Origin of the sequence: Synechococcus sp. UW86 (assembly GCF_900474085.1) — a bacterium.
Lineage (GTDB): Bacteria > Cyanobacteriota > Cyanobacteriia > PCC-6307 > Cyanobiaceae > Parasynechococcus.
This window is the reverse complement of record NZ_UCNU01000011.1, coordinates 1-81383: the sequence shown is the minus strand read 5'-3', so window position 1 is coordinate 81383 and position 81383 is coordinate 1. Positions and strand designations below refer to the sequence as shown.

The window sequence follows — 81383 nt, the reverse complement described above, 5'->3', positions numbered from 1 at the left end:
CTCCGAGGGGGCTTTTTGTTGTGCTTTCAGAATTGAGCTCCAATCAACCATCAACGGAGAGGAGCTATCTGTGCGTCAGGTGGTGATGGCTAGACAAGGGCACCCCCGTGCTTCCCTCTGATGACCTGCGGCGACATCTTTCGGATCATCATTGCCCTGTTCATTCCCCCTCTGGGCGTCTTCACTCAGGTGGGATTGACGCAGCCCTTTTGGATCAACCTGGTGATCTATCTCTTTGCCGTTGGCGGCCTTGGGTTCCCAGTCTTGTTTGGCATGTGGCCAGCCGCTGTGATTCACGCCCTGTTTGTCATCCTGACTCGCAAATAAATCGCGTTTCAGCAATCTGGTTTTAAACAGATTGCTGCTACGGCAGAATCTTCTGCTTGATCTTTCGGTTCATCTTCAAGCAACTGTGGCGGCACAAGGCCTGTGTCCGCGTCGTTGAAGATTTGCTCGAGGTCAACCTCAAGGTCCACTTCATTGCCTTCCACCACGCTCACGTTGATGCGTTGCACCTGCATCTGCAGTTCAAGGCCAGGGAATTGGCCTGCAAGTCTGCTGTTGATCGTGTCTTGAATGTTCTGAACCTGCTTGTAACTCGGCAGCTTGGGGTCGAGTGATCGCACCACCACCAGGAAGCTTGGGGTTTGATTTTGTTCCCAGTAGTCGGGCCAGTCGAAGACGACCTTTTCCAGTTCCACGGCGTCGTTGGCGCCAAAGGTCAACGTCTCATTCTTGAGGTAGTAGCGGATCTCAGATTCAATCTGTTTTTGGGCCACTTCCCGATTGAGCCTGTAACGGTATTGCTCATACCTGCCATACAGTTTTTGACCCACCAGCACGGCCAAACCCAATGCCAACAGCACGGGTAAGCGTGAGCGGCGGCGGCGCCTGAGTTTGTCGCGGAAGTACGGCTCACGAATCGCCAGCACCGTGATCCCGCCAATCAGAATTCCAAGCAAGTTGGCGGCATAGAGCAGTGCAGGACCCTGGGCGCTGCTGATGTCTGGCCCGGAGAGCATCAATCCCATTACGCACACCGGCGGCACCAAGGCCACGGCAATCGCCGTGCCGGCCATCGAACTCACGGCCCCAGGGTTGACCTTGGCGTAGGTTGCGATGGCACCTGCAGCCAGGGCGATTCCCAGATCAAATGTGTTGGGCTCAAGTCGGGCGACGATTTGTTCTGGCAAGGCCTCGACCACAAGCAAGCCCTGACTGCGTGCGATGAGGCCCAATCCCATCGACAGGATCAAGGTGATCCCTGCTCCGGCAACAAGGGTGATCAGTGATCGTGACAACAGCCTGGCCTGCCCGATCAGGATCGCGAACACCGCCACCCGCAGCGGCAGGATCCACGGCGCCACAACCATGGCACCGATGATCACCGCATTGTTGTCGGCGACCAAACCCAGGCTGGCGATCAGGCTGGCGCCAACCGTCAGAACGATGAAGGATTCGTTCAGCCGTGCTTCACCGTCGTAACTGCGGCGCAGTTCTTCGAGACGATCTTTGTCTTCGAGAAGCGATTGTTGATCAACAACCACGGCTGGCGTTGGTTCAGCTGCGTCGCCCCACAATTACTGGAGGTGTGCTGCCGTTGCTGCCCGGAAGGGCCGGTACCACCTCCGTTTGCCCATCCCATTTGTCGAGGAAAAGCTTGTAAAGCACCTGATCGTCGAGGCTGCGGTTGAGGGTGTCGTAGCGCAGGGCTTCCTGCTCAGCGATTTTCACTTCGGTCTGGGCGCGGAGCAGTTGCTGCTCTGCGATCTGTTTCTGTTCAATGGCAGCGCGATATTCCTCGGCGATCTGCAGGCCTGTGAGGTCGAGACCGCGGACTTCCACGTAATCAAATTTGTCGAGCTCTTCGGCGACCGTGCGCTCCACCAGGGCGGAGATGTCGTTCCATTCGGTGGCAATGGTGACCAGCTCGTATTGGGAGAAGACCGATTTCAGGGCTTTCAGCAATGACGGCTGAATGATGCGAGGGTAGATATCGCGATCGTTGCCGGCGATCGTTCTGTAGATCCGTCCGGCTTCGTTGGGGCGAACGGCATATTTCACGGTTGCGGTGGCTTCGATCACCTGGAGGTCTTTGGTGAGGGTGGCAAATTCCTCCGGTTTGACCTGGGTGCGCACATCAAAGGGATACACCGATTGAATGAACGGCACCTTGAGATTGAGGCCCGGGAGTCTCGATCCTCCGCTCACCTTGCCCAAGGTGGTGACCACGGCAACCTTGCCGGCCGGAACGATGAACAGAGCCTGCCCCAACAACAGCAGCGCGCTGAGAACGACGGCAACCACCACGGCGAGGCTATTGGCGGGATCGTTGATCCGTCGTGGGGTTTGCATGATGGGTCGAGATCCTGACTCGATGATGTCGGGTTTGCTCGTAGGCCGTTGGCTTAAGGCCCGGTTATCCGCCAAACCGACATCATCAGGATCCGAAGGATGCCTAGTTCAACCAAAGCGATTTAAAGGCTCTTGGATAGGTATCGCGCATGCTCATCGAGGTCTCGCGGATGAAGGTGATGCACGCCTTGGATCCGTCGAACACTTTCGCTTTGATCATCATCTGCATGGCTTGCTGAAGCGTTTTTCCTTGTCCCAGGCTGGTGTCGATAATTTTCACCGCTTCGGCCGGTTCACAAGGACCCAGCTCAAGAGCGCCTGCTGAAGACGGGAGCACGCTCAGAGCAATCGCTAGCAGCAGCAAACCGTTCAGGGCACGCATCTGGTCGAGATCTTGTGTTGCTGCACGGAGCCTATGGCGTGGATCTCACTCTTGCCTGACAAAGTTGTTGGTTTGATTTCACTGGCCTGGGTCATCAGACCTGAAGCAGTTTCTCCAGTTCACTGAGATGAGTCAGATCCGTGAACAAAGTTGTGCAGATGTGGCTTGCCTCTTCTGCATGGACATGCTCCTTGGCCATGTGAGCTCTGCAGACAGAGCTGACTTGTCATGGAAGAAGGCATAAAAAACCTCCGTTAAACGGAGGAATAAGCCAAGTAATCCCCATCACCCGGCTTTTAATAAGTGTAGTGCTTCTCGTCAAGTTTGTGCAGCTGATCCACCAGATGTGGTGGATTGAATTTCACAAAATACCGTTTGGCAGCAGCTTATCCACAGGAAGGTGGAAAACCTTGGCAGCCTGTGTTGTCGCCATTTCTTCAAAAGGCCTGCAATCACTGGCTCGTTCGGGTAGGCTGTGGATATCCCCATCACCCGGCCGCCCGTATGAGGCGGCTTTTTTGTGCCCGGGCTGCCAGTCTGGTCCCGTATTCCACAAGCCCTATGACGGTGAACCGGGAGCAGGCCAGGGATGCGCTGGCGACACTTCTCGAGGTTTTCGCGGGGCCGAACTACTCGGGCGCATTGCGTGATGGTGATCTCACTACCCGCCTTGAGCGATGCACGGGCTGGGTGAAGGCTGAAGCCTCTGAGGCGGCATCTCTGATCGAATCATGCGTCCCCCATGGCAAGCCGATGCTTGCTCAGGCTCAGCAACGCCTGGCTGTTCTGGAATCGTTGAAGACGTTGCAGGCTGTTGCCGTCAACCATTTCGGCTCCCTCGACGATCCCAGCTAAGGCGCGTCAGTCGCGACGCAGCCAAGGCGAAGCATTGCTGAACCAGTCGCCGAGATCATCTTCTGGATGTTCAGGGTCGTCTGGATGACGTCGCCCCAGGTCGAGATCGGCCATCAAGCCGTCGAGGCCTTGTTGTGTGCCTTCCCGTTGAAAGCGTTGCGCTCTGCTCACCCACGTGCTCACGCTGCGATCGCGTTCGGCAAATTTTTGAAGGTAGACGCGTTCCTGGAGTGACACGAACTCACCCTGCGCCAGGCGGCTGCAGATGTTTTGTAGTTTCAAGCGTGTCGACGTGGTCAGCATGATCGGTTCACCTTTTTCAGGTGATAGGGAGTTCCGACCCTGCCGTCAGTGGCCGAAGGCACCATTTGTTGCGCGGGTGCATGGGCTGGTTTTCATATCCTGACGGGGTGGATCATGAGGAAACCCAGAGCCTGACGCCGATTGCATCGGACTCGCCTTGGCTGGAGCGCTGTGGCACCTTGTTGCGTCCGCAGAGTGATCCTGCATTGTTCGGTTCAGCGGATGCAGATCTGTATTTCGCTGCAGGCGGTCAACCGCGCTTTTACGTGATGCGGATCCGCCGCCGGCCTCCTGTGCTCAAGTCGATGACGCGGCACCATCGCGTGAGTCAGTGTTTGGGATCTGCCGATGCCCAGCCCTGGTGGCTGGCCATGGCCCCTTCCACGGATTCCGGCTGTCCGCCCCCCGCATCCTCGATCGCTCTGATCAAGTTTCAGGCCGGTGAAGCCTTCAAGCTTCATCCGGGAACGTGGCATGCAGGCCCTTTTGTTCAGGAGCCATCAGCGCTCTTTTTCAACCTTGAATTGAGAACGACCAACGAAGACGACCACAATTCGCTCGCATTGGCGCAGCTTTTGCGGTTGAACTTGATTTAATTGCCTCTGGCTGTAACGGGATGAACAGCGCAACTCGGCTTGGGTGCCCTATATTTATTTTGTAGCAATCGCTACAAGCGTTCACTTCGCTATACAGCGAAGCGCAGTTCGACTCAGGGCATGGAACGGGGCCTGAGCTTTCTACGAGGAACACCATGAATGCTCTTCAGCTTCTGAAGGAGCGTGAGCTGCGCGTGCAGCTCCGCAACAGCTCTAAAAAGGCCGTGGCTCGCGGATCTGAATCCGGCGACTACACCTCTGCACATCTCTCTCCCGTCAAGCTGGCGAAAGAGAAGGTTGCACCAACTCAGTTGAAATACCGAGGAGTGACCTACGAGGCCATGCGTGCCAATTGGCTCTGATCCCTGTTTCATTCAAGGGATGAAGCCCCACTTCGGTGGGGCTTTTTGTTTGGATGGACTGATCGTGCGTGCAAGTCGACAGTGGCCTTTGATGTTGCGACCACCGGGTCAATGTCGTATATGGATGTAAGGGATCAACTGCCATCGATTGACCCAGAAAATCTTTCGCCGCAGGACGTTTTGACCATTCTCCTGCATCTGTTCCAGCAGCAGCCCGGATTCGTTGACCGTGGCCATGAGGTCAACAATAAAGAGACAGCTTGGGTGAATGGCTTTCTCTTTCGTCTTCAAAATGACGCCTCAGCTGAGCGTCTTTCTATTGAGGAAGTTGGTTCCAGTGTCGACAAAATCTCGGCTTTGCGCTGATTACAACAGCTGATCAAGCGATCCCAACGAGTTTCTGTTGATCCTGCACAGAACGTGCGTGCTCCTCGAGCCTTTGTTCAGTTCGAGTCAGGCGCATGTTTGCGGTTCAAGAGCTAACAGTTGATGGTTGGTCCAATCGTGCCGAACACGCTTCCAAAGACAATGCCTTCTGGCATGCCCGTGCCCGTAGTGATGCTGATGGGCACACGTATCGCCTGATCAGCGAAGAAAAGCACGTTGTCTGCCTGCTCACCAGTCGTGGTTCTGAGTGCTGGGAGCTCGACTGATCTGCTGCTCTGCGCCCCCTGTTCAGGCATGATCGGTGGATGACCGACGATACGCAGCAAACCCATCCGCTTTACGCCATTGATCGCGACCAGATCGATGCTGTGTTGGGTCATGAAGGCGAACCAGGCCCGCAGCAGTTGACAACGATTGCCGCGTTATTTTCGCGATATGCGGATTTTCCTGGCGCTGAAGATATTCGTGATGATCTGCAGAAATGTCTCACGCTATGGGGACTTTCGCGCGATGAGTTGAATCTCAAGACGCGTGAAATCTGGGAGAGTGGCTGGCGGCCTGGTCAGGATCCTGTGGCTGAAGGTGTTGGTTCTGGGGCCGATGTGGAGGATGCAGACGCTTGATGTTTGCCGGAATGGCTCTTCCCTTAACTATTTAAACTTTAGCCCCAGATGAGATCGGGTGGCTCCTGTTTCATGGGTGATCAGCCAAAGAGGAAGGCCGCCCTTCCCGGTGGAAAGACGGCCTAACTCGCTCGTTTGTGCATCGTTCAACCCATCACTTCAGCTAGGGAAAGAAAGGGTCGAAGCGTCTGGCTCGAGGCGCCCTGGGGCCATGGGCTCGAGGTGTTGGGTCGTTTTCTCCGAGGGCACCTGAAACGGTGCAAGTGGAGCGTCGATTGGCGTGGCGGACCATTGCGTGCCCACCAAAGGACCAACCCAGGTCATTGTTGAGACTGTTGGAGCAGGGGCCAGAAAGTCAGTCTGCTTCTTCGGTCTGCTGGGGTGGAGTGTCGTCCGTCATGGGCTCCTCCGATCTCGATGCCCATAGTTTTGTGCCTTCCGGGCACAAAGTCATCAGCATTAAGGCGCATTGCCTTGAGGGCCTGAACGATCGATTGTTGGGATGGCGTGCCTTTCAGTTGGTTTCAAGCCTCGGGCTGGTTGTCGACGCCCCTTGATGCCCGCTCTGTCGCTGTGAGGTATTCCTCGATGAGGGGGGAGTGTTCACCCCGCTGAACGGCGCTGATCTCCCGTTCGATGTTCTGAATGAACAGCTCGTTCCCGTTCCGCTTGGCCACCGCAAGCACACGTTCGAGGCGTTCCAGTTCCGCCTGCTGCTCGTTATTCATGCCATGGAACGTCAGTGATTCCCCACGCTGGCAGGGTTGGATCAAGAACGCCGAACAAGCTGGCCTGACGTGTTGCTGAGCTCGATGGGTTGTGCTCTGAGGCTGAGGTCAAAACCCGCTTATGCAGCCTCTGATTCCTCCTCCTCATACAAAGCCTTGAGCTGATCGAGCTCAACCATCAGATATTGAATTTCAAGCCAGTCCGTCGAGAGGTCAATGGCGGTTTCCAGGCGGTCAATCTGACGCTTGAGAAGCTCCGGCATTCCGCCATCTGGCTGCATGGCTCCCATGTAACCGCGCATGACGCTGGATGCAAGACGACTGCTGATGACGATTGAGGGAAGGGCTTGCAGCGTTCTATCCCGCCGTGTTTGCCCTCACAGACAAGCTGTTTGGCCTGTGGGAATGTTCGTTGGCTTCAACACCTTCCATGACCTTTTTGATGCACTGGTCGTTCAAGACCGGCTACCACGAAATCGCTGCCAAGAAGTTCCTGGCAACGGGTGCGCCTTTCCCCGAGTGCAAGTCCTGGAAGCGTTGGCATGCACCGGGCTCCGTTGAAGGCTGGATTCTCGTGGAGGCAGACAATGCCGATGCCTGTTACGAGCACGCCGCGGAGTGGGCCGAGTGCCTCGACTGGGAGGTCACCCCAGTGCTGTCAGATGAGCAAGCTGGCCCCCTGATTGCCAAGGCCTACAGCTGATCGTTTGATCTGATCGGTGCCCCTCACACTCCGAGGGGCTCCACAAACCGTTTGAACCACTCCAAGATGTTTTCGTTGGAGTGGCTTCGGCTTAGACGCCCCCTGATGGATTCGAACCATCGACCGACTGCTTAGAAGGCAGTTGCTCTATCCAGCTGAGCTAAGGGAGCAAGCGCCCACATCTTGGCAGGCTGCATCGAGGCGGGCTGGATTTGGAAGCCTTGCGCCACCTAAGGTGATGGGCTCTTGATCGGCATCCATGGCCCCGCGTCGTCTCAGCGACAGCGAGAAGCAGGATCTGGTCGGTCGTTACAAGGCCGGCGAGTCAACATCAGCTTTGGCTGAGGCCTTTGGCTGCAGCCCCAACACCGTGAGTCGCACGGTGAAAGCACTGTTGCCAGCTGATGCTTATGCCGCGCTAAAAGCCAGCAGGCAAAAAAGGTTGGCCACTCCTCCTCCGCCCACCGTCACTCAGCCGGAAGAACCAGAGGTTGACTCCCTCAAGGAAGACGACAGCAGCCTGGCCCTCGATGACGCGGATGACTTCGGTGAAGACTCTGAGGAGGAGCTCGCCGAAGACGATGACAACGGCAGCGTTGAAACGTTCACGGAGCTTGTTCCCCTGCTTGGCGTGGGAAATCTCAGTGATCGTCCACTGAATCAAGCCCAACCGTTCAGTGTCGACCTGCTGCCGGACAGCGCCTACATGCTGGTCGACAAGGTGGTCGAGCTGGATGCGCGCCCTCTTAAGGAGTTCCCCGAGTTGGGCCTCCTCGACGATGCCGAGCAGGAACGGCAGGGGTTGTGCCTGTTTGCCAGTCCCCGCGCGGCCAAGCGCCAGTGCGGGCGGAGTCAGCGGGTGATCAAGGTTCCCGATACGGCTGTGTTTCAGCGCACCAGCAGTTACCTGTTGGCCCGGGGCATTACACGACTGGTGTTGGACGGAACCTTGATTGCGCTGGATGCCTGAGCACCGCCGCTGATTGCTCTTACCTGATTGCTCTTAATCGAAGCGATCGCGTTGATCGGGAAGCAAAACGGCCGTTGCGGTTCCGCCGCTGATCACGCCGATCACCATCGCAATCCCCACGAGAAAACCCGTGGGAAGAGGCACTGAGCGCTGCCCCCCGAGTTGGAGCGTGTGGCGATCCTGAAGGTTCTGGGCTCCAAGGCAGAGCAGCAGCAGCAGCAGCAGGCCACCGCCAAAGCTGATCAGCAGAAGACGCAGGCGAATCAACACAGCACAACCGTCGATGGGCTCAGTTTGACCTGCCCTGGTGCAAGAGGGCATACAGGCGTCGTCTGGACAGCCCTGTGGTCTGGGCCAGTTGCCGGGCAGCGTCACTGGCGCTTGCACCCTCGTCCTGCAACACCTGCAGCTGCCTGAGCAGGTCGTCGTCGTCGGGTTCTTCGACGTTCTGCGACGGTGCTCCTCCCAGCACAACCGTGCATTCCCCCTGGGGCGGGTGCTGCTGAAAGTGCAGCAGGGCACGATCCACCGTTGGCCCCACCTGTTCTTCATGGCGTTTGGTCAGTTCCCGTGCCACCTGCAGAGAACGGTCTCCTCCGCAGTGGTGCTGGAGTTCCTCGAGCAACGTGATCAGGCGGTGCGGCGCTTCGTACAGCACCGTTGTGCGGGGTTCATGGCTGATGGCTTCGATGCGGGCCCGCCGTTCCTTGCCTTTGGCCGGCAGAAATCCTTCGAAGCAGAAGCGTCCGCTGGGCAGGCCGCTGCTCACCAGAGCAGTGGTGGCGGCGCAGGGACCAGGGATGCAGATCACGGGATGGCCGGCCTGGTGTGCTGCGGCCACCAGCTCTTCACCGGGGTCGCTGATGCCCGGCAGCCCGGCATCACTGATCACCGCCAGGCTTTGACCCTCCGCCAGCAGATCCAGCAGTTGGGGCACGCGGGTGCGGGTGTTGTGCTGATGAAAGGACAGCTTGCGGCCGCCCGCTCCAAGGCTGCTCAGCAGCTGTCCGCTGTGCCGGGTGTCTTCACAGGCGATCACATCCACGCTGCGGAGCAAGTCACGGGCGCGTGGTGACAGGTCCCCCAGATGACCAATGGGAGTGCCCACCAGATACAGGCTGCCGCCGCTTGGTTCATCCCGCTGCATCACAATGGCGAGCGCCTCTGTTGATCATGATGCCCAGCTCCGCCGTCCTCCCCGCTGGCGTTGACAAGGAGGCTCTGCTGACGGAATTGCGTCGCCTGAGTTGGGGTGCCGCCGACATCCTGCGGGCCTATGCCCGCGGCGAGCAGCCTCCGCATGGTTTCCCCAAGGCGTTGAGTGTCGATGAGGGCGGAGAGGGCCCTGTGTCTGCGGCTGATCTGGCCGTGAACAAGTGGTTGCTGGATGGGCTGTCGGCCGCGTTCCCCCAGGCCGACTGGACGCTGCTCAGCGAGGAGACCGCCAAGGAGCAGCTCACCGAAGGCCAACCGCTGCCGGCGGATTGGTTGTGGATCCTCGATCCCCTGGATGGCACCAAGGATTTCCTACAGGGCACTGGCGAATACGCCGTTCATCTGGCCCTGGTGCGCGACAAGCGGCCGGTGATCGGCGTTGTGCTTCTGCCGGAAGCCGATGAACTTTGGATCGGCATCGTTGGTGAGGGTGCCTGGTGTGAAGACCGTCAGGGTGAGCGGTCGCCTGTTCGCTTCAGCGACAGAACCGAGGTTTCAGATCTGATCCTGGTGGCCAGCCGCAGCCACCGCGACGACCGTTTGGTCAAGCTTATTGATGCCCTCAATCTCGGCGGTTCCAAAGCCGTGGGCAGCGTTGGCTTCAAGGTGGCCACGATCCTGAGAGGCGAAACCGACCTCTACGTTTCCCTCTCCGGCAAGAGCGCTCCCAAGGATTGGGACATGGCTGCTCCGGAGGCGGTGTTGCTGGCGGCCGGTGGTCGTTTCACCCATGCCGATCAGGCCGACCTCGCCTACAACACCGGCGATGTGCGACAGGCCGGCTGTTTGATCGCCAGCCATGGAAAAGCCCACGCCGAGCTCGGAGAGCGTGCGACGCGGGCCATGGCCGAGATCGATCCCGGCTTTCAGGTCTGAGACCTGATCAGCTGAGCGGTGCCACCGGGGTGGGTTGAGGCTCCACTTCGGAGGCATCGCCGGCCTGGGGCACGCCCCGCAGGGTGAGGTTGATGCGGCCGCGGTTGTCGATTTCGCGCACCCGCACGGTCACCTCGTCGCCCACCTTCACCACGTCTTCGACCTTCTCGACGCGAGCTTCGGAGAGCTGCGAGATGTGGATCATGCCTTCCTTGCCCGGAAGGATCTCCACAAAGGCGCCGATCGGGATGATCCGGGTGATCGAACCGGAGAACACCTCACCCTCGTTCACCTTGCGGGTCAGGCCTTCGATGATCTTCTGGGCTTCTTCAGCCGCAGCACCATCGTGGGAAGCGATGGTCACGATGCCGCCGTCCTCGATGTCGATCTTGGTGTTGGTGCGCTCGGTGATGCCCTTGATCGTGCGTCCACCGGGGCCAATCACGGTGCCGATCAGCTCTGGATCAATCCGGAAGCTGAGCAGACGTGGGGCATGGGGAGACAGGTTGTCCCGAGGGGTGTCGATCGCCTCGAGCATCTTCTCGAGGATGTGGAGCCGTGCCGGACGTGCCTGGTTGACGGCTTCAGCCACCGTCTTCACCGAGAGGCCGGTGATCTTCATGTCCATCTGCAGGGCGGTGATGCCCTTCTCGCTGCCGGCCACCTTGAAGTCCATGTCGCCGAGGAAGTCCTCGATGCCCTGGATGTCGGTGAGGATCCGCACCTCATCGCCCTCTTTGATCAGACCCATGGCTGCGCCACTCACCGGAGCCTTCAGCGGCACGCCGGCATCCATCAGCGACAGGGTGCTGCCGCAGACGGAACCCATCGAGGTGGAGCCATTGGAGCTGAGCACTTCGCTCACCACGCGCACCACGTAGGGGAAGGTGTCCTTCTCGGGAAGCACCGGAAGAATGGCGCGTTCGGCCAGGGCGCCATGGCCGATCTCACGACGACCGGGGGAGCGCATCGGCCGCGTTTCACCGACGGAGTAGGGCGGGAAGTTGTAGTGGTGCAGGTACAGCTTCTCGGTGTTGGGATGGAGATCGTCCATCTCCTGGGCATCGCTGGGGGTGCCCAGTGTTGCGGTGGAGAGCACCTGGGTGAGTCCGCGTTGGAACAGACCTGAACCATGCACCCGGCGCGGCAGGACGCCGGCCATGGCGCTGATCTGGCGAACCTCGTCGAGGCCGCGTCCATCCACACGCTTGCCGTCTTTGAGAATCTGCTGGCGCATCAACTTCTTGGTCAGCGCCTTGAAGCTGTTGCCGAGCAGTTTCGGGCTGCTGGCCAGGGCTTGGCGAACGGCATGGTCGTCCTTGAGACCTGCGATGGTCTCGGACACCTCGCCCTTCACGGTTTCCAGGGCTGTGTCCCGCTCGTCCTTGCTCTGATCAAATTTGCTGAGGACAGCGCTGATCGCCTTGGTGCACTGCTTCTCGAGATAGGCAGGAACGGTGCTGTCTTCGTCTGGCTTCTCCGGCTTCACCTGGGTGATGCCCAGATCCTTCAGCAGCTGTTCCTGTGCCTTGATCAGTTCGCAGATCGCTTCGTAGCCGAAATCAATCGCCTCGATCACGTCTTGCTCGGGCAGCTGGTTGGCGCCGGCCTCAACCATCACCACGCCGTCAGGAGTGCCGGCGACCACCAGGTCCAGATCACCCCGTTCGATCTCCCGATAACTCGGGTTGAGCACGAAGTCATCCCCGAGCAGACCCACTCGCACGGCGGCCATTGGGCCGTTGAAGGGGATGCCCGCCAGCAACGTGGCAATCGATGCACCCGTCACCGCAAGAACATCGGCGGGGACCCGCTCATCAAGGGACAGGCAGGTGGCCACCACCTGAAGGTCGTCGCGCAGCCAGCTGGGGAACAGTGGCCGCATCGGGCGGTCAATCAGTCGGGCCGTGAGCGTGGCCCGTTCGGGGGGGCGGCTCTCACGACGCATGTAGCTGCCGGGAATGCGGCCAGCTGCATAAAGCCGCTCCTCGTAATCGCAGATCAGCGGCAGGAAATCAATGCCTTCTCGTCCGCCTGAACGGGTTGCGGTCACAAGCACGGCGGTGTCGCCACACTCCACCAAGACGGATCCTCCCGCCTGAGGGGCGAAGCGCCCGGTGGTCAGTCGAATCTCGCGTCCGTCAAAGGAGATCGACTGGGTTTGTCCTTGCACGACGTCTTATGTCCTTTTGTCAATCCCAAGTCTGACATTTCATGGCTGCTCTTCACAAGAAAGGGGAGGCCAAGCCTCCCCCTCACGACGCCGTGGCGACAAGCTGATCACCAGCTGGACTTGACCACGCCGGGCAGTTCACCTTTGTGGGCGCGCTCACGCAGCTGGTTACGGCAGAGACCGAAATCGCGATAGACGCCGCGGGGCTTGCCGGTGGCCCAGCAGCGGTTGCGCACACGGATGCGTGCGCTGTTGCGGGGCAGAGCCTGAATCTTGCGATGGATTTCCAGGCGATCCATCGGATCTTCGGCTGCGTTGAAGGCTGCCATCAGTGCTGCGCGCTTGGCCGCATAGCGCTCAACTGTTTTCTTGCGCTTCACATCGCGAGCGATCATCGACTTCTTGGCCATGCAGCTGAGGGCAGCGAGTGAACGAATCGTCAACGATACATGGGCGCATCACCCTCCTACCGACCCATCAATTGCTGGACCACCGGCAGCTGGCTGGTGTCACGCACGATCAGCACAAGCGTGAGCCCCACCAACAAAAGAAAACCGGATTGCACGAAGGCCATTTGGATCCGTTCGGACACCGGACGCCCCCGAACGGATTGAATCGCCAGCATCATCATCTGCCAGCCATCGAGCAGCGGCAGCGGCAGTGAATTGAGCACCGCCAGATTGATGGAGATCAGGGCTGAGAAGAGCACCAATCCGGATCCCCCCTGCTGGCTGAGCTGAGCCCCCATCTCAACGATCTTGACGGGGCCACTCACCTGCCCCGCCGTGGCGCGGAAGTTGGTCAGGAGGCCGGCGTAGCCACGCACGGTTTGCTGCAGCATTTGGCTGAATTGCGAGCCGGTGGTGAGCACCAGTTCACCGGGATTGCGCACGGGGCGCATCTCCCCACTGATGTTGGCCTGCAGCTGGGCGCCGATTTTTCCTGTGCCCTGTTGATCGTCAGGGATGAGTTCAAGGCTGGACGTCTCGTCTCCTCGCTTTCGCTCCACACGGATGGCTCGCTCGGGTGCTGCTTTCACATCCCGAACCATCGCTTCAACGCCCCGTTGTCCTGCAGCAAGGGGTTGGGCATTCAGGCTGAGGATCTGGTCACCGGCACGAAGCCCGGAGCGGGCGGCAGCGCCACCCGGTTGCACCTGCACCACCAAAACCCCCGGATCCGGCGCGGCGGGAACGCCGACAAACGCTGCCTGAGCGAACAGCACCACCAGTGCCAAGGCCAGGTTGGCCAACACCCCCGCAGCCACCACCAGGGCTTGCTGGGGGATGGGCCGGTTGCGCAGCAGATCCGGATCATCAGCCGGGATCGTGCTCTCCTCATCGTCGTCAGGGAAGGCGACGAAACCACCCAGGGGCAGCAGCCGCAGGGCGTAGGTCACCCCACGCCGTTGCCGCTTGATCAGGGCCGGGCCAAAGCCAATGGAAAAACCGCTGACGCGGATGCCCTGGAGCGTGGCAGCGAGGAAATGGCCGGCCTCATGCACCACGATCAGCAGGGCCAGCACCAGAAGGGCGGCCAACACGTTCATATGTCCGTCAGGAGTCCAGTCGGATCATTCTGGCTGGAGTCGCTCGCGGCCGACGTAGGGCACCAGCGCTTTGGGCAGCAGGACGCTGCCGTCGGGCTGTTGGCCGTTCTCCAACAGGGCCGCCATGGTTCTGCCGACGGCCAGGCCACTGCCGTTCAGGGTGTGAACCAACTTTGTGGCCTTGCCCTCCTTGGTGCGAATGGAGGACCGTCGCGCCTGGAAATCGCCACAGACGCTGCAACTGGAGATTTCCCGGTAAGCCCCTGCTCCCGGCAGCCAAACCTCGAGGTCGTAGGTCCGGCGGGCGGAAAAGCCGAGGTCGGCGGTGCAGAGGTCCAAAACCCGATAGGGCAGCTCCAGCGCCTGAAGCACGGCCTCTGCATCGGCCGTGATCTGTTGGTGCGCCTCTTCGGAGTGATCGGGGTGCACAAACCAGTACAGCTCCACCTTGTTGAATTGGTGCAGGCGGATCAGGCCACGGGTGTCGCGGCCGTAGCTGCCGGCCTCACGGCGGAAGCAGGGGCTGTAGGCGGCGTAGCGCAGGGGCAGTTGATCTGCCGGGATGATTTCGTCCCGGTGCAGGGAGGTCACGGGCACCTCAGCGGTCGGTGTCAGCCAGAGGTCGTCCTCCGCGCAACGGAAGCTTTCCTCAGCGAACTTGGGCAGTTGTCCTGATCCGGTGAGGCTGGCGCTGTTCACCAGCACAGGGGGCAGCACCTCGCGGTAGCCCTTGCTCGTGTGGAGGTCGAGCATGAAATTGATCAGGCCACGCTCCAGGCGTGCCCCCTGGCCCATCAGCGTGACAAAACGGCTCTGCGCAATGCGGACGGAGCGTTCGGTGTCGAACAGCTGTAACCGCTCAGCGATCTGCCAGTGCTCGTCGAGGCTGTCATCAACCCGGGGGGTACCCCAGCGGCGCACTTCAACGTTGTCGTCTTCGCTGCGTCCATCAGGGCAGGCCTCTGAGGGGAGGTTGGGGAACCCCAGCAGCTGCTGCTTGAGCTCACTGGAGAGCTGCTTCTCTTCCTCCTCCAGCACCGCCACCTTCTGCTTGATGGCATTGCCCTGTTGGCGGAGTTCGGCGACCTCGTCGCCTTTGGGATCAGCGCCCGACTTGATGCGTTGGCCGACTTCCTTGCCGATCCGGTTTCCTTCCGCCTGCAGGTTGCTGCGTTGTTGCTCCAGATCGCGCTGCTGCTGGGCAATCAACTGCAGTTTGGTGAGATCAACAGCCTTACCTCGACGCCCCAGTTGCTGGGCGATCGTTTCGGGGTTGTCACGCACAAGGCGCTGATCGAGCACGGTTTCAGGGGCGTCAGCGCCGGCAGCCTATGGCAGTCCGTTTCAGAGCACCTGGCCGACCATCACCGCCGCGATGCCCGAGAACAGGGTGATGCCAAGGGCGGTGAGGGGGCTTTGCCCCTGGGCGACGGCCATGGTCGTGATCACACCGGCACCAAGGCAGGCCACGCAGAGCTGAGTGGCGATGTCGTTGCGGCTCTCCACGTTGGTCCTGCTGTTGTTGGGACCGTAGGGAGCGCGCCGGCCAGCGCCTCACTCAAGGCGGGTGTTCGTTACGCCGCGTCAGGCTTCGTTACCTGCAGCAACAGAGGCGGGGCGGGCACGGCCGCCGTCAGCCCACTGTTTCAGCCGCTCGAGTTGTTCGCTGGCGGTGCGGGAGAGGGGGATGAGCTGGGAGGCCGCTCCAATCAGATCAGGCTCCGTCAACTCACGGTTGTCGGCAAAGGCCAGGTGCATCGCTTCGATCACGGTCTGCTCCAGCTCGGCACCTGAGAAGCCCTCACTGCGGCTTACCACCGTCTCCAGGGGAAGCTTCAGCCCCGGTCGTCTCCGTTCCAGATGCAGCTCAAGAATGCTGCGGCGCTCAGCGCTGCTGGGCAGATCGAGCATGAAGATCTCATCGAAACGTCCCTTGCGCAGCAGCTCCGGTGGCAGCTTCTCAACGCCGTTGGCGGTGGCCACCACGAACACCGGTGACTGTTTCTCCGCCATCCAGGTGAGCACGTTGGCCAGAACCCGCTGGGTTGTGCCGCCGTCACTGCGGCCATCCCCGCCAAAGCCCTTGTCGATCTCATCGATCCAGAGCACGCAGGGTGCCATGGCTTCAGCCCGTTGGATCATCTCGCGGGTGCGTGCCTCGCTGGCCCCCACCAGACCCGCGAAAAGCCGCCCCACATCCAGCCGCAACAGGGGCATCGACCAACTGCAGGCAATGGCCTTGGCCGTGAGGGATTTGCCGGTGCCTTGAGGACCCACGAGCAGGACGCCACGGGGCAGAGGCAGTCCGAAACGCCGTGCATCTTCCGAGAAGGCCCGGTGCCGTTGGTTCAGCCAGGTCTTGAGACCATCGAGGCCTCCGATGGCTTCGGTGCCCGCATCGCTGCGACAGAACTCCAGCACCTCACTGCGGGCAATCGTCTGGCGTTTTTCGTCCAGAACGTCCTGCAGATCCTCAGATCCCAACTGGCCGCGGCGGGCCAGGGCCCGGGCGGCCACCTGGCGAACACGCATCTCGCTGAGCCCGCTGCAGGCCTGAGCCAATTCATCCAGGACAGGAGCTGGCAGTGGGCTGCCGCTGCTGGTGCCGATGCTGCTGATCAGCCGACGCAGGTCGTCGCTGTCGGGAAGGGGGAGATCGAGAAGCGTGAGGCTTTCTTCCAGATCGCCGGGGGGTGTCCATTGCCCGCAGCACAACACCAGGGTGTGCGGGGTGCTGCGCAGGGATGCTTCGAGATTGCGCAGCATCCGGGCAACGCCCGGGTCATCGCAGAAACGATGAAAATCCTTGGCGAGCAGAAGGGTTGGGCTGCCCGCATCCCGTTGCTGAAGCCACTGCAGCATGGCCATCGGTTGACGGCTCCCCTGGCCATCGGCATTCACCGGCCCGCTGATGCCATCAATGAAATTCCAGCAGACCAGCTGGCGTGCAAGCCGCTGAGCAGCCTCTCCCAGCAGGCTCTCCACCCGGGCTTCCTCATTGCTCCGCACCCAGATCAGTGGTGTGCGCGCCCGCACCAGAAGGTCGATCTGATGTCCCCAGGTGGCACTGCTCATGGCTGATCGATCTGCTGCTGAAGCTGCTGCAGGGCCTGCCAGCGGGGATCCACAGCCTTTGTCTTGGTGTCTGGGATCACGGGCTGCTGCTGGAGGCCGGGTGGGCCTGGGCAGTGGTCACCGCAGTGGTTAACGACCGGCAACAGCAGGTTGAGCTGTTCGAAGGCCCATTGCTGGGGGTCAAATTGACCGCGTGGATCGAGAACATCCACCAGCCCTTCCATCTCGGCCACCTCTCCGGAAAACTCCAGCTCGTCGGCCGTCGGTTGCTCGTCTCCCAGCCAGATCAGCTCGGAAGGCTTGCAGCTGAGCTTCTGATTGAACTGATTCAGGCAGCGATCGCAGCAGAGCGTGACGATCGTGTTGAGTCTCCCCTCAACCGCCAAGACGTTGCCGCGGTGCTCTGCGGAAACATGGCCTCGCACTGGTGTGAGTGAGGGGAGCTCATCGAGCTCACCCTCAACCTCCCAGACTTTCGCGGTGCCGAGGGCCCGGAGCTCCTGAAGGGGAACAGGCTCCAGTGCCTCGATCACTTGCCCTTCGGTTCAAAGGGCAGGCGTGAGCCGCCTGAGGTGGCAGAGACCGTCACTGTTTTCTGGGCCATTTGCTGATCCAGAATTTTCTGCAGGTTGTCGGGCAGTGCCTCTTTGGTGAGGATGAAGGTCTGCAGGCCTTGGAAGATGTTGGCGATCAGCATGTAGAGCAGAACGCCGGCGGGGAGTGGGAAGAACAAGAACATCCCCGTGATCATCACCGGAGTGATTTTGTTGGCCGTGGCCTGCTGAGGGTTGGCAGGCATGCCCATGCCCGACAGCAGTTGGGAGATGAACAGGGTGATGCCGAAGCCGGCAACGAGAATGGCGATGTCCCAGTTGATGGCACCGTCGGCATAGAAGCCGACCTGGCCCAGGGCTTTGATGAACAGGAAGCCGCTGCGGGCTGCCAGGCCCGGAATCTTCGCTTCAACGGTGGCGTCACCGGAGGCGAGTGCAGTGATCGTGCCGTCCTCGCTGACGCTGACGATGTCATCACCTTTGGTCACTGCCCATGTGGGGGAGAAGCGTCCAGGGTTCTCAACATCCGTGAGCACGTCGCTGAAGGCGCGACCGTCCTTCGTATGAAGGTTCACGGTGGCGCTGTCGCCAACGCCGATCTTGGTGCCCCGCGGCAGGCTGGCGATCACCGGCACGTGGTCGGTTTCACCGATGAAGATGGAATGGCTGGCGCTGTTGAAGGGTTTGGGTTCAACGGCAGCGATCTGGTCGGCCGGCAACACCTTCATGTTCAAGGTGTAAGGGACATCGGCGAACGGTGACCCCCGCAGGGTTGCAAACAGTGCAAACAGGATCGGCATCTGCACCAGCAGCGGCAGGCATCCCGCCAGGGGGCTGCCGAATTCCTTCATCACATTGCCCAGCTCCTCCTGCTGTTTCTGAGGATTGTTGGCATACCGGCTTTTGATCTCAGCCTGACGTTTCTGAATCACCGGTTGGGCGATGCGCATGCGCCGAGCGCTGCGAATCGATCCTGCGCTCAGGGGGTAGAGCGCGATCCGGATCACGAGGGTGAGGGCGACGATGGCCAGGCCATAGCTCGGAACCAACCCGTAGAAGAAGTCCAGGATTGGAATCAGCAGGTTGTCGGAGATGTATCCGATCACGTTGAAGAAACGGGGGGGCGGGACGTTGTGAGGCCAGTGTGCATGAACAGCTGCACTCAGGCGGCGAAACCTTCAGTGGTTTTCTCTTGGGCCTTGGCCGCACGGCTGCTGATGCGTTCGAGGATGTAGGCCTCAACTTCCCGGAATCGGGGCATCGAGCGCAGTTCGAGCCTGGCGCCGTCCTTGAGCACCAACACCATGTCTCCCCAGGCACCGAAGCCCCGGGGCACGGTGCGCACTTCGCTGATCTGTGAATACACAACCTGGGTTTTGTCTTTGCCCATCCAGCCCCCCGTCACCGAGATGCGGCGACTGGTGATGCGGAAGCGCAACCAAAGGGCCCGAACAACGGCTCCGATGGTGAAGGGAAGACCGATCAGCGTGAAGCCAAGCAGGATGTTGAAGATCAGATCCCCGCGGGCTGGTCCACCGTCGTAGTGGACATCTTCCTGAATGCTGGTCATGGATCCAGTCCGGCGCTTCTCAGAAGACTGTCGCATTCTTCGAGCAACTGTGTGGGTTCGGCTTCCGCGGCTTCCGGGCGAAGGCTGATCAGCAACCACCGGCCCGCCAGATCGTTTCGTTGTTCAAAACGTCGACGCAGGTGGTCATGCAGAAGCCGCCTGAGCCGGTTCCGCTTGACGGAACGCTTGCTCACTTTGTTGCTGATCACCAAGGCGCAGCGGCAGGTTCTTTCCTGGATGCCCCGCAACTCCCGGCGAAGCAAGTTGGAATCACCTGCAGCGACTCGCAGAACCATCAAGGTTCCGTGTTGGCGCTTGGAGGACCGGTGCAAACGGTTGAAGCATCGATGCCCGCGCAATCGCATGGAGGCGGGAAGGACCATCAACCAATCCTGTTTGGGGATGCCAAGGCTGGGGTGAATCCTCTGAATTCACCCCACACCATCAAGCGGCGAGGCGGGCGCGGCCGCGCTTGCGGCGCGTGCGGATCACACGACGGCCGGTGTGGGAGCGCATCCGTACACGGAAACCCGAGACGCGCTTCCTCTTGCGGTTTGTTCCCCCGAGGGTGCGCTTGGTCATGGACGTCTCCTGGCTACCGGCCGATCTGAATCTGGGATTTTATCAGTCAGTCCACATCGATCAGCCAGCTGCCGCGGTAGCCGGACATCGGCACATCGCCGGGGGCCTGCACCAGAGCGTTGAACTGATACATGCGCTTCCCCTGGGGGTTGAACAGCTTGATGTGAAGCGAGTAGTCCCCGTCTGAAGGCAGCGGCGTGTCGGGGAAGACCACGATTTCTGTTTGGTCTTTGTTGACCTCGATCACCGCCGGGATCTCTTCGAGACACTTGCTGCGGCTCATCATGCTGCCAACGCTGGTGCGGCAAATGCGCATGCGGTGGGGCTTGAGCTTGGAGTCGAAGTAGTCCGGAACGGTGACGGTGAGTTTGAGAATCGCGGTCTTGCGGTCCTTTTCGCGCAGGGTGAGAAACCACTCCGAGCGGTCGTTTTCGATGCTGGAGGTTTGGTAGTAGTACAGCTTCCGGTAATCGCGGTCGTTGTCCCAGCGGAATTCCATCAGCCCCGGTGTGCCCTGGGCATGGGCGATCTGCTCGGGAGTTCCGGTGAGTGCTGAGCCCATCAACAGAGCTGCAGCGGTGCCAGCTCCAGCAAGCAAGCGTCTGAGGGTGGAACGGGCCATGGGAAGAATCTTGATGATGGGATTTTCCTGAGTCCAACCAGTGGGCGGTGATCTCAGGGGTCGGAGGTTGATCTGTCAGTTGTGACCAGATCTGTCTGGACGGAGCCGCTGCGCGTCGCCCTGATAAGGATGCACGGGTTGCTGGTCCTGTGGGATCCAGGCGTGGGCCAGAACACGGATGCAGCGTGGGAGGTCGCCTTGAACAGCCATTTGCTGGCAATCCAGTAAAGCCACCGTGTCCCAGCCGGGCCGCCGCCGGGCAATGGCCGCTGGGAAACATGCGTCGAGATCGGCGGTGACCGAGAAGGTCACCGACACCAGCTGATCGGGGGTCAGATCATTGCGATCGACAAGGTCGTTCATCAGGGCGCTGACCGCCGCATGGATGGCTTCCGTGCTGTTCTCTGTGCAGGTGGTGGCCCCGCGCAGGCCTCTCAGAACAAGGGGTGAGCTGGTCATGGGCGGTACAGCCAAAGCACTTGACCGCTGCCCATCAATTCAATCGAGAGTCGCTGCTGCAGTTGATGCAGGAGCTGGGACCCAGGCAGTAAGCCACTGAGCTTGCGGCGTTGCTTGCCCAGGGTGACGGGGCGAATGTCGTCCGCGTCGAGATCGGCCAGTTGCGCCGCGAGTCGACGGGCATGGTCTTCGTCGCCGAGTTCATCCACCAAGCCCAGCGCCTGTGCCTGTTCTCCGCTGAACACCCGTCCATCGGCGAAGCGCTTCACCGTTTCCAGCTCAAGGTTTCGTCCCTGCGCCACAACACCAACGAACTGGCCATAGCTGCTGTCGATCAGCTCCTGAAGCAAGGCACGTTCGGCATCGCTCAGCGGACGATCCGGGGAAAGGATGTCCTTGAACGGGCCGCTCTTCACCGTGTCGAAGCGAATCCCGATCTTTTCGAACACCCGCGAAAGGTCGTTGCCCCGCAGGATCACCCCGATGGAACCGGTGATCGTGCCGGGATTGGCGACGATTTTCTCCGCAGCCACACCGATGTAGACGCCGCCGGAGGCGGAGATGTTGCCGAAGCTGGCCACCACGCGACAGCCCTGTTCCCGGAGCCGCAGCAGGGCTGCATGAATTTCCTGGCTGTCTCCAACCGTGCCGCCGGGGCTGTCAATGCGCAGCAGCAGTGCTGGAAATTCCCTTTGCTTCACCTCCCGCAGCGCTTTGAGCACCCGCTTCCGCGTGGCACCGGTGATGGGGCCATCAACAACGATGCGCGCCATCCGTCGTCGGGATTTTCGCCGCCAGGGCCAGATCATGTTGCGCATCTGCATCGCTCCAGATCTTAAAAAGAGCACCCAAGCGCCCATCCATGCCGTCGTTGCGACTCTGGTTTCTGATGGTGTTGCCCTTCGCGCTCTGGGGAACGGCGATGACCGCCATGGCGCCATTGCTCGCCAGTGCAGGGCCTTGGCTGGTAGCTGGCTTGCGCCTTGTGCCCGCCGGTTTGGCTCTTCTGCTCTGGGGGCAGTGCACCGGCCGAGGCCTGGCGATCGATTCCCGTGATCGGCCTTGGTTCCTCCTGTTCACCCTGGTGGATGCCACCTTGTTTCAAGGCCTGTTGGCGCGGGGGTTGGAGGGCACAGGCGCGGGTCTCGGTTCCGTCCTGATTGATTGCCAACCTCTGTTGGTGGCCCTGATGGCACGCGCGTTGTTCATGGAGTCGATCAATCCCATCGGCTGGATGGGGCTGGCCATCGGTTTGGCTGGAATCGTCTGCATCGGCCTACCGGCTGAGCTGTTGGGACATTGGTGGTTGCTGGCTGACCCGCCGGTGGTGCAGCAGTTGTTTCAGCCCGGTGAGGGCTGGATGTTGCTGGCGGCCGTCGCCATGGCAGCTGGGACGGTGTTGATTCGCTTTTCCTCACGCCACAGTGATCCGGTCAGCGTTACGGCCTGGCACATGGTGCTGGGGGGACTTCCCTTGCTCGGGGTTCATGCCCTGCATCGCACGGATGCCGGCTTGGCCTGGACGGCAACGGACTGGGCGCGCATGGGGTACGCAAGTCTGCTCGGAAGCGCTCTGGCCTACGGATTGTTCTTCTGGTTCGCCAATCAGCGCGATCTCACCAGTTTCAGCAGCCTTGGATTTCTCACCCCTGTGTTTGCCTTGGCCACCGGCGGTTGGTTGCTGGGAGAGCGCCTTGATCTGCTCCAGTGGATCGGTGTTGTGATGGTGCTCGTTTCGGTGATCTTTGTGAGTCAACGTCGCCGGTTCTGGGAGCCGCTGCCGCTTGCGGACCCCTCCTCATGACGGAATCGCCGCTTCACCTCGTCATCGTCAACACACCCATCGGGGCCCTCGGCAGTGGCGAGGGTGGAGGTGTGGAGCTCACCCTCCGATCCTTGGTGCAGGGGTTGGTGCGGCGTGGCCACAGGCTCACGGTTGTGGCCGCCAAGGGCTCCACACTCCCCGCCGACTGCAGCGGAGTTGAGTTGCTGGAGGTGGAGGGTGTGAACCAGCCCAGCTGGCAGCACGCCGCCGAGCATGCGCCGGTCGAAATTCCCCGTAATGGGCTTCTGCCGGCTCTCTGGGAGGCCGCGCTCGATGTGGGTCAGTCCGCCGACGCCGTGATCAACGGTGGCTACGACTGGCTGCCGTTGTGGCTGACGCAACGGGTCAGCGCAAGGCTCTTTCATCTCGTGAGCATGGGGGATGTGGCTGCGGTGATGCGCGATGTGATCGAAGCCGTCGCCGCCTGGGATTCCCGTCGCCTTGCTTTTCACACCCACCGCCAGGCCGCTGATTTCCGGCTGCCTTCTCCGCCCAGTGTTGTGGGCAACGGATTTGATCTCAGCAACTACACCTTTCAAGGGCAGACCAATGGCCCTCTGGGTTGGGCGGGCCGCATCGCACCGGAAAAGGGGCTGGAGGATGCTGCTGCTGCCGCTGCTGCCCTGGGTGAACAGCTTCTGGTTTGGGGGCTGCGTGAAGACGACGCCTATGCGCGGCAGGTGGAGTCGAGTGTTCCCAAGGGCACGATCGACTGGCGTGGATTTCGATCGACCCGGGAGCTGCAGCAGGAGATGGGCCACTGCCGCGCTCTGATCAACACACCGAAATGGAATGAGGCCTACGGCAATGTTGTGGTTGAAGCCCTGGCCTGTGGTGTTCCGGTCGTCGCCTATGACCGTGGTGGACCGGGGGAGCTGATCTGTTCCGGTCGCACTGGCTGGTTGGTGCCGCCCGACGATGTTGCTGCCCTCACGGAGGCGCTTCGGCGCGTCGACAGCATTGAGCGCTCCCTCTGCCGCAGCTGGGCTGAAGAGCACGCCTCCTGTGAGGTCTTCAGTCAGCTTGTTGAATCGTGGGTTCGAACAGGACTGACGGCGGATGTCAGCATCAACCGCAGGAGCTGAGGGTCCCTTGTCGGTCAATGTTTCAGGACGCCAGCGACGCCAGGTTCTGGCACTTGTGCTGACCCTGGGACTCGTTATCACCTTTTGGCGGTTGGGATCCACCGGCGTGGTGGATGAAACTCCGCCGTTATTTGCCGCAGCCGGACGGGCCATGGCTGACACCGGCGACTGGCTGACGCCTCGGGTGAACGGCTTGCCCCGTTACGACAAACCCCCCCTGGTGTACTGGCTGATGGGGTTCGGTTACGCCTTGCCCGGACGCGAGGTTTGGGATCCTCTCGGCAGTTGGTCGGCACGGCTTCCTTCCGCCTTGGCCACGGTCGGGCTGATGCTTGGCCTCGCCGATACGGTGCTGCGCTGGCCGTTCCCCGGCGATGCCCGTCCGCGTTTGACGGCACTGATCGCACCGCTGGCTTTTGCCTTCTCGCCGCTGGTGCTCGTCTGGAGCCGCACCGCGGTGAGTGATGCCCTGCTGTGTGGCCTGCTGGGTCTCAGCCTGTTGCTGCAGTGGAGGCGTTTTGCCGCCCCCCAAGAGGTGGCCTGGTGGCCAGCCTGGGTGATCCTCGGATTCGCAGTGCTGGCCAAGGGGCCTGTTGCTGTGGTGCTTTCAGGGCTCGTTCTGCTGATGTTCGGAGCGTTGCGACGGGATCTCGTTCAACCCTGGCGGCGGCTGCGCCCGCTGCCCGGGTTGCTGCTCACCGCTCTGATCAGCCTTCCCTGGTACGCCCTGGAGTTGCTGGTGGAAGGACAGCCCTTCTGGGACAGCTTTTTCGGCTACCACAACCTTCAACGCTTCACCTCCGTGGTGAATAATCACCTGCAGCCCTGGTGGTTTTTCGGCCCGGTGATGCTCGTGGCTGCCCTGCCCTTCACGCCCTACCTGCTGTTGGGACTGGCGCGGGTGCCCCGATTTCGGATCGCTCCGGAGCATTCGTTGCATCAATTCGCAGCGTGCTGGCTGTTGGCGGTGCTGTTGCTATTCACCACCGCAGCCACCAAGCTCCCCAGTTATTGGTTGCCCGCCACCCCCGCGGCGGCCCTGTTGGTGGCCCAGGCCACGGTGGGCTCTTCGCGCTGGCAACGGATGGCATGGGCAACTTGCCTGGCCTTGATCGCCGTCCTGGCTGCTGGGTTCTGGCTGGGATCGCTCTGGGTTCCCTTGATCGAGGATCCGGAGATGCCGACGCTGTTGGTGGATTTGCTCGCCAGCGGTTTGTTGAAGTGGGCTGCAGTCTGGTTCAGTGCAGCCGCCACGCTTGGAGCTTTGCTGCTGCTGCAGCGTCGCGCCGCTGCTCAGGCACTGCTGGTCATGCAGGCCTGTCTGCTCGGATTTCACCTCACGGCTCTGATTCCCATTGCCCAACTCGCCGATCGTCTGCGTCAGCAACCGGTCCGTGACGCGGCCTCACTGATGCTGTCGCAACAGCGCAGAGGAGAACCCATGGTCATGGTTGGCGCCATGAAACCTTCGCTGCACTTCTACACGGGTCAAGTGATCCTGTACGAAGGCCAATCCGATGGGGCGTTGGTCAACATTGCGGATCGGCTGGCCCATGAACAGCGGCGGGGCTGGACGGGATACCCCCTTGGTCGCCCGGGTGCATCCAGCACGGTGCTGGTGTTGATCGATCGCGGCACGGCAGAACGTGACCATTGGATCGACCTCCAGCCCGAGCTGCTCGGCCAAATCGGGATTTACGACGTGTGGCGTCTCGACCGCAGCCGCCTTGAGCAACGGGCTCAAACCTTGCAAGCCAAAGGCGTTGAGGCCGACTGGCGTGAGCCGCGTCCTGAGCGGTACTGAGCTGACGATGCCTAGGACGGTGACAACGTCTGGCGGTGGCAAAAACCGCAGTGCTTCCAGAGCTTCATTTCCCCCTTGGGTGCTGGTCTGCCGCAGTCCGGGCACGTTCCCATCCCATGGACGTCGGCGCGGCTCGGATGCTGAGCCCAAATGCTGGCTTCGCTCTCCAGCACTGGGGATTGGAGGGAGTGGTGTTGCTGAATGCGCAGATCACGCACCGCGTGGCCGGCTTGGTGCAGGGCGCTGATCAGTTGAGGCTTGTTGTAGAGGAGAGCCTGGCGCCATTGGGGATGGCTGGCTCCCACGGTCAGCACCCCGCGTTGCAGCGATAGGGGGCGGCAGTGCGGTGCCAGTTGCGCTCCCGCAACTCTCGGCCAGTCCTGCCAAAGCGCTGCCAGATGGTCGTCCTTGCGCCACTCCCTCTGAAGTGCGCCAAGACAGGTTTTCAAGGGTTCTGCCGGAGCTGGCGCAGCTGACTGCAGCAGCTCCAGGCCCGGAAGGCGACGCCGTTGGGATTCAGGTGCAACCGCCATGGGTTGATCCTAGGCAGAACTGCTGCAGGAACCTCGCTAATCTCAGCGCGTCTGAGGCCAAGCCATGGGTTTCTTTGATCGGCTGAGCAGGCTGGTTCGTGCCAACGCCAACGCTGCCGTCAGCAGCATGGAGGACCCGGCCAAGATCCTCGATCAATCCGTCGCTGACATGCAGGCGGATCTGGTCAAGTTGCGTCAGGCCGTCGCCCTGGCGATCGCGAGTCAGAAGCGACTGACCAGCCAGGCTGAGCAGGCTGCAGCTCAATCCAAGACCTGGTACGAGCGTGCTGAGCTGGCGTTGAAGAAGGGTGAGGAATCCCTGGCTCGGGAAGCATTGACCCGCCGCAAGACGTTCCAGGAGACGGCAACCTCGCTGACGGCCCAGGTGCAGGCCCAAGACGGCCAGGTGGAATCGCTCAAGAAGAGTCTGGTTGCCCTCGAAGGAAAGATCGCTGAGGCCAAGACCAAGAAGGACATGCTCAAGGCCAGGGCCCAGGCGGCCAAGGCCCAGCAGCAGTTGCAAAGTGCCGTCGGCAGCATCGGCACTGATTCCTCCATGGCGGCCTTCGAGCGGATGGAGGAAAAGGTGGAGGCCCTGGAGGCCACCGGCCAGGCTGCGGCTGAGCTGGCTGGATCTGATCTGGAGAGTCAGTTCGCGGCTTTGGAAAGCGGTGGCGGTGTTGATGATGATCTCGAGGCGTTGCGCGCTCAGCTGAAGGGAGGCCCGGAAGCCGTTGCTCTTCCCGCGTCTGAGACCTCCGAGGCCGTGAAGCCCGTGCAGGTGGAAGAGGTGGATGCTGAACTCGAAGACTTGAAACGATCCATCGACAAGCTCTGATCAACCCAGGAAAGTCGTCCGGCTTTCCATAGGATCAGTTCAGTCATTTGAGTGCCTTGGCTGGAGCTGTTGCCGATTTCACCGACGCTGGTTTTGAACGTGAAGTTCTCAAGGCTTCCGGCACGGTCCTCGTGGATTTCTGGGCTGCCTGGTGCGGCCCTTGCCGACTGATCGCTCCGTTGATGGATTGGGTGGCGAGCGACTACGGCGATCGCGTCAGCGTCGGCAAGCTCGAGGTGGATTCCAATCCTCAGACCCGTGACGCTTACCAGGTTCAGGGCATCCCCACACTGATCCTCTTCCGCAACGGTGAAGTGGTGGCGCGGCATGAAGGTGCCATCGCCAAACCGCAGCTGCAGTCCTTCCTGGATGCCAACCTCTAAGCGGCTTGCCTCACTGGGCAGCGCTGTTTTTGCCCGTGTTGATGCCGCCAAACAGGCTTATCGGCTCGAGGCGTCTTCTTCGCTCCGTCCGGATCTGGTGGATCTCTCCATCGGATCCTCTGATCTCCGGCCTCCCACGGCGTTGTTGGACTCCATGGCCTCAGCGGTCATGGAGTCCAGCAGCAGCTCCTATTGCCTTCAAGCCGGCCTGAGGCCTTTTCATGCCGCCGTCGCGGACTGGTGTCGGCATCGCTTCGACGTTGCCGTGGATCCTGATCATGAGGTCCAGTTGTTGGTGGGATCCCAGGAAGGAACCGCCCATTTGCCGCTGGCGGTGCTGGATCCGGGTGACCCTGCCCTGCATCTGGACCCCTGTTATCCGTCCCATACCGGTGGATTGCACCTGGCGGGAGCCCGGACCACGGTCCTTTCCCTTTCCCCTGAAAACGACTGGCGGCCGGACCTGATGACCATCAGCCCCCAGCTCTGGGATCAACTGAAGTTGTTCGTTTTGGGGTACCCCCACAACCCTTCAGCCCGGGTGGGGGATCAGGAGGATCTCAATCGCATCACGGCGATCGCAGCTCGGCATGACGTGGTGATCGCTCACGACAATCCCTATGTGGATCTCGCCCTGGATGGAGAGCCTCCCTCGCTGTTGCAGGCTTCAAACTGGCGGGAGTGCGGCATTGAATTCTTCTCCCTTTCCAAGGGCTGGTGCCTTGGGGGATTCCGACTTGGTTTTGCAGTTGGGGCTGCACCGCTGATTGCCGCCCTGCGTCGCGCCAAGGCCGTCATCGATTTCAACCAAAGCCTGGCTCTGCAGCAGGGTGCGATTCAGGCCTTGCAACGCTTCCCCGATTGGCCGCGGCAACTGCATCCGACCTATCGCGAACGACGGGATCGTGTGGTCGAGACCCTCAGGGCACGCGGTTGGTCGGTTCCATGTCCAGAGATGGCGATGTACCTCTGGTTCCCCTTGCCTGATGCGGCCCATCGTCGGGGCTGGAGTGATGAAGATGCCGCGAGGGAACTGCTTCAGCGCAGTGGTGTCGCCTTGACCCCTGGGTCTGGGTTTGGTGTCGGCGGTCGCCAGTGGCTGCGCATGGCGCTTGTGCGGCCAGTGAATGAGTTGGTGGACGCTGCATCGCGTCTCGCGGATGCGATGGATGACTGATCAACGCATGCAGCAACATCGATTCCCACACTTCGGTGGTGGCCGGTTGATGGCGACGTATCGCCGCCTCGCTGGTGCCTCGGCACGCCACTGGTCCATCCGTCATGTGCCTGTGTGCAGCAGCACGGATGAGCTGCTGGGGGCCTGGTTGCGCGATCAGCCTTCATTGATGGGACCTCGCGCCGTCATTGCCACCCACCAGCGCCGGGGAGTTGGCCAATGGGGGCGCGCCTGGGTTTCTCCGCCAGGTGGTGTCTGGATCAGTGCTGCTTTGCCTTGGCGGAGCCAAGGGGCCGGTCAGGCCGGCTTGCTTGGCTTGGCGCTGGCCCTTTCGGTGGTGCACCGGCTTGAGCAGCAGGGCCTTTCGGTTCAGATCAAATGGCCCAACGACCTGTTCGTGAACGGCCGCAAATTGGCGGGCCTTCTGCCAGGGGTGGTGCAGCGGGGCTCCCAGCTGCGTTTGCTACGCATCGGCCTGGGCCTAAATGTGCGGAATGCAGTTCCTGGCCATGCCATTGCCCTGAGAAGGCTTGAAGGGCAGCAGGCTGCGGATCCGATCCGATGGACGGCGGAGGTTTTGCTGGCCTTCGATCATTGTCACGACGAAGGAGGCGATGGGGCCTGGTGCCTCGATGGCGTTGAGGCCAGGCTCTGGTCCGATCAGCTCGTCCATCCTCAAGACGGTCAGATCTGGCGGATTGCTGGCCTTGAACGCGATGGAGGGCTGCGGTTGCGTCAGGGTTCAAGGACTGAAACCTGGCGCCGCTGGCCCTGAGTTGGTGTCCCATCCATAGGATTCCTGAGCACAGCCGTCTTGTCCGTTGCTGGCTTGGTTCGCGCTGATCTGGATGTTGGTTCCAGCCGCGGTTACGCAGGGTTTGGATCAGTCGCTCGATGGTTTGGTTCGCCAACGGGTGATCACGTCCCAGGAGCGCAAGCTGCTCCGGGGCGGTGGCGCGGCGGTTCCCATCGAACGCAGCCGTTTTAAGGAGGCCTGTCGCACCGGTGCTCTGTCCCGGCAGGACTGTGCTTCCGGGGTGGCCAGGCGTCCGCCGGGGGCACCGGCCTCAGCACGGGTTCGCTTGATCCCCTCCCGCCAACCATTGCGTGTTCCCGTGTCAGCGCTTTTCGCCCGCGATGGCGGCACCTTTCGGCTGGAATCCGTCTTTGCGGTCACGCCCCGTCCGCTGCCAACTCCTGGCAATGGCGACAGTCAACTGCTGTTCCCGGTGGCTGGAGATGCTTTGAAAAGCAGCGGGTTTGGTTGGCGTCTGCATCCGATCCTGGGGAGCTGGCTGATGCATGCCGGGCGGGACTTTGCGGCACCGGAGGGCACACCGGTGGTGGCTGCTCTTTCGGGGCAGGTCTTAAGCAGTGGTCTTGCCGGTGGGTATGGCGTCGCCATCGAACTGGAACACGCCGAGCCATTGCGCCGCACGCTCTATGGCCATCTCTCGGAGATCTACGTGCGACCCGGTCAACCGGTGCGCCAGGGAGAGGTGATTGGCCGCGTCGGCAGCACAGGTCTCAGCACAGGGCCGCACCTGCATTTCGAGTTGCGCACACCCTCGCGGGCCGGTTGGCAGGCCGTTGATCCAGGGGATCTGGATCTTTCCGCCGTGATGCGTGCCAACAACGATCCTGTTTCGCTCCTGTTCGGCCAGGTGTTGCGCAGCCTTGAACGGGATCAGCCCTAGCCCAGAGCGACGCCGAGCGAAACAGAGACGTCAGTTCGTCTGTTCCCTGAGGATGAATCCGACACCGCGCACGGTGTGGATGAGGGTTGGCGCGTCGTCCAGTTCGACTTTTTGACGCAGGTAGCGGATGTAAACGTCGAGAAGATTGTCGTCCCCATAAAAATTTTCTCCCCAAACACCGTGCATGATTTCCTGGCGTTCAAGCACGCGGCCAGCACCCCGCATCAGGAAATTCAGCAGGTCGTATTCCTTCACAGACAGTCGGATCGCACGATCTCCCCGCATCACATCTCGGGTTCGCGTGTTCATGCTGAGGTCGGCGACCTTGAGAATTTCGTTGACATCTGAGCCGCCTAAAGGCCCTGAGAATGTTTCAGCACGGCGGTGCATGGCCCGCAGGCGTGCCCCTCATCGGTGATTTCAGCACTGATCAGCTGCTGAATGCGCGGATCATCTTCCACGACTGCAACACGAAGAGCCTTGGGGGTCTCCTCCATTAGCGCAGGGGCACTGCACTCATTGTGGGCATCCAGTGAGCGCCCGACCATCCTGGAATCGAGCAATGCGTTGTGCTCGGGCCGCCACATCGTCCTCATGGGTCACCATCACCAGGGTGATGCCCTGTTGGTGGAGTTCATCAAACAGTTCCAGCACCTCGGCGGTGGTGCTGGAGTCCAGAGCCCCTGTGGGTTCGTCCGCCAGCAACAGACTGGGGCGGTTGATGATGGCCCGGGCGATGGCCACCCGTTGTTGCTGCCCTCCGGAGAGCTGATTGGGCTTGTTCTCCAAACGCTGCGCCAGACCAACGCGGCGCAGGGCCGATTGGGCACGCTCGATCCGTTCCTCCCTGGGCACCCCCGCGTAGATCATCGGCAGCATCACGTTCTCCATGGCGCTGGCGTGGCCGAGCAGATGGAACTGCTGAAAGACAAACCCGAGCGAGCGGTTGCGAACGTCGGCTAAGGCATCGTCATCCAACAGTTCAACGGCCGTGCCATTGAGCCGGTAGGTGCCATTGGTGGGCCGGTCCAGGCAGCCAAGGATGTTCATCGCCGTGCTCTTGCCTGAGCCGCTGGCCCCCATCACCGCCAGGTAATCCCCCTCCTGAACGGTGAGATTTAGTTGGTCAAGAGCTTTGACTTCGAGATCACCAGATCCGTAGATCTTGCTGATCCCCCTGAGCTCAGCAACCGGCTGCTGCAAAGCCTCAGCCAAGACCCTTCAGACTTGACAGGGCGATGGCTTGCTGAAGCAATGGCGTTCCTGCAACCGCTGTGTTGGCCCACTGGAAGAGGGGATTGGAGAGGATCCCGCCAACGGCGGTGATCGCCACACATCCAATCAGGGCAACCCGAAGAGGCTGCATCCCCATCAACGACCAATTCACCTCGGGGTAGGCCTTGACCACATCGGAGGCCTCTTGGGGCTCCTTCACCACCATCATTTTGATGACGGAGATGTAGTAGTAGATCGACACCACGGAGGTGACCAGGCCAACCACCACCAGCAGGTATTCGTGGTTCGCCCAACCGGCAAAGAACAGATAGATCTTTCCGAAGAAACCCAGCATTGGCGGAATGCCACCCAGAGAAAGCAGGCAAAGACTGAGGCCGAGGGTGATCAGGGGATCCTTCTGGTAAAGCCCCGCGTAATCAGAAATTCGATCGCTTCCTGTGCGGATCGAGAAGAGGATGATGCAGGCGAAGGCCCCCAGGTTCATGAACAGGTAGGCCGCCATGTACAGAACCATGGCCGCGAAACCGTCCTCGGTGCCGCAGACCATGCCGATCATCACGAAGCCGGCCTGGCCGATCGAGCTGTAGGCCAGCATGCGCTTCATCGAGGTTTGGGCGAGAGCAACAACGTTGCCCAGGGTCATGCTCAATACCGCCAGAACGGTGAACAGCAATTTCCATTGATCGTCGAAGGCACCAAAGCAACCCACCAGGATGCGAAGGGCCAGGGCGAATCCGGCCGCTTTGGAACCCACGGAAAGGAATGCCACCACAGGGGTCGGTGAGCCTTCGTAGACGTCAGGCGTCCACTGGTGGAAGGGAACGGCTGCGATCTTGAATGCAACGGTGGCCAAGACGAACACCAGGGCCAAAGCAGCCAGAGGTGTGGTGCTGGTTTGCAGAGCCAGGCCGATGGTGTCGAGGCTGGTGCTGCCGCTCAGGCCGTACAGCAGGGAAGAGCCGTAGAGGAAAACAGCAGCGGCTGCCGATCCCACGAGCAGATATTTGAGTGCTGCTTCCGAGCTGCGGGCATCCCGCTTCATGTAGCCCGACAGCAGATAGCTAGCGACGGAGAGTGTCTCCAGCGAGATGAACACACTCACCAGATCCGTTGCCCCGCAAAGGAGCATGGCGCCGAGGGTTGCGGCGAGGAGGATGGCGGCGTACTCGCCAACGGGTGTGCCGCTCTTCTCCGCGTAACGCCAGCTGATCAGCAGCGACAGAAGCGTGGACAAGGCAATCACAGCCCGGAACGCCACCGCCAGGTTGTCGGCGAGGAAGGCTCCAAGGAACGAGGGCTCCAGCGGTGCGTTCCACTGCAGGGCCAGCAGCACCAGGGAGGTCCCCAGGCCGACGTAACAAATCGGCGGCACCCAACGTGTGGCGACCTTTTCGCCGGCCAGGTCCACCAAGAGGGTGGCGATCATCGCCAGCAGAACTGCAGCTTCGGGCAGTACGGCGGAGGCATTGAGAGAGAGATTCAGCAGCTCACCAGGGGCAGCCGTGGCCTGGGTGGCGAGAAGGAAAGCACCCATGTCGGGCATGGCAGCCTGGAACCGTTGCGCTGGGGCGACTGTAGCGGCGCTTGACGCGCCGACGGTCATGCAGAGCGCTGCTCGGTGCGATAAAGAAGGGGAACGGTTTACCTGCCGCTAGTGGCGCACACCCTCGTCATCGTTGAGAGCCCCACGAAGGCCAAGACCATCCGTGGCTTCCTTCCCAAGGGATTCAAGGTCGAAGCCTCCATGGGGCATGTCCGCGACCTTCCCAACAACGCCAGCGAGATTCCGGCATCGGCCAAGGGGCAGAAATGGGCCAACCTCGGTGTGAACACCGACGCGGATTTCGAGCCGCTGTACGTGGTCCCGAAGGACAAGAAGAAGACGGTTCGCGAACTCAAGGACGCCCTCAAGGGTGCTGATCAGTTGCTTCTGGCGACGGACGAAGACCGGGAAGGCGAAAGCATCAGTTGGCACCTCCTCCAGCTGCTGGCGCCGAAGGTGCCGGTGAAGCGCATGGTGTTTCACGAGATCACCAAGGAGGCCATCGGCAAGGCTCTGGATCAGACCCGCGACCTGGACATGGAGCTGGTCCATGCCCAGGAAACCCGGCGGATTTTGGATCGCCTTGTGGGGTACACCCTGTCCCCTCTCCTCTGGAAAAAGGTGGCCTGGGGACTCTCCGCCGGGCGGGTGCAGTCCGTTGCGGTTCGGCTCCTGGTTCAACGGGAACGGGCCCGCCGCGCCTTCCGCAGCGGCAGTTACTGGGACCTCAAGGCCCAGCTTGAGCAGTCGGGCAGTGCCTTTGAGGCCAAACTGACCCATGTGGGTGGCCAGCGGATCGCCACCGGCAACGACTTCGACGAGAGCACCGGCGGGCTGAAGGCAGGCAGTGCCGTGCGGCTGCTCAGCGAGAGCGAGGCCAAGGCGTTGGCTGAATCCGTGCGAACCAGCGCCTGGACTGTGGATGCGGTGGAGGAGAAGCCCACCGTGCGCAAGCCGGTGCCTCCCTTCACCACCAGCACCCTTCAACAGGAGGCGAATCGCAAGCTGCGCCTTTCAGCCCGGGAAACCATGCGCTGTGCCCAGGGGCTCTACGAACGCGGTTTCATCACCTACATGCGGACCGACTCGGTTCACTTGTCGGATCAGGCGATCAACGCATCCCGCAACTGCGTGGAGAGCCTTTACGGCAAGGAGTATCTGAGCAAAGGGCCGCGGCAGTTCAGCACCAAAGCCCGCAATGCCCAGGAGGCCCATGAAGCGATTCGTCCATCCGGCGAAAGCTTCCGAACCCCCGGTGAAACCGGTCTGGATGGGCGAGATCTGGCGGTGTATGAGCTGATCTGGAAGCGCACCGTGGCCAGCCAGATGGCTGAAGCCAGGCTCACGATGCTCTCGGTGGATCTCAGCTCAGGCGAGGCCAGTTTCCGGGCCAGCGGCAAGCGCATCGACTTCCCCGGTTTCTTCCGCGCCTACGTGGAAGGCAGTGATGATCCCGATGCGGCCCTTGAGGGTCAGGAAGTGTTGCTGCCGGCGTTGAGCGTTGGCGATGCACCGGAGCCGAAGACCGTTGAGCCCCTTGGCCATCAGACCCAGCCGCCGGCACGGTTCAGCGAGGCATCGCTGGTGAAGATGCTGGAAAAGGAAGGCATCGGCCGGCCGTCGACCTACGCCTCGATCATTGGAACGATCGTGGATCGCGGCTACGCCACGCTGTTGGGCAACGCCCTGACCCCCAGCTTCACCGCCTTTGCTGTGACGGCGTTGCTCGAGGAGCATTTCCCTGAACTGGTGGACACCAGCTTCACCGCTCGAATGGAGAACACCCTCGATGAGATCTCCCACGGCAAGGTGCAGTGGTTGCCTTACCTGGAGGGCTTCTACAAGGGTGATGAGGGCCTGGAAAACCAGGTGCAGCAACGGGAAGGGGACATTGACCCCGGTGCATCCCGCACCATCGATCTGGAGGGCTTGTCCTCCGTGGTTCGCATCGGCCGCTTCGGCGCCTACCTGGAGGCCAAACGGGTCAGCGACGACGGTGAGGAAGAGCTGATCAAGGCCACCTTGCCCCAGGAGATCACTCCGGCTGATCTGGATGAAGAGCAGGCCGAATTGATCCTCAAACAGAAGGCCGACGGCCCCGAAGCCATCGGTGAGGATCCGGAAACGGGAGATCTGGTCTACCTGCTCTTCGGTCAGTACGGCCCTTACGTGCAGCGGGGCCAGGTGAGTGATGAGAACCCCAAGCCCAAACGTGCGTCTCTGCCCAAGGGGCAGAAGCCGGAGGATCTCACCCTGGAGGATGCCCTCGGACTGCTCCGTTTGCCGCGTCTTCTCGGTGAACACCCCGATGGTGGGCGGATTCAGGCGGGGCTTGGCCGCTTTGGCCCTTACGTCGTCTGGGACAAGGGCAAGGGCGAGAAGGATTACCGATCGCTCAAGGGGGATGACGATGTTCTGGCGGTGGGGCTGAGCCGTGCCCTTGAGCTGCTGGCCATGCCCAAACGGGGTCGGGGTGGACGCACCGCCCTCAAGGACCTCGGTAAGCCGGAGGGCAGTGATGAAACGATTCAGGTCTATGACGGTCCTTACGGCCTGTATGTCAAACAGGGCAAGGTGAATGCCTCGCTGCCGGAAGGCAAGGGCGCTGACGATGTGACCCTTGAAGAAGCGGTGGAACTGCTTGCCGCCAAGGCAGCATCGAAGAAGGGTGGTCGTAAAACCGCCGCGAAAAAACCAGCCGCGAAAAAAACAGCCGCCAAGAAACCAGCGGCCAAGAAACCCCCCGCCACCACCAAAACCGGTCGGCTCAGGGCCAGTGCGGTGCGGGTGATCAAGCCGGCTGACAGCTGATGGCCCGTTTGCTTTGGCTGCTGCCCGTGGGGCTCCTGCAGGCCTGTGCCGGCACACCGGTCGCTGAACAGTTGGAACGCTCCTTCGCGGTGCCTGAAGCCAGGCCGGCTCAGGCAGCTGCGCCCGCACCGGTTGTGAAGGCCAGCCCAACAGTTGTCAGCCCATCGGTTGCCAGCCCTACTGCTGCGACTCCCTCCACGCCGGCGGCCAAGGCTGTTTCCCTGCCTGAGGCAACGGATGCTCCTGATCCTGTTCCGCAGCCAAAACCACGGACGGTGTCATCCCAACGTCTGCCCCAAGCGCCCTACCGGATCACCATCCGTTTGGCCGGAGCCGACCCTGCCGCTCCTGCTGAAGCCGTCACCCGTGCCCTGCGTGAGGCTGATGTTGGCTTTGCGGTGGAACGGATTGAGCGGGTTGAACCATGACCGACGCGACCCACCGGTTGAGCCGCCAGCAGGCTCTGAGGCTGGTTGAGGGGGCATATCTCGCGGCCGCGACTGGGCTGATCTGGTTGGCTCTGTACTACTTGCCGGTGGGTGGTGCGCTGTTCCGTCTGGCCCTTCCCTTGCCCCTGATCCTGCTGCAGTTGCGTCGTGGCAATCGTTCCGGTGCAGAGGGTCTGCTGCTCTCTGTGCTGCTGCTCACCGCCTTGATGGGTCCTTTGCGTGGACCGCTGCTGCTGTTTCCCTACGGCCTTTTGTCGCTCTGGCTGGGCTGGAGCTGGTGCCGGGGGATCAGCTGGTGGCTGAGCTGGTCGGGAGGCGTTGTTCTTGGAACGGCAGGGTTTTTGGTGCGAGTTCTGGTGCTTTCGTTGCTCGTGGGAGAAAACCTCTGGGTCGTGATCACCCGGGCCGGTTCCGCTCTGCTCGAGCGCTTGATCGCGGTACTGCATCTGCCGATCACACCGGATCTCACCCAAGTGCAGTTGATGGCGTTGCTGTTGGTGGTTGTTCAGGAGGTCATCTATGTGCTGTCTCTTCATGCTTTGGCGTACTGGATCTTTCCCCGCCTGAAATCACCGATTCCGGAGCCCCCGAGGCTGCTGCATGGACTCATTGCCCTCGATCCCCTCTGAAGCCTCGGTGTTGCCTGAGGGCTGCCAGCAGCTGGGAGGTCTCGGTGCACGCAGGTTGGACGCAGCGGCACTTCGTCCCTGGACCTCCAACGATCAACCGCTGGATCTTTTGCTCGTTCTGGCGGCCACACAAACGGCTGAGCATGAAGGGATTTCAGCCGCTGGCTCCACCGTGGCTTCGCGGCGCTACACCGCCCTGGCTGATGCGGAGCTACTGATTCACGGGCCGGCGCGGCAGCGCCGTTGGCCTCTGCCGCCTCTGCCCGCTGGCGTCTCCCCCGCCCTGCTCAGCCATGTCGCGGCGCGACGCTTGACGTTGAGGCCGCAGGTGGCGGCCCTCGGCTTGGCTCAGAAACCCGATTTTCCTCACCTGCACATCGAGCCCCTGGACCAAGGCCCCTCGGCCTGCCTGTCCAGTGGTGCGGCGATGCCATTGCCGAGGGTGCAGCATTTGTGGCGACAGGGAGAGCTGCTGGGGCGAGGGTTGCAACGCCCCTTGGTGGTGGCGGAGTGTGTTCCAGGGGGCACCACAACCGCTCAAGCGGTGTTGACGGCCCTCGGCGTGGAGGTTGCCCATCTGATCAGCGGTAGTGCTCTTCATCCGCCGCAGCAACTCAAGAAAGATCTCGTTGTCCGAGGGCTTCAGCAGGCTTCGCTTGGTGCGCATCCTTCGGCCGAGCAGATCCTGGCTGCTGTTGGTGACCCTTTTCAGGCCTTCACCGCAGGGGTGGTGGTGGGTGCGGTGTCCGCGGGACAACCGTTGCTGCTGGGGGGCGGTTGCCAGATGCTGGCTGTTCTGGCCTTGGCGATGCAGGCTTTGCCCGCCCGTCAGCGGGACCAGCTGGCGGCCCAGGTGCTGATCGGCACCACCGGTTGGCTCGCTGATGAGGGTGCGGATCTGGCAGGTCAGTCCCCCTTCGGCGGGCTGGTGGATGCCACTGCGAGCCACCTGACCTCTGCCCTCTCCGTTCTGGCCTGTGGCGTGCGTTTTCACAGCAGCACCCATCAACCCTTACGTGACTACGAACGGGGCTATGTGAAAGAAGGGGTGGGGGCCGGCGCTCTTTTGCTGCTCGCCCAGTTGCGTGGATGCTCTTGTGCCGATCTGGTGCTGGATTGTGAGCACGCCCTGGAGCAGCTGCTCAGCCGCCCCGTAACGTCAAGCCCATGAACGTCTGGAGAGAGCGGTTGGGTCCCCTGCGCCGGCGCCAAGTGCTCCAGATGATCGGGGCGACGGGAACCGTGCTGCTGGCGGGCTGTCGTCCGGCGACATCCGTGCCAACCCTGATGGCTCCGGCTGGGGTTTTGCCGAAAGCGTGGGCTGATGCCTTGCCCAAGCCCTGGCGCCTGACGTTGGCTCCAGCTCAGCAGGACTGGAGGCCGGCGGATCAGGCGCGTGCCGATGTGTTGGTGATCGGTGATGGATGGCTTGATGCCCATCCAGCGGACACGCTCCAGCCCATTGCCTCTGAACCGCTCCTGAGCCAGTTGGATGGTCAGGCCAAGGCTCTGCTGGCCAGCCTCGGTGCTCTTCAGGATCGGGTGTTGCCGCTGGCCGTCAGCCCCTGGGTGATGCTGCTGCGGGATGACGCGGCTATGACCCAGGAGGGGTGGCCCCTGTTGCTGGATTCCGCCATGGCAGGGCGTGTGGTGCTTCCCGCCAGCCCCCGCTTGGTCATGAGCCTGGCGGACCATTTGGGAGGAGGCCAGGCTTTGCCTGCCCTGCGTCGCCAGGCCCTCACCTATGACGACCGTCAAGCCACCAACTGGTTGCTCAAGGGTGAGGCCAAGGTGGTGGTTCTTCCCCTGAGCCGCTGCATCGCTCTGTTGGGGCGTGATCCCCGTCTTCGGGCGATCCTGCCTGCCTCCGGTGCCCCCTTGCACTGGACAGTTCTACTTAGGCCGGAGGCCAGTCGTGAACCGGTTCCCCAGCGCTGGGTCGAGCAGGGATGGCGGGATCCCCTGCGTCGCCGCTTGGTGCAGCAGGGATGGCGGGCTCCGATTGCATCGCCAGGGCTGATGGTGGACCAGAACGCCCTATCGGCGCGTCTGCGGCCTCTGCTCTTTCCGTCCGCAGACACCTGGTCGCGCTGCTGGTCGCTGCCACCGCTGTTGCCCGAAGACCGGAGCGCCCTGGAAGAGCGCTGGCGTGATTCAGCTCCAGAGCCGCCGTCGCGGTGAAGACTTCAAGCGTTGGTGGGTGTCCGCCAGCAGATCAGGAATGGGCAAGTGATGCGGGCAACGGGGAAGGCACTCCCCACAGCGTTCACAGGCGGAGGCGTCGTGCTCTTCCCACCAGTGACCGGCACGGCCGATGAGGTTGTAGCGCTCCTGCGCAAATTCGTTGAGCCCATGGCCCATGGCCAGATTGCGCAGCCGCAAGAGTTCGGGGATCGGAACCTCGTTCGGACAGGGAAGGCAGGCCTGGCATTGCTTGCAATGCTCCTGGCCAAGCCGTTCCTGCTGCCGCCTTTCTGCCGTGATCAGAGCCTGTTGCTCGGCCTGGCTGAGGGGCCCATCCCCCTGCGCCAGGGTTGCGGCGAGTTGAAGATCCCCTGCAGCTGCGGCGCCAACGGTCAGGGTGCTGATGCCCTGTGCCAGCAGGAACCTGTAGGCCAGCTCGAGGGGGGCAAAGGGGGTGCAGTCGTCCACCAGTGTTGGGCTGGGGGCCTGGAGGCGACCGCCTTTGTCGGCAGGGGAAATCGCCATCACACCGAGGCCGTGCGCCAGGGCCCAACGGGCCAGGGACAGGCGCTGGGGACCCAGCCAATGCAGGTGCAGGCTGCAGAAACTGAAGCGCTGGCTGCGCAGCGCCCGATCGATCAGCGGGTTGCTGCCATGGCTGCTGAAGCCCACCTGGCTGACGCGGCCACTGCTGACGGCCCAGTCCAGAAGCTTGGACCCATCGCCCACCAGGGCCCAGTCCAGATGCTCCTCCCGGTTGATGCCATGGATGGCGAGGTTGTCGAGCTGTGGACAGCCCAGCCGCTCCAGAATCTGATCAAGGCGGCGTTGTCCTTCCTCGAAGCTCAGCCCTGGCAGCAGTTTGCTGGTGATCACCCAGTGGTCAGACCCTGTGCGGGTGTTCTGGCGAAGGGCCTCTCCCAGAAAACGTTCCGCAGGTCCGTAGGCCGGGGCGGTTTCCAGATGGTTGATTCCAGCTGCCGCTGCCGCGTCAAGCACCTCGGCCATCTGGGCCGCCGAGTTCAGGGCACGCATCGTGCCGAGGGTGAACAGGCTGACGGGGCGGCCGCTGCCGAAGGCGCGGGTGTTCACTCCTCCGAGGGCGTCTCGCTGTCTTGGTTGCGCAGATGGCGCACCAAGGCCGCAGGGCTGAGGTCGTCGACGAAACGGCTGAAGGCACTTTGATCTTCCGCATCCGCCTCCGCATCCACCGGTATCGAGGCTTCCGCCACCACCTCTTCCAGCATCCAGATGCCGCTACCGGTGCGGATCGCCAGGGCAATGGCGTCGCTGGGTCGGGCATCCACTTCAATCAGTTCCAGCACTTCGTTTTCAGCCAACTCGGCTTCGTCCAGATCGGGTCGCAGCTTCAACACCGCATGAAAGGTGCTGTCCTCAATCGCGTGGACGATCACGCGCTCCAGTTCGAGCCCCCCAGCCACCAACAGTGCTGCCATCAGGTCATGGCTGAGGGGGCGTGGTGGTTCTCCCCCCTGCAGTCCGGCCATGATGTTGTGGGCTTGCGCCTGATCGATCCAGATCGGCACCTGACGGCGGCCACTTGGATCCCGCAGCAGCACCATGGGTGTGCGGCTGGCGGCATCGAGGGCAATTCCGGCGACGCTCATTTCGACCATGTCGGCGGCGCGGCTCTATCCGATTATGGCCAGAGAGCCGCTGCGGGCGATGTTCACTGGGCTGGTGCAGTCAGTTGGAAGGATCGAGCGCCGTGCCGGGGCGGTGGTGGTTTGGGGCTGCGCTCCTTTTGCCCCGTTGGCCCTTGGCGACAGCGTGGCTGTGGATGGCGTTTGCCTCACGGCAGCAGAGCTGATCGCGGATGGTTTCCGCGCCGATGTGAGTGAGGAAACCCTGCGCCGCACCACGTTGGGACGCAAAGCGGATCGTGGTGGTGCGGTGAACCTCGAGCCAGCGCTTCGACTGAGCGACCGCCTTGGAGGTCATCTGGTGAGCGGTCATGTGGATGCGACCGGAGAAGTCACCTGCGTGGAGACCCTCCCCCACTCCTGGGCCCTGTCGATCCGCTGGTCGGATCCCCGATTCGGCCGTTATGTCTGTGAGAAGGCCAGCATCGCGGTGGATGGGATCAGCCTCACGGTGGCTGACTGTTCAGCCGATGGAACGACATTCAGCCTTGCCGTCATCCCCCACACCTGGGAGGCGACGACCCTGAAACACCTGGCTGTCGGGGACACCGTGAACCTTGAGGCCGATCAACTGGCCCGTTACGCCGAGCGGCTGCTGCATGCCACCGCTGCCGATGACGGAAACACCGATGGCCAAAACAAGACCGAGAATCTGTCAGCCAGCTGGCTGGCGGCTCACGGCTGGTCTTGATCCATCTGCTGCAGAACGATCATTCCGGAGTCCCGCTGCAGCTCGATCTTGAACTCCTGGCCGGGTTCCAGGCCGAGCCGACGGGTGTAAGCGTGGCCGATCAGCAGGTTGCCGTTGCCATGCACACGGGTTCGGAATTCGGCCTGGCGACCTCGGCTTCCGCCTGAGGAACTGCTGCTGCTTTTCGGCAATTGCCATCCCTGGGCCGCCGCTTTGGCCTCCACCAGAGCCCGATAGAAACTCTTTTTCAGCAGTCGTCCGCTGGGGCCGACGTAGCCGCAGCCGCGGGCGATGTCATCTTCCGGCCGATTGCTGAGCGATCTGGCCTTGTCCAGCAGTTCCTTGCCGACCAGCATTTCAGGAATTAATTCAACTGAATTCTGGCCAAGCTCGCCAATCAAGGCAAGGGATCAGAGCAGATAAAGGATCACGAAAAGAATCACCCAGATTCCATCAACAAAGTGCCAGTACAACTCCGCTGCTTCCAGGGGGAAGTGGTCGGCTGCAGTCACACGGCCCTGCGGCTGCCTCGCCTGCCACCAGACGATCAGGATCATCAGGGCGCCGAGGGTCACGTGGAGACCATGAAACCCCGTGGCGGCGAAGAAGGTGCTGGCGTAAAGGTTGTCGGTGAGACCGAAGGGGAGTGTGAAGTACTCCACCATCTGGCTCACCAGAAAGGCCAGGCCGAGGCCTGCGGTGATCAGCAGCCAGCGTCGACAGCGGCCGTGGTCGTCCTGTCGGATCGCCTGGCCGGCCCGGTGGAAGGTGGCACTGCTCACCAGGAGCAGAACGGTGTTGAGGATGGGCAGGGGGAGCTCCAGTTCATAGATGGCTCCATCCGGTAGGGGATTGACCGCTTTGAAGGTGAGGTAGGCCGCAAAGAAGCCGGCGAAGGTCATGGCGTCCGCCACAAGAAATGTGGCCAGGCCGAACATGCGGTGATCGGGATGCTCCCCGTGGCTGTGGTTCTGATCCTTCGTGGGAACTGTGGTGGTCATTTGCCGCTGCTCCAGAGATCACGACCGCTGGTTGCCGTCAGGTCCAGCTCGTCCGGTGGGACGCCGTAGCCGTAGGGCTCTTCCACCAGAGGGGCCTCACCAGTCCAGTTTTCGACCGGTGGAGGAGAACTGGTCAGCCATTCGGGCGTGAGTGCTTTCCAGGGGTTGTCGCCTGCGACAGGACCGCTCAGGGCGCTGTGGATCACATTCCAGAGGAACGGCAGGGTGCTGATGGCCATCAGCAGGGCTCCGACGGAGCTGATCTGATTGATCAGGGTGAATTGGGGGTCGTATTCAGCAACGCGTCGCGGCATCCCATTGAGGCCCAGCCAGTGCTGGGGGCCGAAGCACAGGTTGAAGCCGATGAACGTGAGGGCACAGTGCAGGCGGCCGAGATCTTCATTGAGCATCCGGCCGGTGAACTTGGGATACCAGTGGTAGATCGAGGCGAAGATCACGAACACCGATCCACCGAAGACGATGTAGTGGAAGTGCGCGACGACGAAGTAGGTGTCGTGCACATGAATGTCGAACGGCACCTGCGCCAGGGCGACCCCTGTGATGCCTCCGAGCACGAAGTTCACAATGAAGCCGCAGGAAAACAGCATGGCGCTGTTGAGGCTGATGCGGCCGCCCCAGAGTGTTGCCAACCAGTTGAAGAACTTGATGCCGGTGGGAACTGCGATGAATGCGGTTGCAATGGTGAAGAACAGGCGCATCCAGGGAGGTGTGCCGCTGGTGAACATGTGGTGCGCCCACACAATCAGGCCCAACACAACGATGGCCATGATCGAATACACCATCGTCACGTAGCCGAACAGCGGCTTGCGGGCATGAACCGGCAGGATTTCACTCACCAAGCCGAAGGCCGGCAAGACCATGATGTAAACGGCTGGGTGCGAATAGAACCAGAACAGATGCTGGTAAACCACCACGTTTCCCCCAAGGGTGGGGTTGAAGAAGCCTGTATGGGCAACGATGTCGAAACTCAGTAACACCAACGTTCCTGCCAGAACCGGTGTTGAGAGAACCACAAGAATGCTGGTTCCCAGCATCGCCCAGCAATACATGGGGAGCTGCATTAGTTTCAAACCGGGGCGACGCAGTTTGAGAATCGTGGCGATGAAGTTGATGCCTCCGAAGATCGAACTTCCGCCCAGGAGCAGCACGCTCAGGATCCAGATGATTTGGCCCGTTGCTGGTGTGGTGATGCTCAGAGGTGGATAGGCCGTCCAGCCCGATTGCGCAGCCCCCGTGAGGAAATAGCTGGTGATCAGCATCAAACCGGCTGGAGGGATCAGCCAGAACGCCACGGCATTCAGGCGCGGGAAGGCCATGTCCCTTGCACCCACATAAAAGGGGATCAAATAGTTCCCAAAAGCACCATTCACCACGGGGACAATCCAGAGAAAGATCATCACCGTGCCGTGGAGCGTCAGCACCTGGTTGTAGACATCACGTGCCATGAAGTCGGACACGGGACTGGTGAGTTCCGTGCGAATGGCACCGGCTAGGGCGCCGCCAATCAGATAAAAAACAAAGCCGCAGACGAGGTACTGCAGCCCGATCACCTTGTGATCAACGCTGAAGCTGAAATACCGCAACCAGCCGCTGGGTTGAAGCCGTGGAGGGCTGGACGTTTCCGGGGGCAAACTGATGGTCATCTCAGGCGTTCGCGATGGTGAGCGTTTCGTCTTCAGGTGCGGCTTTGGCGTTGTCCCTGTACCAGCTGTCCCAGTCCTCCGGGCTTTCCACCACAACGGTGGAGCGCATTCCACCGTGGTAGGGCCCACAGAGTTCGGCGCACACGATTGGATAACGGCCGGTGCGTGTGGGTGTGAAACTCAGCTGGGTTGGTTGGCCGGGAATGACGTCCTGCTTCAAGCGAAATTCAGGCACCCAGAAGGCATGAATCACATCTTTGGCTTCCATCCGCAGAGTGATCGGTCGATCGGCTGGCACATGAAGTTCACCTGACGTGATGTCTCCCTCTGGGTAATGAAAGAGGAAGGCAAATTGCATTGCTGTCACTTCAACGGGTAAAGCATTTGTTGCGGCTGCTGATTCAATCGAGCCTGAACTAATGCCTCCCCAGATCTGTTCGTCGTGGGCTCCGCCCATATGGTCATGGCCGAGAGGCACCATGCCACCCATCCGGTCGTAAATGTCGTAGCTGTAGAGACCAACAAACAGCACCACAACAGCAGGAACAGCTGTCCAGAAAATTTCAAGTGGCAGGTTTCCTTCGATGGCAAGGCCGTCGCCGAGTTGGCCGCTGCGTCGCCGAAAGCGAATCAGGCTGAACACGAGAAGACCAACGATTCCGATAAACAGAATGCTGCCAATCGTGAATAGAACCTTAAAAAGCTCGTCGTAAATCGGCGCGTTGGCGCTCGCATCGATGGGGAGAAGGTTGATGTTCTGGCCGATCCATAGGCCGCCCAGAGCAAGAACCATCCCGATCACCAACGTGAGAATGGCGGATGGGATCTGCACCTGATCAATCCCAGGTTTACAACAGCGTATGGGCCTGGCTGCGGTTCTCCATGAAGTGATTGTTAAGGCCTTATTTCTGTCAGGAAAAGGGGATGATTTTTCCTCGTTTGTGTTGCAGACGTCCACACAGCGTGACGTCATCTTCTGCATCGCTACGGTCCAAGCAATCCCTTTTGGGTGCATCGGATGGAGCTTGTTCGATGATGCTTTCCTCAATGTCGACATTGCGTCGACGTCTTGGGTTGTTGTCGGCTCATCTAGTGGTTGCCGTGATCGCTTTGGTGGTGATCGGTGGAGCAACCCGGGTGATGGAAGCCGGCTTGGCCTGCCCGGACTGGCCCCTGTGCTTCGGCTCGTTTTTGCCGGGTCGCCAGATGAATGTTCAGGTGTTCCTTGAGTGGTTTCACCGCCTTGATGCCTTCGTCATCGGCATTGCCCTCGTGGTGATGGCTGTGGCGACGACGCTTCAGCGGTGCCAACTGCCGCGATGGCTGCCCTGGCTGGCCATTGGTCTGATGGTTTTGGTGGCGATGCAGGGAGGTTTGGGTGCGCTGACGGTGACCCAGTTGCTGCCCTCCGCTGTGGTGACAGCCCACCTGGCTCTCGCGCTCACCCTCGTGGCGCTCCTGAGTGGGCTGACCCAACGCCTGCTTCACCCCGCTGCTGCCGTCGCTCCGCTCTGGTGGCGCATCGGGGCATCGCTTGGCCTGTTGTCGGTCTTTGTGCAGTGCCTGCTCGGTGGTCGCATGGCCACCGCATGGGCAGGGCAGCGATGCCTTGCTGGAGGAGAGGCCTGCCAGCTGGTGCTTTCCCATCGCCTGACGGCGATGCCGGTGGTCGTTGTTGTGCTCGGCTTCGCCGGGGCAGCCGTGCTGGCGGGTGGTTGGGCTCGTCAGCAGTGGCCCTGGCTGGGTGGGGCCGTGCTTCTGGTGCTGGTTCAGGTGGCCCTTGGTGTTCTCACCCTCCGTCTTGGTTTGTCGCAACCGGCGGTGACCGTTGCGCATCAACTCGTGGCTGCACTGCTGATCGCTCTGCTGGCGGCGCTTCTGGTTCGCTCTCCGAACCTCCCCTCACCGTCCCGTTCCGTCGTCCTCGACGACACCTCGTTGGAGGCCTGTCATGGCTGAAATCACTGCAACCGTTCGTCCGACCCGTGAGGAGGTCGTTCCCTCCCGCAAGCGGGTGAAACTTCCGGCCTGGCTGGAAGTCGCCAAGCCCCGCCTGATCCCTTTGCTCCTGGCCACCACCCTGGGTGGAATGGCTCTCAGTGAAGGCTGGCCGCTCTCATCGCCTCGGCTTGTCTGCACCCTGGGAGGAGGGGCGCTTGCCTCCGCTGCTGCAGGGGTTTTGAACTGCTTGTGGGAGCAGGATCTCGATGGCCGGATGGCCCGCACCAGCGGTCGCGCACTCCCCTCCGGTCGGCTGTCGCCCACCAGTGCATTCATCGGCGCCATCGCCTGCACCCTCGCGGCGGCGATGCTTCTCGTAAGCGGTGTGAACTGTCTCGCTGCTGGGTTGTCCCTGCTCGGCCTCTGCAGTTACGTGCTGCTCTACACAGCCTTGCTCAAGCCGCGGACGTCCCAGAACATCGTCATCGGTGGGGTCGCCGGGGCCATTCCGCCCCTGGTTGGGGCGGCGGCCGCCACGGGCCATGTTGGCCTCGGGGGCTGGTGGCTGTTCGCTTTGGTGATGGTCTGGACGCCAGCCCATTTCTGGGCTTTGGCCCTGCTGTTGCGCGAGGACTATCGCGCTGTCGGGATCCCGATGCTGCCCGTGGTGAAGGGCCCCGTTGTGACGGCGCGGGCGATCAAGACCTACGGCTGGATCACCGTTCTGCTCAGCGGTTTGGGCGTGTTCGCTTTGCCTTCAGGTGGCGCCTTCTATGGCGTGATGCTGCTGCCGTACAACGGTCGATTGCTGCAGCTCGTTGATCGGCTGTCCCTGGATCCCGACAGTCTTGTGAATGCCAAGGCCCTGTTCCGTTGGTCGATCCTTTATCTGTTTGGTCTCTGCCTGCTTCTCATTCTCAGCCGGACGGATCTGGCCTCAGGCTTTGCTCACCAGATGATGCAACTTCTCTCCCTGCCAACGGCGGTGCAATGAGCACTCTCTAGATTCCCTGAATTGGCCGAGCAAGTCCCTGACGGTGCCTGATGGCGTTGATTGAACTGCGCAAGATCTCCAAGGCCTACGGCTCGGTACCGGCTCTGCGTGAGCTTGATCTCACCGTTCCTGAGGGATGCCTGTACGGGCTGCTTGGCCCGAACGGTGCCGGCAAAACAACGGCCATGCGCATTCTGGCCACCCTGCTCGCCCCCGACAGCGGCTCAGTGGTTGTTGGGGGTGTTGACGGTCTGGTGCAGCCACGAGAAGTGCGCCAGCTCATGGGTTATGTGGCCCAGGAGGTGGCCATCGACAAGATCCTGAGTGGCCGGGAACTGCTGCAATTGCAAGGCGATCTGTACCACCTGCCGCGGAACGATCGCGACAGCCGCATCGCCGATCTGATTGACCGCCTCGCGATGGGCGACTGGATAGACCGCCGCTGCGGCACCTATTCCGGCGGCATGAGGCGGCGTCTGGATCTAGCCGCCGGTCTGTTGCACCGCCCTCGGTTGCTCGTGCTCGATGAACCCACCGTGGGACTGGATATCGAGAGCCGCAGTGCCATCTGGCAGCTGCTGCGTCAGCTGGTTGATGAGGGCACCACTGTTCTGCTGAGCAGTCACTACCTCGAAGAGGTGGAGGCTCTGGCGGATCAGTTGGCGATCATCGACGCCGGCCGTGTGATTGCCGAAGGCAGCCCTGATCAGCTCAAACAACGGCTGGGGGGTGATCGCGTGACTCTGCGAATCCGAGAGTTCAGCAATGCCGATGAGGCGACCCAGGTGCGTGCCCTTCTCGAACCCTTGGATGGGGTGCGTCAGGTGGTGGTGAACCGCTCCCAAGGCTTTTCCCTCAACCTGGTGATTGAGGGAGGGGCCGTGATCGATCAGCTGCGTCAGACCCTCGAGGCTGCAGGTTTGCCTGTGTTTGCCCTGGCCCAGAGTCGTCCCAGCCTGGATGATGTCTACCTTCAGGCCACAGGACGCACCCTGATGGACGCTGAACTGGCCATCGCAGGCCAGCGCGACGTCAAACAGGAAAAGCGTCAATCCATGCGTTGAGTGCCAACGATGACTTCCCCAACAGCATCTGTTGCTCTCCAGCAGCAGCAATCCGGAGCCCTCGCCCAGCTCAGCCAGGAAACGTTGGCCCTCACCCGGCGCTTGTTTCTTCAGTTGATGCGTCGCCCTTCAACCTTGATCGCCGGGGTTCTGCAACCCCTGATCTGGTTGATTCTTTTCGGTGCACTGTTCGCCAATGCCCCCGAGGGGCTGTTGCCAGGGGGGATGAGCTATGGCCGTTTCCTTGGTGCCGGAGTGATTGTCTTCACAGCCTTCAGCGCTGCTTTGAATGCCGGCCTGCCGGTGATGTTTGATCGCGAATTCGGTTTCCTCAATCGGCTGCTGGTGGCACCGCTGCGAAGCCGTAGTTCCATCGTGTTGGCGTCGGTGATCTACATCACGGCGCTGAGCCTGTTGCAGAGTCTGGCGATCATGGGCACGGCAGCAGTGCTCGGTTACGGATGGCCCGGCATCAGTGGCTTGGCCCTGGTGCTGGTGACGCTGCTGCTTCTGGTTTTTGCTGTGACGGCCCTCAGCCTCGGACTGGCCTTCGCTTTGCCGGGGCACATCGAGTTGATCGCTGTGATTTTTGTGGCCAACTTGCCGTTGCTGTTTGCCAGCACGGCCTTGGCCCCGTTGTCATTCATGCCCAGCTGGCTGGGCTGGCTTGCGGCCTTGAATCCCCTTACCTTCGCGATAGAACCCATTCGAGCGGCTTACCAGGGTCCTCTTGACCTTTCGGCCGTTCTGCTGGAGGCCCCCTATGGGGATGTCACCGGCACCAGTTGCCTGCTGATCCTTCTGGTCCTCACCATTGGGCTGTTTCTTGCGATTCGCCCTCTGCTCAACCGCAAACTTTCCTGAATCCGTGCTCTCTTCTCCGTTCCAGCAGCCATCACCTCGACAGAACGCTCTGGCCCAACAGATCCAGGAGGCCCGAACCTCAGGTGATCAGGCCTTGCTCGCGGGTCTGATCAGTCAGTGGGTTCACCGTTACGGCTTTGACGGAGCAGCTGAGCTTGATCTGAGTTTGCCGGAACCTTCAGCTTCGAAGCATGGGTTCAGTTCCGTGCCGATGCCTGTTGCGGAGGAGGAGATTGCTCCTGAAGACGACGTTTTGGTTGAGAACAAGGTGGATGGTCAGGTCGAAATGGTTGCTGAGGACGAGGTGGTCGTTGAAGAAGAGCAGCAGATTGCGGCTGAAGGCGACGTGTTGATTGAGAGCGAGGTGATGCAAAACGAGGTGGTTGCTGAAGAAGAAACGATCGTCGAAGAGGACGAGAGTGCAGCTGAAGAAAAGCCGCTTCAACGCAGCTTTGCGGCGGCACCTGTGCCTGCCCCGCCGATCAGCACGCCCCGTTCGCTGCGGCGTTGGCTTCCCCGCCGGGAGGATGACGCTTTCCCCAAGGCGTCCTGAACAGCATGATTCCCAACCCTGAATCCCTGGATCAGGGCCTGATCGTTTCGGTGCAGGCCCCCCAGGGTTCGCCGATGCGCGATCCCGATGTGATCGCAGCCATGGCGGATGCAGCCCTGCGCAATGGTGCTGTGGGTGTGCGCTTGGAAAGCCCTGAACACATCGGTGCTGTGCGTCGGCGCTGTCCGGATGCCTTGATCATCGGCCTCTGGAAATGCACGTTCCCGGACAGCTCGGTGTACATCACCCCGGGCTGGAAAGAAATTCAGGCGGTGTGGTCTGCGGGGGCCGATGTGATCGCCATTGATGCCACAGCCAGACCGCGTCCTGCAGGGCAGGACCTGGCCGCGTTAATCCAGCGCAGCCGTGATGAGCTGAGAGCTCCGCTGATGGCTGATGTGGATTCGCTCGAGAACGGTCTGCGCGCAGCCGAGCTGGGCTGTGACTGGGTTGGGACCACGCTCTACGGCTACACAGAAGACACGGCACAGCAGTGCCCCCCTGCGTTTGATCTACTCCCCCAACTTCGCGCTGAACTTCCCAGCTCGGTTCGTCTGATCTGTGAGGGGGGGATTGCCTCTCCAGCGGATGCACGGTTGGCATTGCAGGCCGGAGCCGACACCGTTGTGGTGGGGACGGCGATCACCGGAGTGGACCTCCAGGTGATCGCCTATCGCCAGGGAATGATCAGCTGATCACATCATCCCGGGCATGCCCATCCCGCCCATTCCGGGCATGCCCATGCCACCCATTCCGCCCATGCCACCCATGGGGTCTCCGTCGCCGGCGGGAGCTGGTGCAGGGGGTTCCGGCTTGTCGGCAATCACAACTTCGGTGGTGATCAGGAGAGAAGCGATCGAAATCGAATCCTGCACGGCTAAGCGCACCACCTTGGCGGCATCAACGATGCCAGCAACCATCAGGTCTTCGTATGCACCACTGAGGGCATTGAATCCCTGGCCGCTGCTGCGCATGCCCGCGATCACAACGTCACCGTTCTGACCGGCATTGGTGGCGATCTGATGAATCGGCGCCGTCAGTGCCCGTTGCACGATCTCAACGCCGGTGCGCTGGTCGCCGTTAAGGGATGAAGCCAGGGCGTCCAGGCTGTCGGAGAGTTGCAGCAATGTGCTGCCGCCTCCGGCAACGATGCCCTCCTCGACGGCGGCACGGGTGGCATTCAGGGCATCCTCGATCCGCAGTTTGCGGTTCTTCAGTTCCGTTTCCGTCGGTGCACCGACCTTGATCACAGCCACGCCGCCGGCCAGCTTGGCGATTCGCTCCTGGAGCTTTTCGCGGTCGTATTCGGATTCGGTGGCCTCCAGTTCACGTCGGATCGCGCCGACGCGCTCGCTCACCGCCTGGCGATGGTCGTCGGTGGCGACGATCGTGGTGCTCTCCTTGCTGATGGTGACGCGGCGCGCCTTGCCGAGATCCTCAAGGGTCACTTTGTCGAGGGTCATTGCCTTGTCTTCGCTGATCAGCGTCCCGCCCGTGAGGATGGCGATATCGGCGAGGGCTGCCTTGCGGCGTTCGCCAAAGGAGGGTGCCCGAACAGCTGCCACCTGCAGAACCCCACGGCTCTTGTTCATCACCAGGGTGGCGAGGGCTTCGCCTTCCACTTCCTCAGAGAGGATCAGCAGGGGAGAACCGCTCTTCTGAACGGTTTCCAGCACGGGGACCAGATCCGTGATCGTGCTGATCTTGCGATCCGTCAGCAGGATCAGGGGGTTTTCAAATTCACAGACCTGACGGTCGGCATCCGTCACGAAGTAGGGGGAGCTGTAGCCCCGGTCGAAGGCCATGCCCTCGGTGATTTCCAGTTCCGTTGCCAGAGACTTCGATTCCTCAACCGTGATCACCCCATCGGTGCTCACCTTGTCCATCGCCTCCGCGATCATCCGACCGACTTCGTCGTCACCCCCGGAGCTCACCGTGGCCACCTGACGAATGGCATCGCCGGCGACGGGTTGGCTCCGCTCGCCCAGTCCCGCCACGATCTGTGCTGCGGCTTTCTCGATGCCACGGCGAAGTTCCACGGGGCTTGCTCCCGCAGCGGTGTTGCGCAGACCTTCCTTCACCATGGCCTGAGCCAAGATGGTTGCGGTCGTGGTGCCATCACCGGCCTTGTCCTTGGTCTTCGAGGACACCTGCTGCATCAGCTTGGCGCCAAGGTTTTCGAACGGGTCGTCCAGTTCGATTTCACGTGCGATTGAGTCGCCGTCATTGACAATGTCGGGTGCGCCGAATTTCTGCTCGAGCACAACGTTGCGACCGCGGGGGCCGATCGTGACGCGCACTGCATTGGCGAGTGCGTCAACACCCCGCTCGAGGGCGCTGCGGGATTCGTCAGAGAAGGAAAGGAGTTTGGCCATAGTCGCGGGCACGCCGTTGGTCACTGTCCCACAGCGATGTGGCCCTCGTGGAGAGGCGTTGTGGTGGGGAAAGCCGAATGGTTAGGGGCTGCCGGGATGCCGCTCTCAAATGAACTGATTAGGGTCCGGTCATGGGTGAATCCGGAGCGCTCTTTTTTGTTCTGATGGCGGGGCTGGCCGGTTCGATGGCCCTGGTTTACGTGCCCCTGCGCATCTTTCTCACCGCCACTGCCCGCAGCCGTCGGTTACGCCTGCTTCAGCGCATCCGCCGCCTGCGTGATGAGTTGGCCCAACCCCTTGATTCCTGATCCTGAGGGTCAGGCCATCACCATGCCGCCATCCACCTGCAGCACCTGGCCTGTGATGTAGGCCGCGGCTGGGTCGGCGGCAAGGAAGCGCACGGCACCGGCCACCTGCTCCTGGGTGCCAAAGGTTCCCACGGGGATGTCTTTGAGGATGGCCTCCGCATCGAGGTCCTTGGTCATGTCTGTGGCAATGAAACCCGGAGCCACAGCGTTCACGGTGATGCCACGGCTGGCGAGCTCTTTGGCGGTGCTGCGGGTGAGACCGATGACGCCCGCTTTGGCGGCGGCGTAGTTGGCCTGTCCTGCGTTGCCCATCAGCCCCACAACGGAGGTGATGTTGATGATCCGACCGCTCTTCTGTTTGAGCATCGGGCGTGCCACGGCTCGCGTGCAGAGGAACACACCACTGAGGTTGAGGTCGATCACCGATTGCCAATCGTCGGTTTTCATCCGCATCAGCAGGCCGTCCCGCGTGATGCCGGCGTTGTTCACCAACACATCCAAACGGCCGCTGCGCTCGAGCACCGTCTTGATCAGGCCATCCACCTCGGCCTCAACCGACACGTTGGCTTGCAGGGCATAGGCCTTGCCCCCAGCTGTGGTGATGGCAGCGACAACTTCATCGGCGGCGGCGGCGGAACTGGAGTAGTTCACAACCACCTCTGCACCGGCTTCGCCCAGGGCCAGGGCGATGGCCCGGCCGATGCCGCGACCTCCTCCCGTCACCAGGGCGGTCTGTCCGGCAAGAGAAGCGCTGGGAGACATGGAGGCACCGTTGATCGGAGGATCGTACGGAGCCGTCGTCATCCAACTCAACCCGGCATGGTTTCAATCGTGTCGACGGCCTCCCCAAGCAACGACTGAAAGGTGGCGAGCTGGGTTTTGCTTCCCAGCACGATCAGGAGTTGCCCCGGTGCCATATGGGTGTCGCCGCCTGGATTGGCGATCAGCTTTCCGTTCTCCCGGATCGCCAGCACCATGGCCCCGCTGCGACGGCCCAGCTCCAGCTCCGCCAGGCTCCGCCCGCGGATCTCCATCAGGTGCAGAGGGTCGTGACTCAGCTGGAATTCCTCGATTTCATAGTCGGAGCCCGCCAACAGCTCCATGAAGTTGAGCGCCAGCGGTCGCAGCGCCGAAGCGGCCATCACCCGACCACCAGCCACATAGGGACTGACGACCACAGTGGCGCCCGCCAGCCGCAGCTTTGAGGCGGCTTCATCGCTGTTGGCGCGGGCAATCAAGCGGCAATCCGGTCGTAGGTCCTTGGCGCTGAGGATCACGTACAGATTGGAGGCATCGCTGGGTAGGGCTGCCACGAGGCTGCAGCAGCGTTCCAGACCTGCGTCCAGCAGGGTTTCATCGAGGGTTGCATCGGCTTGAAGCACCCAGAGGCCATTCTCGTCTGCCACGGCCTTTCGTTCTGGATCGGTTTCGATCACCACGAGGGGCACCGCGTCCCGTTGCAGTTGGGCTGCAATCTCCTGTCCGATCCGGCCGTAGCCGCAAAGAATCACGTGGTCGTGAAGGCCTTCCAGCATGCGGAGAAAGCGGAACTCCCGCAGTCTGCGGAAATATCCCGACTCCTTCAGCCCGAGAACGCGTTGGATGGCCAGTTGCACAACCACCAAGCCACCCACCACGATCAAGACGGTGACCAGGCGGCCTGGAGGTGAAAGCGGGGCGACTTCTCCAAAACCGATGGTGCTGATGGTGATCAGCACCATCCAGAGGCAATCGCCCCAGTCCCATCCCTCCGTGATCCGATAACCGAGGGCACCAGCGAAGATCACAGCACTGAGGGCACTGATGGGCCCCCGCCATGGAGCCGTGATCAGCTTCAGCTGTCCTCTGGCTCGGCGCCGCCTCATCGGACGTCTCCTCAGAAACCGAGGGCCGTCAGCACATCACTGCTCTGCAGCGTGGCGAGCTCCTGTGGGCGGCTGAGGCAGCGGATCTCCTGGCGCTCAGGAAGGTCTGCGGCCTCGGCTCCGAGGGCAACCAGGGGGGTCCCGCAATAGGTCGCCAGGCGCTGGGACACCGGGCAGCTGCTGAGCACGACATCGGCATTGGCCACCAAGGCCGCCCGTTTGGGCAGGCTGAGCTCGGCTGGCAGCACCATGCTGCGCAGCGCCGGCAGGCGGCTTTTGATCGTCTCAGGCAGCTGGTGCCATTCCGCTGCAGGCCAGTCATTCCACTGACCGGATGGCGACAGCAGCAGCAGGGGGCCGTCACCGCTGGGCAGTGCTTCACGGGCTTCCTCAAGCGCCTCTGCCGCCAGGGGCAGGCGGAACTGATCGGCCTTGAGATCAAGGCCCAGGGCTTGAAGAAAGGGGTTGAGACGCTGCGCCGTCCAGCCGGGACCGACGCTGACCTGGTCGGTGCAGGCAAATCCCTCAACCGCCAACCGTTTGGGGATATGGCTCATCGACAGCATCAGGTTCACCTGCTGCCCTTCAGCGAAGTTGATGCAGATCTGAAAGTCGGGTTCGCGCACACAACCGAGCAGGTTGGCCCAGTCCGCAAGGGTGGGGTTGGCCTCGAAGCTGAACGGCAACAGCTTGTCCAGGCACGGCAGAAGCTTCCATGGAGCTGCCTGCTGGGGGTCACAGGCCACCTGCAGGCTGGCGTTGAGCTTCTGGCAGATGTCGGCCAGAGCCGGTAGACGGTCCAGCTGGTCTTCGAGCGAACCCGGGCTCAGGGCAAGAACTCGCATGCAGCGCCGCCATCCATGGTGCGAGCTGATTGTATGGAGGTCGTTTACGCCTGTCTGGGGCAGGAGTCGATTGTGCATCTGTTGATTGCTGCGGCGGGAAGCGGTCGGCGCATGGGTGCGGATCGCAACAAGCTGCTGCTGCCGTTGGCCGGACGCCCCGTCATTGCCTGGACCCTGGAGGCGGCCCTGCGTTCCAAGCGGATCGAATGGATCGGGATCGTCGGCCAGGAGGTCGATCGAGAGGCCATCCTTGCGGTGCTGGATGCACCCAGCAAGCCGGTGCACTGGATCCAGGGCGGCAGCACGCGGCAGGAGTCGGTGCTTTGTGGTCTGGCGGGGTTGCCGGAGCAGGCTCGGCACGTCTTGATTCATGACGGCGCACGCTGTTTGGCTGAACCGGAGTTGTTTGATCGCTGTTCAGCTGTGGTGGAGGCCGGCACGGCGCTGATTGCTGCAACCCCGGTGAGCGACACGATCAAGCGCGTGGGATCTGATGGTGTGATTCGCGATACGCCTGATCGATCGGAGCTTTGGGCTGCGCAGACGCCGCAGGGCTTTGCCGTTGATCAGCTGCGTCGCGGCCACGCTGAGGCGGTTGCCCAGGGCTGGACGGTCACCGACGATGCGTCGTTGTATGAGCGTCTGGGGTGGCCTGTGCAGGTCTTGGATGCCGGCCCCGCCAACATCAAGGTCACCACACCGTTTGACCTCACCGTGGCGGAGGCCGTGCTCGCCCTCAGGTCAGCAGGCTGAGCCGGCCGTTTTTGCCGTCCAGGCGTGCCATCGCCCCCATGGGCAGGGCTGCGTTTCCGGATCGGTGACCAACGGGCAGGTCCATCACTCTGGGAATGCCGAGATCGGCCGTGCGTTCCTCAAGAACCTGCTCAAGGTTGAAGCTTTCGGAGGCGTCTCTGGTTTCATCGGCGCACCCTTCGAAATTCCCAAATGCCAGACCCGTCAGGCCCTGCAAGCTGCCATTCAGCCTCCACTGGGTCAGCATCCGATCAATGCGGTAAGGCGCTTCACCTACGTCCTCCAGCACCAGAACGGCTCCCTTGAGGGGGGGCACGAAACGGCTTCCCAACAGGTGGGTGGCCACGGTCAGATTGGCCACGAGCAGGGGACCGCTTCCAACCCCGCCGCCGCCACCCCGACCTTGCAGGTCAGGAACGGTGTTGCCGAAGAGCAGGTTGCGCAAGCGGTCACGGCTCCATGGCGGCTCCTCCGCAAGTGTTGTGAGCAAGGGGCCATGGATGCCCCCCGCAAACCCTGCTGCCTGGCGGGCCCAGAGCAGAGCTGTCACGTCGGAAAAGCCCAACAGCCAGCCGCTCTGCCAGCGGATGGGCTGCTCCAGCAGCCGAGCAGCCCCCCATCCACCGCGGGCACAGGCGAGCAGCGCTGCCGGTTCTGCCGGATGCAGATCGGCATGGCGCGTGTCATCGCGCCCTGCGAAGTAGCCCCAACGTCGGCTGGCCAAGGTCTGGGGTTGAACATCGAGGCCCCAGCTCTGCAGGACCGCAATGCCCTCCTGCAGCTTGATGTCGTCCTGCAGGGCTGAACTGGCGGCCACACAGGTCACACGGTCTCCAGTGCGGAGCGGAGGAGCCGGGGTGATGCGCATCAGGCTCCCCATCCCCTGGCCAGAACCAGGCCGAGCCAGAGCAGCGTCCCTGCCTGCACCTGCTGGGCAAAGTGCTTCCCATAGGTGCCCATGGAGGCATCCTGTTTGTTCAAGGGGTTGCAGCTGAGCTGCATGAAGACGGCGGCAAGCAACCAGAGAGGCCAGAACGGTGCTGGGATCTGAGCCGACCATGCCGCTATGGCAAGGGTGATGGCTGTCACGAGGTAGCAGCCCCGAACCACAGGAACCACGCGGGATCCGAGGCTCAGGGCGCTGCTGCGCAGGCCGAGGCTGGCATCGTCACGTCGGTCGGCCATGGCATAGACCGTGTCGAAGCCGAAGGTCCAGACCACGGTTGCCAGCCAACTGCACACCAGGGCAGGACTCCCGCTCAAAGAGGCCGTTGCTGCGGCCCAGGGGATCAGCACCGCGAAGCCCCAGCACAGCGCCAATACCGCCTGGGGGAAGGCGAACCACCGCTTTGCCGATGGATAGCTGAGGATCGGCAGCACGGCCGTGCAGGCCAAGGCGAGACAGAGCCCGAGGCTCGCGGCTGGCAGACTCAGCACAACAGCCAGGCTGAGGCCCAGCAAGATCAGCAGCAGAGCGAAGGCTGGCCCTCGCTGCAGCGCACCTCTGGCCAGAGGCCGATGTTGGGTGCGTTCCACCTGGCCGTCGAAGCCGTGGTCCCACAGGTCATTGGCGATGCAGCCTGCTCCGCTCACCGCCAGGCCCCCCAGCAGGATCTGCAGGATCAGCACAACACTGGGGGGAGCGCTTGGATTCAGCCAGAGGGCCCAGCCTGCTGGGATCAGCAGAATCAGCCGGCCGGTGGGTTTGTTCCAGCGGAGCAGTTCGATCCAGGGCTGAAGACGGGCAGAGCTGCTGATCACAATCAACGGGATTTGAAGAACCCTAGTCAGGGCCCGATGGCCTCGGCCGTCAGTGTCAGAGTGGATTTCATTGCCGCTCTGACGTTGATGCTGGATGCCAAGGCCCCAGCCCAGCCAACGGAACAGAACAACGGCGCGTCGCAGGCAGTGAACGCTGATCAGCGTCGGATCGCCGCCATCGATATCGGGACCAATTCCTTTCATCTTCTGGTGGCAGCCGTTGATCCGAAGCTGCGCACGTTTCGGATCATCCAGGCCGAAAAGGCCACCACGCGTCTGGGGGAGCGTGATCCCGAGACCGGTGAGCTGACCGCGGCGGCGATGCAACGGGGGCTGGAAACCCTTCGCCAGTTCAGAGATCTCGCCGCCAGTCACCGGGTTGAGCAGATCGTCACAGCGGCGACGAGTGCCGTTCGAGAAGCACCCAATGGTCGCGATTTCCTCCAGACCATCCTCGACGATCTGGGGATGGAGGTGGATTTGGTCAGCGGCCCCGAGGAGGCACGGTTGATCTATCTGGGCGTCCTCTCAGGAATGCCGTTTGGAGACCGTCCTCATCTTCTGCTCGATATCGGCGGTGGCTCTACGGAACTGATCCTTGCCGATGGTCGTGATGCCCGCGCCCTGACCAGCACCCGTGTGGGGGCTGTGCGACTCCAGCGGGACTTTGTTCGGGATGATCCGATGCCCCCTCAACGGCGGTCATTCCTGCAGGCCTTCATTCAGGGGTCGCTTGAACCTGCGGTCGACAAAGTGCGTCGCAGGATCAAACCAGGTGAAACTCCTGTTTTGGTAGCCACCAGCGGCACGGCGATGGCGATTGGCTCCCTTGCGGCGAGTGAAGAGGAGCGCCCACCCCGCAAATTGCATGGGTACCGCGTCACCCGGCAGAGCCTGAATCAGGTGGTTGATCGTTTGATCACGATGACCCCTGCGCAGCGACGGGAGTTGGCTCCCATCAACGATCGTCGGGCCGAAATCATCGTTCCCGGTGCGCTGATCCTGCAAACCACCATGAAGATGCTGGGTGTGGAGGAGTTCGTGCTCAGTGAGCGGGCGCTCAGGGAAGGTTTGATCGTTGATTGGATGCTTCGCCAGGGTCTTCTGGAAGACCGCTTCAGCTTTCAGAGCAGCATTCGGCAGCGCACTGTGCTCCATCAGGTGCAGCGCTTTGCGGTGAACCAGATCAGGGCTGAACGGGTTGCCAGCCATGCCCTAAGCCTCTACGACGCCACGCAAGGCGTGATGCATGACGACAGTGGCGAAGGGCGTGAACTGCTTTGGGCTGCCGCGATGCTCCATACCTGTGGCCAGCACATCAACATCAGCGCTTACCACAAGCACACCTGGTACTTGATTCGTCATGGTGAGCTGCTGGGCTATTCCGAGGCGGAGCATTTGATGGTGGCGGCCATTGCCCGCTATCACCGCCGCAGCCTGCCGAAGAAACGCCATGAGTCCTGGCAGCTTGTGGCCACCCGAGACAACCGTCGCTGTGTTCATCAGATGGCCCTGCTGCTGCGCTTGGCCGCGGCTCTGGATCGCAGGCCTGAGCCGGTGATCTCAGCACTCCGCATTCATGCGGTGAAGGGAAGTCTGGATCTGGAGATCGTCCCTGAGCGGGTCAACCAGAACGTCAGCCTTGAACAGTGGAGCTTGGAGGGCTGCGCTGAGGTGGTGAAGGAGGCGGTTGGCGTGAATCTGCGCGTCAGGGTGCAGGGCTGAGCGGGATCCAGCGGATGTCATCCACAGCGCCAAGGGTGCGTGTCTCGGCGTCGGGAGAACTGAGCTGCACCAGATCAGGCCGGCCGGCGTAGATCTCCACCAGGTCGGGATTGTCAATCCTGCGCTCACCGTTCAGTAGCCCTTCGAATTCCACAACTCCCTCACGCCGTAGGGCGATCCAGCTGGGTTCGCTGCTGCTGATCGTGAGGCCCAGGTCGGCCGTTGGTGGCGCTGGAACGATGAGGGCATCGCGCTCATCGGCAACGTTGGTCACCTCCAGATCGGTTTCGCTTGGCTCCAGGGTTGGATTGGCAGGCTTCAACCCCTGGGCGAAGCGCGTCAACTCGGAGGCGTTGCTCCACACAACAAAGCCAAGGCCAGCAAGCCCGGCGAGGGCCACGAGGAGAAGTGGATTGAATGTTCTCCGGTTCTGAGGAGCGATGCCCCGCGTTGTTGCCCCGGGAGTCGCCCGTTTGGGCGGTCTGGTGGTGAGGGGGCCGAGGGTTTGAACCATGGCATCAGCATCCAAACCCAGATGCGAACTGATCCGGCGCACCATGGCCTTGATGAACACGGGTTCAGGCAGTTCGGTTTGATCGCCCCGTTCCAGTGCTGCCAGATGCTCCTCTCCCATGTGCAGCTGGCCGGCGAGTTGGTTCTGGCTCAGGTCCGCAGCATCCCGCGCTTCGGCCAACTGTCGCCCTGCTTCAACCAGGCCCGTGGCTTTGCCCTGGTCGTCCGCAAGACTCCGCTCGTTCATCAATGGGGCAAGCGACCTCGTTCAAAACTGAACTTAGGTCGATCCAACAGTGCAGTAAGCAACTAAGGGATTAAATCCCACCAAAAAATATGGGCGATACTGGATTCGAACCAGTGACCCCTTCCGTGTGAAGGAAGTGCGCTACCACTGTGCTAATCGCCCGCACAAATCGATCTTAAACCACCGCCTATTGGGGTTTCGGACGGAACAGGTGGTCGTGGTCAGGCGAGTAAAGCCGTGAGCGCTGGGGACCACCGGCAAGGGCCGGACTCACCACATAAAGCGTTGTGCGAATCAGATTGCGTTCCCGACTCACCGCAGCCATCTCCCTGAGAGGGACAACGGTGAGCATCTGATCAGGCCAGCTCACCCGATGTCCGATGGCCACGGGCGTATCGGCGGGGTAGTGCTCCAGAAGGGTGGTTTGCACCTCTTCAACGTGTCGTGCACTCAGATAGATGCAAAGGCTGGCGCGCAGGGCGGCCAGCCGATCCAGCTGTTCCCGTTCTGGCACGCCGGTGCGACCCCCAGCGCGACTGAGAACAATGGTTTGCACCACGCCTGGGAGGGTGAGTTCGCTGGCGAGTCCGGCGGCTGCCGCTTGGTAGGCGCTGATCCCGGGAATCACTTCCACAGGGATGTCGGCGTCGCTTAGGGCGCAGATCTGTTCATTGATGGCGCTGTAGAGCGCCGTGTCTCCATCGTGGAGCCGTACCACCCGTTTGCCCTGGCGCTGCCGGTCGATGAGCAGCGGGATCAGCTCTTCTAGCGTGGTCGTGCTGGTGCGGATGCGTTCGCAATCCGCTGGTGCCAGATCAGCGATGGCTGGACAGACCAGGGAATCCGTCCAGATCAGCACGTCGGCTTTGTTCAGACGGTCAGCCGCGCGAAGAGTGAGCAGGTCTGGAGCACCGGGGCCTGCGCCGACGAAACTGACAACGTGACTCAACTGCGTTGGCCTGATGGATCAGGCAGGGGTCGCTTCCGTTGATATAGCCACCAAAGCCCCAGGATGCCGAGTGCGACCAGGGTGCAACTCATCAATTGGGCGATCCGGATTCCCCCGTCGCAAGCCGGTGGAAGCGAACCGATGCAGAGAGGATCAATGCGCAGACCTTCGATCCAGACACGGCCAAGGCTGTAGCCCACCAAATACACACAACTCATGGCGCCCGATGGGAGCATCCCAGGAGCTTTGAGTCCGCGGCGAAAGAGCACCATCAACAGTCCGAAGAGCAACAGGTTCCAGATCGATTCGTAGAGGAACGTCGGGTGGAAAAATTCCGACGTGCTGTACATCACAGGGCGGCTCTGCGCCGGGATGAACAGCTTCCACGGCAGGTCAGTTGGAACCCCGAAGGCCTCGGAATTGAAGAAATTCCCCCAGCGCCCGATGGCCTGCCCCAAGGCCACGGAAGGAACCAGAACATCCAGCACATCCCAGAAGGGTTGCCGGCGCCAGCGGCAGAACAGGATCAGCGTGAGTGTTCCCGCCAGCAGAGCACCGTGAATGGCAATCCCTCCTTCCCAGATGGCCAGGGCCTTGAGCGGGTGGGAGGCGTAGTTGTGCCATTCGAAGGCCACGTAGTAAATCCGTGCTCCGACGACGGCAAACAGCACTAGCAACGGCAGCAGGTCGCTGATCAGGCCGTTTTCCAGCTGTCGCAGCTTGGCCAGGCGGCTAGAGAGGCTCAGCCCAATCAATACTGCTGTTGCAATCAGCAGCCCGTACCAACGCAGGGGAAGGAACCAGTTTTCGGTATGAGGCAAAAATTCCCCTGGCGACTGGAAGGTCGCCAGGGGAAACAGGGCTTCAACAGCCATAGCGATCAGACGCCCTCAGCTGCCTGAACCTTTTCGATCTGCCTCTTCTTCAGCACCAGCATGATCTGAGCCAGAGCCACAGCCGCGAAGAAGGCGAGCAAGCCATAGATCCGAACGGGGTTCTGAAGAACAATCTCTGCGTCCACCTGGCCGAAGCCGCCCACGTTGGGGTCGTTGGTCAGGGCAGCACCGGCTTCGATGCTGTCGCCAACGCTGACCAGAACCTCAGGACCTACAGGAATGGTCTCGCTCACGCTGCTGCCGTCAGCAGCCTTGATGCTTACCACGCTGGCGCCGTTGTCGCCGGGTTCGATGGAGGCGATGGTGCCGCTGGCAGGAGAGGTATACACGGTGTTGTTGCTCTTCTCACCGGTGGGATACACCTGGCCACGGCCGCGATTGCCACCCACGTGGATCTGGTATTTGCCGAAATGGATGTTGCTATCGGTGGCGGGATCAGGAGAGAGAACAGGGAAGACGATCTCTTGGTGTTCGTCACCAGGAATCGGTCCCACCAGCAGGATGTTGGGCTGCTCGTCGCTGTACTGGGTGAAGTAGACCCCTTCGGTTTCTTCCTTGATCTCGTCGGTCCAGCGGTCCTGAGGAGCCAGGGTGAAGCCGTCAGGAAGCATCACAACAGCGCCCACCTGCAGGCCCACATCGCTGCCGTCAGCACCGATCTCCTGCAGGCCCTTTTCATAAGGAACCTTGACGCTGGCGGTGAAGACGCTGTCGGGCAGGACTGATTGGGGAACTTCAGCCTGGGTCAGCTTTTTGGCCAGGTGGCAGTTGGCACAAACAATCTTGCCGGTGGCTTCCCTGGGGCTGTCGTAGTTCTGTTGGGCCCAGAAGGGATATGCCCAGCTGGCAGCGGGGGCAATCAGCAGAGCCAGTCCGATGACCAGCGATCCAAGGAAAAGCGAGAGGTGACGACGCATGGGACGGTGAGGGGATGCAGGCGTTGGGAAGGGAAAAATCAGGCCCACCAGGGCTTATCGCCGGTTCGGAAGTCGGTCTCGGTCCACTGGCTCACGAACACGTTGTCGTTCTCCACGCTGACGTTCGCCAGGGCCAGGGAGAGAGGGGCAGGGCCACGGACCACTTTGCCGGTGGCGTCGTACTGACTGCCATGACAGGGGCACATGAACTTGTTGGCACCGCTGTTCCAGGGAACAACGCAACCGAGGTGGGTGCAGATGGCGTTGATGCCGTAGCTGCCGATGGCGTCTTCGCCTTCAACGATCAGATAGGTGGGATCGCCTTTGAGGCCCTGTACAAGGCTGCGATCGCCCTCGGGGTGGCTGGAGAGCCAGCCGCTGGCTGTGATCGGGTTGCCCAGCTCATCCTTGGCGCTGGTGCCGCCGCCACTGCCTGCGGCCTTGGGGGGGATGAAGTAGTTCGCCACCGGGTAGAGGGCTCCCAGGGCCACACCGGTGACAGAGCCGAACGTCAGCAGATTCATGAACTGCCGACGACCCATTCCGGGCACATCGCTCGAGGAGAGTTGGGTCATGGCGGACGTTCATCCAGCTCAGAATGGCGTCCATTATGGATGCTTAAGTGCCTGTCAAGCTTTGCAACGACAGGCGTCTACCTGCCCCTGCCGCTTCATCTTCTGTGCTTGAAATCGCCAAGCCCATGCCCGAGCCGCCGCTCAGTGTTGACGAGGTGATGGCTTGCTTACGCCAGCGCTGGCGGGCGACTTACGACCTTCAGCTGGTGGTTCGACGCCGTCGTTTGTACCTCCAGGTGATGTGGGCCTATCTCGAGCAACAGTCGTTTCCGATGGACCTTGAGGCCTATCGGCAGCATCTCGGTGAGGTGCTGGATGTTGTGAATCGTCTTGGTTTGGCGGGTGAGGTGCGCCAATGGCTCGGTTCCACCCGTGACAAACCCCGTCTTGGTAAGGCATTGAGTCTTCCGCTGGAGGCGACAGGGCCTGAGGCGGAAACGCTGATCAAGGAGTTTCTGGTCTGAAGGATTCGGTCAGGGCGACCAGGCCGACGCCGATCAGGAACAGTGCCGTGATCGCTCCAGCCAGCAGCAGCATCGTGATCGGATCGGTGGATGGCGTCAGCACAGCTCCAGCCAGGGCTGAACCCAGCACAACCCAGCGCCAGGCCCCAAGCATCGGCCTCCAGCGCACCAGCCCCAGGGCCCCGAGGAGCAGTTGCAGAACAGGGAGCTGAAACGCCAGCCCGGTGGCCAGCATCAGCAGCAGAACAAAATCCAGATAACGCTCGATCGACCAGAGCGGCTCCACCACATCGGCGCCGTAGCTCACCAGAAAACGAAGGGCGGCTGGCACCAGGGCCCACCAGGCAAAGGCCAGGCCCGCCATGAACAAAACCGCGGAGCCGGCGACGGCAGGGGCGATCAGGCGTCGTTCGCGGATCGTCAGGCCCGGCAGCACAAAGGCCAGGATCTGAAACAGCACATAGGGCAGGGCCAGGGTGAGGCCGGCGTAGCCGGCCACCTTCAGCGAGACGAATAAAAACTCGCCCGGTGCCAGTTGAAGGAAATGAATTCCGCTGGCTGGCGCTTCCAGCAGGCGCACCAGAGGTTTAACCCCCAGCAGGCAGGTCAGCGCTGCAACAACAACGGCCAGCAAGCTGCGCAGAACCCGTTGACGCAGTTCCTCAAGGTGATCCACCAGAGGCATCTCCACCTCATTGGGCAGATCGGCATCGCCAGGTGCCCTCCCAATGCGAATGGGCGGTGGTGGCTGCAGAGCTGGGGGACCTTCGGGGCGCTCAGACACGGACGCAGGACGGGCGGCGCAACAGGTCAGCCCGAATGTGGGCTCAGGCTAGGGGCAAGCAGCCGCTCTTCCGCGCCCTGGGGATCCCCCCAGCGGATTTCAGCTTGTCCATGGCGCACGGTGCCCGGGCCGGCACCGGGAATGCGCTGCAGCTGATCGGTGGGCACCATCACCACCGCCACCCGCGTGTTGCCCCGCGCGCGGCTGAAATAGGCTGCCAGATCCGTTGCCATCGCCAGGTCGGATTCCTCAGCCAGCCCGTTGGAGCTCTTCAACACCACGTGACTGCCTGGGCATTCCTGGGCGTGAAACCAGAGGTCACCACTGCGGGCCTGGCGCAGCGAGATCCAGTCGTTCTGGCGGTGATTCCGCCCCACCTGCACCTTGAGACCTCCGGGAGTGTTCAGTTCCAGCGGCTTGGGCTGGTCCCGTTGACGCTGCTGTCGCGTGCTGCGACGGCGTTCCTTGGGCTGTAAGAGCTCATCGAGTTCCTCCCGTAGATCATTCAGGGCTGCGAGGCGCGCCGGGCCGTCCTGCCAGGTGGCACTCAGTTGATCTTCGATGAAGGTTTCGCTCGCGCTGATCAGCTCAAGCCGTTGCTGATGGTGCTCCAGCCGCTGCTCAAGGATCGGGCGCGATCTCCGCAGTTTTTTGGCCCTGCGATAGAGCGACTGGGCTTCATCGACCTGGTCGCGGCTTGGGTTTCCGAGGCAGAGGAGAGCGTCCGCCTGGCGTTGAAGAGCCTCGTGCCCTTCGGTGGCCTTCAGGCGCTGGTGTTGGTCCTGCTGGGCTGCCTGTTCTTTGCTGCGCCAACGCTCCAGGCGTTGACGCAGGTCTTGGCTGACCTGTGCCAGGGCCCGTTGCTCTTGGGATTGCTGGTGCAGGGATCCCAGGGTGAGCGCCAGAGCGGGCTGTGGATGCACTTCACCCTGGGGAGACCCCCAGACCCGGTAACGACCGTCGTTCTCCACCACCAGGGCGAACTGCTCACGCTCGAGCTGGTCCAACCAGAGCGACCAGCGTTCAAACAGGTGGCACCAGTGGCGTGCATCCAGGCTGTCCACCGGGGTGTTCAGATGGTCGCCGGCGAGCTGTAGAGCAAGGGCTGGGCTGATCCCCTGATAGGTCTGCTGCAGGGCCTTGCGCAGGGCGATCGGAACGAGAGAGAGCCGCTCCTTCCAGCGTTCAAAGCCCTCCGTTGGATCCGGTGCCAACCCCTGCAGCATCGGGGGTGGGCTGTAGGAATCACCGGTGGAGAGAGGGCGCACGCGGGACTGATGGTCCCGGACCTGTCGCCCCAGGGCAATGATCCGGCGCTGCTCATCCAGCAGCAGCAGGTTGCTGTGCCGTCCCATCAGCTCCAGCACGAGCACCCGCTGGATCGGTTCCCCAGGGCGTTGGGCAAACCGGAATTCCACCACCCGTTCAAAACCGCTCTGGTGGAGCTCCACCAGAGCCAGCTGGCGGAGGCTGTGTTGCAACTGTTGGGCGAAGGTGCTGCCGCTGCCGCTGCGCGGGGGAGGGTTGACCTCCACCAGCCGAGGGGCCTCGGCTTGCCAGCTCAGTTCCAGCCACACCATCCCCTTGAGGCTGCGGCATCCCAGTTGAATCGTTGCCGGGTCCGGTTGTTGGGCCTTCTCGAAGCGGCTGGGCACCAGCTTTGGGCGCAGATCCCAGAGCACCGCGCGCAGCGTGGTGAGATCCATTGGCTGCAGGCTGGTGGAGGCGATCACCTGGAGCACCGGGTGGGGCATTGGGGCTTCCTACTCTGCTGACCCACGCAGACGCCGCGATGTCCACCAGTGGAAAGCTCACCTTGATCACCGGCCCCAGTGGAGTCGGCAAGGGAACGCTGGTGAACCAGCTGCTGGAACGGCACCCCCAGATCTGGCTGTCGGTGTCGGCCACCACCCGTTCTCCGCGCCAGGGGGAGCAGAACGGCATCAACTACTTCTTCCACAGCCGTGCGGGGTTTGAGGCCTTGGTGGAGCAGGGAGGTTTTCTCGAGTGGGCGGAATTCGCGGGGAATTGCTACGGCACCCCCCGAGGTCCTGTGGAAGAACAGATGGCGGCGGGGCGCCCCGTGCTTCTGGAGATTGAGTTGGAAGGTGCCCGCCAGGTGCGTCGCAGTTTTCCGGACGGTTTTCAGATTTTTCTGGCTCCCCCCAGCTTTGAAGAATTGGAGCGCCGGATCCGTGGGCGCGGAACCGATGCGGAGGATGCAATTCAGCGCCGCTTGACTCGCGCTCGCGAGGAACTCGATGCCCAACAGGAATTCGATGCTGTCGTGATCAATGACGATCTCGAATCAGCGTTGAACCAGGTGGAGACGCTGATGGGTCTGGGATAAAGCAGAGCTGCTTTTTGCAACGCTGATCGTCGCAACCCTGACTTTCGCAACGGGGGCAGGCACAAAAAAAGGGAACCCGAAGGTTCCCTTGCCTCTTGAAAATCAACCCAGATTCACATCGGGTGGAAGAGAAGATCGGGGAAGAAGCGGTTCCATTCGATCAGGATTCCTGCGGTGGCGGTGAACCAAATGGCTGCAACCACTGGAGCTGCGGTCAGAAACTTGTTCATTGTTGAGGGAGCAATGGTTGAAGTCGTTTGAATCAGCGTGGTGAAACAGTCACCTTGCTGTCGTCTTCGAGCAGCTTGCCGCTGGTGAATTCACCGAAGGCAGCCAGAGGCCAGGTGGCAGCAGCCAGAAGGCTCTTGATGGCGATGCTGCGATCGATGAAGATTTCGTACTGGGCAGCATTCTTGCCACGAGTTGCTTTCAGGTACTCACGACCGGCCCAGCCGATGCAGCCGGCGACGTACAGGAACATGATCCCGGGATACACAAAATCACCGGCGTGGCTCCAGCGGCCATCGACAATCAGGTGAGGAAGGCCATCCTCACCACAGGAGGCCTGGCTGTACATCTCGAAGCGAGCTTTGGCCTGAGGCGTGGTGGCAGCGGCAGCACGCTGCTGGAAGCGGGCGCTTTCTGAGCAGGGAGTGAGGCCAGCCACATCCGCCTTGGCGACGGGGGCGAAGCCGAACACCAGGAGTGCTGAAAGCACGACGGCGAAGAGACGACGCATCGGAACAATTCCTCTGAACGGTGCCCCGAAAGGGCAAGATGTCACAAGTCGGACAGTAGGGGAGGCGCATCGCTTCGATGCATGCAGTGCTTGCCCTCGAAACAAGTTGTGACGAGTCCGCTGCAGCGGTCCTGCGCCGTCACGCGGATGGGCGAATCGAGGTTCTGGCGTCGCGGATTGCATCTCAGGTTGAGGAGCATGCCCGTTGGGGTGGTGTTGTGCCCGAAATCGCTTCGCGCCGCCACGTTGAGGCCCTGCCGGGGCTGGTGGAGACCGTGGTTGATGAGGCGGGTATCGCTCTGGGGCAGCTGGATGCCATCGCGGCCACGATCACTCCAGGTCTGGCCGGGGCTCTGATGGTGGCCTCGGTGACGGGTCGCACCCTTGCTGCGCTGCATCAGCGCCCCTTTCTCGGCGTTCATCACCTGGAGGGCCATCTGGCCTCGGTGATGCTTGGAGATGCCCCACCGCAAGCTCCTTATCTGGTGTTGCTTGTGAGCGGGGGCCACACGGAGCTGATCCTGGTGGCTGACGACGGCGGGATGACCCGGCTCGGCCGAAGCCATGACGATGCCGCTGGAGAGGCTTTCGACAAGGTGGCCCGCCTGCTTGGTCTGGGATACCCCGGAGGTCCTGCCATCCAGGCTGTTGCCGAAACGGGTGATGCAACGCGCTTTCGGCTGCCCAAGGGGCGGATTTCATTGCCGGGCGGCGGTTTTCACCCCTACGACTTTTCCTTCAGTGGTCTGAAGACCGCCATGCTCCGCACTGTGGAAACTTTGCGGCAAAACCCTGATCCGCTGCCTCTTGCCGACCTGGCCGCCAGTTTCGAACAGGTGGTGGCCGATGTTCTGGTGCAGCGCAGTCTTCGCTGTGCTGAAGACCACGGTGTTCAGCAACTGGTGATGGTTGGGGGCGTCGCAGCGAACCGTCGCTTGCGCCAGAGCATGCTCGAACAGGGGAAGCAGCGGGGCATAACGGTCTCTATCGCTCCGCTGGCCTTCTGCACCGACAACGCCGCCATGATCGGGGCTGCGGCCTTGCTGCGTCTGGGCCAGAACCCTGCTTGCACGTCTCTTGAATCCGGCGTTGCAGCCCGCTGGCCCTTGGATCAGGCCAATGCGCTTTACACACCAGACCCACCCTTCTAGGTGAGCCTTTTAGGCTTGAAGGCACTGTTCGGTCTCTGCGTCGTGGACCAACCGGAAACCAGACCCGATGCTCCGGAGCCCGTGGAGGCTGATGAGCTGAACGCCTGGAAGCGTGGCTTCACTCCACAGGCCGAAATCTGGAACGGCCGTTTGGCGATGATCGGCCTCTCCGCAGGGATCGCTGTTGTTCTTTTGGTGCGTGTGTTCAGCGGTGGCTGATCAGCTTCGGCCCCGCAGGGCCTGAGCCAGCTCGTTGGGTTTGAGGCTGACGGCAACCGCTTGATCGCCGTCAATGCGACCCGCCTCCACCAGGGCCAGCAGAGATTGATTGGTGGTCACCATCCCATCAAACCCGCTGCGCTCCATGATCTCCTCCACCTCATCGAGCGCCCCCCGCTGGATGTAGTCCTTGCAGGCGTCGGTGTTGATCAGGATGTCGTGAAACGCAGCCCGTTTTCCATCTGTTGTTTTAATCAAGCCCTGGGCGATCACCCCCAGCAACGACTCGGACAACGAACGGCGCACACTCCCCTGCTCTTCAGGCGGATACATGCCGAGAACCCGTTCCACGGTTTTCCACCGCTGAATTGGTGTGCAGCGTTCCGGACACGAGGTGGCCGGTCTGGGCCGCTTCCAGTGCCGTGGAAAGGGTTTCCTGATCCCGGATTTCGCCCACCAGAATCACATCGGGGTCTTCCCGCAGAGCAGCCCTCAGGGCGTTGTGGAATCTGAGTGTGTGCAAACCCACTTCCCGGTGCCGGATGAGGGACTTGCGGCTCTCGTGCACGAACTCGACGGGATCCTCGATCGTGAGGATGTGGCGTGCCTCGTTGCGGTTGATCCAATCGATCATGGCCGCCAGGGTTGTGCTTTTGCCGGACCCTGTCGGACCGGTCACCAGGATCAGTCCCTTCGGACGGGCCGCGAGGCTCTCCAGCACGCTGGGGAGATTCAGCTGCTCCATGGTGAGGATCGTCTGCGGAATCAGGCGCAGCACCATCGCCGGCCCCCGCAGTGAATCCATCAGGTTGATGCGCACGCGCACGAAGGGGAAGGCATGGGAGCCGTCAAATTCCTTGTCGCGGTTGAAGCCATCGATCTGCTGTGGCGTCAGGATTTCCTGGAGCCATCCCTGAAAGACCTCGGCGCGGGTGACCGGCCAATCCGTGCCCTGCATGTCTCCCCGGGCCCGGTAGCGCGGCACTTCCCCAACCCCTAGGTGGACATCGGAATGGCCGGCATCATGGGCGATGCGCACGATCTCTTCGAGGCTTGGAGAGCCATCTGCAGCGGATCGGGGCGCCGGGTTGTGAGCCTTCCGAAGTCCTTCTGGGCTCCGGGATGCGGTTGGGCGCGGCGGGAAGCTGGGGGGAAAACCGGCTGAGCCACGTTGATGGCAAGGGATCTGTTTTCAGGATCGTCTCGATGCCGGAACTGGCAAGGATTTCTCACTGTTCTCTCCGGGTTAACGCCCGTAAACTCCAGCGGTCCGTCTGGATGGAATGGCTGAACAGCCCCGCGTCACGATCGTTCTGGGAACGCGTCCGGAGGCGATAAAGCTGGCTCCGGTCATCCGGACGTTCCAAGCCTGTGATGCATTGCAGACCCGTGTCGTCCTGACCGGTCAGCACCGCGAAATGGTGGGCCAGGTGATGGATCTGTTCCATTTCCAGGCGGATCAGGATCTCAATCTGATGGCACCCCGTCAGACCCTGACCCATGTCACCTGTGCTGCGCTGCAGGGTCTGCGGGAAGACTTTCAGGCCTATCCGCCGCAGTTGGTTCTGGTGCAGGGCGACACCACCACGGCGTTTGCCGCCGGTTTGGCCGCGTTTTACGAGCAGATCCCGGTTGGTCATGTGGAGGCCGGCCTGCGCACTGACAATCTTCTGGATCCCTTCCCGGAAGAAGCCAACCGTCGGCTCCTTTCCCAGATCGCAACCCTTCATTTCGCGCCGACGCTCAAGGCCGAATCCAACCTGAAAGCATCCGGGGTGGTCGGGGAGATCGCCGTGACCGGCAACACCGTGATCGATGCCTTGTTGTTGATGGCCGAATCGGCCCCGGATGTTCAGTTTGATGGCCTCGACTGGTATCAACAGAGGGTGATCCTCGCCACGGTGCATCGCCGTGAAAACTGGGGTGAGCGGCTGCACGACATCGCTGCAGGAATGCTGCAGGTGCTTGAGCGCTACCCCGATACGGTGCTGCTGCTGCCGATGCACCGCAACCCGACGGTGCGTGAACCGCTGCAGTCCCTGCTTGGCAGCCATCCCCGTGTCGTTCTGACCGAACCTCTGGACTACGACCGTCTCGTTGCAGCGATGAAAGGTTGCTGCCTGTTGCTCACCGATTCCGGTGGTCTCCAGGAGGAGGCCCCTGCGCTCGGCAAACCCGTGCTGGTTCTGCGGCGAACCACAGAGCGGCCGGAGGCCGTTGATGCGGGCACCGCCCGGCTGGTGGGCACCGATCCCGATGTGATCCTGGAGGAGACCTCGCGGCTGCTTGGGGATGCCACGGCCTATCAAGAGATGTCCCGCGCCGTTAACCCCTTCGGCGATGGTCACGCCAGCGAACGCATCCTTGAACGCTGTCGGCGACAGCTCGGGGTCTGAAGCGTTTCTCAGCAGCGATGGCTGTTACCGCTGGTGGCTGCGGCGCTGCCTGGGTGCCGGCGAAGGGTGCCTCCTTTTCGTGGGTCTGAATCCCTCGAGAGCTGATGGCCAGCGTGATGATCCGACCCTGCGCCGTTTGATCGGCTTCGCCAGGCAATGGGGATATCGGGAGTTGCTGGTGCTGAATCTGTTCGCCCGGATGTCGCCTTCTCCGGCGGCGCTGCTGCGGGTGAAGGACCCCATCGGTGAGCAGAACGACGCGATCTTGAACCGCTGGTTCAACCACTGGTCCCGAACATCTGGGGTTGATCTTTGGTGTGGATGGGGGGCGAATGGGGCGCGATGGGATCGGGCTCAGCTGATTCTTGGAACCATTCAGCGTTTGCTGCCGCACCGCCGACGCTCCGTTCCCGACTCGCCGCATCCTCTGATGCTCGGGCAGACGGCCTCGGGGCAACCGCGCCATCCGCTTTATGCCCCGCGTAACGCCTGTCTTCGCCCTCTTCTCTGGGCAGACCCGGAACCGATCCGTCATCCTGTGGGGACCGTGATGGATGTCTTTCCGCGCTGATGTCCCGTACGCCCCGCCGCTACGCCGTCCATCTCCACCTTGTGGGAGGGCAAACCGAACGGGTGTTTTTTCCGAAACTCGAGACCTTCCAGGAGTGGTACCAAGGGGTGGTCAATGCCGAGAACCAGGGCGGTTTCGTCAACGTTCCCCTCAGTGATCTGGAGGGCGAGTATCTGGTCGTACGCCCCCAAGCGGTGATCGGCGTGCGCGTGGAACCTCAGTTCTCCTCTGTCGATGACGCCTGAGCGTCTGGGCCTCCTCTGGGGCGTCACGGTTTCCTCGGGTGCTGCAGCCCGTTTTCTAGCGGCCAAGTCGGAATTTCCTGGGGTGGTGTTGCTGCTCCTGTCGGGGCTGCTGATCGGTCGCTCGGGTCTGGGTTGGGTGGAACCCCTTGATCTCGGCTCCGGGCTTGGAACCGTGGTGGGTCTTCTTGTCAGCCTGGTGCTGTTCGATGGCGGACTGAATCTGCGTCTGCCTGGAGACACGATCAAGGCCACGGTGCAGCGCATCGCAGCCCTGCGTCTGTTGATCTCCCTGGGAGGCGGCCTGTTGGCGGCCCATTGGCTTGCGGGCCTCAGCTGGTCGCTTGCGGCTGTGTTCAGTGCCATCGTGCTGGCCACGGGGCCAACGGTGGTCACACCCCTGGTGCGTCAAATTCGGCTCGCACCTCCTCTGGGCGAAGTCCTGGAGGCTGAGGGACTGGTGCTTGAGCCCATCGGCGCCGTTTTAGCCCTGCTGCTGTTGGAGCTTGTCCTTGGCAATCTGCATGGCTGGCGGGAGGTGATGCTCGGCCTGCTGTATCGATTGGGCGGTGGTGTGCTGATTGGCGCGAGCGTCGGCTGGCTGCTGTCAGAACTGCTGCGACGGCTCAAACCCGATCAGTTGAAGGGGCTCCCGCTTCAGCTCAGTCTGGGTTTGCTGTTTCTGATGTATGGCGTCAGTGAGTGGCTTCTGCCTGAATCCGCCCTGCCTGCTTCGGTGGCGGCGGGCATCGTTGTCGGTCGACGTCCAGGCCCCCACACCGCTGAATTGGATGGTTTGATTCAGGAACTGGCGCAGTTGGCGATCACGATGCTGTTTCCGCTGCTGGCTGCTGACGTCTCCTGGGCTGAACTCAGTCCGCTGGGTTGGGGCGGCATCCTCTGTGTGCTGTCGTTGATGCTCGTGGTGCGTCCGATCGGCGTAGGTCTGGCCACCATCGGGTTGCCCTACAAACTTGAACAACGGCTGTTCCTGGGTTGGCTCGCTCCGCGAGGCATCGTCACCGCAGCGGTGGCCTCTCTCTTCGCGATTCGCTTGGAGCAGGCCGGCATCCTGGGGGCAGGACGCCTTCAGGGGTTGGTGTTCCTCACCATCCTGATGACCGTTGGTCTTCAGGGCCTAACGGCTCAGCCGTTGGCTCAGGCTCTTGGCCTAGTCAAAGCTGAGGATGACGAGCCTGCCTCAGCCGAGGCAGCGGCGCAGACGCGGCAGGTCCTCACCGATTCTGGCCAGCAATGACCAGGTGGTGATCAGATCGGGGCCTTGAAGACGCCCCAGCAGAGCGGCGCGCAGTGACTTCATCACAACCCCTTTCTTCACACCGGCTGCTTTGGCGGCATCCCCCAGCCAAGCCTTGACTTGATCAACGTCGCTGCCGTCCCAAGGGTTGTTCTCGAGCCGCTGAAGCAGGTCCGCAATGGCTGCCTTGGCTCCTTCGATCGCGAGTTGCTCGAGGGCATCGTCCTGGAGCTCCGGACGATCAAAGAACGGTTCCGCCTGATCGACGCCATCTTTGAGCAAGGTGAGGGATGGCCCCAGCAAGGCGCAGAGGTCCAGGCACCAGCTCTTGTCGCTGGGAGGGGTCCAACCCTGTTCAGTCCAAAGCGGCGTCAGTTCCTCAAGAAGATGGTCTTCCGTCCAGCCGTGCAGAACCTGGGCATTGAGCCAGTTGAGCTTGTCCCAGTCGAAACGCGCCCCGGCTTTGTTGACGCGGTCGAAACCAAAAACGGCTGCGGCCTCATGCAAGCTGAACCGTTCCTCCATGCCCTCCGGTACGGACCACCCCAACAAGGTCATGTAGTTGGCGATGGCGTCAGGGGTGTAGCCCATGGCGCGGAAGTCGTTGATGGAGGTCACACCATCCCGTTTTGAGAGCTTGCGTCCCTCGGCATTGAGGATGAGAGGAGCGTGGGCAAAGGTCGGCAAGGGCAGGCCCAGCGCTTCGTAGAGGAGCAGTTGCTTGGCGGTGTTGGCAATGTGATCTTCACCGCGGATCACATGGGTGATGTCCATCGCGGCGTCATCCACCACCACAACAAGGTTGTAGAGGGGGTCGCCGATTTGATCCGCCGGGGCGCGACGGGCAATCACCATGTCTCCGCCAAGGTCTGAGCCTCGCCAGCTCATGGCGCCACGCACCAGATCATTCCAGCGAATTTCGGCAGCGTCATCGATGCGAAAGCGAATCACCGCTTCACGGCCTTCTGCCTGAAACGCCTGCTCTTGCTCGGGGGTCAGAGACCTGTGGCGGTTGTCGTAGCGCGGGGCTTGATTGGCCGCTTTCTGCGCATCGCGCATGGCCGTGAGTTCCGTTTCGCTGGCGTAGCAGCGGTAGGCCAGTCCCCGATCGAGCAAGGTCTGTATGGCATCACGGTGTTGACCCACCCGTTCGCTCTGGATGACGGGTTCCTCGTCCCAATCGATCCCGAGCCACTGCAGGCCTTCGAGAATGTTCTGGGTGTACTCGGGCTTGGACCGCTCCTTGTCGGTGTCTTCAATGCGCAGCACGAACGCGCCTTGCTCGTGCTTGGCGTAGAGCCAATTGAAAACAGCGGTTCGCGCGGTTCCAATATGGAGCGTGCCCGTCGGGCTGGGGGCCAATCGAACGCGCACCATCGTGGCTCTTGGTGGTGAGAACGGGACCGACGGGATTCGAACCCGCAACTTCCGCCGTGACAGGGCGGTGCTCTAACCGGTTGAACTACGGTCCCAGATCTGATTCAGAACTCGCGAGACGCGCTCCGAAGAATCTGATCTGTGTCGCTTGCGCGACCTGATCAGTATCAACTGTCGCCCTGCCCTCCGTCAACAACTGAGCCATGGATCAGCCTGGTTTTGTCATCCAGGCGCCGCCATAAAAAAATCCCGACGACAGAGTCGCCGGGACAGGAGGGAAAACATCGGCTCAACGCCGAATGACCATCAATTCAGGGACGGAATCCTGCAGGTTCAATGAGCCGAACCTGATTGCCGCGGGCTGTGAATTCACGCCCTTGATCACTCTGAACGACCACACGGCCGCCGGACTTGACGCGTATCACTCGGGCACGGACCCAGCCGAGGGCGGCTGACTCCAACACCTTCACAACATCACCAGGTTGAAGATCCAACTCCATGCTCAGAACCGGGAAACTGCACGAGGGGAACATCGGACGCGCCGTGGAGGACTCGAACCCCCGACATCAGGTTTTGGAGACCTGCGTTCTACCAACTGAACTAACGGCGCAAGGCGATGTACCCCTCAGCCAACGTTGAAGTTGGCAACTAATTGAACGAGGTCGAAACCTCAGCGATCGAAGCGCTGCTTCACGCGGGTGGCCTTGCCCACCCGTTCCCGCAGATAGAAAAGCTTCGCCCTGCGCACTTTACCGCGCCGTTCCACCTTGATGGAAGCCACCTGGGGGCTGTGCAGCATGAACACCCGCTCAACGCCGATGCCCTGGAAAATCCGGCGGACGGTGATGGTCTGGTTAAGGCCACCATGGCGCTTGGAAATCACCACGCCTTCGTAGGGCTGAACACGCTCCTTGTTGCCCTCGCTGATGCGAACACCAACGCGCACGGTGTCGCCCACATAGATCTCAGGGAGATCATCCTTCTGCTGAGACGACTCAAAGGAGCGAATCAGAGCTTCAGGGCTCAGTTTCTTGGCAGGGGCGCCGGAAGCATTGCTGGCCTTAGCCGCTGCCTCAGGTGCTGTTTCCACAGCCGTTTCGGTGTTGTCGTCGGTCACCGCTGTGTCCTTCGAATCGGCTGCCATCCCAGCTCCGCGTTGAATCGCCAAACTATGAGTGTACCTTTCGACGCCATCGCTCAATCAGGAGCCCTATGCCTGTGATCAGCATCCACAGCAGGCCGATGGCGTTGAGAAGAACGACGACCGGTTCCAGGGTGGAACCAAGCCATTCCCCCTCGTGCACGACCATTAACCAGTGAACCTGGTCTCGGCTGGCTCCGAACCAGTCCCGGGCCAGGCGGTAACTGACACCGGAGAACACCGTCACCAACAAGGGCGCCAGAACGAAGGGTGCAACGCTTCGATGCAGTTCCCGCAAGCGCGCAAGCAGCGACATGACCGGCATCAATTCGGTTGCTGTTGATAGCGTGACGGATATTGGGCTGAGCCATGAATCTCTTTGCTGATCTTCTGGCATCCACCCAGGCAGCGCAGGGGCAAGTGACGGCGACGGGCCCGCGCATTCAGAAGCGTCGCGGCGTTGAGATCAAATCAGCCCGTGAAGTGAAGATCATGCGCCAGGCCAGCCACATCGTCGCCACCGTGCTGCGGGAGGTGATGGGAATGGTGGAGCCAGGTCAGACGACGGGAGATATTGATGCCTATGCGGAAAAACGCATTCGAGAGATGGGGGCGACCCCAAGTTTCAAGGGCTATCACGGTTTTCCGGCGAGCATCTGCGCCAGCATCAACAACGAAGTGGTGCATGGCATCCCCAGTCCGAAGCGTGTGATCCGCCAGGGCGATCTGCTGAAGGTGGATACCGGCGCCTATTTCGAGGGCTACCACGGCGACAGCTGCATCACGATCTGCGTGGGAGATGCACCCCAGGAAGCACAGACCTTGAGCCTTGTTGCCAAGGAAGCCTTGATGGCTGGTCTGAGCCAGGTCAAAGCAGGTAACACCTTGCTGGATATCGCTGGAGCCGTTGAAGACCACGTCAAGGCCAACGGGTTCAGTGTTGTGGAGGATTACACCGGCCACGGTGTCGGCCGGAACCTGCACGAAGAACCTTCCGTGTTCAATTTCCGCACCGACGAGCTCCCCAACGTCACCCTGCGTCCTGGCATGACCCTGGCGATTGAGCCCATCCTCAATGCCGGCAGCAAGGCCTGTCGCACCTTGCGGGATCAGTGGACTGTCGTCACTCGCGACGGCTCTCTCTCGGCGCAGTGGGAGCACACCGTTCTGGTGACCAGTGATGGATGCGAGATCCTTACCGATCGGGGCGACTGAGGATCCGGCTGTAGATCCGCCGTCCAAGCTCGGTCAGAGGCATCAAGACATACGTCAGTGGGTTTGGTGTCACGATCACCAGGCGAAATCCCCAGCTCGCCTGGCGAATCACTTGGCTTGCGACGAAATCGGCGCCCATCACCCCAATCGGATTGAGCGATGAGCGAAAGGGGCCGAGCACCAGCTTGCGCAGGATCAGGGCTTCTCGTCCGGTGGCATCTAGCACCGCACCGCGGATGCTCACCAGTTGCCCCAGCATTCGCTTGGTGAGTTCATACACGGGACTGACGGCAGGCTGAATTTCAGCCTCTGAGGTGTTGATCCACACCTCCCTCGGATCAGCCTGCGGCGATGCTCTGCTGATGGCCTCAAATCGCTGCATCAGCCTCCAGCTGCTCAAGGTGTTGATCTCCAGCGCCTGATTGATCAATTCAGGACTTTGGCCGCCTTGAGGATTGATCCCGTGGTTCAGCACCAGAACATCGAGCTCCTCCAGATCGGCGTCCAAGCTGGCTTCGTCTCCGCAGCTCCAGCTCACCCAACGGTGTGGGCCGTCCGCTTGCTCTGGAGGTAGGGATCCGTGGGTGAAACCGACGACGTGGGCGCCTGCGGAACGGAAGCAACGGGCCAGGGCTGCGCCGAGGGCTCCACGAGCGCCTGTGATGCCGATCCGTTTGCCGAGAAAGGGGGACTGGGCCATGGGGCCAGCTTGGGGCATCCTTGAAACGAGCGGAGCACGAATCAAGCACCAGCTGTGTCAGATGCCGCCCAACTGGTTCTGTTCGCTCCCTACTGCGGTGGCGTCAGTCGCGAGCAGGATCTATCCGCAGCCCTGCAGATCCTGTGGCGGGGCGCACTGCAAGGGCGGCGTCCGGTGGCCGGAAGCGATGGACACCCCTACGAACTCCGCTGGAATGGGGTCGCTGCACCGATGGAGAGGCTGGACTGTCAGCTTCGTTTTCCCGGTCATCCCGAGGGAGATTTTGATTTCGCCGTCACCACCCATCAGCTGGTGGTCTGGTTGATGGATTGTTCCCATCTGCAGCCATCGGAGCCCGATTTGCCCAATGGGTTCTGGCAGTGGTTGTTGATCGAGCGCGGAGATGCTCCTGAACAGGCCTAGATTCAGTGGTGTCAGGCATCACCTCCATGGGAACGACACTGTTGATCGGATCGTGTGAGCCGTTCAGTGGGAAGTCGGCCCTTGTTCTTGGAATTGCCCAGCAGCTCGCCCGTGCCGGACAGCAGATCAGGTTCGGAAAGCCCCTGGCCACAAGCCTGGACTGGGACCCGAACCAGGGGCCGTTGCCTCAACCACTCATCGACGACGACGTTCGATTTGTTGGTGAAACGCTGAATCTGCCGCCTGAGCGTTTGATTCCTTCGATGCATCTGCTGTCTCCGACAACAGCTGCCCAGCGGCTTGGCCAAGGCGAGTTGGATGCTGGCCAAGGTTTCGCGGAGCTGCGCCAGCGCATTCAGGCTGACGACGGACTCACACTCTTGGAATGTGCGGGAAGCCTCCAGGAGGGATTGCTGTACGGCCTCAGCCTTCCGCAACTGGCCACAGGTCTTGATGCCAAGGTCGTTCTGGTGCACCTCTGGCAGGACAGCCGCAGTGTGGATGCGCTGCTGGCGGCCAAGCAGACCCTGGGTGACCGTCTGGTTGGAGTGGTGCTGAACGCCGTCACTCCAGAGGAGGTCGACAGCTTGGAGCGACACGTGGTTCCTGCCTTGCAGGGCCTGGGCTTGCAGGTGTTTGGCGTCATGCCCCGTTCCCCGTTGCTGCGCAGCGTCACCGTCGGCGAGTTGGTGCGGCGCCTCAATGCCCGGGTGATCTGCTGCCAGGAACGGCAGGAACTGCTGGTGGAAACCCTGAGCATCGGCGCGATGAATGTGAATTCCGCCATGGAGTTCTTCCGCAAGAGACGCAACATGGCCGTTGTGACGGGTGCTGATCGCACCGACATCCAGCTGGCCGCCCTTGAGGCTTCAACCCAATGTTTGATTCTCACTGGGGCTGGGGAACCTCTCCCTCAATTGATCAATCGCGCCGAAGAATTGGACGTGCCCTTGCTCAAGGTGGAGCACGACACCTTGGCCACGGTGGGGGTGATTGAGCAGGCCTTCGGCCATGTGCGCCTGCATGAAGCCGTGAAGGCCACCTATGCCTTCCGTCTTGTGGAGGAGCATTGCAAGCTTGATCAGCTCTTCAATGAATTGAATCTGACGGTTCAGCACGCCTGATGGTTGCTAACTTCCGATGAAATCAGGCGGCAAGTTTTCCTTGGGTCAGTCACTGGATCTGCCGGCTCTTGATCGGGTTGACACGCTTGCGCAGGAGCTCGCTCTTCTGCAGGACAAAAGCCAACGAAGGATCGCCATTCTCGGCAGCCGCCATGTGCCCGTCGTGGCGGTTCACCTGATCGAATTGGTGGCCCGGTCCCTGGTGCAGGAAGGCCATTCCCTGATCACATCCGGATCTCAGGGGGTGAATGCTGCAGTGATTCGCGGTTGTCTTGAGGTGGATCCCTCCAAGCTCACCGTGCTTTTGCCCCAGAGCCTCGATCGGCAGGTGCCCGAAATCCGAGATCTCCTGGATCGGGTGTTGCACCTTGTGGACAAGCCTGAGCAGGACGACCTGCCCTTGCCGATGGCCAGCAGTTTGTGCAATCAAGAGATCATCAACCGCTGTGATCAGTTGATCTGCCTCGCATTTCACGACAGTGAAACCCTGCTGGCGAGTGCACGAACCGCTGAGGATATGGGGAAGGTGGTGAGCCTTCTGTATTTCGACTGATCAGCCGGCGGCGCTGATCACGGCCCGCAGTCCCTCCACGTAGCAGATGCCAACGGCAGTCACCCCCGTAGCCCAGCAGAGTCCCCTCAGGGGTGGGACGTTGCCGACATAGGCAAACAGATAAACAAAGCGGATGCCTGGCCAGATCCACGCTGCTGCGATGGCCGTGGGGCTGCTGACTCCGCTAATCAGACACAACAGCATGGCCGGTGCCCCCAGGGTCAGTGCTTCCCAGCTGTTCTCCTGTGCCCATACGGCGCGCTGCCCGAAGGCGGGCAGCCGTTCAAACATCGCCCGAGGCGCCTGAAGATCCGCCATGGTGAAGTCGGCTTTGGCCCGTCCGGCACCGGTGAGCACGATGCTCACCATCACGACGGCTCCCATCAGGCAAAGGGCCCAGGCAAACGCAGGAGTCATGACATCTAATCAATCACCGGGACCATAACGGGCTTAGGTGGGCCACACCCAGCTGGAGATCGATGGGTTTCTAAACTGGAGGATCGACAGGTTTGCGACATGGCCAGCACTTATTCCTTCGATGTGGTCTCTGACTTTGATCGTCAGGAGCTGGTGAACACCCTTGATCAGGTTCGTCGTGATGTTGGCAACCGTTATGACCTCAAGGATTCCGGCACCGAGATCGATCTTGAGGAAACGGAGCTGGTGATCACCACGGCCAGTGATATGACGCTTCAGGCGGTGGAGGATGTGCTGCGAACCAAAGCGACCAAACGCAACCTCTCCCTCAAGATTTTCGATTTTCAAACACCTGAAACCGTCGGAGGCAATCGGGTGAAGCAGGTGGTGAAGCTGCGTAAGGGCCTCAGTCAGGAGATTGCGAAGAAGTTGAGCAAGATGGTGCGCGATGAGCTCAAAAAGGTGACGGTGGCGATCCAGGGTGAAAGTGTGCGGATCACCGGTAAGAGCAAAGATGACCTGCAAGCCGCGATTCAGCTCGTTAAGAGTAAGGAGGATGATCTTGATGTTCCTCTGCAGTTTGAGAACTATCGCTGATTAAAAGAAAGACTGGTCGGTGATCAACAACGAGTTTTGAAATTCTCCGGCAGGATTTTCAGTCTCGTCGCTCATGGTTGGCACGTTTTTTTCGCTGAGGGGCGACGTTTAAGTGCTGTGGTCCCGGGCCCGTCGGGCATCGATAATCTTTGCCAGTTCCAGCACATAGCCGGCGGTGCACCAGCGCCCATGGCTGCGGGATCGGTTTTCAGGGTCCGAACGGATTTCAGCGGTCTCGGCCATCACGAGATCCAGCTCTCCCTGCGGCAGGTCATAGAGCTCCTGTAATTCCAGTTCCCGGTTGAGCAGATGGCTGCGAAACCATTTGCGATTTTGTTCCTGGGGCGGGATGTCTCGGCTCAAG

At 61.5% G+C, this 81383-nt stretch carries 99 protein-coding genes, 4 tRNA genes and 2 pseudogenes; 46 read left to right on the top strand and 59 right to left on the bottom strand.

Features of this window, described 5'->3' with window-relative positions; genetic code table 11:
- The first annotated feature begins 120 nt into the window (after positions 1–120).
- Positions 121–327 (top strand): YqaE/Pmp3 family membrane protein, encoded by a 207-nt coding sequence (locus tag DXY04_RS07060; RefSeq protein WP_115081635.1) that lies wholly within the window; start codon positions 121–123, stop codon positions 325–327.
- An 8-nt stretch (positions 328–335) separates the two neighbouring features.
- Here DXY04_RS07060 and DXY04_RS07055 read toward each other — a convergent pair whose 3' ends face one another.
- The 3 genes from DXY04_RS07055 to DXY04_RS07045 form a co-directional block, all read right to left on the bottom strand.
- Positions 336–1547, bottom strand: coding sequence for a DUF389 domain-containing protein (locus DXY04_RS07055; RefSeq protein WP_244278614.1), 1212 nt, complete (start codon positions 1545–1547; stop codon positions 336–338).
- A gap of 13 nt (positions 1548–1560) precedes the next feature.
- On the bottom strand, positions 1561–2355 hold the full coding sequence (locus tag DXY04_RS07050; protein WP_115161534.1) for a prohibitin family protein: 795 nt from the start codon (positions 2353–2355) through the stop codon (positions 1561–1563).
- A 103-nt stretch (positions 2356–2458) separates the two neighbouring features.
- The gene (locus DXY04_RS07045; RefSeq protein WP_244278613.1) at positions 2459–2719 is read right to left on the bottom strand and encodes a hypothetical protein; all 261 of its coding nucleotides are present in this window, start codon (positions 2717–2719) and stop codon (positions 2459–2461) included.
- A 579-nt stretch (positions 2720–3298) separates the two neighbouring features.
- On the opposite strand from DXY04_RS07045, the gene DXY04_RS07040 reads away from it, so the two are divergent.
- Positions 3299–3592, top strand: coding sequence for a hypothetical protein (locus DXY04_RS07040; protein WP_115161532.1), 294 nt, complete (start codon positions 3299–3301; stop codon positions 3590–3592).
- Between the two features lie 6 nt (positions 3593–3598).
- Here the strand turns inward: DXY04_RS07040 and DXY04_RS07035 are convergent, their stop codons facing one another.
- Positions 3599–3895 carry a hypothetical protein gene (locus tag DXY04_RS07035; protein ID WP_115010336.1) on the bottom strand — a complete coding sequence of 99 codons (297 nt, stop codon included), beginning with the start codon at positions 3893–3895 and terminating at the stop codon, positions 3599–3601.
- An 80-nt stretch (positions 3896–3975) separates the two neighbouring features.
- Here DXY04_RS07035 and DXY04_RS07030 point away from each other — a divergent pair, with 80 nt between their 5' ends.
- The 5 genes from DXY04_RS07030 to DXY04_RS07010 all read left to right on the top strand — a co-directional run bounded on the left by DXY04_RS07030 (position 3976) and on the right by DXY04_RS07010 (position 5863).
- Positions 3976–4491, top strand: coding sequence for a hypothetical protein (locus tag DXY04_RS07030; RefSeq protein ID WP_115161531.1), 516 nt, complete (start codon positions 3976–3978; stop codon positions 4489–4491).
- Between the two features lie 155 nt (positions 4492–4646).
- Positions 4647–4853: a hypothetical protein gene (locus DXY04_RS07025; RefSeq protein WP_114988190.1), complete on the top strand. Its 207-nt coding sequence runs from the start codon at positions 4647–4649 to the stop codon at positions 4851–4853.
- Positions 4854–4934: 81 nt separating this feature from the next.
- Entirely contained in the window at positions 4935–5219 is a 285-nt protein-coding gene (locus DXY04_RS07020; RefSeq protein WP_115161530.1) for a hypothetical protein, read from the top strand.
- A 95-nt stretch (positions 5220–5314) separates the two neighbouring features.
- Positions 5315–5506 carry a hypothetical protein gene (locus DXY04_RS07015; protein ID WP_006850529.1) on the top strand — a complete coding sequence of 64 codons (192 nt, stop codon included), beginning with the start codon at positions 5315–5317 and terminating at the stop codon, positions 5504–5506.
- Between the two features lie 39 nt (positions 5507–5545).
- Positions 5546–5863: a DUF3288 family protein gene (locus DXY04_RS07010; RefSeq protein WP_114988192.1), complete on the top strand. Its 318-nt coding sequence runs from the start codon at positions 5546–5548 to the stop codon at positions 5861–5863.
- Positions 5864–6387: 524 nt separating this feature from the next.
- Here DXY04_RS07010 and DXY04_RS07000 read toward each other — a convergent pair.
- Complete coding sequence (locus tag DXY04_RS07000) at positions 6388–6591, bottom strand: hypothetical protein (RefSeq protein WP_115161546.1); 204 nt, start codon at positions 6589–6591, stop codon at positions 6388–6390.
- 119 nt (positions 6592–6710) lie between these two features.
- Entirely contained in the window at positions 6711–6893 is a 183-nt protein-coding gene (locus DXY04_RS06995) for a hypothetical protein (RefSeq protein ID WP_114988193.1), read from the bottom strand.
- Positions 6894–7021: 128 nt separating this feature from the next.
- Between DXY04_RS06995 and DXY04_RS06990 the strand changes: the two genes are divergently transcribed.
- Positions 7022–7294 carry a DUF3303 domain-containing protein gene (locus DXY04_RS06990; RefSeq protein WP_114988194.1) on the top strand — a complete coding sequence of 91 codons (273 nt, stop codon included), beginning with the start codon at positions 7022–7024 and terminating at the stop codon, positions 7292–7294.
- A gap of 96 nt (positions 7295–7390) precedes the next feature.
- On the opposite strand, the gene DXY04_RS06985 is transcribed toward DXY04_RS06990, so the two are convergent.
- Positions 7391–7464 (bottom strand) — tRNA-Arg (locus tag DXY04_RS06985).
- A gap of 89 nt (positions 7465–7553) precedes the next feature.
- On the opposite strand from DXY04_RS06985, the gene DXY04_RS06980 reads away from it, so the two are divergent.
- Complete coding sequence (locus DXY04_RS06980) at positions 7554–8264, top strand: helix-turn-helix domain-containing protein (protein ID WP_115161529.1); 711 nt, start codon at positions 7554–7556, stop codon at positions 8262–8264.
- Between the two features lie 33 nt (positions 8265–8297).
- Here DXY04_RS06980 and DXY04_RS06975 read toward each other — a convergent pair whose 3' ends face one another.
- Positions 8298–8534 (bottom strand): hypothetical protein, encoded by a 237-nt coding sequence (locus DXY04_RS06975; RefSeq protein ID WP_115081645.1) that lies wholly within the window; start codon positions 8532–8534, stop codon positions 8298–8300.
- A gap of 19 nt (positions 8535–8553) precedes the next feature.
- Positions 8554–9411 (bottom strand): 16S rRNA (cytidine(1402)-2'-O)-methyltransferase, encoded by an 858-nt coding sequence (gene rsmI / locus DXY04_RS06970; RefSeq protein WP_115161528.1) that lies wholly within the window; start codon positions 9409–9411, stop codon positions 8554–8556.
- Between the two features lie 26 nt (positions 9412–9437).
- On the opposite strand from rsmI, the gene DXY04_RS06965 reads away from it, so the two are divergent.
- The gene (locus DXY04_RS06965) at positions 9438–10355 is read left to right on the top strand and encodes a 3'(2'),5'-bisphosphate nucleotidase CysQ (protein ID WP_115161545.1); all 918 of its coding nucleotides are present in this window, start codon (positions 9438–9440) and stop codon (positions 10353–10355) included.
- Positions 10356–10362: 7 nt separating this feature from the next.
- Here DXY04_RS06965 and DXY04_RS06960 read toward each other — a convergent pair whose 3' ends face one another.
- The 14 genes from DXY04_RS06960 to sppA all read right to left on the bottom strand — a co-directional run bounded on the left by DXY04_RS06960 (position 10363) and on the right by sppA (position 21748).
- Entirely contained in the window at positions 10363–12528 is a 2166-nt protein-coding gene (locus DXY04_RS06960; protein WP_115161527.1) for a polyribonucleotide nucleotidyltransferase, read from the bottom strand.
- Positions 12529–12635: 107 nt separating this feature from the next.
- Positions 12636–12938, bottom strand: coding sequence for a 30S ribosomal protein S14 (rpsN, locus tag DXY04_RS06955; protein ID WP_011363576.1), 303 nt, complete (start codon positions 12936–12938; stop codon positions 12636–12638).
- Positions 12939–12994: 56 nt separating this feature from the next.
- A complete protein-coding gene (gene rseP, locus DXY04_RS06950; RefSeq protein ID WP_114988220.1) occupies positions 12995–14077 on the bottom strand; it encodes an RIP metalloprotease RseP in 1083 nt (360 codons plus the stop codon).
- Positions 14078–14101: 24 nt separating this feature from the next.
- Positions 14102–15379 (bottom strand): serine--tRNA ligase, encoded by a 1278-nt coding sequence (serS, locus tag DXY04_RS06945; RefSeq protein WP_115161526.1) that lies wholly within the window; start codon positions 15377–15379, stop codon positions 14102–14104.
- 42 nt (positions 15380–15421) lie between these two features.
- Positions 15422–15583: a hypothetical protein gene (locus tag DXY04_RS12095; RefSeq protein ID WP_006852120.1), complete on the bottom strand. Its 162-nt coding sequence runs from the start codon at positions 15581–15583 to the stop codon at positions 15422–15424.
- 78 nt (positions 15584–15661) lie between these two features.
- Positions 15662–17152, bottom strand: coding sequence for an AAA family ATPase (locus DXY04_RS06940; RefSeq protein ID WP_114988222.1), 1491 nt, complete (start codon positions 17150–17152; stop codon positions 15662–15664).
- Entirely contained in the window at positions 17149–17685 is a 537-nt protein-coding gene (locus tag DXY04_RS06935) for a DUF177 domain-containing protein (RefSeq protein ID WP_115161525.1), read from the bottom strand. The genes DXY04_RS06940 and DXY04_RS06935 overlap by 4 nt, the downstream gene beginning before the upstream one ends.
- On the bottom strand, positions 17682–18812 hold the full coding sequence (yidC, locus tag DXY04_RS06930; protein ID WP_114988224.1) for a membrane protein insertase YidC: 1131 nt from the start codon (positions 18810–18812) through the stop codon (positions 17682–17684). The genes DXY04_RS06935 and yidC overlap by 4 nt, the downstream gene beginning before the upstream one ends.
- Positions 18813–18868: 56 nt before the next feature.
- Positions 18869–19276: a PH domain-containing protein gene (locus tag DXY04_RS06925; RefSeq protein WP_114988225.1), complete on the bottom strand. Its 408-nt coding sequence runs from the start codon at positions 19274–19276 to the stop codon at positions 18869–18871.
- Positions 19273–19659: a ribonuclease P protein component gene (locus DXY04_RS06920; protein WP_011363583.1), complete on the bottom strand. Its 387-nt coding sequence runs from the start codon at positions 19657–19659 to the stop codon at positions 19273–19275. Before DXY04_RS06920 ends, DXY04_RS06925 begins: the two co-directional genes overlap by 4 nt.
- A 61-nt stretch (positions 19660–19720) precedes the next feature.
- Positions 19721–19858 carry a 50S ribosomal protein L34 gene (rpmH, locus tag DXY04_RS06915; protein WP_011363584.1) on the bottom strand — a complete coding sequence of 46 codons (138 nt, stop codon included), beginning with the start codon at positions 19856–19858 and terminating at the stop codon, positions 19721–19723.
- A 46-nt stretch (positions 19859–19904) separates the two neighbouring features.
- Complete coding sequence (locus DXY04_RS06910) at positions 19905–20480, bottom strand: DUF2808 domain-containing protein (RefSeq protein WP_115161524.1); 576 nt, start codon at positions 20478–20480, stop codon at positions 19905–19907.
- Between the two features lie 75 nt (positions 20481–20555).
- Positions 20556–20939: a chorismate mutase gene (gene aroH, locus DXY04_RS06905; protein WP_115161523.1), complete on the bottom strand. Its 384-nt coding sequence runs from the start codon at positions 20937–20939 to the stop codon at positions 20556–20558.
- The gene (sppA, locus tag DXY04_RS06900) at positions 20936–21748 is read right to left on the bottom strand and encodes a signal peptide peptidase SppA (RefSeq protein ID WP_115010417.1); all 813 of its coding nucleotides are present in this window, start codon (positions 21746–21748) and stop codon (positions 20936–20938) included. The genes aroH and sppA overlap by 4 nt, the downstream gene beginning before the upstream one ends.
- Positions 21749–21801: 53 nt before the next feature.
- On the opposite strand from sppA, the gene DXY04_RS06895 reads away from it, so the two are divergent.
- From DXY04_RS06895 to DXY04_RS06885, 3 genes are read left to right on the top strand one after another with little or no spacing between them, the layout of a single operon-like run.
- Complete coding sequence (locus tag DXY04_RS06895) at positions 21802–22743, top strand: DMT family transporter (RefSeq protein ID WP_115161522.1); 942 nt, start codon at positions 21802–21804, stop codon at positions 22741–22743.
- A complete protein-coding gene (locus DXY04_RS06890) occupies positions 22740–23849 on the top strand; it encodes a glycosyltransferase (RefSeq protein WP_115161521.1) in 1110 nt (369 codons plus the stop codon). The genes DXY04_RS06895 and DXY04_RS06890 overlap by 4 nt, the downstream gene beginning before the upstream one ends.
- Positions 23824–25653, top strand: coding sequence for a glycosyltransferase family 39 protein (locus DXY04_RS06885; RefSeq protein ID WP_115161520.1), 1830 nt, complete (start codon positions 23824–23826; stop codon positions 25651–25653). The genes DXY04_RS06890 and DXY04_RS06885 overlap by 26 nt, the downstream gene beginning before the upstream one ends.
- 11 nt (positions 25654–25664) lie before the next feature.
- Here the strand turns inward: DXY04_RS06885 and DXY04_RS06880 are convergent, their stop codons facing one another.
- Positions 25665–26186: a DUF721 domain-containing protein gene (locus tag DXY04_RS06880; protein ID WP_115161519.1), complete on the bottom strand. Its 522-nt coding sequence runs from the start codon at positions 26184–26186 to the stop codon at positions 25665–25667.
- A 64-nt stretch (positions 26187–26250) separates the two neighbouring features.
- Here DXY04_RS06880 and DXY04_RS06875 point away from each other — a divergent pair, with 64 nt between their 5' ends.
- The 5 genes from DXY04_RS06875 (at position 26251) to DXY04_RS06855 (ending at position 30281) form a co-directional block, all read left to right on the top strand.
- The gene (locus DXY04_RS06875) at positions 26251–27024 is read left to right on the top strand and encodes a PspA/IM30 family protein (protein WP_115161518.1); all 774 of its coding nucleotides are present in this window, start codon (positions 26251–26253) and stop codon (positions 27022–27024) included.
- 56 nt (positions 27025–27080) lie between these two features.
- Positions 27081–27407 carry a thioredoxin gene (gene trxA, locus DXY04_RS06870; RefSeq protein WP_170950537.1) on the top strand — a complete coding sequence of 109 codons (327 nt, stop codon included), beginning with the start codon at positions 27081–27083 and terminating at the stop codon, positions 27405–27407.
- Positions 27394–28584, top strand: coding sequence for an aminotransferase class I/II-fold pyridoxal phosphate-dependent enzyme (locus tag DXY04_RS06865; RefSeq protein ID WP_115161517.1), 1191 nt, complete (start codon positions 27394–27396; stop codon positions 28582–28584). Before trxA ends, DXY04_RS06865 begins: the two co-directional genes overlap by 14 nt.
- A 7-nt stretch (positions 28585–28591) precedes the next feature.
- Positions 28592–29359 (top strand): biotin--[acetyl-CoA-carboxylase] ligase, encoded by a 768-nt coding sequence (locus DXY04_RS06860; RefSeq protein WP_115161544.1) that lies wholly within the window; start codon positions 28592–28594, stop codon positions 29357–29359.
- 73 nt (positions 29360–29432) lie between these two features.
- Positions 29433–30281, top strand: coding sequence for a M23 family metallopeptidase (locus DXY04_RS06855; RefSeq protein ID WP_115161543.1), 849 nt, complete (start codon positions 29433–29435; stop codon positions 30279–30281).
- Positions 30282–30311: 30 nt separating this feature from the next.
- Here the strand turns inward: DXY04_RS06855 and DXY04_RS06850 are convergent.
- From DXY04_RS06850 to DXY04_RS06840, 3 genes and pseudogenes are all read right to left on the bottom strand, one after another.
- Positions 30312–30686, bottom strand: a pseudogene (locus DXY04_RS06850) (winged helix-turn-helix domain-containing protein); the annotation flags it as partial.
- 111 nt (positions 30687–30797) lie between these two features.
- On the bottom strand, positions 30798–31496 hold the full coding sequence (locus tag DXY04_RS06845) for an ABC transporter ATP-binding protein (protein ID WP_115161515.1): 699 nt from the start codon (positions 31494–31496) through the stop codon (positions 30798–30800).
- A complete protein-coding gene (locus tag DXY04_RS06840; protein WP_115081663.1) occupies positions 31489–33060 on the bottom strand; it encodes an NAD(P)H-quinone oxidoreductase subunit N in 1572 nt (523 codons plus the stop codon). The genes DXY04_RS06845 and DXY04_RS06840 overlap by 8 nt, the downstream gene beginning before the upstream one ends.
- Before the next feature lie 111 nt (positions 33061–33171).
- On the opposite strand from DXY04_RS06840, the gene topA reads away from it, so the two are divergent.
- Genes topA through DXY04_RS06815 form a run of 5 tightly spaced genes read left to right on the top strand, consistent with a single transcriptional unit; the run spans position 33172 to position 39130 of the window.
- Positions 33172–35871 carry a type I DNA topoisomerase gene (gene topA, locus DXY04_RS06835; protein ID WP_115161514.1) on the top strand — a complete coding sequence of 900 codons (2700 nt, stop codon included), beginning with the start codon at positions 33172–33174 and terminating at the stop codon, positions 35869–35871.
- Positions 35871–36299, top strand: coding sequence for a hypothetical protein (locus tag DXY04_RS06830; RefSeq protein WP_115161513.1), 429 nt, complete (start codon positions 35871–35873; stop codon positions 36297–36299). Before topA ends, DXY04_RS06830 begins: the two co-directional genes overlap by 1 nt.
- Positions 36296–36949 carry a DUF2232 domain-containing protein gene (locus DXY04_RS06825; RefSeq protein ID WP_115161512.1) on the top strand — a complete coding sequence of 218 codons (654 nt, stop codon included), beginning with the start codon at positions 36296–36298 and terminating at the stop codon, positions 36947–36949. The genes DXY04_RS06830 and DXY04_RS06825 overlap by 4 nt, the downstream gene beginning before the upstream one ends.
- Positions 36921–38120 (top strand): nicotinate-nucleotide--dimethylbenzimidazole phosphoribosyltransferase, encoded by a 1200-nt coding sequence (locus DXY04_RS06820; protein ID WP_115161511.1) that lies wholly within the window; start codon positions 36921–36923, stop codon positions 38118–38120. Before DXY04_RS06825 ends, DXY04_RS06820 begins: the two co-directional genes overlap by 29 nt.
- Before the next feature lie 17 nt (positions 38121–38137).
- Complete coding sequence (locus DXY04_RS06815; RefSeq protein WP_244278611.1) at positions 38138–39130, top strand: ABC transporter substrate-binding protein; 993 nt, start codon at positions 38138–38140, stop codon at positions 39128–39130.
- Here DXY04_RS06815 and DXY04_RS06810 read toward each other — a convergent pair.
- Entirely contained in the window at positions 39104–40225 is a 1122-nt protein-coding gene (locus tag DXY04_RS06810; RefSeq protein WP_115161509.1) for an aldo/keto reductase, read from the bottom strand. The genes DXY04_RS06815 and DXY04_RS06810 overlap by 27 nt on opposite strands.
- Complete coding sequence (locus DXY04_RS06805) at positions 40222–40770, bottom strand: bifunctional nuclease family protein (RefSeq protein ID WP_114988245.1); 549 nt, start codon at positions 40768–40770, stop codon at positions 40222–40224. Before DXY04_RS06805 ends, DXY04_RS06810 begins: the two co-directional genes overlap by 4 nt.
- Before the next feature lie 49 nt (positions 40771–40819).
- Between DXY04_RS06805 and DXY04_RS06800 the strand changes: the two genes are divergently transcribed.
- Entirely contained in the window at positions 40820–41488 is a 669-nt protein-coding gene (locus DXY04_RS06800) for a riboflavin synthase (RefSeq protein WP_115161542.1), read from the top strand.
- Here the strand turns inward: DXY04_RS06800 and DXY04_RS06795 are convergent.
- From DXY04_RS06795 to DXY04_RS06780, 4 genes are read right to left on the bottom strand one after another with little or no spacing between them, the layout of a single operon-like run.
- Positions 41473–41844, bottom strand: coding sequence for an AbrB-like transcriptional regulator (locus tag DXY04_RS06795; RefSeq protein ID WP_011363609.1), 372 nt, complete (start codon positions 41842–41844; stop codon positions 41473–41475). The two genes, DXY04_RS06800 and DXY04_RS06795, sit on opposite strands and share 16 nt — an antisense overlap.
- Before the next feature lie 54 nt (positions 41845–41898).
- Positions 41899–42489 carry a cytochrome c oxidase subunit 3 gene (locus tag DXY04_RS06790; RefSeq protein WP_115161508.1) on the bottom strand — a complete coding sequence of 197 codons (591 nt, stop codon included), beginning with the start codon at positions 42487–42489 and terminating at the stop codon, positions 41899–41901.
- Positions 42486–44153 (bottom strand): cytochrome c oxidase subunit I, encoded by a 1668-nt coding sequence (gene ctaD / locus DXY04_RS06785; RefSeq protein WP_115161507.1) that lies wholly within the window; start codon positions 44151–44153, stop codon positions 42486–42488. The genes DXY04_RS06790 and ctaD overlap by 4 nt, the downstream gene beginning before the upstream one ends.
- 1 nt (position 44154) lies before the next feature.
- Positions 44155–44985, bottom strand: a complete 831-nt coding sequence (locus DXY04_RS06780; RefSeq protein WP_115161506.1) for a cytochrome c oxidase subunit II — start codon at positions 44983–44985, stop codon at positions 44155–44157.
- Positions 44986–45185: 200 nt separating this feature from the next.
- Between DXY04_RS06780 and DXY04_RS06775 the strand changes: the two genes are divergently transcribed.
- From DXY04_RS06775 to DXY04_RS06750, 6 genes are read left to right on the top strand one after another with little or no spacing between them, the layout of a single operon-like run.
- A complete protein-coding gene (locus tag DXY04_RS06775; protein WP_115161505.1) occupies positions 45186–46112 on the top strand; it encodes a COX15/CtaA family protein in 927 nt (308 codons plus the stop codon).
- A complete protein-coding gene (locus DXY04_RS06770) occupies positions 46105–47088 on the top strand; it encodes a heme o synthase (RefSeq protein ID WP_115161504.1) in 984 nt (327 codons plus the stop codon). Before DXY04_RS06775 ends, DXY04_RS06770 begins: the two co-directional genes overlap by 8 nt.
- A gap of 50 nt (positions 47089–47138) precedes the next feature.
- Positions 47139–48152, top strand: a complete 1014-nt coding sequence (locus DXY04_RS06765; RefSeq protein WP_115161503.1) for an ATP-binding cassette domain-containing protein — start codon at positions 47139–47141, stop codon at positions 48150–48152.
- A gap of 9 nt (positions 48153–48161) precedes the next feature.
- Positions 48162–49016, top strand: coding sequence for an ABC transporter permease (locus tag DXY04_RS06760; protein ID WP_115161502.1), 855 nt, complete (start codon positions 48162–48164; stop codon positions 49014–49016).
- A gap of 4 nt (positions 49017–49020) precedes the next feature.
- A complete protein-coding gene (locus DXY04_RS06755; RefSeq protein WP_115161501.1) occupies positions 49021–49569 on the top strand; it encodes a hypothetical protein in 549 nt (182 codons plus the stop codon).
- Positions 49570–49574: 5 nt separating this feature from the next.
- Complete coding sequence (locus tag DXY04_RS06750; RefSeq protein WP_115161500.1) at positions 49575–50264, top strand: N-acetylmannosamine-6-phosphate 2-epimerase; 690 nt, start codon at positions 49575–49577, stop codon at positions 50262–50264.
- On the opposite strand, the gene groL is transcribed toward DXY04_RS06750, so the two are convergent.
- Positions 50265–51944: a chaperonin GroEL gene (gene groL, locus DXY04_RS06745; protein WP_115161499.1), complete on the bottom strand. Its 1680-nt coding sequence runs from the start codon at positions 51942–51944 to the stop codon at positions 50265–50267.
- A gap of 131 nt (positions 51945–52075) precedes the next feature.
- Between groL and DXY04_RS06740 the strand changes: the two genes are divergently transcribed.
- Entirely contained in the window at positions 52076–52252 is a 177-nt protein-coding gene (locus DXY04_RS06740; protein WP_006850012.1) for a hypothetical protein, read from the top strand.
- A 9-nt stretch (positions 52253–52261) separates the two neighbouring features.
- Here DXY04_RS06740 and fabG read toward each other — a convergent pair whose 3' ends face one another.
- From fabG to DXY04_RS06725, 3 genes are read right to left on the bottom strand one after another with little or no spacing between them, the layout of a single operon-like run.
- Positions 52262–53014: a 3-oxoacyl-[acyl-carrier-protein] reductase gene (gene fabG, locus DXY04_RS06735; protein WP_115161541.1), complete on the bottom strand. Its 753-nt coding sequence runs from the start codon at positions 53012–53014 to the stop codon at positions 52262–52264.
- 47 nt (positions 53015–53061) lie between these two features.
- The gene (locus DXY04_RS06730) at positions 53062–54117 is read right to left on the bottom strand and encodes a TrkA family potassium uptake protein (RefSeq protein ID WP_115161498.1); all 1056 of its coding nucleotides are present in this window, start codon (positions 54115–54117) and stop codon (positions 53062–53064) included.
- Positions 54118–54128: 11 nt separating this feature from the next.
- Entirely contained in the window at positions 54129–54962 is an 834-nt protein-coding gene (locus DXY04_RS06725; RefSeq protein ID WP_115161497.1) for a glycosyltransferase family 9 protein, read from the bottom strand.
- A gap of 72 nt (positions 54963–55034) precedes the next feature.
- On the opposite strand from DXY04_RS06725, the gene ispD reads away from it, so the two are divergent.
- Positions 55035–55715: a 2-C-methyl-D-erythritol 4-phosphate cytidylyltransferase gene (ispD, locus tag DXY04_RS06720; protein ID WP_115161538.1), complete on the top strand. Its 681-nt coding sequence runs from the start codon at positions 55035–55037 to the stop codon at positions 55713–55715.
- On the opposite strand, the gene DXY04_RS06715 is transcribed toward ispD, so the two are convergent.
- Both DXY04_RS06715 and DXY04_RS06710 read right to left on the bottom strand, forming a co-directional pair.
- Positions 55699–56583, bottom strand: a complete 885-nt coding sequence (locus DXY04_RS06715) for an LD-carboxypeptidase (protein WP_115161540.1) — start codon at positions 56581–56583, stop codon at positions 55699–55701. The two genes, ispD and DXY04_RS06715, sit on opposite strands and share 17 nt — an antisense overlap.
- On the bottom strand, positions 56583–57476 hold the full coding sequence (locus DXY04_RS06710; RefSeq protein WP_115161539.1) for a 4-hydroxybenzoate polyprenyltransferase: 894 nt from the start codon (positions 57474–57476) through the stop codon (positions 56583–56585). The genes DXY04_RS06715 and DXY04_RS06710 overlap by 1 nt, the downstream gene beginning before the upstream one ends.
- Positions 57477–57563: 87 nt before the next feature.
- On the opposite strand from DXY04_RS06710, the gene DXY04_RS06705 reads away from it, so the two are divergent.
- Positions 57564–59201: a Ppx/GppA phosphatase family protein gene (locus DXY04_RS06705; protein WP_115161537.1), complete on the top strand. Its 1638-nt coding sequence runs from the start codon at positions 57564–57566 to the stop codon at positions 59199–59201.
- On the opposite strand, the gene DXY04_RS06700 is transcribed toward DXY04_RS06705, so the two are convergent.
- The 6 genes from DXY04_RS06700 to petC all read right to left on the bottom strand — a co-directional run bounded on the left by DXY04_RS06700 (position 59185) and on the right by petC (position 63298).
- Positions 59185–59961, bottom strand: a complete 777-nt coding sequence (locus DXY04_RS06700) for a RodZ family helix-turn-helix domain-containing protein (protein ID WP_115161496.1) — start codon at positions 59959–59961, stop codon at positions 59185–59187. The genes DXY04_RS06705 and DXY04_RS06700 overlap by 17 nt on opposite strands.
- Positions 59962–60051: 90 nt before the next feature.
- Positions 60052–60123: transfer RNA gene (locus tag DXY04_RS06695), tRNA-Val, on the bottom strand.
- A 25-nt stretch (positions 60124–60148) separates the two neighbouring features.
- Positions 60149–60910 (bottom strand): precorrin-4 C(11)-methyltransferase, encoded by a 762-nt coding sequence (gene cobM, locus DXY04_RS06690; protein ID WP_115010380.1) that lies wholly within the window; start codon positions 60908–60910, stop codon positions 60149–60151.
- Entirely contained in the window at positions 60907–61785 is an 879-nt protein-coding gene (gene lgt / locus DXY04_RS06685; protein ID WP_115161495.1) for a prolipoprotein diacylglyceryl transferase, read from the bottom strand. The genes cobM and lgt overlap by 4 nt, the downstream gene beginning before the upstream one ends.
- Positions 61786–61790: 5 nt before the next feature.
- The gene (petA, locus tag DXY04_RS06680; protein ID WP_115161494.1) at positions 61791–62723 is read right to left on the bottom strand and encodes a cytochrome f; all 933 of its coding nucleotides are present in this window, start codon (positions 62721–62723) and stop codon (positions 61791–61793) included.
- Between the two features lie 38 nt (positions 62724–62761).
- The gene (petC, locus tag DXY04_RS06675; protein ID WP_006850760.1) at positions 62762–63298 is read right to left on the bottom strand and encodes a cytochrome b6-f complex iron-sulfur subunit; all 537 of its coding nucleotides are present in this window, start codon (positions 63296–63298) and stop codon (positions 62762–62764) included.
- 125 nt (positions 63299–63423) lie between these two features.
- On the opposite strand from petC, the gene DXY04_RS06670 reads away from it, so the two are divergent.
- Positions 63424–63762 carry a DUF3067 family protein gene (locus DXY04_RS06670; protein WP_244278610.1) on the top strand — a complete coding sequence of 113 codons (339 nt, stop codon included), beginning with the start codon at positions 63424–63426 and terminating at the stop codon, positions 63760–63762.
- Here DXY04_RS06670 and tatC read toward each other — a convergent pair.
- Entirely contained in the window at positions 63743–64447 is a 705-nt protein-coding gene (tatC, locus tag DXY04_RS06665) for a twin-arginine translocase subunit TatC (RefSeq protein WP_170950543.1), read from the bottom strand. The two genes, DXY04_RS06670 and tatC, sit on opposite strands and share 20 nt — an antisense overlap.
- Before the next feature lie 125 nt (positions 64448–64572).
- A complete protein-coding gene (locus tag DXY04_RS06660) occupies positions 64573–66300 on the bottom strand; it encodes an NFACT family protein (protein ID WP_244278609.1) in 1728 nt (575 codons plus the stop codon).
- Between the two features lie 38 nt (positions 66301–66338).
- Between DXY04_RS06660 and gmk the strand changes: the two genes are divergently transcribed.
- Positions 66339–66896 (top strand): guanylate kinase, encoded by a 558-nt coding sequence (gene gmk, locus DXY04_RS06655; RefSeq protein WP_115161492.1) that lies wholly within the window; start codon positions 66339–66341, stop codon positions 66894–66896.
- A 113-nt stretch (positions 66897–67009) separates the two neighbouring features.
- Here the strand turns inward: gmk and psaJ are convergent, their stop codons facing one another.
- Entirely contained in the window at positions 67010–67126 is a 117-nt protein-coding gene (psaJ, locus tag DXY04_RS06650; protein WP_006850741.1) for a photosystem I reaction center subunit IX, read from the bottom strand.
- Positions 67127–67158: 32 nt separating this feature from the next.
- On the bottom strand, positions 67159–67635 hold the full coding sequence (locus tag DXY04_RS06645) for a Photosystem I reaction center subunit III (protein ID WP_114988265.1): 477 nt from the start codon (positions 67633–67635) through the stop codon (positions 67159–67161).
- A gap of 77 nt (positions 67636–67712) precedes the next feature.
- Between DXY04_RS06645 and tsaD the strand changes: the two genes are divergently transcribed.
- Together tsaD and DXY04_RS06635 are read left to right on the top strand one after the other, a co-directional pair.
- Positions 67713–68786 carry a tRNA (adenosine(37)-N6)-threonylcarbamoyltransferase complex transferase subunit TsaD gene (tsaD, locus tag DXY04_RS06640; protein ID WP_115161491.1) on the top strand — a complete coding sequence of 358 codons (1074 nt, stop codon included), beginning with the start codon at positions 67713–67715 and terminating at the stop codon, positions 68784–68786.
- A gap of 42 nt (positions 68787–68828) precedes the next feature.
- Entirely contained in the window at positions 68829–69005 is a 177-nt protein-coding gene (locus DXY04_RS06635) for a chlorophyll a/b-binding protein (protein ID WP_114988300.1), read from the top strand.
- On the opposite strand, the pseudogene DXY04_RS06630 reads toward DXY04_RS06635, so the two are convergent.
- Positions 69006–70191: pseudogene (locus tag DXY04_RS06630) on the bottom strand (type IV pilus twitching motility protein PilT).
- A 97-nt stretch (positions 70192–70288) separates the two neighbouring features.
- Here DXY04_RS06630 and wecB point away from each other — a divergent pair.
- Genes wecB through DXY04_RS06610 form a run of 4 tightly spaced genes read left to right on the top strand, consistent with a single transcriptional unit; the run spans position 70289 to position 73472 of the window.
- Complete coding sequence (gene wecB / locus DXY04_RS06625; RefSeq protein WP_115161490.1) at positions 70289–71401, top strand: non-hydrolyzing UDP-N-acetylglucosamine 2-epimerase; 1113 nt, start codon at positions 70289–70291, stop codon at positions 71399–71401.
- Positions 71370–71972, top strand: coding sequence for a DUF1643 domain-containing protein (locus tag DXY04_RS06620; RefSeq protein WP_115161489.1), 603 nt, complete (start codon positions 71370–71372; stop codon positions 71970–71972). The genes wecB and DXY04_RS06620 overlap by 32 nt, the downstream gene beginning before the upstream one ends.
- A complete protein-coding gene (locus DXY04_RS06615) occupies positions 71972–72217 on the top strand; it encodes a hypothetical protein (RefSeq protein ID WP_115010390.1) in 246 nt (81 codons plus the stop codon). Before DXY04_RS06620 ends, DXY04_RS06615 begins: the two co-directional genes overlap by 1 nt.
- Complete coding sequence (locus DXY04_RS06610; RefSeq protein ID WP_114988270.1) at positions 72207–73472, top strand: sodium:proton antiporter; 1266 nt, start codon at positions 72207–72209, stop codon at positions 73470–73472. The genes DXY04_RS06615 and DXY04_RS06610 overlap by 11 nt, the downstream gene beginning before the upstream one ends.
- On the opposite strand, the gene gltX is transcribed toward DXY04_RS06610, so the two are convergent.
- From gltX to DXY04_RS06580, 6 genes are all read right to left on the bottom strand, one after another.
- The gene (gene gltX, locus DXY04_RS06605) at positions 73416–74849 is read right to left on the bottom strand and encodes a glutamate--tRNA ligase (protein ID WP_115161488.1); all 1434 of its coding nucleotides are present in this window, start codon (positions 74847–74849) and stop codon (positions 73416–73418) included. The two genes, DXY04_RS06610 and gltX, sit on opposite strands and share 57 nt — an antisense overlap.
- Before the next feature lie 21 nt (positions 74850–74870).
- Positions 74871–74944, bottom strand: a tRNA-Asp gene (locus tag DXY04_RS06600).
- 216 nt (positions 74945–75160) lie between these two features.
- Entirely contained in the window at positions 75161–75349 is a 189-nt protein-coding gene (locus DXY04_RS06595) for a hyperconserved protein Hcp (RefSeq protein ID WP_006043540.1), read from the bottom strand.
- Positions 75350–75386: 37 nt separating this feature from the next.
- Positions 75387–75459, bottom strand: a tRNA-Trp gene (locus DXY04_RS06590).
- Positions 75460–75519: 60 nt separating this feature from the next.
- Positions 75520–75993, bottom strand: a complete 474-nt coding sequence (gene rplS, locus DXY04_RS06585) for a 50S ribosomal protein L19 (protein WP_114988301.1) — start codon at positions 75991–75993, stop codon at positions 75520–75522.
- A 25-nt stretch (positions 75994–76018) separates the two neighbouring features.
- Positions 76019–76306 carry a PepSY domain-containing protein gene (locus DXY04_RS06580; RefSeq protein WP_114988272.1) on the bottom strand — a complete coding sequence of 96 codons (288 nt, stop codon included), beginning with the start codon at positions 76304–76306 and terminating at the stop codon, positions 76019–76021.
- A gap of 53 nt (positions 76307–76359) precedes the next feature.
- On the opposite strand from DXY04_RS06580, the gene map reads away from it, so the two are divergent.
- Positions 76360–77205: a type I methionyl aminopeptidase gene (gene map / locus DXY04_RS06575; RefSeq protein ID WP_115161487.1), complete on the top strand. Its 846-nt coding sequence runs from the start codon at positions 76360–76362 to the stop codon at positions 77203–77205.
- On the opposite strand, the gene DXY04_RS06570 is transcribed toward map, so the two are convergent.
- Positions 77186–77923, bottom strand: a complete 738-nt coding sequence (locus DXY04_RS06570) for an SDR family oxidoreductase (protein ID WP_115161486.1) — start codon at positions 77921–77923, stop codon at positions 77186–77188. The genes map and DXY04_RS06570 overlap by 20 nt on opposite strands.
- A 36-nt stretch (positions 77924–77959) precedes the next feature.
- On the opposite strand from DXY04_RS06570, the gene ebsA reads away from it, so the two are divergent.
- From ebsA to DXY04_RS06555, 3 genes are read left to right on the top strand one after another with little or no spacing between them, the layout of a single operon-like run.
- Positions 77960–78328, top strand: coding sequence for a type IV pilus biogenesis protein EbsA (gene ebsA / locus DXY04_RS06565; protein ID WP_115161485.1), 369 nt, complete (start codon positions 77960–77962; stop codon positions 78326–78328).
- A gap of 26 nt (positions 78329–78354) precedes the next feature.
- Entirely contained in the window at positions 78355–79452 is a 1098-nt protein-coding gene (locus DXY04_RS06560; protein ID WP_115161535.1) for a phosphotransacetylase family protein, read from the top strand.
- A 16-nt stretch (positions 79453–79468) separates the two neighbouring features.
- Entirely contained in the window at positions 79469–80005 is a 537-nt protein-coding gene (locus DXY04_RS06555) for a hypothetical protein (protein ID WP_006851763.1), read from the top strand.
- On the opposite strand, the gene DXY04_RS06550 is transcribed toward DXY04_RS06555, so the two are convergent.
- On the bottom strand, positions 80006–80422 hold the full coding sequence (locus DXY04_RS06550; protein ID WP_115161484.1) for an MAPEG family protein: 417 nt from the start codon (positions 80420–80422) through the stop codon (positions 80006–80008).
- 99 nt (positions 80423–80521) lie between these two features.
- On the opposite strand from DXY04_RS06550, the gene DXY04_RS06545 reads away from it, so the two are divergent.
- Positions 80522–81019, top strand: a complete 498-nt coding sequence (locus DXY04_RS06545; RefSeq protein ID WP_006850457.1) for a YajQ family cyclic di-GMP-binding protein — start codon at positions 80522–80524, stop codon at positions 81017–81019.
- Between the two features lie 108 nt (positions 81020–81127).
- On the opposite strand, the gene DXY04_RS06540 is transcribed toward DXY04_RS06545, so the two are convergent.
- A complete protein-coding gene (locus tag DXY04_RS06540; protein ID WP_115161483.1) occupies positions 81128–81382 on the bottom strand; it encodes a hypothetical protein in 255 nt (84 codons plus the stop codon).
- Position 81383: the final 1 nt, after the last annotated feature.

Excerpts from the sequence above, each read along its gene's own strand:
- DXY04_RS06660 (WP_244278609.1), bottom strand. The coding sequence starts at position 66,300 with ATGCCCCACCCGGTGCTCCAGGTGATCGCCTCCACCAGCCTGCAGCCA.
- DXY04_RS06560 (WP_115161535.1), top strand. The coding sequence starts at position 78,355 with ATGGGAACGACACTGTTGATCGGATCGTGTGAGCCGTTCAGTGGGAAG.
- DXY04_RS06705 (WP_115161537.1), top strand. The coding sequence starts at position 57,564 with ATGCTGGATGCCAAGGCCCCAGCCCAGCCAACGGAACAGAACAACGGC.
- DXY04_RS06715 (WP_115161540.1), bottom strand. The coding sequence starts at position 56,583 with ATGCGCATCACCCCGGCTCCTCCGCTCCGCACTGGAGACCGTGTGACC.
- DXY04_RS06880 (WP_115161519.1), bottom strand. The coding sequence starts at position 26,186 with ATGGCGGTTGCACCTGAATCCCAACGGCGTCGCCTTCCGGGCCTGGAG.
- rpsN (WP_011363576.1), bottom strand. The coding sequence starts at position 12,938 with ATGGCCAAGAAGTCGATGATCGCTCGCGATGTGAAGCGCAAGAAAACA.
- fabG (WP_115161541.1), bottom strand. The coding sequence starts at position 53,014 with ATGTCTCCCAGCGCTTCTCTTGCCGGACAGACCGCCCTGGTGACGGGA.
- DXY04_RS06895 (WP_115161522.1), top strand. The coding sequence starts at position 21,802 with ATGCCGTCGTTGCGACTCTGGTTTCTGATGGTGTTGCCCTTCGCGCTC.
- gmk (WP_115161492.1), top strand. The coding sequence starts at position 66,339 with ATGTCCACCAGTGGAAAGCTCACCTTGATCACCGGCCCCAGTGGAGTC.
- DXY04_RS06615 (WP_115010390.1), top strand. The coding sequence starts at position 71,972 with ATGTCCCGTACGCCCCGCCGCTACGCCGTCCATCTCCACCTTGTGGGA.
- wecB (WP_115161490.1), top strand. The coding sequence starts at position 70,289 with ATGGCTGAACAGCCCCGCGTCACGATCGTTCTGGGAACGCGTCCGGAG.
- DXY04_RS06840 (WP_115081663.1), bottom strand. The coding sequence starts at position 33,060 with ATGCCCGACATGGGTGCTTTCCTTCTCGCCACCCAGGCCACGGCTGCC.
- DXY04_RS07010 (WP_114988192.1), top strand. The coding sequence starts at position 5,546 with ATGACCGACGATACGCAGCAAACCCATCCGCTTTACGCCATTGATCGC.
- DXY04_RS06740 (WP_006850012.1), top strand. The coding sequence starts at position 52,076 with ATGGGTGAATCCGGAGCGCTCTTTTTTGTTCTGATGGCGGGGCTGGCC.
- rplS (WP_114988301.1), bottom strand. The coding sequence starts at position 75,993 with ATGGCAGCCGATTCGAAGGACACAGCGGTGACCGACGACAACACCGAA.
- DXY04_RS06700 (WP_115161496.1), bottom strand. The coding sequence starts at position 59,961 with ATGAACGAGCGGAGTCTTGCGGACGACCAGGGCAAAGCCACGGGCCTG.
- DXY04_RS06750 (WP_115161500.1), top strand. The coding sequence starts at position 49,575 with ATGATTCCCAACCCTGAATCCCTGGATCAGGGCCTGATCGTTTCGGTG.
- DXY04_RS06860 (WP_115161544.1), top strand. The coding sequence starts at position 28,592 with ATGCAGCAACATCGATTCCCACACTTCGGTGGTGGCCGGTTGATGGCG.
- DXY04_RS07050 (WP_115161534.1), bottom strand. The coding sequence starts at position 2,355 with ATGCAAACCCCACGACGGATCAACGATCCCGCCAATAGCCTCGCCGTG.
- DXY04_RS06610 (WP_114988270.1), top strand. The coding sequence starts at position 72,207 with ATGACGCCTGAGCGTCTGGGCCTCCTCTGGGGCGTCACGGTTTCCTCG.
- DXY04_RS06775 (WP_115161505.1), top strand. The coding sequence starts at position 45,186 with ATGATGCTTTCCTCAATGTCGACATTGCGTCGACGTCTTGGGTTGTTG.
- DXY04_RS06940 (WP_114988222.1), bottom strand. The coding sequence starts at position 17,152 with ATGAGCAGTGCCACCTGGGGACATCAGATCGACCTTCTGGTGCGGGCG.
- DXY04_RS06820 (WP_115161511.1), top strand. The coding sequence starts at position 36,921 with ATGGACTCATTGCCCTCGATCCCCTCTGAAGCCTCGGTGTTGCCTGAG.
- DXY04_RS07040 (WP_115161532.1), top strand. The coding sequence starts at position 3,299 with ATGACGGTGAACCGGGAGCAGGCCAGGGATGCGCTGGCGACACTTCTC.
- DXY04_RS06790 (WP_115161508.1), bottom strand. The coding sequence starts at position 42,489 with ATGACCACCACAGTTCCCACGAAGGATCAGAACCACAGCCACGGGGAG.
- rseP (WP_114988220.1), bottom strand. The coding sequence starts at position 14,077 with ATGAACGTGTTGGCCGCCCTTCTGGTGCTGGCCCTGCTGATCGTGGTG.
- DXY04_RS06980 (WP_115161529.1), top strand. The coding sequence starts at position 7,554 with ATGGCCCCGCGTCGTCTCAGCGACAGCGAGAAGCAGGATCTGGTCGGT.
- ctaD (WP_115161507.1), bottom strand. The coding sequence starts at position 44,153 with ATGACCATCAGTTTGCCCCCGGAAACGTCCAGCCCTCCACGGCTTCAA.
- DXY04_RS06910 (WP_115161524.1), bottom strand. The coding sequence starts at position 20,480 with ATGGCCCGTTCCACCCTCAGACGCTTGCTTGCTGGAGCTGGCACCGCT.
- lgt (WP_115161495.1), bottom strand. The coding sequence starts at position 61,785 with ATGGCTGTTGAAGCCCTGTTTCCCCTGGCGACCTTCCAGTCGCCAGGG.
- DXY04_RS06865 (WP_115161517.1), top strand. The coding sequence starts at position 27,394 with ATGCCAACCTCTAAGCGGCTTGCCTCACTGGGCAGCGCTGTTTTTGCC.
- tatC (WP_170950543.1), bottom strand. The coding sequence starts at position 64,447 with ATGCCTCTGGTGGATCACCTTGAGGAACTGCGTCAACGGGTTCTGCGC.
- sppA (WP_115010417.1), bottom strand. The coding sequence starts at position 21,748 with ATGATCTGGCCCTGGCGGCGAAAATCCCGACGACGGATGGCGCGCATC.
- petC (WP_006850760.1), bottom strand. The coding sequence starts at position 63,298 with ATGACCCAACTCTCCTCGAGCGATGTGCCCGGAATGGGTCGTCGGCAG.
- DXY04_RS06885 (WP_115161520.1), top strand. The coding sequence starts at position 23,824 with ATGTCAGCATCAACCGCAGGAGCTGAGGGTCCCTTGTCGGTCAATGTT.
- psaJ (WP_006850741.1), bottom strand. The coding sequence starts at position 67,126 with ATGAACAAGTTTCTGACCGCAGCTCCAGTGGTTGCAGCCATTTGGTTC.
- DXY04_RS06725 (WP_115161497.1), bottom strand. The coding sequence starts at position 54,962 with ATGCGAGTTCTTGCCCTGAGCCCGGGTTCGCTCGAAGACCAGCTGGAC.
- DXY04_RS06995 (WP_114988193.1), bottom strand. The coding sequence starts at position 6,893 with ATGCGCGGTTACATGGGAGCCATGCAGCCAGATGGCGGAATGCCGGAG.
- DXY04_RS06990 (WP_114988194.1), top strand. The coding sequence starts at position 7,022 with ATGACCTTTTTGATGCACTGGTCGTTCAAGACCGGCTACCACGAAATC.
- aroH (WP_115161523.1), bottom strand. The coding sequence starts at position 20,939 with ATGACCAGCTCACCCCTTGTTCTGAGAGGCCTGCGCGGGGCCACCACC.
- groL (WP_115161499.1), bottom strand. The coding sequence starts at position 51,944 with ATGGCCAAACTCCTTTCCTTCTCTGACGAATCCCGCAGCGCCCTCGAG.
- DXY04_RS06920 (WP_011363583.1), bottom strand. The coding sequence starts at position 19,659 with ATGGTCCTTCCCGCCTCCATGCGATTGCGCGGGCATCGATGCTTCAAC.
- rsmI (WP_115161528.1), bottom strand. The coding sequence starts at position 9,411 with ATGCAGCGGGATGAACCAAGCGGCGGCAGCCTGTATCTGGTGGGCACT.
- DXY04_RS07030 (WP_115161531.1), top strand. The coding sequence starts at position 3,976 with ATGGGCTGGTTTTCATATCCTGACGGGGTGGATCATGAGGAAACCCAG.
- DXY04_RS06925 (WP_114988225.1), bottom strand. The coding sequence starts at position 19,276 with ATGACCAGCATTCAGGAAGATGTCCACTACGACGGTGGACCAGCCCGC.
- DXY04_RS06825 (WP_115161512.1), top strand. The coding sequence starts at position 36,296 with ATGACCGACGCGACCCACCGGTTGAGCCGCCAGCAGGCTCTGAGGCTG.
- map (WP_115161487.1), top strand. The coding sequence starts at position 76,360 with ATGAATCTCTTTGCTGATCTTCTGGCATCCACCCAGGCAGCGCAGGGG.
- tsaD (WP_115161491.1), top strand. The coding sequence starts at position 67,713 with ATGCATGCAGTGCTTGCCCTCGAAACAAGTTGTGACGAGTCCGCTGCA.
- DXY04_RS06760 (WP_115161502.1), top strand. The coding sequence starts at position 48,162 with ATGACTTCCCCAACAGCATCTGTTGCTCTCCAGCAGCAGCAATCCGGA.
- DXY04_RS07025 (WP_114988190.1), top strand. The coding sequence starts at position 4,647 with ATGAATGCTCTTCAGCTTCTGAAGGAGCGTGAGCTGCGCGTGCAGCTC.
- gltX (WP_115161488.1), bottom strand. The coding sequence starts at position 74,849 with ATGGTGCGCGTTCGATTGGCCCCCAGCCCGACGGGCACGCTCCATATT.
- DXY04_RS06595 (WP_006043540.1), bottom strand. The coding sequence starts at position 75,349 with ATGGAGTTGGATCTTCAACCTGGTGATGTTGTGAAGGTGTTGGAGTCA.
- DXY04_RS06875 (WP_115161518.1), top strand. The coding sequence starts at position 26,251 with ATGGGTTTCTTTGATCGGCTGAGCAGGCTGGTTCGTGCCAACGCCAAC.
- petA (WP_115161494.1), bottom strand. The coding sequence starts at position 62,723 with ATGCGTCGTCACCTCTCGCTTTTCCTTGGATCGCTGGTCATCGGACTG.
- DXY04_RS07035 (WP_115010336.1), bottom strand. The coding sequence starts at position 3,895 with ATGCTGACCACGTCGACACGCTTGAAACTACAAAACATCTGCAGCCGC.
- DXY04_RS07060 (WP_115081635.1), top strand. The coding sequence starts at position 121 with ATGACCTGCGGCGACATCTTTCGGATCATCATTGCCCTGTTCATTCCC.
- DXY04_RS06800 (WP_115161542.1), top strand. The coding sequence starts at position 40,820 with ATGTTCACTGGGCTGGTGCAGTCAGTTGGAAGGATCGAGCGCCGTGCC.
- DXY04_RS06805 (WP_114988245.1), bottom strand. The coding sequence starts at position 40,770 with ATGGTCGAAATGAGCGTCGCCGGAATTGCCCTCGATGCCGCCAGCCGC.
- rpmH (WP_011363584.1), bottom strand. The coding sequence starts at position 19,858 with ATGACCAAGCGCACCCTCGGGGGAACAAACCGCAAGAGGAAGCGCGTC.
- DXY04_RS06830 (WP_115161513.1), top strand. The coding sequence starts at position 35,871 with ATGGCCCGTTTGCTTTGGCTGCTGCCCGTGGGGCTCCTGCAGGCCTGT.
- DXY04_RS06550 (WP_115161484.1), bottom strand. The coding sequence starts at position 80,422 with ATGACTCCTGCGTTTGCCTGGGCCCTTTGCCTGATGGGAGCCGTCGTG.
- DXY04_RS06965 (WP_115161545.1), top strand. The coding sequence starts at position 9,438 with ATGATGCCCAGCTCCGCCGTCCTCCCCGCTGGCGTTGACAAGGAGGCT.
- DXY04_RS06765 (WP_115161503.1), top strand. The coding sequence starts at position 47,139 with ATGGCGTTGATTGAACTGCGCAAGATCTCCAAGGCCTACGGCTCGGTA.
- DXY04_RS06670 (WP_244278610.1), top strand. The coding sequence starts at position 63,424 with ATGCCCGAGCCGCCGCTCAGTGTTGACGAGGTGATGGCTTGCTTACGC.
- DXY04_RS06580 (WP_114988272.1), bottom strand. The coding sequence starts at position 76,306 with ATGTCGCTGCTTGCGCGCTTGCGGGAACTGCATCGAAGCGTTGCACCC.
- DXY04_RS07000 (WP_115161546.1), bottom strand. The coding sequence starts at position 6,591 with ATGAATAACGAGCAGCAGGCGGAACTGGAACGCCTCGAACGTGTGCTT.
- DXY04_RS06770 (WP_115161504.1), top strand. The coding sequence starts at position 46,105 with ATGGCTGAAATCACTGCAACCGTTCGTCCGACCCGTGAGGAGGTCGTT.
- DXY04_RS06855 (WP_115161543.1), top strand. The coding sequence starts at position 29,433 with ATGTTGGTTCCAGCCGCGGTTACGCAGGGTTTGGATCAGTCGCTCGAT.
- DXY04_RS06730 (WP_115161498.1), bottom strand. The coding sequence starts at position 54,117 with ATGAGGCGGCGCCGAGCCAGAGGACAGCTGAAGCTGATCACGGCTCCA.
- DXY04_RS06545 (WP_006850457.1), top strand. The coding sequence starts at position 80,522 with ATGGCCAGCACTTATTCCTTCGATGTGGTCTCTGACTTTGATCGTCAG.
- DXY04_RS06570 (WP_115161486.1), bottom strand. The coding sequence starts at position 77,923 with ATGCCCCAAGCTGGCCCCATGGCCCAGTCCCCCTTTCTCGGCAAACGG.
- DXY04_RS06890 (WP_115161521.1), top strand. The coding sequence starts at position 22,740 with ATGACGGAATCGCCGCTTCACCTCGTCATCGTCAACACACCCATCGGG.
- DXY04_RS06645 (WP_114988265.1), bottom strand. The coding sequence starts at position 67,635 with ATGCGTCGTCTCTTCGCCGTCGTGCTTTCAGCACTCCTGGTGTTCGGC.
- DXY04_RS07015 (WP_006850529.1), top strand. The coding sequence starts at position 5,315 with ATGTTTGCGGTTCAAGAGCTAACAGTTGATGGTTGGTCCAATCGTGCC.
- DXY04_RS06555 (WP_006851763.1), top strand. The coding sequence starts at position 79,469 with ATGAAATCAGGCGGCAAGTTTTCCTTGGGTCAGTCACTGGATCTGCCG.
- DXY04_RS06795 (WP_011363609.1), bottom strand. The coding sequence starts at position 41,844 with ATGCTGGTCGGCAAGGAACTGCTGGACAAGGCCAGATCGCTCAGCAAT.